At 70.1% G+C, this 114,436-nt stretch carries 97 protein-coding genes and 3 pseudogenes (1 of these 100 cut by a window edge); 58 read left to right on the forward strand and 42 right to left on the reverse strand.

Annotation, left to right across the window (positions count from 1 at the left end):
• The 3 genes and pseudogenes from ABIA35_RS32780 to ABIA35_RS32790 all read left to right on the forward strand — a co-directional run.
• Positions 1–326: pseudogene (locus ABIA35_RS32780) on the forward strand (hypothetical protein); the annotation flags it as partial.
• A 54-nt stretch (positions 327–380) separates the two neighbouring features.
• Positions 381–1,874, forward strand: coding sequence for a serine hydrolase domain-containing protein (locus ABIA35_RS32785; protein WP_370360544.1), 1,494 nt, complete (start codon positions 381–383; stop codon positions 1,872–1,874).
• A 5-nt stretch (positions 1,875–1,879) separates the two neighbouring features.
• Positions 1,880–3,514, forward strand: coding sequence for a PucR family transcriptional regulator (locus tag ABIA35_RS32790; RefSeq protein ID WP_370360545.1), 1,635 nt, complete (start codon positions 1,880–1,882; stop codon positions 3,512–3,514).
• A 100-nt stretch (positions 3,515–3,614) separates the two neighbouring features.
• Here ABIA35_RS32790 and ABIA35_RS32795 read toward each other — a convergent pair.
• Positions 3,615–4,769 (reverse strand): annotated as a pseudogene (locus tag ABIA35_RS32795) (MFS transporter); the annotation flags it as partial.
• A 61-nt stretch (positions 4,770–4,830) separates the two neighbouring features.
• Between ABIA35_RS32795 and ABIA35_RS32800 the strand changes: the two are divergent.
• Positions 4,831–5,235, forward strand: a complete 405-nt coding sequence (locus ABIA35_RS32800; protein WP_370360546.1) for a MaoC family dehydratase — start codon at positions 4,831–4,833, stop codon at positions 5,233–5,235.
• Between the two features lie 115 nt (positions 5,236–5,350).
• Here the strand turns inward: ABIA35_RS32800 and ABIA35_RS32805 are convergent, their stop codons facing one another.
• On the reverse strand, positions 5,351–5,911 hold the full coding sequence (locus ABIA35_RS32805) for a TetR/AcrR family transcriptional regulator (RefSeq protein WP_370360547.1): 561 nt from the start codon (positions 5,909–5,911) through the stop codon (positions 5,351–5,353).
• A 38-nt stretch (positions 5,912–5,949) separates the two neighbouring features.
• Between ABIA35_RS32805 and ABIA35_RS32810 the strand changes: the two genes are divergently transcribed.
• Positions 5,950–6,990, forward strand: coding sequence for an epoxide hydrolase family protein (locus ABIA35_RS32810; protein ID WP_370360548.1), 1,041 nt, complete (start codon positions 5,950–5,952; stop codon positions 6,988–6,990).
• A gap of 400 nt (positions 6,991–7,390) precedes the next feature.
• Positions 7,391–8,434, forward strand: a complete 1,044-nt coding sequence (locus ABIA35_RS32815) for a YncE family protein (RefSeq protein ID WP_370360549.1) — start codon at positions 7,391–7,393, stop codon at positions 8,432–8,434.
• On the opposite strand, the gene ABIA35_RS32820 is transcribed toward ABIA35_RS32815, so the two are convergent.
• Complete coding sequence (locus tag ABIA35_RS32820) at positions 8,421–9,032, reverse strand: TetR/AcrR family transcriptional regulator (RefSeq protein WP_370360642.1); 612 nt, start codon at positions 9,030–9,032, stop codon at positions 8,421–8,423. The genes ABIA35_RS32815 and ABIA35_RS32820 overlap by 14 nt on opposite strands.
• 40 nt (positions 9,033–9,072) lie before the next feature.
• Between ABIA35_RS32820 and ABIA35_RS32825 the strand changes: the two genes are divergently transcribed.
• Positions 9,073–9,888 (forward strand): alpha/beta fold hydrolase, encoded by an 816-nt coding sequence (locus tag ABIA35_RS32825; RefSeq protein ID WP_370360550.1) that lies wholly within the window; start codon positions 9,073–9,075, stop codon positions 9,886–9,888.
• A 43-nt stretch (positions 9,889–9,931) separates the two neighbouring features.
• On the opposite strand, the gene ABIA35_RS32830 is transcribed toward ABIA35_RS32825, so the two are convergent.
• Entirely contained in the window at positions 9,932–10,540 is a 609-nt protein-coding gene (locus tag ABIA35_RS32830) for an NAD(P)-dependent oxidoreductase (RefSeq protein ID WP_370360551.1), read from the reverse strand.
• Between the two features lie 121 nt (positions 10,541–10,661).
• Here ABIA35_RS32830 and ABIA35_RS32835 point away from each other — a divergent pair, with 121 nt between their 5' ends.
• A complete protein-coding gene (locus tag ABIA35_RS32835) occupies positions 10,662–11,114 on the forward strand; it encodes a winged helix-turn-helix transcriptional regulator (RefSeq protein ID WP_370335078.1) in 453 nt (150 codons plus the stop codon).
• On the opposite strand, the gene ABIA35_RS32840 is transcribed toward ABIA35_RS32835, so the two are convergent.
• On the reverse strand, positions 11,111–11,854 hold the full coding sequence (locus ABIA35_RS32840; RefSeq protein ID WP_370360552.1) for a helix-turn-helix domain-containing protein: 744 nt from the start codon (positions 11,852–11,854) through the stop codon (positions 11,111–11,113). The genes ABIA35_RS32835 and ABIA35_RS32840 overlap by 4 nt on opposite strands.
• Before the next feature lie 117 nt (positions 11,855–11,971).
• Here ABIA35_RS32840 and ABIA35_RS32845 point away from each other — a divergent pair.
• Positions 11,972–12,235: pseudogene (locus ABIA35_RS32845) on the forward strand (nuclear transport factor 2 family protein); the annotation flags it as partial.
• A gap of 302 nt (positions 12,236–12,537) precedes the next feature.
• On the opposite strand, the gene ABIA35_RS32850 reads toward ABIA35_RS32845, so the two are convergent.
• Together ABIA35_RS32850 and sigK are read right to left on the reverse strand one after the other, a co-directional pair.
• Positions 12,538–13,287, reverse strand: a complete 750-nt coding sequence (locus ABIA35_RS32850) for an anti-sigma factor domain-containing protein (RefSeq protein ID WP_370360553.1) — start codon at positions 13,285–13,287, stop codon at positions 12,538–12,540.
• On the reverse strand, positions 13,284–13,868 hold the full coding sequence (sigK, locus tag ABIA35_RS32855) for an ECF RNA polymerase sigma factor SigK (RefSeq protein WP_370360554.1): 585 nt from the start codon (positions 13,866–13,868) through the stop codon (positions 13,284–13,286). The genes ABIA35_RS32850 and sigK overlap by 4 nt, the downstream gene beginning before the upstream one ends.
• Positions 13,869–14,114: 246 nt before the next feature.
• Here sigK and ABIA35_RS32860 point away from each other — a divergent pair, with 246 nt between their 5' ends.
• From ABIA35_RS32860 to ABIA35_RS32875, 4 genes are all read left to right on the forward strand, one after another.
• A complete protein-coding gene (locus ABIA35_RS32860) occupies positions 14,115–15,686 on the forward strand; it encodes a molybdopterin-dependent oxidoreductase (RefSeq protein ID WP_370360555.1) in 1,572 nt (523 codons plus the stop codon).
• A gap of 127 nt (positions 15,687–15,813) precedes the next feature.
• Positions 15,814–16,488, forward strand: a complete 675-nt coding sequence (locus tag ABIA35_RS32865) for a fasciclin domain-containing protein (protein WP_370360556.1) — start codon at positions 15,814–15,816, stop codon at positions 16,486–16,488.
• Positions 16,489–16,588: 100 nt separating this feature from the next.
• Positions 16,589–18,817, forward strand: a complete 2,229-nt coding sequence (locus tag ABIA35_RS32870) for a DUF6461 domain-containing protein (protein ID WP_370360557.1) — start codon at positions 16,589–16,591, stop codon at positions 18,815–18,817.
• 71 nt (positions 18,818–18,888) lie between these two features.
• Entirely contained in the window at positions 18,889–20,013 is a 1,125-nt protein-coding gene (locus tag ABIA35_RS32875; protein ID WP_370360558.1) for a hypothetical protein, read from the forward strand.
• Here the strand turns inward: ABIA35_RS32875 and ABIA35_RS32880 are convergent.
• The 4 genes from ABIA35_RS32880 to ABIA35_RS32895 are packed head-to-tail and all read right to left on the reverse strand — an operon-like array spanning position 20,008 to position 23,346.
• The gene (locus tag ABIA35_RS32880) at positions 20,008–20,430 is read right to left on the reverse strand and encodes a hypothetical protein (protein WP_370360559.1); all 423 of its coding nucleotides are present in this window, start codon (positions 20,428–20,430) and stop codon (positions 20,008–20,010) included. The two genes, ABIA35_RS32875 and ABIA35_RS32880, sit on opposite strands and share 6 nt — an antisense overlap.
• A gap of 47 nt (positions 20,431–20,477) precedes the next feature.
• Positions 20,478–21,287 (reverse strand): DUF1295 domain-containing protein, encoded by an 810-nt coding sequence (locus tag ABIA35_RS32885; RefSeq protein WP_370360560.1) that lies wholly within the window; start codon positions 21,285–21,287, stop codon positions 20,478–20,480.
• An 8-nt stretch (positions 21,288–21,295) separates the two neighbouring features.
• Positions 21,296–22,033 carry a DUF1365 domain-containing protein gene (locus tag ABIA35_RS32890; RefSeq protein ID WP_370360561.1) on the reverse strand — a complete coding sequence of 246 codons (738 nt, stop codon included), beginning with the start codon at positions 22,031–22,033 and terminating at the stop codon, positions 21,296–21,298.
• Entirely contained in the window at positions 22,027–23,346 is a 1,320-nt protein-coding gene (locus ABIA35_RS32895; RefSeq protein WP_370360562.1) for an NAD(P)/FAD-dependent oxidoreductase, read from the reverse strand. The genes ABIA35_RS32890 and ABIA35_RS32895 overlap by 7 nt, the downstream gene beginning before the upstream one ends.
• A 197-nt stretch (positions 23,347–23,543) precedes the next feature.
• Between ABIA35_RS32895 and ABIA35_RS32900 the strand changes: the two genes are divergently transcribed.
• Together ABIA35_RS32900 and ABIA35_RS32905 are read left to right on the forward strand one after the other, a co-directional pair.
• A complete protein-coding gene (locus ABIA35_RS32900; protein ID WP_370360563.1) occupies positions 23,544–24,944 on the forward strand; it encodes a deoxyribodipyrimidine photo-lyase in 1,401 nt (466 codons plus the stop codon).
• A 146-nt stretch (positions 24,945–25,090) separates the two neighbouring features.
• Positions 25,091–25,642 (forward strand): hypothetical protein, encoded by a 552-nt coding sequence (locus tag ABIA35_RS32905; protein ID WP_370360564.1) that lies wholly within the window; start codon positions 25,091–25,093, stop codon positions 25,640–25,642.
• 25 nt (positions 25,643–25,667) lie between these two features.
• On the opposite strand, the gene ABIA35_RS32910 is transcribed toward ABIA35_RS32905, so the two are convergent.
• From ABIA35_RS32910 to ABIA35_RS32920, 3 genes are all read right to left on the reverse strand, one after another.
• Positions 25,668–26,012, reverse strand: a complete 345-nt coding sequence (locus tag ABIA35_RS32910) for a transcriptional regulator (protein ID WP_370335049.1) — start codon at positions 26,010–26,012, stop codon at positions 25,668–25,670.
• The gene (locus ABIA35_RS32915) at positions 26,009–26,464 is read right to left on the reverse strand and encodes a hypothetical protein (protein WP_370335047.1); all 456 of its coding nucleotides are present in this window, start codon (positions 26,462–26,464) and stop codon (positions 26,009–26,011) included. The genes ABIA35_RS32910 and ABIA35_RS32915 overlap by 4 nt, the downstream gene beginning before the upstream one ends.
• Positions 26,465–26,547: 83 nt before the next feature.
• The gene (locus tag ABIA35_RS32920; RefSeq protein ID WP_370360565.1) at positions 26,548–26,994 is read right to left on the reverse strand and encodes a DUF2000 domain-containing protein; all 447 of its coding nucleotides are present in this window, start codon (positions 26,992–26,994) and stop codon (positions 26,548–26,550) included.
• Positions 26,995–27,108: 114 nt separating this feature from the next.
• On the opposite strand from ABIA35_RS32920, the gene ABIA35_RS32925 reads away from it, so the two are divergent.
• Positions 27,109–27,561, forward strand: coding sequence for an Lrp/AsnC family transcriptional regulator (locus ABIA35_RS32925; protein WP_370335223.1), 453 nt, complete (start codon positions 27,109–27,111; stop codon positions 27,559–27,561).
• Positions 27,562–27,692: 131 nt separating this feature from the next.
• On the opposite strand, the gene ABIA35_RS32930 is transcribed toward ABIA35_RS32925, so the two are convergent.
• The gene (locus ABIA35_RS32930) at positions 27,693–28,358 is read right to left on the reverse strand and encodes a DUF4097 family beta strand repeat-containing protein (protein WP_370360566.1); all 666 of its coding nucleotides are present in this window, start codon (positions 28,356–28,358) and stop codon (positions 27,693–27,695) included.
• Between the two features lie 170 nt (positions 28,359–28,528).
• The gene (locus ABIA35_RS32935) at positions 28,529–28,849 is read right to left on the reverse strand and encodes an EthD family reductase (RefSeq protein WP_370335041.1); all 321 of its coding nucleotides are present in this window, start codon (positions 28,847–28,849) and stop codon (positions 28,529–28,531) included.
• A 104-nt stretch (positions 28,850–28,953) separates the two neighbouring features.
• Here ABIA35_RS32935 and ABIA35_RS32940 point away from each other — a divergent pair, with 104 nt between their 5' ends.
• Entirely contained in the window at positions 28,954–29,880 is a 927-nt protein-coding gene (locus ABIA35_RS32940) for a cupin domain-containing protein (RefSeq protein WP_370360567.1), read from the forward strand.
• Positions 29,881–29,893: 13 nt separating this feature from the next.
• On the opposite strand, the gene ABIA35_RS32945 is transcribed toward ABIA35_RS32940, so the two are convergent.
• Together ABIA35_RS32945 and ABIA35_RS32950 are read right to left on the reverse strand one after the other, a co-directional pair.
• Positions 29,894–30,382, reverse strand: a complete 489-nt coding sequence (locus tag ABIA35_RS32945) for an inorganic diphosphatase (RefSeq protein WP_370335221.1) — start codon at positions 30,380–30,382, stop codon at positions 29,894–29,896.
• Positions 30,383–30,418: 36 nt separating this feature from the next.
• The gene (locus ABIA35_RS32950; protein ID WP_370360568.1) at positions 30,419–31,864 is read right to left on the reverse strand and encodes a cellulose binding domain-containing protein; all 1,446 of its coding nucleotides are present in this window, start codon (positions 31,862–31,864) and stop codon (positions 30,419–30,421) included.
• 370 nt (positions 31,865–32,234) lie between these two features.
• Between ABIA35_RS32950 and ABIA35_RS32955 the strand changes: the two genes are divergently transcribed.
• The 5 genes from ABIA35_RS32955 to ABIA35_RS32975 all read left to right on the forward strand — a co-directional run bounded on the left by ABIA35_RS32955 (position 32,235) and on the right by ABIA35_RS32975 (position 38,663).
• Positions 32,235–33,281 carry a lytic polysaccharide monooxygenase gene (locus ABIA35_RS32955; RefSeq protein ID WP_370335035.1) on the forward strand — a complete coding sequence of 349 codons (1,047 nt, stop codon included), beginning with the start codon at positions 32,235–32,237 and terminating at the stop codon, positions 33,279–33,281.
• Positions 33,282–33,429: 148 nt separating this feature from the next.
• Positions 33,430–34,245, forward strand: a complete 816-nt coding sequence (locus tag ABIA35_RS32960; protein WP_370360569.1) for a hypothetical protein — start codon at positions 33,430–33,432, stop codon at positions 34,243–34,245.
• Complete coding sequence (locus tag ABIA35_RS32965) at positions 34,245–35,420, forward strand: cellulose-binding domain-containing protein (protein WP_370360570.1); 1,176 nt, start codon at positions 34,245–34,247, stop codon at positions 35,418–35,420. Before ABIA35_RS32960 ends, ABIA35_RS32965 begins: the two co-directional genes overlap by 1 nt.
• Before the next feature lie 82 nt (positions 35,421–35,502).
• The gene (locus ABIA35_RS32970) at positions 35,503–37,584 is read left to right on the forward strand and encodes a cellulose binding domain-containing protein (protein WP_370360571.1); all 2,082 of its coding nucleotides are present in this window, start codon (positions 35,503–35,505) and stop codon (positions 37,582–37,584) included.
• A 149-nt stretch (positions 37,585–37,733) separates the two neighbouring features.
• Positions 37,734–38,663: a hypothetical protein gene (locus ABIA35_RS32975; RefSeq protein WP_370360572.1), complete on the forward strand. Its 930-nt coding sequence runs from the start codon at positions 37,734–37,736 to the stop codon at positions 38,661–38,663.
• An 80-nt stretch (positions 38,664–38,743) separates the two neighbouring features.
• On the opposite strand, the gene ABIA35_RS32980 is transcribed toward ABIA35_RS32975, so the two are convergent.
• Positions 38,744–40,576 (reverse strand): condensation domain-containing protein, encoded by a 1,833-nt coding sequence (locus ABIA35_RS32980; protein ID WP_370360573.1) that lies wholly within the window; start codon positions 40,574–40,576, stop codon positions 38,744–38,746.
• Between the two features lie 251 nt (positions 40,577–40,827).
• On the opposite strand from ABIA35_RS32980, the gene ABIA35_RS32985 reads away from it, so the two are divergent.
• The 3 genes from ABIA35_RS32985 (at position 40,828) to ABIA35_RS32995 (ending at position 44,659) form a co-directional block, all read left to right on the forward strand.
• Positions 40,828–41,991: a GNAT family N-acetyltransferase gene (locus ABIA35_RS32985; RefSeq protein WP_370360574.1), complete on the forward strand. Its 1,164-nt coding sequence runs from the start codon at positions 40,828–40,830 to the stop codon at positions 41,989–41,991.
• 171 nt (positions 41,992–42,162) lie between these two features.
• The gene (locus tag ABIA35_RS32990; protein ID WP_370360575.1) at positions 42,163–43,923 is read left to right on the forward strand and encodes a carboxylesterase/lipase family protein; all 1,761 of its coding nucleotides are present in this window, start codon (positions 42,163–42,165) and stop codon (positions 43,921–43,923) included.
• A gap of 43 nt (positions 43,924–43,966) precedes the next feature.
• Entirely contained in the window at positions 43,967–44,659 is a 693-nt protein-coding gene (locus ABIA35_RS32995) for a hypothetical protein (protein WP_370335220.1), read from the forward strand.
• On the opposite strand, the gene ABIA35_RS33000 is transcribed toward ABIA35_RS32995, so the two are convergent.
• From ABIA35_RS33000 to ABIA35_RS33030, 7 genes are all read right to left on the reverse strand, one after another.
• The gene (locus tag ABIA35_RS33000) at positions 44,646–45,515 is read right to left on the reverse strand and encodes a phytanoyl-CoA dioxygenase family protein (protein ID WP_370360576.1); all 870 of its coding nucleotides are present in this window, start codon (positions 45,513–45,515) and stop codon (positions 44,646–44,648) included. The two genes, ABIA35_RS32995 and ABIA35_RS33000, sit on opposite strands and share 14 nt — an antisense overlap.
• A 21-nt stretch (positions 45,516–45,536) precedes the next feature.
• Positions 45,537–47,342, reverse strand: a complete 1,806-nt coding sequence (locus tag ABIA35_RS33005; RefSeq protein ID WP_370360577.1) for an IucA/IucC family siderophore biosynthesis protein — start codon at positions 47,340–47,342, stop codon at positions 45,537–45,539.
• The gene (locus ABIA35_RS33010) at positions 47,339–47,896 is read right to left on the reverse strand and encodes a GNAT family N-acetyltransferase (RefSeq protein WP_370360578.1); all 558 of its coding nucleotides are present in this window, start codon (positions 47,894–47,896) and stop codon (positions 47,339–47,341) included. Before ABIA35_RS33010 ends, ABIA35_RS33005 begins: the two co-directional genes overlap by 4 nt.
• Positions 47,893–49,197: a lysine N(6)-hydroxylase/L-ornithine N(5)-oxygenase family protein gene (locus tag ABIA35_RS33015; protein ID WP_370360579.1), complete on the reverse strand. Its 1,305-nt coding sequence runs from the start codon at positions 49,195–49,197 to the stop codon at positions 47,893–47,895. The genes ABIA35_RS33010 and ABIA35_RS33015 overlap by 4 nt, the downstream gene beginning before the upstream one ends.
• Complete coding sequence (locus ABIA35_RS33020) at positions 49,194–50,639, reverse strand: aspartate aminotransferase family protein (protein ID WP_370360643.1); 1,446 nt, start codon at positions 50,637–50,639, stop codon at positions 49,194–49,196. Before ABIA35_RS33020 ends, ABIA35_RS33015 begins: the two co-directional genes overlap by 4 nt.
• 110 nt (positions 50,640–50,749) lie before the next feature.
• Positions 50,750–51,685, reverse strand: coding sequence for a siderophore-interacting protein (locus ABIA35_RS33025; RefSeq protein WP_370360644.1), 936 nt, complete (start codon positions 51,683–51,685; stop codon positions 50,750–50,752).
• 47 nt (positions 51,686–51,732) lie between these two features.
• The gene (locus ABIA35_RS33030) at positions 51,733–52,764 is read right to left on the reverse strand and encodes an ABC transporter substrate-binding protein (protein ID WP_370360580.1); all 1,032 of its coding nucleotides are present in this window, start codon (positions 52,762–52,764) and stop codon (positions 51,733–51,735) included.
• A 105-nt stretch (positions 52,765–52,869) separates the two neighbouring features.
• On the opposite strand from ABIA35_RS33030, the gene ABIA35_RS33035 reads away from it, so the two are divergent.
• From ABIA35_RS33035 to ABIA35_RS33100, 14 genes are all read left to right on the forward strand, one after another.
• The gene (locus ABIA35_RS33035) at positions 52,870–53,958 is read left to right on the forward strand and encodes a FecCD family ABC transporter permease (RefSeq protein WP_370360581.1); all 1,089 of its coding nucleotides are present in this window, start codon (positions 52,870–52,872) and stop codon (positions 53,956–53,958) included.
• A complete protein-coding gene (locus ABIA35_RS33040) occupies positions 53,955–54,980 on the forward strand; it encodes a FecCD family ABC transporter permease (protein WP_370360582.1) in 1,026 nt (341 codons plus the stop codon). The genes ABIA35_RS33035 and ABIA35_RS33040 overlap by 4 nt, the downstream gene beginning before the upstream one ends.
• Positions 54,981–55,015: 35 nt before the next feature.
• Positions 55,016–55,843 (forward strand): ABC transporter ATP-binding protein, encoded by an 828-nt coding sequence (locus ABIA35_RS33045; RefSeq protein ID WP_370335006.1) that lies wholly within the window; start codon positions 55,016–55,018, stop codon positions 55,841–55,843.
• 310 nt (positions 55,844–56,153) lie between these two features.
• Positions 56,154–56,564: a hypothetical protein gene (locus tag ABIA35_RS33050; protein WP_370335004.1), complete on the forward strand. Its 411-nt coding sequence runs from the start codon at positions 56,154–56,156 to the stop codon at positions 56,562–56,564.
• Positions 56,565–56,919: 355 nt separating this feature from the next.
• Positions 56,920–58,023: an ABC transporter substrate-binding protein gene (locus ABIA35_RS33055; RefSeq protein WP_370335002.1), complete on the forward strand. Its 1,104-nt coding sequence runs from the start codon at positions 56,920–56,922 to the stop codon at positions 58,021–58,023.
• Entirely contained in the window at positions 58,020–59,231 is a 1,212-nt protein-coding gene (locus ABIA35_RS33060) for an ABC transporter permease (RefSeq protein WP_370360583.1), read from the forward strand. The genes ABIA35_RS33055 and ABIA35_RS33060 overlap by 4 nt, the downstream gene beginning before the upstream one ends.
• A gap of 169 nt (positions 59,232–59,400) precedes the next feature.
• The gene (locus ABIA35_RS33065) at positions 59,401–59,484 is read left to right on the forward strand and encodes a putative leader peptide (RefSeq protein ID WP_143765908.1); all 84 of its coding nucleotides are present in this window, start codon (positions 59,401–59,403) and stop codon (positions 59,482–59,484) included.
• A 126-nt stretch (positions 59,485–59,610) separates the two neighbouring features.
• Positions 59,611–60,174 (forward strand): NADPH-dependent FMN reductase, encoded by a 564-nt coding sequence (ssuE, locus tag ABIA35_RS33070; RefSeq protein ID WP_370334998.1) that lies wholly within the window; start codon positions 59,611–59,613, stop codon positions 60,172–60,174.
• Positions 60,171–61,205 (forward strand): ABC transporter substrate-binding protein, encoded by a 1,035-nt coding sequence (locus ABIA35_RS33075; RefSeq protein WP_370334996.1) that lies wholly within the window; start codon positions 60,171–60,173, stop codon positions 61,203–61,205. The genes ssuE and ABIA35_RS33075 overlap by 4 nt, the downstream gene beginning before the upstream one ends.
• A gap of 1 nt (position 61,206) precedes the next feature.
• On the forward strand, positions 61,207–62,031 hold the full coding sequence (locus tag ABIA35_RS33080) for an ABC transporter ATP-binding protein (RefSeq protein WP_370334994.1): 825 nt from the start codon (positions 61,207–61,209) through the stop codon (positions 62,029–62,031).
• On the forward strand, positions 62,024–62,860 hold the full coding sequence (locus ABIA35_RS33085; RefSeq protein WP_370334992.1) for an ABC transporter permease: 837 nt from the start codon (positions 62,024–62,026) through the stop codon (positions 62,858–62,860). The genes ABIA35_RS33080 and ABIA35_RS33085 overlap by 8 nt, the downstream gene beginning before the upstream one ends.
• A gap of 28 nt (positions 62,861–62,888) precedes the next feature.
• Positions 62,889–64,280: an LLM class flavin-dependent oxidoreductase gene (locus ABIA35_RS33090; protein ID WP_370334990.1), complete on the forward strand. Its 1,392-nt coding sequence runs from the start codon at positions 62,889–62,891 to the stop codon at positions 64,278–64,280.
• A 14-nt stretch (positions 64,281–64,294) separates the two neighbouring features.
• Positions 64,295–65,221 carry a TauD/TfdA dioxygenase family protein gene (locus ABIA35_RS33095; protein ID WP_370334988.1) on the forward strand — a complete coding sequence of 309 codons (927 nt, stop codon included), beginning with the start codon at positions 64,295–64,297 and terminating at the stop codon, positions 65,219–65,221.
• A 218-nt stretch (positions 65,222–65,439) separates the two neighbouring features.
• Positions 65,440–66,540 carry a hypothetical protein gene (locus tag ABIA35_RS33100; protein ID WP_370334987.1) on the forward strand — a complete coding sequence of 367 codons (1,101 nt, stop codon included), beginning with the start codon at positions 65,440–65,442 and terminating at the stop codon, positions 66,538–66,540.
• Between the two features lie 184 nt (positions 66,541–66,724).
• Here the strand turns inward: ABIA35_RS33100 and ABIA35_RS33105 are convergent, their stop codons facing one another.
• The gene (locus ABIA35_RS33105; RefSeq protein ID WP_370334985.1) at positions 66,725–67,504 is read right to left on the reverse strand and encodes a helix-turn-helix transcriptional regulator; all 780 of its coding nucleotides are present in this window, start codon (positions 67,502–67,504) and stop codon (positions 66,725–66,727) included.
• Positions 67,505–67,614: 110 nt separating this feature from the next.
• Between ABIA35_RS33105 and ABIA35_RS33110 the strand changes: the two genes are divergently transcribed.
• Complete coding sequence (locus ABIA35_RS33110; protein ID WP_370334983.1) at positions 67,615–68,625, forward strand: zinc-binding dehydrogenase; 1,011 nt, start codon at positions 67,615–67,617, stop codon at positions 68,623–68,625.
• Here the strand turns inward: ABIA35_RS33110 and ABIA35_RS33115 are convergent.
• The 3 genes from ABIA35_RS33115 to ABIA35_RS33125 form a co-directional block, all read right to left on the reverse strand.
• Positions 68,593–69,180 carry a histidine phosphatase family protein gene (locus tag ABIA35_RS33115; protein WP_370334982.1) on the reverse strand — a complete coding sequence of 196 codons (588 nt, stop codon included), beginning with the start codon at positions 69,178–69,180 and terminating at the stop codon, positions 68,593–68,595. The two genes, ABIA35_RS33110 and ABIA35_RS33115, sit on opposite strands and share 33 nt — an antisense overlap.
• Positions 69,181–69,251: 71 nt before the next feature.
• Positions 69,252–70,235 carry a Gfo/Idh/MocA family protein gene (locus ABIA35_RS33120; RefSeq protein ID WP_370334980.1) on the reverse strand — a complete coding sequence of 328 codons (984 nt, stop codon included), beginning with the start codon at positions 70,233–70,235 and terminating at the stop codon, positions 69,252–69,254.
• A gap of 103 nt (positions 70,236–70,338) precedes the next feature.
• Entirely contained in the window at positions 70,339–72,603 is a 2,265-nt protein-coding gene (locus ABIA35_RS33125) for a discoidin domain-containing protein (RefSeq protein WP_370334978.1), read from the reverse strand.
• A gap of 244 nt (positions 72,604–72,847) precedes the next feature.
• On the opposite strand from ABIA35_RS33125, the gene ABIA35_RS33130 reads away from it, so the two are divergent.
• Entirely contained in the window at positions 72,848–75,862 is a 3,015-nt protein-coding gene (locus tag ABIA35_RS33130; protein ID WP_370334976.1) for a discoidin domain-containing protein, read from the forward strand.
• An 81-nt stretch (positions 75,863–75,943) separates the two neighbouring features.
• Here the strand turns inward: ABIA35_RS33130 and ABIA35_RS33135 are convergent, their stop codons facing one another.
• From ABIA35_RS33135 to ABIA35_RS33145, 3 genes are all read right to left on the reverse strand, one after another.
• The gene (locus ABIA35_RS33135) at positions 75,944–76,966 is read right to left on the reverse strand and encodes a CapA family protein (RefSeq protein ID WP_370334973.1); all 1,023 of its coding nucleotides are present in this window, start codon (positions 76,964–76,966) and stop codon (positions 75,944–75,946) included.
• A 229-nt stretch (positions 76,967–77,195) separates the two neighbouring features.
• Positions 77,196–77,720, reverse strand: coding sequence for a TrmH family RNA methyltransferase (locus tag ABIA35_RS33140; RefSeq protein ID WP_370334971.1), 525 nt, complete (start codon positions 77,718–77,720; stop codon positions 77,196–77,198).
• Positions 77,721–77,875: 155 nt separating this feature from the next.
• The gene (locus tag ABIA35_RS33145) at positions 77,876–79,309 is read right to left on the reverse strand and encodes a glycosyl hydrolase family protein (protein WP_370334969.1); all 1,434 of its coding nucleotides are present in this window, start codon (positions 79,307–79,309) and stop codon (positions 77,876–77,878) included.
• A gap of 164 nt (positions 79,310–79,473) precedes the next feature.
• Between ABIA35_RS33145 and ABIA35_RS33150 the strand changes: the two genes are divergently transcribed.
• On the forward strand, positions 79,474–80,634 hold the full coding sequence (locus tag ABIA35_RS33150) for a serine hydrolase domain-containing protein (protein ID WP_370334967.1): 1,161 nt from the start codon (positions 79,474–79,476) through the stop codon (positions 80,632–80,634).
• Positions 80,635–81,144: 510 nt separating this feature from the next.
• On the opposite strand, the gene ABIA35_RS33155 is transcribed toward ABIA35_RS33150, so the two are convergent.
• The 5 genes from ABIA35_RS33155 to ABIA35_RS33175 all read right to left on the reverse strand — a co-directional run bounded on the left by ABIA35_RS33155 (position 81,145) and on the right by ABIA35_RS33175 (position 88,722).
• Positions 81,145–83,946, reverse strand: a complete 2,802-nt coding sequence (locus ABIA35_RS33155; RefSeq protein WP_370360584.1) for an arabinofuranosidase catalytic domain-containing protein — start codon at positions 83,944–83,946, stop codon at positions 81,145–81,147.
• A 95-nt stretch (positions 83,947–84,041) separates the two neighbouring features.
• Positions 84,042–85,556: an alpha-N-arabinofuranosidase gene (locus tag ABIA35_RS33160; RefSeq protein ID WP_370360585.1), complete on the reverse strand. Its 1,515-nt coding sequence runs from the start codon at positions 85,554–85,556 to the stop codon at positions 84,042–84,044.
• A 13-nt stretch (positions 85,557–85,569) separates the two neighbouring features.
• Complete coding sequence (locus ABIA35_RS33165; protein WP_370360586.1) at positions 85,570–86,463, reverse strand: carbohydrate ABC transporter permease; 894 nt, start codon at positions 86,461–86,463, stop codon at positions 85,570–85,572.
• Entirely contained in the window at positions 86,453–87,391 is a 939-nt protein-coding gene (locus ABIA35_RS33170) for a carbohydrate ABC transporter permease (protein ID WP_370334959.1), read from the reverse strand. Before ABIA35_RS33170 ends, ABIA35_RS33165 begins: the two co-directional genes overlap by 11 nt.
• 65 nt (positions 87,392–87,456) lie before the next feature.
• A complete protein-coding gene (locus ABIA35_RS33175; protein ID WP_370360587.1) occupies positions 87,457–88,722 on the reverse strand; it encodes an ABC transporter substrate-binding protein in 1,266 nt (421 codons plus the stop codon).
• 202 nt (positions 88,723–88,924) lie between these two features.
• Between ABIA35_RS33175 and ABIA35_RS33180 the strand changes: the two genes are divergently transcribed.
• Positions 88,925–89,959 (forward strand): LacI family DNA-binding transcriptional regulator, encoded by a 1,035-nt coding sequence (locus tag ABIA35_RS33180; RefSeq protein WP_370334956.1) that lies wholly within the window; start codon positions 88,925–88,927, stop codon positions 89,957–89,959.
• Between the two features lie 35 nt (positions 89,960–89,994).
• Here ABIA35_RS33180 and ABIA35_RS33185 read toward each other — a convergent pair whose 3' ends face one another.
• Positions 89,995–90,831 carry a M55 family metallopeptidase gene (locus tag ABIA35_RS33185; protein WP_370360588.1) on the reverse strand — a complete coding sequence of 279 codons (837 nt, stop codon included), beginning with the start codon at positions 90,829–90,831 and terminating at the stop codon, positions 89,995–89,997.
• A 202-nt stretch (positions 90,832–91,033) separates the two neighbouring features.
• Here ABIA35_RS33185 and ABIA35_RS33190 point away from each other — a divergent pair, with 202 nt between their 5' ends.
• The 5 genes from ABIA35_RS33190 to ABIA35_RS33210 all read left to right on the forward strand — a co-directional run bounded on the left by ABIA35_RS33190 (position 91,034) and on the right by ABIA35_RS33210 (position 99,033).
• Positions 91,034–95,053, forward strand: a complete 4,020-nt coding sequence (locus ABIA35_RS33190) for a glycoside hydrolase family 3 C-terminal domain-containing protein (RefSeq protein WP_370360589.1) — start codon at positions 91,034–91,036, stop codon at positions 95,051–95,053.
• A 56-nt stretch (positions 95,054–95,109) separates the two neighbouring features.
• Positions 95,110–96,246, forward strand: coding sequence for a Gfo/Idh/MocA family protein (locus ABIA35_RS33195; RefSeq protein ID WP_370360645.1), 1,137 nt, complete (start codon positions 95,110–95,112; stop codon positions 96,244–96,246).
• Positions 96,243–97,256, forward strand: a complete 1,014-nt coding sequence (locus ABIA35_RS33200) for a sugar phosphate isomerase/epimerase family protein (RefSeq protein ID WP_370360590.1) — start codon at positions 96,243–96,245, stop codon at positions 97,254–97,256. The genes ABIA35_RS33195 and ABIA35_RS33200 overlap by 4 nt, the downstream gene beginning before the upstream one ends.
• A 140-nt stretch (positions 97,257–97,396) precedes the next feature.
• Entirely contained in the window at positions 97,397–98,131 is a 735-nt protein-coding gene (locus ABIA35_RS33205; RefSeq protein WP_370334948.1) for a hypothetical protein, read from the forward strand.
• Positions 98,132–98,160: 29 nt separating this feature from the next.
• On the forward strand, positions 98,161–99,033 hold the full coding sequence (locus ABIA35_RS33210) for a hypothetical protein (RefSeq protein ID WP_370360591.1): 873 nt from the start codon (positions 98,161–98,163) through the stop codon (positions 99,031–99,033).
• A 58-nt stretch (positions 99,034–99,091) separates the two neighbouring features.
• Here ABIA35_RS33210 and ABIA35_RS33215 read toward each other — a convergent pair whose 3' ends face one another.
• On the reverse strand, positions 99,092–99,460 hold the full coding sequence (locus tag ABIA35_RS33215; protein WP_370360592.1) for a hypothetical protein: 369 nt from the start codon (positions 99,458–99,460) through the stop codon (positions 99,092–99,094).
• A 7-nt stretch (positions 99,461–99,467) separates the two neighbouring features.
• Positions 99,468–99,899, reverse strand: coding sequence for a DUF948 domain-containing protein (locus ABIA35_RS33220; protein WP_370334942.1), 432 nt, complete (start codon positions 99,897–99,899; stop codon positions 99,468–99,470).
• A gap of 358 nt (positions 99,900–100,257) precedes the next feature.
• Between ABIA35_RS33220 and ABIA35_RS33225 the strand changes: the two genes are divergently transcribed.
• The 8 genes from ABIA35_RS33225 (at position 100,258) to ABIA35_RS33260 (ending at position 111,561) form a co-directional block, all read left to right on the forward strand.
• Entirely contained in the window at positions 100,258–101,763 is a 1,506-nt protein-coding gene (locus ABIA35_RS33225; protein ID WP_370360593.1) for an ABC transporter ATP-binding protein, read from the forward strand.
• A 12-nt stretch (positions 101,764–101,775) separates the two neighbouring features.
• A complete protein-coding gene (locus ABIA35_RS33230; RefSeq protein WP_370334939.1) occupies positions 101,776–104,538 on the forward strand; it encodes a phosphoesterase in 2,763 nt (920 codons plus the stop codon).
• A gap of 351 nt (positions 104,539–104,889) precedes the next feature.
• On the forward strand, positions 104,890–105,504 hold the full coding sequence (locus ABIA35_RS33235; RefSeq protein WP_370360594.1) for a recombinase family protein: 615 nt from the start codon (positions 104,890–104,892) through the stop codon (positions 105,502–105,504).
• A complete protein-coding gene (locus ABIA35_RS33240; protein ID WP_370360595.1) occupies positions 105,501–106,442 on the forward strand; it encodes a serine hydrolase domain-containing protein in 942 nt (313 codons plus the stop codon). Before ABIA35_RS33235 ends, ABIA35_RS33240 begins: the two co-directional genes overlap by 4 nt.
• 120 nt (positions 106,443–106,562) lie before the next feature.
• Entirely contained in the window at positions 106,563–109,355 is a 2,793-nt protein-coding gene (locus ABIA35_RS33245; RefSeq protein ID WP_370360596.1) for a discoidin domain-containing protein, read from the forward strand.
• Between the two features lie 9 nt (positions 109,356–109,364).
• A complete protein-coding gene (locus ABIA35_RS33250) occupies positions 109,365–110,048 on the forward strand; it encodes a 3-oxoacid CoA-transferase subunit A (RefSeq protein WP_370360597.1) in 684 nt (227 codons plus the stop codon).
• Positions 110,045–110,698 carry a 3-oxoacid CoA-transferase subunit B gene (locus ABIA35_RS33255; RefSeq protein WP_370360598.1) on the forward strand — a complete coding sequence of 218 codons (654 nt, stop codon included), beginning with the start codon at positions 110,045–110,047 and terminating at the stop codon, positions 110,696–110,698. Before ABIA35_RS33250 ends, ABIA35_RS33255 begins: the two co-directional genes overlap by 4 nt.
• Positions 110,695–111,561 (forward strand): intradiol ring-cleavage dioxygenase, encoded by an 867-nt coding sequence (locus ABIA35_RS33260; RefSeq protein ID WP_370360599.1) that lies wholly within the window; start codon positions 110,695–110,697, stop codon positions 111,559–111,561. The genes ABIA35_RS33255 and ABIA35_RS33260 overlap by 4 nt, the downstream gene beginning before the upstream one ends.
• 32 nt (positions 111,562–111,593) lie before the next feature.
• Here ABIA35_RS33260 and ABIA35_RS33265 read toward each other — a convergent pair whose 3' ends face one another.
• On the reverse strand, positions 111,594–112,256 hold the full coding sequence (locus ABIA35_RS33265; protein ID WP_370360600.1) for a GntR family transcriptional regulator: 663 nt from the start codon (positions 112,254–112,256) through the stop codon (positions 111,594–111,596).
• Between the two features lie 125 nt (positions 112,257–112,381).
• On the opposite strand from ABIA35_RS33265, the gene ABIA35_RS33270 reads away from it, so the two are divergent.
• Positions 112,382–112,903 carry a MaoC family dehydratase gene (locus ABIA35_RS33270; protein WP_370360601.1) on the forward strand — a complete coding sequence of 174 codons (522 nt, stop codon included), beginning with the start codon at positions 112,382–112,384 and terminating at the stop codon, positions 112,901–112,903.
• A gap of 139 nt (positions 112,904–113,042) precedes the next feature.
• Positions 113,043–114,436 carry the 5' portion of a multicopper oxidase family protein gene (locus ABIA35_RS33275; RefSeq protein ID WP_370360602.1) on the forward strand. Its footprint extends 124 nt past the window's final position, so only the first 1,394 of its 1,518 coding nucleotides appear in the window; its start codon is at positions 113,043–113,045; its stop codon lies off the right edge, out of view.

A 114,436-nucleotide genomic window follows, 5' to 3' on the forward strand; every position in this document is an offset into this window, starting at 1 on the left:
CCCGGAAGCCGCCCTCGACTGCGCTGCCGGGCTCTACCTCGGCGAACCGACAGCCTGATCAAACCCCCGAAGAATCAACGCGGCGCTGCACTAGCTCTGTTGGTGCTAGCTCTGTCACTGCTACCTCGGTCACTGCCACCTCGATCCAGGACAGCCCCGGGCCGCTGCTGTGCGCGACGCCGGCTGCCATCCAAACCCTGCGCCATGAGGCACCGGAGCAGGCCCGGGCCTGGCGGTTCGCCGTGCGTCGCGCGCTCACCGAGGCGCTCGCCGACGGCTACCACATCACCGGCTTCACGCGCTCCGGCTGGTACTTGCTCGACTGAGATCGGCAGCCGACTCTCGCTGAATCCGACGTCTGCTGAAAGGGGGATGTGCCCATGACCGACACCGATCTCGACGGCCTCCTGCCGGAACTGGTCGCCCTGCTAGACACCGCCACCCGGGAGAACCACGTGCCCGGCGCGGCCGTCGCGGTCAGCGACGGCGACCAGGTGATCGAGCTCGCCACCGGCGTGCTGAACCTGAACACCGGCGTGGCCGCGACGCCCGACTCGCTGTTCCAGATCGGCTCGATCACCAAGACCCTCACCGCGACGCTGACCATGCAGCTCGTCGAGGCGGGCCTGGTGGACCTGGACGAGCCGGCGCGCACCTACGTGCCCGAGCTGACGGTCTCCGACCCGGCCGCCGCCGAGTCCGTCACGGTGCGCCAGCTCCTGAGCCACACCAGCGGCCTGCCCGGCGACGTCTTCACCGACTTCGGCCGGGGCGACGACGCGGTGCTGCGCTACGTCGAGGGCCTCAAGGACCACGACCAGATGTACGAGCCGGGCCGGATGTTCTCCTACTGCAACGCCGCGTACTCCGTGCTCGGCCTGCTGGTGCAGCGCATCAGGGAGCTGCCGTCGTGGGAGGCGGCGCTGCGCGAGCACCTCATCGCGCCGCTGGGCCTGACGCACATGGCCGCTCTGCCGGAGGAGGCGCTGCTGTTCCGCACCGCCGTCGGCCACCTCGACGGCCCCGACGGCGGGCAGCAGGTCGCGCCGATCTGGCAGCTGCCGCGCTCGGCGGCCCCGGCCGGCGCCTCGACCGCCGCTCGCGCCCGGGACCTGATCGCCTTCGCCCGCGCCCACATGAACGGCGGCCTGGCCCAGGACGGCACCCGGATCCTGAGCGAGGCCTCGGTGGCCGCGATGCGGGAGCAGCAGGTGGCCCTGCCCGGCAGCGGCAACCTGCTCGGCACCGGCTGGGGCCTGGGCTTCGCGCTGATCGACCGCCCCGGCGGCCTCGTGGTCGGCCACGACGGCGGCACCATCGGGCAGACCTCCCGGCTGCGGTTCGCCCCCGACAAGGGCGTCGCGTTCTCCGTGCTCACCAACGGCGGCGACGCGCTGCCGGTGTTCGAGGCCGTGGAGCGCGCGGTCTTCGGCGCGCTGGCCGGCATCGAGGCGCAGAGCCGTGACGTGCCGCCGCAGCCGGCCGTCCCGATCGAGGCCGAGCCGTTCCTCGGCAGCTATGCCGACGCCGGACAGCGGGTGGACATCGTCCGGAGCCACGACGGCGGCCTGCAGGCCGTCCTCACCCCGCTCGGCGCGATCGCGGCCCTGACCGGCCCCGACCCCCAGTACAAGCCGCTGGTCGGCTATACCCCGTCCTCGCTGCTCGACGCCGAGCCCGAGCGGGGCCGGTACCTGGAATACGCCGTTCCCGAGGTCGACGAGCAGGGCCGGGCCACCCACCTGTTCCTCGGCGGTCGCATCCACACGCGCATGTCTGACGCCGACGCGTTGCGATACCCCCTGCTCGAAAACAGGCCCGACGTCCGGCCGACCGTTGATCATTCCCCTCCGGCCGATGTCGATCTAGGGTGAGCTCCGTGCGCACCACCCCTGACGTCACCTCGCGAGCCGCGCTCGGCCGGGTCCTGGACCACCTCGGTACCACCCTGCTCGATCTGGCCGCCGGCGATCCGGGATGCGCGCCGGACGTCGGCGGTGTCGTCATCCACGACCCGCTCGACGAGCCGGCGCTGCCGCCGGGCGCGCTGGTCCTGGGGGTCGGCGTGCGCGGCGCGGCCGAGACCTGCGAGCTGCTGGAGCGGATCGCGGCCGACGGCGGGGCCGGGCTGATCGTGCGGGCCCCGGCCGAGGTGGACGACCAGGTCCGCCGGACCGTCTCGCAGACCGGCACGGTGCTGCTGGGCCTGGTGCGCGGCGCGTCCTGGGCCCAGCTGACCTCGCTGCTGCGCACCCTGCTGGCCGAGGGCGACGTGGTTCCCACCGAGGCCGAAACGATCGGCGGCGTCCCGGCCGGCGACCTGTTCGCCCTGGCCAACGCCATCAGCGCGCTGCTGGACGCGCCGATCACCATCGAGGACCGCAGCTCGCGCGTCCTGGCCTTCTCCGGCCGCCAGGACGAGGCGGACCAGTCGCGGGTGCAGACCATCCTGGGCCGCCAGGTCCCCGCCGACTACACTCGGCTGCTGGAACAGCGCGGCTACTTCCGCGAGCTTTACCGGCACGAGCGCCCGGTCCTGATCCGGGCCGAGGCCTTCGGCCTGCCGACGGTGACCCGGGCCCGCCAGGCGATCGCGGTCCGCGCCGGGGACGAGATCCTCGGCTCGATCTGGGCGGCCGTCGCCGAACCCCTGCCCCCGGCCCGCGAGCAGGCGTTCATCGAGGCGGCCAAGCTCGTCGCCCTGCACCTGCTGCGCATGCGCGCCGGCGCCGACGTCGAGCGCCGGCTGCGCGCCGAGCTCGTCTCGATCCTGCTGGAGGGCGGCCCGGCGGCGGCCGACGCGGCGACCCGCCTCGGCCTGGCCGGCCGCGCCTGCGTGGTCGCCGCGGCCGCCGCCCCGGAAGGCGCGCAGGCCGAGGGCGCCCGCGAGCTGGCCCGCTTCGAGACCGCACGCCAGCAGGCCCTGGACACCCTGGCCGTCCACCTCTCGGCGGTGCACCACGGCTCGGTGGCGGCCGTGCTGGGCGGTGTCGTCTACGCGGTCCTGCCGGTCGACACCTCCGACGAACAGGCCGCCGAGCAACGGGTCACGACCGTCCTGAAGGAGTACCAGGAGCGCACCGGCGGCACCGACCTGGTCGGCATCGGCCGCATCGCCCTGGACCTGCACGCGGTGCCCCGGTCGCGGCAGGACGCGGACCGCGTCCTGCGGGTCCTGCGGCGCCGGCGCTCCCGCCGGACGATGGCGAGCCTGTCGGAGGTGTACGCGGAAGCGCTGCTGATCGACGTGGCCGCGGCCGACGGCCACAGCCCCTCGGGACCGGTCGCCGGGCTCGCGGAGTACGACCGGGAGCACAACAGCAGCCTGGTGGAGACGCTCACGGCGTGGCTGGACGCGTTCGGGGACATCAACGCCGCGGCCGAGGCGGTTCACATCCACCCGAACACGTTCCGGTATCGGTTGCACCGGATCGCGGAGATCGGGGATGTGGACCTCGGCGATAGCGAGTCGCGGTTTGCGTTGATGCTGCAATTGCGATTGCTGGACGCTTAGGCGCGTTGCTCTTAGGCTCATTGCTCTTAGAGCCGTCGCTCTCAGGTTCGTCGAAGGTCCCCAGCCTCATCGCGCGCACCTCGCGCGACGCGAGCGGCATCGTCGCCGACGCCAGCGTCAAGGCCGCCGCCGCACACAGCACCGGTGCCACGCCGAAGGCGTCGGCGAGCGGGCCGGCCACGGCGTAGCCGAGGGGGATCGGCAGCAGCTGGACGAGTCCGTTCACCGCGTTCATGCGGGCCAGCAGCTCATCGGGGATCGCCAGCTGGCGGTACGTCGACCAGGCCAGGATGCTCATGTCGGTGCCGATGCCGGCGGTCGCCGTGCCCAGCACGACGACCCACGTCGGGGCCGCAGCCGCCATCGCGATGAGCGGCACGGCCATGTACGCCGATCCCGCCGCCATCACGACTCCGACTCGCTGTGGACGCCAGAGGAACGCGCCGAGGGAGCCCGTCAGCAGACCGACGGCGAACCCCGCCGAGATCTCGCCCCAGGCGACCGCGCCGCCGTGGGAGCGCAGTGCGTACACAGGTCCGAGCAGCTGGAATCCGACCAGCCAGCCGAGTACTCCCACCGCGCTCTGGGCCACCACGATTCGCAGCCAGGGCCGCGCCCAGAATTCGCGCACGCCCTCGGCCAGGCCCGCGGTGAACTTCTGCGCGCGGGCCGTGACCTCCTCGGCGGGCAGCCCGGTCATGATCAGTGCCGCGCCGAAGAACGTCGCCGCGTCCCACGCGATCGCCCAGCCCGGCCCGACCGTCGCGACGACCACGCCCGCGATCGCCGGCCCGGCGACCTTGAACACGTTGAATGCCATACGCAGCAACGCGTTCGCGTCGCGCCGCAGTGCGGCCGGGACGAGTCGGGCGACCGTCCCCTGCGCGGCCGGGGTGATGAAGGCGTTGGCCGTCCCGCCGAGGAAGGCCAGGAGCACCAGCTCGAAGACCCGCGCGCTTCCGGACAGCACGACGGCCGCGACCGTCCCCTGGACGCAGCCCGCGGCCACGTTGGCGAAGATCAGGACCCTGCTGCGCGGCACCCGGTCGGCCAGCGCGCCGCCGAAGAGCAGGAACAGCACCTGGGCGCCGACGTTCGCCATCAGCACGAAGCTCAGGTCGGCCGCCGACCCGCCCAGACGCAGCACGGCGAAGGCCAACGCCACCGGCGCCATCGCGGTGCCGGTGACCGACAGCACGCGGCCGGCCCAGAAGCGGCGGAATGCGGGTACTGACAGCGGAGCCAGGCGGTTCATCGCGCCCCATTAAAGCAGGACGGCAGATGAACTTGACGTCGGACTCAAGTAGGCTCGGCCCATGACTGACATCACCGGGCTGCCCGTGCGCCCGAGCTCGTACGAGGACCTGCAGGACCTGCTCGGCAAGGAGATCGGGCCCACCGACTGGTACATGGTCACCCAAGAACGCATCGACGCGTTCGCCGCCGCGACCGGTGACGACCAGTGGATCCACGTCGACCCCGAGCGGGCCGCGGCCAGCCCGCTGGGCACGACCATCGCGCACGGCCTGAACTACGGCTACGACAAGGTCCGCTTCCCGGCACCCCTGCCGTCCGGAACCCGGGTCCGGATGCGGCTCACGCTCCAGGGCGCCGACCGCGTGCCCGGCGGGATCCAGGTGCGGAGCCTGCAGGTCGTCGAGGCCGAGGGGATCGAGAAGCCGGTCGTGGTCGCCGAGGCTTTGGTGCGGATCGTCGAGTAGGGGCGACGGATTGTCGGCGGATTGTCGGCGGGTTGTCGGCGGATTGCTGGCGGAACGGGCGCAGGCCGGCCCCAAGCCGCGCCGGCCGGCCGCACATCGCGCGGCAGGCCGCGGCTCACCCGTCAGCCAGCCGCTGAATCGTCCGCCCCAGCCACACCCGCAGCGCCTCCGCGTCGCCGAGCTCCGAGCGCAGCACCCGTCGCCGCGTCGACACGCCGAGTACGAAGGCGTCGATCGCGGCGGCCCGCTCCCGTGCCTGGTCCTCGTCCAGGCCGCTCGCGCGCAGGTGTTGCCGCAGCGGCTCCAGGGAGTTCGCGTCGAGGAAGGTTGCCAGGGCTTCGGCCGCCTCGGGGCGCTCGCCCGACGCCCGTTGCAGCACCAGCAGCGGATCCTCGCCGGGTGCCCCGAACCAGCGCTGCACGATGCTCGCCGCCAGGCGTTCGCCGAGGGCGGCGCGGTCGCCGTCGAAGGAGTCCGAGACCGGGATCGTCACCCGGGCCGCCGCCAGGAACAGGCCGTCCTTGCCGCCGAAGTAGCGCGTGATCAGGTTCGGCGACACGCCGGCCGCGTCGGCCACGCCCTTGACCGTGATCGCGGCGTATCCGTGCTGCGCGAACTGGCGGCGGGCCTCCTCCAGGATCCGCTGCCTGGTGGCGGCCGCGTTGCGGGAAGTCATGTGTACGAGCATACACATCGATGTGTATGCTCGTACACATGACGGACGACCTGTACACCCGGATCCGCGCGGCCCGGCGCGTGGCCACCCCCTGGAGCGGCGACCGGACCCGCGGGATCACCGCCGGCCGGCTCGACGAACTGCTGGAGCGCTGGGCGGACGGCTACGACTGGCGCGAGCACGAGCAGCGCGTCGGCGGGTACCCCTGGCAGCCGGTCACCGCCGGCGGCATCGAACTGCGGGTGATCCACCAGCGCGCGGCCGACCCCGGGGCCCCGGTCGTGGTGCTGCTGCACGGCTGGCCGGACTCGGTCCTGCGCTTCGAGCGCGTGCTGCCGCTGCTGACGGATCTGCACGTGGTCGTCCCCGCGCTGCCGGGCTTCCCCTTCGCGCCCCCGCTCACCGAACCGGGCATGTCGGCCAACCGCGTCGCGGCGGTCGTCGCCGAGGCCCTCGCCGAACTCGGCTACCCGCGCTACACGCTGTCCGGCGGCGACGTCGGCGGCACCGTCGCGGAGATCATCGCGGCCGAGCACCCGGACCGCGTGGCCGCGCTGCACCTGACGAACGTCGCCCCGCAGCGCGCCCTCACCGCCGACCCGGCCAAACTCGCCCCCGACGCGGCGGCCTACCTGGCCCGCACCGGGCAGTGGTTCCGCGCCGAGGGCGGCTACATCGCCGAGCAGTCGACCCGCCCGAACACCCTCGCCGTCGCGCTCGGCGACTCCCCGGCGGGCCTGGCGGCGTGGATCGTGGAGAAGCTGGAAGCATGGTCCGACGCCGGGGCCTTCACCATCGACGATCTCCTCACCTGGGTCAGCGCCTACTGGTTCACCGGCACCATCGGGACCTCGTTCGCGTCCTACACCGAGCCGGCCACGATGCCCGGCCGGCTCGACACCCCGACCGTCCTCTCGGTGTTCCCACGCGACACCAAGCCGGAGCCGCGAAGCTACGCCGAGGCGTTCCTGAACGTCCGCGAGTACGTGGAACACGATGCCGGCGGCCACTTCGCCGCATGGGAGAACCCTGATGACTATGTGAGGGATCTGCGACGTGCGGTGGAGATCGGAGCCTGAGAAGGTGGGCGCCCCCGACTTCTGTGTGGGTGAGTTCCTCGTGTGGGTGCGGCTGGGGTGGGGGCGCTCGCCGCGCAGGCGCCGCCGGAGGCGCTCTTCAAGCTCTTGACTGTGGCCTTTGACTGTCGCAGTAGAGCCGACCACCTGCCCACACCACCGCCGCCCCGCGAAACCAGCACCACCCCCGACCCGCGCCACCAACGGATCCGGCAAACCCCGCGCGAAGCCGTCAAGAAACGCCTGCGCCTGTCAGCCCACGAACAAACCGCAACCAGCGGTCTTCGGGTTCCTGGCGTTCCTGTTGTTGCCGGTGCTGATTCGCCGTCGACGGTGTAGGGATAATCCGGCTTCACGCCAGTATCCGTACACGACCGGACACACGACGCGATACCGTCTGCCAGTGCCGATATCAGAGTCCCCACATCGCACGAAGATATTCATCGCCTCGGTGGCCCTGCTGATGGCGATCGCCGGCACCGCGGTGGTCGTGGCGTATCAGGGCCGGCCGACGGCGCGCGCGGGGGTGAAGGGCACGGTGGTCCTGGACCAGCCGGCCGGCCTGAACACCGGCCCGGGGTACTTGCTGTACAAGACGACGGTCGCGGGTCCGGACGACGGCACGCTCGCCGAACGCCCCCTTTCCGCCGATTCCAGCAGCGTCGTGGGGACCCCGACGCTGTCCAACGTCCAGTGCGACCGGTCCTACACAGCGTCCGGAATCCTGTTGTGTCTGCGGGCCGACGACAATCTGGTGCGCGTCGCCGACGTCGCGGTCTACGACAAGACCTTCAAACTGATCAAGAAGCTGCAGGCCCCGGGCATCCCGAACCGCGCACGCCTGTCCGCCGACGGCCGCATGGCCGCCTGGACCACCTTCGTGGCCGGCGACGCCTACAACGGACCGGCCTTCTCCACCCGGACCTCGATCCTGGACCTGAGCACCGGGAAGCTGACCGACTCGCTGGAGACTTTCGCGATCACCTTGCAGGGCAAGCCCTACCACGCGGTCGACGAGAACCTGTGGGGCGTGACCTTCGCCGCCGACGACAACACCTTCTACGCCACCCTCGGCACCGGCGGCCGCACCTGGCTGGTCCGCGGCGACGTCGCCGCCCACACCCTGACGACGCTGATCGACAACGTCGAGTGCCCGTCGCTGTCCCCGGACGGCACCCGGATCGTCTTCAAGAAGCGGGTGTCGAACGACGCCTGGAAGATGTGGCACCTGACGGTGCTGAACCTGGCGACCCTGGCCGAGACGCCGCTGGCCGAACAGCGCAGCGTCGACGACCAGGCCGCCTGGCTCGACGACCACACGGTGATGTACGCGGTCCCGCAGTCGGGGGGCAGCGGGTACGACGTGTGGTCGGCGCCGGCCGACGGCTCGGGGAAGGCGACGCTGCTGGCGCCGAACGCGTTCTCGCCGTCGGTCACCTCGGGGTGAGGGCGGTCAGCTGACGGAGCGCGAGGTTCGCCGCGGCGAGCAGTTCGTCGCGGGACGCGCCGAGGGTGGACCGTACGGACAATCCGTGCCAGAGCGCCTGGACCAGTCCGGTGAGCGCGCCCGCCGAGGTGTCGGCGGGCAGTTGCCCTTCGTCCACGGCCTGTTCGATGCGGGCCCGGAGCATCTGCTCGTTGTCCCGGTGGAGATCGGCGATGTAGGAGCGGACATCGAGCGCCTCGCCGCTGTCAGCGAACACCGCGCTGCTGATCAGGCATCCGGGGTGATCATCAGTGGGCTGGGTGAACTCGCGGACCGAGCGTGTCAGGACGTGGTCGAGGACGGTGAGGACCTCGCGTTCGGCGACGGCTTCCCGGTAGATCTCGCGGTAGCGCTCGGCGTAGGTCCGCACCGCGACCTCGAACAGGGCCGCCTTGCTGCCGAACGCGGCGTACAGGCTCGACGTGGAGATCCCGATCGCGTCGGTGAGCGCGCGCGTCGAAGTCCCCGCATAGCCGCTCTCCCAGAACAGGCGGGCCGCGGCCAGCACCGCCCGGTCGCGGTCGAAGGCGCGAGGCCGGCCACGCCGCCCGGATGCGATCATGGGTTGCATTATAGAGCGTCTGCTCCATAATCAATTTATGGAGCGATCGATTCAGAAAACGGTGCCGGTCTCCCAGGACTCCACGGTCACCGTCGACATATACGGAGACGCCGACGCGCCGGGCCTGGTGATGGTCCCCGGCGTCATGAGCGACGCCCACGGCTGGCGCCACGTCGCCCGCTCGATCCACGCCTGGCCCTCCGTGGCCGTGCTCAACCGGCGCGGGCGCGCGCCGTCCGGTCCGCTGCCGTCCGGTTATACGCTCCACACCGAGGTGTCCGACGTGCTCGCGGTCCTGGACGCGCTCCCCGGGACCGAGGCCCTGTTCGGCTGGAGCTACGGCGGCCTGATCGCCCTCCTGGTGGCCGGCGGCAGGCCGGTGCCGCAGGTCATCGCCTACGAACCGGTCATCGCCCCGTTCGCGCACGACGCGCTGCCCCAGCTCGCGCAGGCCGCCGCCGACCGGGACCGGGACCGCAGCGTCGAGATCGTCAACACGCTGATCTCGGGCTTCCCCGCCGAGCACGTCGAAGCCCTGCGGTCGAACCCGCAAGACTGGCAAACGCTGCGGCGCCTGAGCGAGCCCCTGCACGCCGAACTGACCGCGCTCAACGAACTGCCGCCGCCGGACACGCTCGCCGAGCACGCGCGACGCGTCGACCTGATCATCGGCGAGACCAGCATCGGCACGGCACCGTACGGCACGTCGTCCGAGGACGTCCGGCGCCGCATCCGCCAGGGCCACGCCCAGCCCGCCCGCGTCGAGAAGCTGCCCGGACAGGGACACCTCGCCCACGTCGACGCGCCCGCCGCACTCGGCGGGCTCATCGACGCCCTGGCTGCGCGGCCCTGATCGGCTGCCGGCCGGCCGGTAGAGTCGTCGGCCTCAGTCAGCCTCAGTTGGCCGCGGTGAACCGCTGCCGCCGGTAGGCGGGCTTCTCGATCTCGTCCAGCATCGCGACCGCGTAGTCCTCGGCGGAGATGGTGTCGCCGGCGGGGGAGTCGGCCTCGGTCTTGTACGTGCCGGTGCGGGTGCCCGGCTGGATCACCGGGGCCGGGCTGAAGAAGGTCCAGTCCGCGCTGTCGCCGAGGCCGCGGATGTAGTCCAGGGCCTCGGCGCCGATGAGGGCCTCGGCCTTGTACAGGTCGGGGAACTCCGGGTCGTCGACCAGGCGGTGGCCGTTGACCAGCAGCGAGCCCGCGCCGCCGACGACGAGCAGGCGCGCGTCGCCGAGGTTCTCGGCCAGGGTGCGCAGCTGGGCCAGGAACTCGCGGCGGTCGCCGCCGGTGCGGCTGGGGCCGATGGCCGAGACGACCACGTCGGCGTCGGCCGCGACGCGCTTGGCGGACTCGGCGTCGCCGGCGTCGGCCTGGAGTGCGCGCACGCCCTCGGGCAGGGCGCCGCCGGAGCGGGTGATGCCGGTGACGTCGTGGCCGCGGGTCAGGGCCTCGGCCACCACCCGGCTGCCGATCATGCCGGAGGCTCCGTAGACGGCGATCTTCATGGTCGTTCTCCCTCGTCGTGGTTCGTTGTGGTGTTTCGGTGTCGCTGTTCGGTCTCACTGTCGCGTTGCCTGCGACAGTAACCATTGGTAACTGATTACTTCAACGTGCTATAAGTACCTCATGGTTACTATCACCCCTCCCCGGCTGGTCGACCGCTTCCGGGCGCAGCGCCGGACCGGTGAGCGCGGGGACCTGTTCGACGCCGACTGCCCGACCCGGCTGCTGCTGGACCGGATCGGCGACAAGTGGACGGTCCTGGTCGTCCTGCTGCTCTCCGACGGCCCGATGCGCTTCACCGAGCTGCGCACGCACCTCGGCCGCGTCGCCCCGAAGGTGCTGACCCAGTCGCTGCGCCGCATGGAACGCGACGGCCTGGTCACCCGCCGGATCTTCGCCGAGGTCCCGCCGCGTGTGGAGTACACCCTCACCGAGCTGGGCCACTCCCTGGCCGAGCCGATCGCGGTGATCGGCGACTGGGCCGAGCTGAACATGCCCCGGTTCATCGCCGCGCAGCAGGAGTACGACGCCGCGCACGCCGCCTCGGAGGAGGACGTGTCGGACCGGCCCCGCTAACGCTGGCCGACCCGCAGCCCGCCCTGGTACCGCCCCGGCGTCTGCCCGACGATCGCCGTGAACGCCTCGATGAAGCTGGTCGGATTCGCCCACCCGCACAGCGTCGCGGTCCCGGTCACCGACCGGCCCTGCGCGAGGTGCACCAGCGCGTGCTGGACCCGCAGCAGCGTGCGCCACTGGTGGAACGACATCCCCAGCTCGGCCCGGAACAGCCTGCTCAGCGTCCGCTCGCTGGCGCCCACCGCCCTGCCGAGCTCCGTGAGCGTCGCCGGATCGGCCGGATCGGCGTGCAGCCGGCCGGTGGCCGCGAGCAGCCGGTCGTCGGCCGGCTCGGGCAGGTAGAGCGAGTTCTCGGGCAGGTCGAGCAGTTCGTCGACGGCCACCTGGAGCAGCCGGGCCCCGACGCCGGGACGCAGCGCACGGCCGTCGGTGAGCTTGAGCACCACCTCGCGCAGCAACGCCGACACCGCGAACACGCTGGGATGCCCCGGAAGCCCGCCGCAAAGCTCATCCGGCAGCTCGACGATGCCGATCTCGGTCTCGGCGTAGGCACGGTGGTGGTGCTCGAAGCACGGCGGTGTCCAGGAGATGCGGTCGGCCGGCGAGACCCACGTGCCGCGCTCGGTCGTGGTGGCCAGGACACCGCTGGCCGCATAGAGGAGTTGGCCCTGCGCATGCGAATGCGGGGCGATGGCTTCGCCGTGGACAAGCGCCCACCGGCCTTGGCGGCTTTCCGGCATCACTGGTCAGGATAGCGGTAGCAGGCCAACCCGGGGATGAGCGACGGTGATGATATGCCCGATAGCCGAAACACCGACCGCCAAGCCAACACCGACCGCCAAGCCATCGCCGACCTCATGACCGGCTGGATCCACCGCGACCGCCACGACTGGAACGCCCTGGCCGCCCTCTTCCACGAAGACGCCACCCTCAGAATCCTGTGGTTCTCCGGTACAGCCCGCGAATTCATCGAACGCTCCCGCCGCATGGCCGAGGGCCCATTGCGCAGCAAGCACTTCATCGGCACCCCGACGATCGAGTTCGCCGGCGGCCGCGCCCTCGTCGAGACCAACGCGATCCTCCTGGCCGACCACACCGCCCTCGGCCTCGGCGCCACGATCCACAACCGCTTCCTGGACCGCGTCAGCCGCCGCGACGGAGCCTGGCGTATCGAGCACCGCGACTCCGTCTACGACCTGGGCGGCTTCACCTACCTTCGGCACCGGCGCGGCCGAGGACGTCGACTCCGAAGCCCTCCGCCGCCGCCACCCCCGCGAATACGCCGCGCTCGCGTACCTGCTCGAAAGCAGCGGCGCCACGGTGACCGGCACGTTCCCGACCCGCTTCAGCGAGCAGGAACAAGCCATCCTCACCGAGGGCCGCGCCTGGCTGGCTGCCTAACCGGCTGCCTGAACAACTCCCCTCACGCCGGCATCGGCAGCAGCATCACCGGCGCCGTCGTCGGCTGCGCCGAACCGCCGGCCGGCTCGACCGTCAGCCCGATCGTCTGCGCGTCGCCGAGCCCGTGCGCCAGCACCGAGTCGAACGCCTCGGACTTCACCGGCACCAGACCGCCCGACCGCGCCCCCGAGGGCCCCATCATCCACAGCTGATACACCTTGCCCGGCGACAGCTGCGACAGGCCGCTGACCGTGATCGCCGCCTCGTCGCGGGAACGGGACACCAGCACCCTGCCGTTGCCGCCGGTGCTGACGCTCACGCTCTCGGCGTGCACGTCCGGGGCGGCCAGCAACGAGGTGATCGCCGTGCCGCGCTCGCGCGCCTGGTCGATCTGGTTCTGCTGGTCGTTCAGCCGGACGCCCAGCACCGCGACCACCGCGGCCAGCCCGGCCGCCAGGCCCCAGCCCAGGGCGGTGAACCAGCGCCGCCGCGGCCGACGCTCGCTCTGGCGCGCCGGGACGTGGCTGATGATCGGCGGGATCTGCCGGGTCACCGCGATCCGCGCGTCGACCGCCGCCTTCAACCGCGCCGGCGGAGTCTGGGCCGCGGCCGAGGCCAGAAGCGCCGCGGTCTCCTGGAGCTCGGCGACCTCCTGCACACACGTGGGGCACTGCGCCAGATGGCGCTCGAACGCCTCCAGCTCGGCCGGCTCCAGCGCGTGGCACACATAGGCCCCGGTCAGAGAGTGGACCTCCGGATCCATCGCGTTCATCCTCCCACCCCCAGGCAGTCGCGCAGGCGGGCCAGGCCGTCGCGCAGACGGGTCTTCACGGTACCCAGCGGGCTGCTTAACAGGTGCGCCACCTGCGAATAGGTGTAGCCGCCGTAGTAGGCAAGCGTCACCGACTCACGCTGTAATTCCGTGAGGCCCTCCAGACAGCGCCGCACCCGCTCCCGGTCCAGCCGCGCCTCCACCGCCTCCACCACCTCGTCGAACGGCGGCACGACCTCCAGCTCCGCGGCGCGCGCCTCACGCCGGGCCGCAGCGTCGACGGACCGGACGCGGTCCACCGCGCGCGCGTGCGCCATCGTCAGCGCCCAGGCGCGCGCCGAACCCCGGGCCGGGTCGAAACGGCTGGCGGTGCGCCAGATCTCGACCAGGACCTCCTGGGCCACCTCCTCGGCCTGCGCCGGATCGCGCAGGATCCGGCGGGCCACCCCGAGAATCGGGCCGGACAGCTGCTCGTACACCGCGTCGAAGGCCCCGCGATCGCCGAGGGCCACGCGGTGCAGGTGCGTCTCCAACGTCGCCTGCTCCTCCGAAGCGGTTCTGGAGCTGGCACGTCCGAGCATGGGCTGTGGTCTCCAGTCCTCGAAGTCGTCTGGGGCGCGACGGCGCGCGGCCTGACCCAATTCTCGCCTCACGACAGCTATTCGGTGCCCAAGCCGTCCCGGATTGGTCCGGACGTGTCGGGATTCCAGAATCGGAGCGATTCTGCCGATCCCCGATCGAGTGAAGCGCCAAGCCGTTCCAATCCACGGCGCGCGCTGTTCCGAACGGCTGGCATGAGGCGCTTCGGGAGGACGGCCGGCACGGCGGTGGCACGGACGGTGCGGCGGGGCGCGGCCTTCGCGCTGCCCGGCGCGGCGATCGGCCTGATCACGGCCGGTCTCGCGGTCGGCGTGGGGGAGCTGGCGGCGGTGTGGTCCGGGCCGCAGACGGCCCCGGCGATCGCGGTCGGCTCGTCGGCGATCGACCTGACGCCGACGCCGTTGAAGGAGTTCGCGATCCGGCACTTCGGGACCGACGACAAACTCGTCCTGCTCACCGGGATCTACATCACGCTCGGCCTGATCGCGGTCGCCGCCGGCATCATCGCCGTGCGCCGCCTGGCCGTCGGGGCCGCGCTGGTCGCGCTGTTCGGTGTGATGGGCGCCTGGGCGGCCTTGTCACGTCCGACGTCGCAGGGCGGCGATCTGTGGCCGTCGCTGCTCGGCGCGACCGCCGCGGGGGCGGCGATGGTGCTTCTGGTGCGCAGCTATCGGGCTGCGACCGCACCACCGCCGGCCACGCCGTCGCCTTCGCGCCTGCCGGTCTGGGCTCAAGGCCGCCGGGGGTTCCTGGCCTTGGCGGTCGGCACGGCCGGTGCGGCAGCGGCGACCGGACTGGTCGGCCGCGTCGCGGTGGATCGGCGCTACAACGTAGCGGTCAAGCGTTCCCGCGTACGGATCCCGACGCCGGCCGTCCGCGCACCGGCGATCCCGGCCGGCGCGCATCCCAACGTCGTCGGCCTGTCCGAGTTCATCACCCCGAACTCAGAGTTCTACCGTGTCGACACCGCCCTGGTGTTGCCGCAGGTGGACCCGGAGGCCTGGACGCTGCGCATCCGCGGCATGGCCGACAAGCCGTTGGAGCTGTCCTTCGCCGAGTTGCTGGCCCGGCCGCTGATCGAGCACGACCAGACGCTTTCGTGCGTCTCCAACGAGGTCGGCGGCCCCTACGTGGGAACCGCGCGCTGGATCGGCGCCTCGCTGGCGGACTTGCTGCGCGAGGCCGGCGTGCAGCGCGGCGCGGACCAACTCGTCGGCCGCTCCATCGACGGCATGACCATCGGCACCCCGGTCGAATCAGTGCTCGACGGCCGCACCGGCCTGCTCGCGGTGGCGATGAACGGCGAGCCGCTGCCGATCGCGCACGGTTTCCCCTGCCGCATGCTGGTTCCCGGCTTCTTCGGCTACGTCTCGGCGACCAAGTGGCTGGTGGATCTGGAACTGACCACCTTCGCCGCATACGACAGCTACTGGGTCCAGCGCGGCTACTCGAAGGTAGCGCCGGTGAAGACAGCCTCGCGCATCGACGTGCCCAAACCGTTCGCTCACCTCCCGGCCGGCACGGTCACCGTCGCCGGGGTCGCCTGGGCCACGCACCGGGGCATCGACGCCGTCGAGGTCCGCTCCGACGGCGGCCCGTGGACGCTCGCGCGCCTGGCGCAGGCCGACACCCCTGATACCTGGCGGCAGTGGACGTGCCATCTGGATCTGCCGCCGGGCCTGCACAAGCTCGAGGTCCGCGCGACCGACGCCACCGGCGCCGTGCAGACCGCGCAGCGCGCCGACACCTTCCCCGACGGTGCCACCGGCTGGCATTCGGTGGTCTTCACCACGACGTGAGGGCTGTGGCGCCAGCACTTCGCAACTCGCAAGAATTCATGAAAAACATCGACCAATCCGCATCCACCACGGTTCCGAATACCAACTGTCAGCAGGACCCGGACACACCTGAATCAAGGAGCTGAACATGTTCTCCACCCGCAGCAAGACCGCCGCCGCTCTGCTGTGCTCGGCGGCGATCGCGGTGAGCGCGAGCGCGTGCAGCAGTAGTTCCAGCAAGCCCTCCGCCGCCCCGGCCGCGTCGTCGTCGAGCTCGATGGCAGCCGCCGGCTCGTCCAGCTCCTCGGACATGAGCACGAGCACGAGCACGAGCACGGCGAACTCGGCCGACGCGCCGTTCGGCACGGCCTGCTCGGCGGTGCCCACCACCGGCGCGGGCAGCTTCACCGGCATGGCCACGGCCCCGGTCGCCACCGCCGCCTCGAACAACCCGGTGCTGTCGACCCTGGTGACGGCGGTCCAGGCGGCCGGTCTGGCCGACACCCTCAACAACACCCAGGGCATCACGGTGTTCGCGCCGACCAACGACGCGTTCGCCAAGATCCCCGCCGCCACCCTGAAGTCGGTCCTGGCCGACAAGGCCCAGCTCACCAAGATCCTGACCTACCACGTGGTCTCCGGCAGGCTCACGCCGAGCCAGCTGGCCGGCACCCACACCACGCTCGAGGGCGGCACGGTCACCGTCACCGGCTCCGGCCAGTCGTTCAAGGTCAACGACGCGAACGTGGTCTGCGGCAACGTGCAGACCGCGAACGCCACCGTGTACATCGTCGACTCGGTGCTGATGCCGCCGACCAGCTGAATCAGGACTCGATGAAGGACCCGACGACGCGGGCCCGCCGGAGGTGTCGGAGCCCTCTGACATCCTGATGCCGATCAAGGGAAACGGCAGGGGTGGTGGAGTGAAGTACGAGCCGACGACCGAGCTTCCGGCGGCCGTGATCGACGCGATCGCGCAGGTGGTGGCGGAGGAGCTGGGCCGGGTGGCGCAGCTGGTTCCGCCCTCGCCCGCGGCGGAGTTGGGGCGGGTCGGCCAGCCGCAGCCCGACGGCGGATCGCGCCGGCCGAGGCCGCTCCAGAGCCCGCCGGGTTCTCAGCAGGGCTCCGCCGCCAGGGCCGGGTTGGCCGGCCTCCCGCAGCTGGTCGCCGAGCGCTTGCTCGGCGCCCTGGAGATGACGGTGGCGGCACTGGATCCCCTGGTGCCGCAACTGGTCGAGGTACTGCCGGAAGCGGGCCCGCGCTCGGGCCGGGTGGCCATCGCCACGGTGGGCAGCCAGAGCGAGATGCTGTTCGAGCTGGCCAGGCTGGAGTCCGTCGTGCCCGGCGCCACCGCCATGGTGGCCCACGTCGTGGCCGCCGTCGCCGAGCACCCCGCGGTGGCCCCGCAGCTGGTCGGCACCGGTTCGGACGAGGCCGCGATCGCCGCGTCCCACGGTGCGCGGCACCTGGCGCTGACGGCCGTCGTCGCCACGATCGTGCTGCGGCCGTTGTGGCCCGCCGTCACGGCCACCGCGATCATCGGCACGGCACTCGGGGTCGTGGCGCCGATCCTGCGCGACGCGCCGATGCCCGCCGCGTACGCCGACATGGTGCTGGCCAAGCGCCGGGCCGAATACCTGATGCCGCGTCATGGCAGTGGCCGGGCCGTCGTCACCGATCACGTCTTCACGCTGGCCGAAGGACCGCTGGCGTCCGTTCCGGACTTCTCGGAGAACGGCTTGGTCGCGGTGCTTCCCGACGGCATCGCCGTTCGCGCAGCGCAGGAATCCGGTTCCGTCTCCGTCTCATCGCACGTGGTCAAGGATCCGCCGCAGGTGGATGCCTCGATCTGGGACGAGATCGTCGAGCTGAGCTGGCGAGCGCCGGCCGGTGGCGCGGCTCTGTCCGGCGCCGGCGAGACCAACCAGATTTCCCAGACGGTACAGATTCCCCAGACGGTACAGATTTCCCAGACGATACAGATCACGCCTCCGTGGCCCGGCGACTACCGGGTCCGGGTCTGCGCGCGCGGCCGGGACGAGGAGAACGGCCAGGAGTACTACGACTTCGTGGTCTGGCATGCCGAAGCCGCCGATCCCGTGGTGCACAAGCAGTCCGACCGGCTCGGCCACCTGCTGCGCGGCGAGCCCGTGCCCGTGGTGCCCGCCGCCCCGGACGAGGTCTACCGTTGGGTCGAGTCGAGCTACCTGTCCGAGGCCGCCACGGTCACCTTCGTCGCCGACAAGACCGGTTCCGAGGTGCTGCGCGCGTTCGGCGCCGACGAGTCCGCGCCGACCCCGATCAAGCAGTTCCACGACCGGCACTACAGCAACGTCGATCCGTGGGTCTGCGTCCTGGACGTGCCCGGCGGCGCGGTCGCCGTGGAGTTCAACGGCTGGCAGGGCAGTGACAGGCCGGTCCTGCGCGCGCTGTCCTCGCCGGGGAACCGGGCCGGCGGCATGTTCTGGAACGTCAACGCGGTGACCCGGTTCTCCTTGGCCCGCAACGGGGACGTGCTGACCAACACCGAGTTCTACCGGGACCACATCGAATCCCCGGAGGCCCTCGAACTCCTGGCCGGCCTCGACCTGGAAGGCCGGCACCGAAAGGCCGTCGGCCTGCTGGCGGCGAGCCGGTTCACCGGCGTCTGGCTGTCCGCCGAGGATCTGGCCCGCATCGAAGCCGTCGACATCGGCTACCCGATCCTGCCGCTGCTGCCCGAACTGTATGCCGAGCAGCGCCTGCCCGACGGCTCGCGAAGCTGGCCCGGCCACGGCCCGCTCGGCGCCGACACCGACCGTCTGGCCACCCTGCCGGACGGCGAACTGCGCGAGTTCGCGTGGTGGGCCGCGGCCTTCGCCGTCGAGCACTCCGAGCTGTCCGGGCACCCGGCCGTCACCGCGATGCTGGCAGACCGCGCCTTCTCGCCCGAGGCCGAGGACCTGGCCCGCCGTTCCCAGCTCCACGACCACCTCAAGCACCGCTGGCTGTGGATGGCTTTGCACGAGGCCACCAACCCCGACCCGCTCGGCGCCGCCATCCGGTCCCTGGACGCGGCGCGTTACGCCGTGGCCGGCCATGCCGCCGAACTACTGGACCAAGCGCGGGCCCGGCTGCCGCGGCTGCCTGGCCCGCCTGGCCCGCCTCGGTAGTGGACCCGGGCCCTCGACCATGGGCAAGCTGTCCAGGGAACACCGGCGATCAGTTCACGGGGGCGTCAGGCATGTCGAAACTCGGTACGGCGGTCGACACACTCGTCGAGCAGCTGGAATCGTACGAGGCCCGGCTGAGCGAACTCACGGCGACCGTCACCGCTTTGACGGAGAAGGTCGCCACCCTCGAAGCCCGGCTGGTGAAGGCGACGACGGCCGACGTGGGATTCGAGCTCGTGCCGATCCGCGACGAGGCGACCATCGCCCTGGCCGAATACCGGCGCCAGCTGGACGACGTGTCGTTCGCGCCCGAGGCGGACGGCGTCACCTCGGCCATGCGGGCCGAGCACTACGCGGCGGTGGACGCCGTGGCGCGGGCGTCGAGCTGGATCGCGCAGACCGGGCCGACCCGCGACAAGGAGATCTACGCGGCCATCGGCGCCGGACGCAAAGCCCTGATCCGCCTCACCGCGATGCTGGAACACCGGCCGGTCCCGCAGCCGCTGCTGACCGCCGACGAGCTCTCGGGCTTCGTCAACGCCGCGACCGACGTCCACACCGGGGACCGGTTCCGCTGGGAGGGCGACGGCGACGCCGAGTTCCTGCTGGACCGGCCCGCATCCGGCAAGCCGGTGCTGCTCGAGGTCGCCTCGCTCGGCCAGCCCCATCAGGAGGTGGAGGCCATGCAGATCGTGCGCACCGACCGCGTACTGAGGGAACGCGGTTGGAGCACTGTCCGCCGCGGGTCTGCCCGCAGGGAGATGGTGAGCTCTGAGGTCACCCATGTGCGCGTCAAAGGGAACGCGCCCTGGTGCGTACGAGTGATCCAGCCCTACGAGCTGCCGCCGATGGGCCGCGTGACGAACGGACAGGGCGAGGCCTGGTTCCGGCACACGATGGGCGCCAGGAAGATCACGATCCAGGGCACGGAGGGCGGGTCGCTGGACTTCGTGCCGGACTGCGACTGCAGGGGTGTCTGCACCAGATACGGCCACTACAACATGAAAGACGTCGGTCACTACTATGGCGACTTCCGCGAGGACCTGAACCTGCCGCGCCGGACCGGCATGCTGCACGTGGCGATGCGCCGGAAATCCTTGTGGTCCATCACCGTTCTCGACGACCAGGGAGCCCTTCCCCCGGGAGTCGCCGGCGTCGTGGACCGGGTCCGCTCATGGCCGGGAACCCGGTCATGAGCGGACGGCCGCCAGCTCTCCGCGCAGCCGGTCGGCCTCGGCTTCGGCGCGCTCGGCGCGGGCTTGGTGAGCGGCTGACGCGGCTGTGAGGGCCTCGGCCCGGTCGTCGTAGGCCTTCTCCAGGCGGCGGAGTTCCTCGGCGTGGCGGCGGGCCTCGTCCTCCTTGGCCTGGAGGGCTGCGACGGCGCGTTCCTCGGCGCGGCCCTGTTCGATCTCGGCGTGCTGCTGTGCTGCGCGGGCGGCGGCGACGTCCTCGTCCGCGCGCTGCTTCACCTCTTCGAAGAGCTTGCCCATCGCTTCGACGAGAGTGTTCAGATTCTCCGGTTCCTGCGTGGTCGTTATCGCATCGAAGACCTGCTTCATAGTCTCTTCGGTGTTCGTCTGTTCGGTCGTCGGCTCCGACTGTTCGCCGCTCATCCGCCGCCCCCTCGTGAATAGTCAGGGCACGAACGTACCTCCCCGTCCTACGTCTTCGGCGGCCTGGGAATGAAGCCGCTGGTCCGCGCCGCGTACTCGGCGTACCCGGGACGCGTCTTCTTCAGATGCGCCTCCACCAAAGGCTTGCCGCTGCCGGAGGTCAGCAGCCACGTCATGAGCACCGGCGACAGGATCGTCAGCAGCGTGGGCCAGGCGCCCACACCGATGAGGAACAGGCCCCACCATACGCAGGCGTCGCCGAAGTAGTTCGGGTGCCGGGTGTAGCGCCACAGGCCCTCGGTCATGAGGTGGCCCCGGTTCGCCGGGTCGGCTTTGAAGCGGGCCAGCTGCCAGTCGCCGGTGGCTTCGAAGCCCAGGCCGAGCAGCCACAGCGCCACCCCGATCACGGCCGCCGCCGTACCCGCGGCCGATGCGCCGGTAGCCACCAGGCCGACCTGTACCGGCAGCGAGATGAACCAGACCAGGACCGCCTGCAGCACGTAGACCCGGGTGAACGCGGTCCACGCCGGGTTGCCGCCGGCCTTGGCCAGCATCGCGGCGTAGCGCGGGTCCTCCGGGGCGCCGAGTCCGCGCCGCGCGATGTGCACCGAGAGCCGCAGCCCCCACCCGACCGTGCAGACCACCAGCAGCCAGCGGCGCCAGCCGTCGCCGTGGTCGGTGGTCAGCGCCGCCGTCACGACGGCGACCAGCGCGAAAGCCGATCCCCATGCGGCGTCGACGTAGCGGTGGCGTCCTCTGGCCATGCCGACGACGAACACACCGCTGAACGCGACCAGCAGCACCGCCACGTCGATCGCCGAGACGGCGGCGAAGGCCCCCACGGATTCGGCCCGCATCTGCATCCTCAACGTCCTCCAGATCCTTCGGTCCGCGTTCGGGGCCTGGGCACCACCGGCAGCCCGCGCAGGAACAACGCGATGCCCTGCCGCCGGATGCGCGCGGCCACCGCCAGCGGCGCCAGCGGGTGCCGGGCGGCCAGCCGCAGCAGCTCGCGTCCGGTCGCGGCCCGGCGCTCGCCGTGGACGCCGGCCACGAAAGGCGGCGCGTCGCGCAACTCCAGACGGATCGCCAGGTTCAGGTGCTCGCCGGGCTCGGGCAGGCGCATCCGGTAGACGCCGCCGTCGATCGGCAGGAACGGCGAGACGTAGAAGTCCTTCGCGACGTTCGCGCAGCCCTTCTCATCGGGGAACAGCAGATAGGCGTGGCGTCCACCGTAGGTGTTGTGCACCTCCGCGACGACGCACACCAACTGCTCCTCGGCGTTCCGGCACCAGTAGACGGTCAACGGGTTGAACACGTACCCGAATACCCGCGCGGCCGTGAGCATCAGGACCCTGCCGCCGTCCAGGAACACGCCGCGATCGGCGAGGAAGTCCTCCAGGCCCGCGCGGATGCTCAGGTCGTGCCCCGTGAAGTGGTCGGCGGGGACGAAGCCGGCCAGCGGACGCAGCGGGCCGGGCAGGTGCGGCAGGTCGTCGAGATCGACCAGCCACAGGTAGGAGGAGTACGTGAAGTCGTTGGCCACGGCGCCGCGCCGCACATGGCGGATGCGGCACTCGTACAGCCCGGCCGAGCTCACCATGTCACCCCGAAAGCCTCGGCGGCCGCCACCCCGGAGGCGCAGCCGTCCTCGTGGAAGCCCCAGCCGTGGTAGGCGCCGGCATATGCGGTGCGCGCGGTGGTCAGCTCGGCCAGCCGGGCTTGCGCCGCGACCGACTCCGGTGTGTAGATCGGGTGCTCATAGCGCATGCGGTCGATCACCGCAGCCGGGTCGATCCGGTCGGCGGCGTTCATCGTGACCAGGTACTCGACCGGCGCGTCGAGGTGGTGCAGATGGTTCATCGCATAGGTGACCACTGCCCGGTCCGGCGCTCCCGATGTGCCGCCTCGCGAGCACGACGGCAGCAGGTAGTTCCACGAGCTGTAGGCCGCGCGCGTGGAGGGCAGCATCGAGGTGTCGGTGTGCAGCACCGTCTCGTTGACCGAGTACGGGATCGCCCCGAGCACCGCCCGCTCGGCCGGGCTCGGATCGGCGAGCAGCCGCAACGCCTGGTCGGAGTGGGTCGCGACGACGACCTTGGCGACCGTGTGCACCTCGTCGGCGTCGTCGTGGATCCGCACGCCGTCCCCGGTGCGGCTCAGCGACCGCACCGGGGTGCTCAGGTGGACCGCGTGCAGGTTCTTCACTGCCTGGTCCACATATGTCTTCGACCCGCCGGTGACGGTCCGCCAGCTGGGCGAACCGGTGACGGCCAGCATCCCGTGGTGGTTGAGGAACTGGAAGAGGTAGGCGGCCGGATAGCGTTCGGCGGTCTCGCGGCCGGAGGACCACACCGCCGAGACCAGCGGCAGGATGAAGTGGTCGGCGAAGAAGCGCGAGTAGCCGCCCTCGGACAGGAACTCCCGCAGCGTGGTGCCCGATGCCGCCGGCCGCGGCGTGTCCGCCAGCAACCGTCGCGCCTCGCGGTGGAACCTTCGAACCTCCAGCAGCATCCGCACGAACCCCGGCCGCAGCGCCCGGTTCGGGGTGGCCAGCAGGCCGCGCGGGCCCTTGGCCCCGGCGTACTCCAGGCCGCAGCCCTCGCAGCGCACGCTCATCGACATCTCGGTCGGCTGGGTGGCCACACCGAGTTCGTCGAACAGCCGGATCAGGTGCGGATAGGTGCGGCGGTTGTGGACGATGAAGCCGCTGTCGACCGAGAGTATCCGGCCGGCTTCGGCCACCTCGTGGGTGTGCGCGTGGCCGCCGAGGCGGCCGTCGGCTTCGAACAGCAGCACGTCGTAGCGGCGCTGGAGCAGGTAGGACGCCGTCAGCCCGGCGACGCCGGATCCGATCACCGCGACCTGCTCGCGGGGCTCGCGGCGGGCGTCCCGTCCTGGTGCCGAACCGGTCACCGATACCTCCCTCGACGATGTCTCGACAGGAGGTATTCGGTGCCGGAGGGGAAACGGATTGGCGCGGTGTGGAGAGTATTTCCGAACTACGGGCAATCCGGACAGCGCACGGCTCCGAATCGATGGGGAAGCATTCGGCCGGGTGTCTGCCGGATCTTGGTGTCGCGAGCTGTTGGAATGGAGCGGTGAGTAAGTCAATGCCTTCGTCACCTTCGTCGTCACAGTCCCGGGCCGCTGTCGCGGTGTTCACCCGCGATCTGCGCGTCCACGACAACCCCGTCCTGGCCGCCGCGGCGGCGTCCTCCGGCGGCGAGGTGGTGCCGTTGTTCGTGCTCGACGGCGGGATCCTGCCGCGGATCAGCCCGACGCGGCGGAGGTTCCTGGAGGAGTCCCTGGCCGATCTGGACGCCGGGCTGCGCCGGCTCGGCGGGCGCCTCGTGCTGCGTTCCGGGGACGTCGTCGCAGAGGTCTGCCGGGTCGCGCACGAGGTGGACGCCGTCGAGGTCCACATGGCCGCCGATGTCACGGCCTACGCGCACGAACGCCAGGACGCACTCGCCGCGGCGCTGCGGGCCCAGGGTGCGGAGCTGCATCTGCACGACCAGGTCCACACCATCCAGCCGCCCGGCGATCTGCGCCCCAACGACCGCGACCACTTCTCGGTCTTCACCCCGTACTGGCGGCGCTGGGCCGAGATTCCGTTGCGGCCGCCGGCGACGGCGCCGCACCTGAGCGTGCCCGACATCGCCGGCCAGGAGCTGCCGGTCCCCGCTGACGGCGAGTCGGCCGGCGGGCTGCACGGTGGGCTGCACGGCGGCGAGACCGAAGGCCGCAAGCGGGCCAAGCAGTGGCTGGACAAGACCGTGGACGAATACGAGGACATCCACGACGACCTCGCCGCCGACGCCACCTCGAAGCTGTCGCCGTACCTGCACTTCGGCTGCGTGTCAGCCACCGAACTCGCCGCGCGGGCCGGCCGCGATCATCCCGGGTCCGGCGCGGAGGCCTTCCTGCGGCAGTTGTGCTGGCGCGATTTCCACCACCAGGTCCTGTCGGCCCGTCCCGACGCCCCGCACACCGACCTGCGCCCGCGCGGATCCTGGCGCGACGACCCCGACGCCCTGGCCGCGTGGTCCGAGGGCCGCACCGGGATCCCGATCGTCGACGCCGGCATGCGCCAGCTCGCCGCCGAGGGCTGGATGCACAACCGGGCGCGCCTGATCACCGCGAGCTTCCTGACCAAGACGCTGGGCATCGACTGGCGCGCGGGAGCAGCCCATTTCGCGCACCACCTGCTCGACGCGGACGTGGCCAACAACGTGCTGAACTGGCAGTGGGTCGCCGGCACCGGCATGGACACCCGGCCCAACCGGGTGCTGAACCCGCTGCGGCAGGCGGCGCGGTACGACCCGGCGGGGGAGTATGTGCGGCGGTACGTGCCCGAACTCGCGGACGTCGCCGATGCGGGGCAGGTGCACGAACCCTGGCGCCTCGGCGAGAGTGCTCTGAAGGAGCGCGACTACCCGGCGTCCATCGTCGAAGTGGGCGGCGGGAAGGTCGGCAAGCGGGTGGACGAGCCCGGGGAGGCGCTGTTCTGAAGCCGGAACCGCGGCAGGCAAACGGCGGGTTACCCGCTCCGGGCCTATAACTGAATCTTGATATCAGGGCCTTGCGGTCTTCGGTACTCGTGGGTAGCTTCCCCGGCGAAGCCCCCCTTCGCCACCGACCGGAAGGCTCCCCTCTCATGCCCGACGCGATATCGCGCCGCCTCGCCGTGCTCGCCGCCGCCTCCGCGGCCGTCGCCGGAACCGCGATCTTCTTCGGCCCCGGCGCGCCGGCCGCGCACGCCGACATCACCTGCTCCACCGCGTACCTGCCGCTGCCGGACCCGGTGTGCACCCCGGGCGCGCTGAACCCGGACGTCACGCAGGACACCATCGACTCGACGATATGCGTGTCCGGCTGGACCGCGACCGTGCGCCCGCCGACGTCGTACACCAACGCGCTGAAGGTGAAGCAGATCGCCGAGTACGGCTACAGCGACACCAGCACGAGCGACTACGAGGAAGACCACTTCATACCGCTGGAACTCGGCGGCGCCCCGCGCGACCCGCAGAACCTGTGGCCCGAGCCGCACTACAGCAGCGACAGCTCGGGGAACACGTCGTACACGAAGGACCAGGTCGAGAACAAGCTGAAGAAGGCCGTGTGCGACGGGAGCGCCGGCCTGAGCGACGCGCAGAACGCGATCGCGACCGACTGGACGACGGCGCTGGCGAAGCTCGGCTTGAGCTGAGCGACCGGATGCAGGCGCTGTGGCATCACTTCGCCGCCTGATCCTCCTCCAGCTGTGAGGCCTGTGCCCGCCCCGCTTCGGTGAGGCGGGCCAGTGCCGCCAGATGCCGGTCGAAGGCCGCGCGTCCCTCGGTCGTCAACGACAGCCAGGTGCGCGGCCGACGGCCGACATGTCCCTTGCGGATGCGGACGTATCCCGTCTCCTCCAGCGCGGTGGCCGCCTTCGACAGCGTCGGCGCGGCGATCGCGCAGGTTTCCGCGACCGTCCCGAACTCCGCCTCGGCACAGCCGGCCAGGAACGCCGCGAGCTTCAGCTTGGGCAGAGTTCCGAAGGCCTCGTCGGGCTCGGGCTGCTCGGGCTCGGTACTCACCGCGCGGCCTGCCGGGCGAGCCGGCGCCACGTCGTCGCACCGAGGACCAGGCCGGCCGCGATCTCGATCCAGCCCCAGTGCGCGGCGACCACGAGCACCATCGCCGCCGCCGTTCCCGCCGCGGCGATCCCGAACGTGCGCAGGCGCTGGCGTCGCCGGGCCGGGTCGTCGACACAGTTGTCGAACTTCGGCACCACCCCGGACCGCCGCCAGCCGGCGACCACCGGGAGCATCGTCGCGAACGTCAGCACCACCAGCGCTGCCCCGGTCAGGCCGCAGACGCGCGCGATGCCTCCGTGCAGCAGGAAGCTGACGCCCATCAAGCACAGCGAGGCGGCGTAGCCGATGCCGATGGTCGGCGGGAACCAGGCCGGGAAGGCGGGTCGCTCGGCGGCCGCGCGCAGGGCGGTGGCGGTGTCGAAGGCTGCGGCGGGGGTGAGCTCGTCGGTCATGAGTTTCACTCTAGCATCTAGTTTCCATTTGGAAAGTAGATGCGGACCGGAACGAGCATGCCGACCGGAGTGGATCAATACCGTCAGCGGTACAGCGGCAGACTCCCGCTCAGCTTCTGCACCGCTTTCTTCGCGCCGGCCACCGCGACGCCGACGTACTGGTGCTCCTCGGCGCCGGTGTCCTGCATGGCCTGCATGTAGGAGCCGTAGTCCCGGGCCGCCTGAGCCGAGGCGGTGAAGTCCACGAGGAACACGTCCGGCTCGGCCAGCGCCTTGGCCACGATCCCGCGCAGCACCTCCGGGTCGGCCTTGAGCACCGGCAGCGGCACCTCGGTGATCGGCTGGTGCAGCTGCCCGTCGCGGTCCTTGACCTGCGGCCCGAGCGCCGATTCCCCGTACGCGTCGCCGATCGACAGCGCCAGGACGGCCGCGGCGTTCATCGCCAGGCCGGTGGGCAGCGCCCCGTCGATGACGATCGCGCACTTCTCGAAGCGGGGGAGGGTGGCGTTGGTGGCGTCGGGCATGGGCATGGGGGCTCCTTCGGATCGAACCATCACCGGATCTGCTGGCCGACAGTAGTGCGTGGTGCGGCCTGATCGCTCAAGATCCGAATTTAGTTCTGCTAGGTTGCCCAGGTGACCGATCTGGACGCCGTTGATTCGGCGCTGCTGGCGCTTTTGCAGAACGATGGACGGCGCACGAACCGTGAGCTGGCCACCCTGCTGAACATCGCCCCCTCGACCTGCCTGGAACGCATGCGCTCCCTGCGCCGCCGCGGCCTGATCGTCGGCTACCACGCGCAGGTGGACCTCGCGGCAATCGGCCGACCGCTGCAAGCACTCATCGCGGTGCGCGTCAGACCGCCGAACCGCGCCGTCATCGACGGGTTCCGGGCGTTCGTGGAGCAGCTGCCCGAGGTGTTGTCGGTGTTCGTGGTGTCCGGCGGCGACGACTTCCTGATCCACGTCGCCGTCAAGGACACCGATCAGCTCCAGGCTTTGGTGCTGGACAAGCTGACGCGGCGCAAGGAGCTCGCCGACGTGCGCACCTCGCTGGTCTACGAGCACTTGCGCAAGACGGAGATCGAGCCGCTGTAAGGCTCGGCCGATAAGAGGCCCGATAAGAGGCCCGATAAGAGGCTTGGTCACTTGGCCGCTACAAGGCTCGGCGGCCGGGCTGGCAGCCATCTGCCCGAACCCGGCCGCCGTCGGCCGTCAGCACCGGCGCGTCACAGGCTGGTGGCCGTGATGTCGCCGCTGGAAGTGGTGGCCTTGATGGTCAGCGCGGCGTCGGCGCCCTCGCTGTTCTTCAGCGCGTTGGTGATCCGGCCGTGCCCGGTACCGGCGTCCAGCGTGGCCGAGACGCCCTGCGCGGCGTGCACGGTGATGCTGCCCGCCTCGGTGCGCAGCTCGACCGCGCCGGCCACCGCCTCGGCGACGGTGATGTCGCCGGTGCCGTTGCTGATCTGCGCCGAACCGGTCAGCCGCCCGATCGTGACCTCGCCGGTGTGCACCTTGAGCTGCGCCCCGGCGACCTCGGCCAGTTCCACGGTGCGGTATCCGCCGTCGAAGACGACCTCGCCGAGCCGGCCGGTGCCGTGGAGCTCGGCCGCTGCGGCCTTGCCCTGGACCCGGGAGCCGGCCGGCACCTGGATCGTCACGTCCACCGAGCCCGAACCGAGGAACCGGCCGGCCTCGGCGGTGACGACCCGCAGCACGCCGTCGGCGAACTCGACCGAGGTCTGCTCGGCGGCCTTCACGTCGCGCTTCTTCGAACCCTCGGCCGGCAGAACCTCGACGGTGGACTCGGCGCGCTCGCCGGCGACCAGGCGGACGCGGCCCGCCGGGATGTCCAGGACGAGGAGGACGGGGGTGGGGGTGGCGAAGGTGTTCATGGTGTTCTCCGTGTTCTCCGTGTTCTTCGTGTTCTTCTTGTCTGCGCCGCGGACCCGGTCGGCCCGCCGTCGTGTCTTCACTTTCGGCGGACGTGCTGACACGGGCCTGACCCCGGCCTGACACCGGCGCTGACACGGCGAACACGGGGAACACAGCGAACACGTTGCCCCTACTCGGTCTCGAGCACCTCCGCGAACGCGATGATCACGCCGCCGGTGGCGTGCTGCTTGGTGGCGCCGACGAGCGGACCGGCCTCGGCCGCGGCCGCGCTGGCCGCCGCGTAGTCGGCGAAGTACAGGTCCAGGAAGCGGTGCGCCGGGACCGGGCTGCCGTCCTCCTTCGGCCAGACCTTCGAGGCCTCCAGCCGGACCAGGCCGGGCAGCTTGCGGGCCAGCGCGAGCTGGTCGGCGTAGGCGGCCTCGAACGCCTCGGGGTCGGAGGGGGTGGAGTACACGAAGGTGATCTTGGTGGCGTTGCCGTGCTCGGACATGGTGGTCTCCCGTTGAGTGGTTTCGGATGAGGTGCGTGGCGGAGCGCCGTATGGTGGCCCCGTTCACTGTTCGACGAGCGTATTCAGAGGAATGAGCAGGGACCATGACCGCTCCGCCGGAAAACCTTGCAGATCGTCCAAGCCCGGTCGGCCAGACGCACGACCTGCTGTCGGAGCTCCTGCGAAGTGTCCGGCTCAGCGGTGAGCGGATTGTCGCGTACACCCCGGAACCGGGGTTCTCCCTCGGATTCGCCGACCGGGGCAGCCTGCACATCGTCGAAGAGGGCGAAGTCACCCTTCGGATCGAGGGCCGTCCGAACGTCGAGCAGGTGCGGGGCGGCGACTTCGTGCTGCTGCCGCGCGGCGATGCGCACTCCGTCAGTGACTCCGGAGGCGCCGGCCGGCCCGCGCGCTGGCTGTGCGGCACGTTCACCATCGGCGACCCGCAGACCAGCCATCTGCTCGGCAGCCTGCCGCCGGTGATCATCCTGCGCGGCTCCGGCGGCTCAGACGGCTCCGGCGGCCCGGATCTGGAGGCGCTGGAAGGGCTCGAAGTCGCCCGCCGGATGATCGTGCTGGAGATGCAGTCGCCGTCGCAGGGCTCTGCGGTGATGGTCTCGCGCATCCTGGACCTGATCTTCATCCAGATCATGCGCACCTGGGCCGCCGGCGCGGACGCCGAGCCGAACTGGCTGGCCGGCGCCTTCGACCCGCAGATCGGCCTGGCCCTGAGCGCCATCCACCGCGATCCCGGCCACGAGTGGACGGTCGACGAACTGGCCCGGGTCTGCACGCTGTCCCGCTCGTCGTTCGCCGCGCGCTTCGTGGACCGCGTCGGCAAGCCGCCGGTCGCCTACCTCGCGCACGTGCGCCTGGACGCGGCCACCGGTCTGCTGCGCGACACGTTCCTGTCGGTCGCGCAGGTCGCCGAGCGCGTCGGCTACGCCTCGGAGGCGGCGTTCAGCCGGGCGTTCCGGACCCGGTACGGCACGCCGCCGGCCCGCTGGCGGCGCGACGTCCGGTCCCGCTGAGTTCCGGACCCTGTCAGCTCTCTGAGTCGGCCAGCCGCTTGCGGTCGGCGGCGATGACCGCCTCGGCGGCGGCGCGGTCGGCCCACGTGCCGGGCTGCGCCTGCCGCCCGGGCTCGGTGTCCTTGTAGATGTCGAAGAAGTGCCCGATCTCGTCCAGCCGTTCCTGGGCCACGTCGGACAGGTCCTGCAGGTCCGCATAGCGGGGATCCTCCGCCGGAACGCACAGGATCTTGTTGTCTTCGCCCTTCTCGTCGTGCGAGCGGTAGACGGCCACTGGCCGGACCGACACCTCCACGCCGGGGAACGCCGGGTCCTCCAGCAGCACCACGGCGTCCAGCGGGTCCCCGTCCAGGGCCAGCGTGCCGGGGATGTACCCGTAGTCGGCCGGATAGCTGGTCGAGGTGAACAACTGCCGCTCCAACCGGATGCGGCCCAGACGGTGGTCCATGACGTACTTGTTCCGGGAACCGGCCGGTATCTCGATCACCACGTCGAATCGCATCATGGTCTTCACGTCGAACGCGGTACCCGGGTTGGGTCAGGAGGAAACGCAGGAAATGCTGCTGAGTGGTTGGTTCGCGCCGTTGATCACCATGCCCCACGACGTCGCGGCCCCCGGGGCCAGGGATCCGTTGTAGGAAACGGAGTTCGCGGTGACGGCCTGCCCGGATTGGGCGGCGGTCACGTTCCAGGAGTTGGCGATCGTCTGCGACCCGGCGAAGGAGAAGCGCACCGCCCACTCGGAGGTGGCGGTCGAGCCGGTGTTGGTGACGGTGAACGCGAGCTGGTAGCCGCTCGACCAGGAGCCGGTCACCGAAGAGGTCACCGAGCAGCCGGCGCCGGCCGCGGAGCTGGAGGGCGAACTCGGCGTGCTCGGAGAACTGGGAGTACTCGGCGTACTCGGCGTACTCGGCGGCGAGGAGGCGCTCGAACTCGGCGTGGAGCTCGGGCTGGAACTCGGCGAACTCGGCGAACCCGATCCCGATCCCGGCGTCGTCGTGTACGTGACCGGCGTGTAGGCCGCGCCGCAGTTGCTCCCGCACGAGGACGGCAGCGAGAAGCTGTACACCTGGCCGCCGTTGATGAGGTTGTCCGACGCGTCGGTCACCCGGATCTGGTAACCGGACCCGGCTGCGGCTGTCGGCCCGATGATGTAGGCCTGCCCCATGTCGCTGTCCATCGCCGCCGAGACCCAGGTCCCGTTCGCCGACAAGTACTGCACGCCGTGGATCCCGTTGGCCAGGTGCGACACCGAGATCGCCGGCCAGTACACCTGCGCGCCCTGTATGAAACCGATGTTGATGTCGCCGCTGTAGTTCGGCGCGTTGATGAACTGCCACGTCACCTGCCGGTTGTTCCAGTGGTCCAGCAGGTCCCCGACGGCCGCGCCGTTCAGCTGGAAGCGGTTGATCGAGTCGGTGTGAAGGTCGATGTGGTACGGATCGTCGCGGCACCAGGCGTTGGAGTCGCCGCAGCTGTCGGCGACCAGCATGTTCAGCGTCGCGCCGTTGTACTTGTCGGCGGTCCACGAGCCGTTGCGGCAGAACGGCTCGTTCTGCGCGCCGTCGTTGGTGCCGGTGCAGAAGTCGCCGATGCTGACCTTCACCCAGCGGCCGCAGTTCAGGCCGTTGTCGAACATGCCCAGGATGCCCGCCTGCGCCGGCGGCACCGGCCGGGGGAACTGGCCGTAGTTCCCCGGGGTGTTGAAGACGTTCAAGGCGATGAAGTCCTGCGAGTCCAGGTTCGCCTGCGGCATGCCGCAACCCCCGTACGGCGCCCCGAGCCCGTCGAAGTGGGTCGCGTTGCCGGTGACCGGCGAGGGTGTGCCGCCGACGCCGAGCGCCTGGGCCGGACTGCTGAGCAGCGCGGCGGCCACGGCCACGATGAGCGCGGCGGCTGAGGCCAGGGCGGTGCGCAGGATCGCGCGCCGGCGTCGGCGGTGGCTGGGCTGCGGCGGTGATGAGGCCGGTCTGATGTGGCGCACGGTGGTGGCTCCTGGGTCGGGTCCGTGGATTGCGGTCGGGTCCGTGTTCGCGGCGCGGCCGGGTCGGCTTCTCGGCGGGCCCGGGCAGTGGCATGGTCCGCCGCCGGTTCGAGCAGCGTCAAAGCTCTGCGAAGACCCCGCAGGTCACCGCGGCTGTCCTGCGAAACTTTCGCGGCACCACCTCCGAGCCGCGACGAGCCGGCCCGTGCCAGTACGGCCTCTGACATGCCCGTTCGACGGCGTTCGACGGACCGCCCGCCGAGCAATGATTTCGCCGCCGCGTAACGGTGCGCGGCGGCGGAGCTACGCTCCGCCCGACACAGTCCGCCACATCTGTATCTGTGGAGAGGCGAATGGAAAGGCGAGCGATGTGAGCAGAAAGATCCCCAGGAAGCTGGCCGGCGTGCTGCTCGCGCTGGCCGGCCTGATCGGGACCACCGTCACCCTCGCGCCGACGGCCTCGGCGCACGGCGCGATGATGGTCCCCGGCAGCCGGACGTTCTTTTGCTACGAGGACGGCCTGACCTCCACCGGCCAGATCGTCCCGCAGAACCCGGCCTGCCAGTCGGCGGTGGCCACCAGCGGCACCACCCCGCTCTACAACTGGTTCGCGGTCGGCAACCGCAGCGGGACCACCAGCGGCGGCACAGTCGGGTTCATCCCCGACGGGAAGCTGTGCAGCGGCAACAGCAACTACTACGACTTCTCAGGGTTCGACCAAGTCAGCGCCGACTGGCCGGTCACGCACCTGACCGCCGGTGGCGACATCACGATCGACTACAACCGGTGGGCCGCGCACCCGGGCACGTTCAGCCTGTACATCACCAAGGACGGCTGGGACCAGACCAAGCCCTTGACCTGGGCCGACCTGGAGCCGGCGCCGTTCTCCACGATCACGAACCCGGCGAACACCGGCACCGTGGCGACGCTGCAGAGCTACTACTACTGGAACGCGACGCTGCCGGCGAACAAGACCGGCCGCCACATCATCTACTCGGTCTGGGCCCGCTCCGACAGCCCCGAGACCTTCTACGGCTGCTCGGACGTCGTGTTCGACGGCGGCACCGGCCAGGTGACCGGCATCGGCGCGACCGCCCCGCCGCCGCCCTCGACGCCGTGTCAGGCCACGTACTCGGTGACCAACTCCTGGAGCGGGGGCTTCCAGGCCCAGATCACCGTCACCAACCCCGGCACCACCCCGATGAACAAGTGGACGGTCGGGTGGGTCCTGGCCGACGGCGAGACCGTGGTCAGCGCTTGGAACGGAACGCTGTCGCAGTCCGGCTCGCTGGCCTCGATGAAGTCGGCGGACTGGAACTCGCAACTGGCCGCCGGAGCCAGTACGAACTTCGGCTTCGTCGCCAACCAGACGAGCGCTCCGACCCAGCCGGAGAGCCTGTCCTGCACCAGTCCGTAGGACCAGCCCGTCCATTTCTCCTGCGATGAAGGGTCCTGTCATGTCCATGCCGGTTCGCCCACGGCTCCGTCGTGTGGTGGTCACCGCCGCGCTCGTCTGTGCGCTGGCGGCCTGCGGTCACTCGTCGGGGGCCAAGAGCATGTCTGGCATGGACATGAACGGCATGAGCGGCACGAACGGTATGGACATGCCGGGCATGGGATCCCCCAGCGGTCCGAAGGTCGCTGCGGCGGTGGCCGCCGACAACGGCCTGCACGGCGCTGTCGGCGGCTACTCCTACGTCGCCGGCGCCGCCACGATGGCAGCGGGTTCGCCCGCGCAGTACACGTTCCACATCACCGGCCCCGGCGGTAAGAACGTCACGCGGTTCCAGCCGTACGAGGGCCAGCTCCTGGTGTTCTATCTCGTCCGGAGCGACCTCGGCGACTTCCACCAGCTGACCGCCTCGATGCGCGCCGACGGGACCTGGACGGTCCCGTTGCCGGCGCTGACGGCCGGCTCGTACCGCGCCTACATCACGTTCGCGGCGCCCGATTCCAGCGCCGGGACCCCTTTGTCGTACTCGCTGTCCCAGCCGCTGACGGTGTCCGGCGCCGCTGCTGCTGCCGCCCCCTTGCCTCCGGCGACCGACACGGCGACCGCCGACGGCTACACGCTCAAACTGACCGGCTCGCCGCGTCAGGGATCTGAGACGGACCTCGGAGTCGCCGTCGCCAAGGACGAAAAGGCCGTCCAGCAGTTCGACCGGCTGCTCGACGGTTACGCGCACCTGACCGCGTTCCACACCGGAGACGCGGCCTTCGCCCGAGCGCTGTCCACCGGACGCTCCGCCGGAGGCGCCGGCGGTGCCGGAGCCCTGACGGCGCAGATCCTCTTCCCCGAGTCCGGCACGTGGCGACTGTTCGTCCAGTTCGAGACCTCAGGGGTCGAGCATACGGCCGCATTCACAGTGGAGGTGCCCTGATGTATGTGCGCAGCATCCGCACGCTGGCCTTGGTGGCTGCGGCCGTTCTGGCCCTGTCGGCGATGTTCGTCTTCGGATCCAGACCCGCCGAGGGCGCCGGTGCCGGCTGCACGGTCACCTATCAGGTGAACCAGTGGAGCACCGGCTTCACCGCCGATGTCACGGTGACCAACAACGGCCCGGCGGTGAGCGCCTGGACGGCGACCTGGTCGTGGACCGGGAACCAGCAGGTCACCTCCGGATGGAACGCGCAGCTGAGCCAAAGCGGTCAGCAGGTAAGCGCCGCCAGTGAGCCGTACAACGGATCGGTCGCGTCTGGGGCCACGGCCGGGTTCGGTTTCCAGGCCACGTATTCCGGGACGAACAGTGCGCCGGCAAACTTCGCGTTCAACGGGGTGCCGTGCAGCGGCATCGGGACGCCGAGCTCGCCTTCCAGCTCACCTTCGACTTCACCTTCGAGCCAGCCGAGCAGCGGACCTTGTCCGGCGAGCGCGGTGTTCTGCGACGGCTTCGAGAATCAGACCACGAGCACGCCCTCCGGCCGATGGTCCGTCGTCACCCCGAGCTGTTCTGGCACCGGTACCGCCGCGATCACCAGCGCGCAGGAGCACTCCGGCGTGAAGTCCCTGGAGATCGACGGCCACGGAACGTACTGCAACCACGTCTTCGCCGGCGATTCGACGGACATGGCGACCGCCGCACCGACCTGGTACGTCCGCTTCTGGATGAAGCACACCGCGCCGCTGCCGACCAACCACACCACCTTCCTGGCCATGAACGACTCCGCCCACGGCAACACCGACCTGCGCCTCGGCGCCCAGAACGGCGCGCTGATGTGGAACCGCCAGTCCGACGACGCCACGCTGCCGGACCAGAGCCCGGCCGGGGTGGCGCAGAGCGTCGTGTTCCCGACCGGGGCGTGGGAGTGCCTGGAGTTCTCCGTGGACGGCGCCGGCGGCCAGATCCACACCTGGTACAACGGCAGCCCGGTCGCGGGCCTCACGGAGGACGGCGTGTCCACGCCGGACGTCGACGACCAGTGGCTGTCCGGTACCGGGGCCTCATGGCGTCCGCAGCTCACCGATCTGAAGCTCGGCTGGGAGAACTACAGCAGCGGCGACGACACCCTGTGGTTCGACGACGTGGTGCTGAGCACGAGCCGGATCGGCTGTTGAGGTTTGCCATCCCCTGATAACCGCTTCATCGAAGGGAGTCATTGGTTTGAGAGTGGGGAGATTCATGAGTGGCGGGAGATTCATGAGCGGTGGGAGGTTCGGCACGGCCGCCGCTGCCGGGCTGCTCGCCGTCACCGGCGTCGTGGCCACCGGCCCGGCCGGCAACGCCTCGGCATCCACCGCCGCGGACGCCGCACCGGTCAACGTCACCGTCAACACCTTGGAAGGCCTAGGCACCATCCCGGCCACCGGCTACGGCCTCAACAGCGCGGTCTGGGACAGCCAGATGAACACCCCGGCGGTCCAGGGCCTGCTCGGCCAGGCCGGGATCGGGATGCTGCGCTACCCCGGCGGTTCCTACGGCGACATGTACAACTGGCAGACCAACACCGCTCCCGGCGGCTACGTGGCCCCCGGCACCGATTTCGACTCCTTCATGGGCACGGTCAAGAAGATCGGGGCCCAGCCCATCCTGATCGCCAACTACGGCACCGGCACGCCGCAGGAAGCCGCCGACTGGGTCCAGTACGCCAACGTCACCAAGGGCTACGGCGACAAGTACTGGGAGGTCGGCAACGAGAACTACGGCAACGGCTATTACGGCAACGGCTGGGAGGCCGACGACCACAACAGTAAGAGCCCTGCGACCTACGCCCAGAACGTCATCCAGTACAGCAAGGCGATGAAGGCGGTCGACCCCACGATCAAGGTGGGCGCCGTGCTCACACTGCCCGGCAACTGGCCGGACGGCGTGGTGGCCTCCGGGGACTCGGCCGACTGGAACCGGCAGGTGCTCTCGATCGCCGGCTCGGCGGTCGACTTCGTCATCGTGCACTGGTATCCGAACGGCAGCGGTGCCGCCACCGCGCTGGGCGAACCGGCACAGCTGCCGGGAGAGCTGGCGCAGCTGCGGAGCGAGATCGCCGAGTACGGTGGGGCGAACGCCTCTCATCTCGGGGTCGCGCTCACCGAGGTGAACGCCGGCGTCGACGAGGACACGCAGCCGGACGCGCTGTTCGGCGCCGACACCTACCTCACGGCGTTGGAACAAGGCGTGTTCACCGTCGACTGGTGGGACACCCACAACGGACCGACCCAGATCAGCACCGCGCCCGACGGCGCCACGGACTACGATGACTGGGGCGTGCTGTCCAGCGGCACCTGCGTGGGCTCTGTCTGCGAACCGGCCATGAACACGCCGTTCCCGAGCTACTACGCCATCAGCATGCTGAGCAAGCTCGGACGTCCCGGCGATCAGATGGTCCGGGCCGGCACCGACCAGCAGCTCGTCGCCGCGCACGCGGTCAAGCAGGCGAACGGGAACCTGGCGGTCATGCTGGTGAACAAGGACCCTGCCAATGCCTACACGGTGAACCTGCACTATGCCGGGTACACGCCGAGCACCGCGACGCCGACCGTCTACACCTATGGCGACGAGGCCACCTCGATCACGTCCGCGGCCGTCGGCAGCAAGGCGGTCCAGACCCTGCCGCCGTACTCGATCGAGACCGTCGTGCTGACCCCGTCCGGCAACCCCGTCAGCACCCTGACGGCGCCGGGTACGCCGACCGTCTCGCAGGTCACCGGGACGCAGGCGACGGTCAGCTGGACCCCGTCCACCGGCGGCACGGCCACCCGCTACGAGGTCTACCGGCAGTTCGGCACGACCAGCGAACTGCTCGCCGAGTCGACGTCCACCTCGGCGACGATCGCCAACCTGGTGCCCGGGACCGGCTACACCCTCAACGTACTGGCCACCGACCAGAACGGGAACCTGTCGCCGCCCTCGGACCCGCTGGCCTTCACCACCGGCACGCCGGCGGCCAGTACCTGCGCCGTGGACTACCAGGTGACGACGGGATGGGGGAACGGCTACGTCGCCGCGCTCACCGTCACCGACACCGGGCCCGCCCCGATCGACGGCTGGTCGCTCACCTTCAGCTTCCCGAGCACCGGCGAGAGCCTGTCCTCCGGCTGGAACGCGAACTGGTCCGGCAGCGGCCAGAACGTCGAGGCCACCAGCCTGAGCTGGAACGCGAACCTGGCGGCGAACGGCGGCAACTCGGCCAGCATCGGGTTCGCCGGGAACAACACCGGAGCGTATCCCTCTCCGGCGGCGATCAGCCTGAACGGCACGGTCTGCACGACGACCTACAGCTCCTGATCACAGGGCCCCGCGATCACCCGGGCTATAGCCGCACCCGCTTGCGGCTATAGCTCGGCAGGCGATATATATCGTCCATGAGTTCATCGAGTGACCCGGCGGGGGATCGCACGAGCGAAGTTCTCCAGCGGCGCTATCGCAGGCTTCTGATGGTTCTGCCGAAGGTGTATCGAGCCGAGCGCGGTGAGGAACTGCACGCCGTGCTCATGGACAAGAGTGGTCCGGGGCAGCAGTGGCCGAAGGTCGGCGAGGTGTTCAGCCTGGCCGGGCTGGGGGTCCGGGCCCGCTTCGGGATGGATCACCAGTCGGCGGAAGCCGCCGACCGTGTCGAGGCCGTCCGCATTGTGGCCTTGCTCAGTGTTCTGCTGATGGCGATGCAGGGGATCGTCGAGGCGGTCCTCATGGCCCGGTTCACCCTGTACGCATCGGGCAGTGTGCCGTCGGCGCTGCGGATGGGGACGGCGCGGGAATGGATTGCCTTTGCCCAGGCCGGCTGGCTTGTCGCCTTCGTGGCGCTGGTCGCGGGGTGGCGGCGTACGGGCATCACGCTGGTCGTGGCGCTGGCGGCCGGCTCCACTCTCACCGCGGGATCGTTCGCGATGGGGACGTTGGCGAATGCGCGACTGTACGGCTCGATTCCTTATGTGGTGACGGCCGGTGCGGTCATGCTGTCCTTCGGGCGTGGCGCCGCGCCGGTCCGCCACTCCCGGCGCTGGCTCGCGGCCCTGATTCCCGCGATCGCCTTCGGCGGTGCGAGCCTGGCTCACATACTGCCTGCGGTGGTGCACCGGGTCGTCCCGGTGACCGGCAACGAAGTCATGTACGCGATCCTGCTCGCCTCGGGGTTGGCGGTCTGTGTCCAGGCCTGGAGCTCGCCGGTGTGGCCGGTCGCCGCGGCGGCGGCCATCATGGGCAGTCTCGCCCCGGAGCTGGTGGAGGAGATGACCGACCCGTATTTCAGCCTCGGCTCGTTCGGCGCCGTGGCGGCCGCGATGGGCGTCGGGTTCCTCGTGCTGGCCGTGCTGTCGGCCGCCAAGCGCCGTGTGGTGCGCCGGGGCCTGCCTTCACAGGCGGGGTGAAGGCAGGTCCCGACGCCGTATCAGGTCCCGACGCCGTATCAGGGCACGCGGACACGTTTGCGGAACGTCCCGCGATGCCGTCAGTGTGCCGGTATCCCCGTGCTCAGCCCGGGTTGCGTCGCCGCCGTCACCGCGACCTCCTCGATCTCGCGCACCAGGTGCTCGATCTGGGCCGGCGACATGCCGCGGGTGTCGGCCTCGACGAGCAGGGTGACGGCGTCCGGGCCGTCGTCGACGTGCAGGAACAGCCGCTCCACCGGGTCGTTGCGGCGCTGGGTCCAGGTGAAGCGGCTCGCGGCGCGCGCCGCCGCGAAGTCCTCGGCGGTCGGTGCGGTCGGTGCGGCCGGGGTGTCGGCTTCTGGCGCGGTTGCGGCTGCGGTAGCGGCGGCGTCGGCCGCGGGGGCCACGCGGCGGTCGTTCAGGAACGAGGCGATGTCCAGCTCGGCGCCGCGGTCCCGGCCGATGGCCTCGGTCATCTCGTTGAGCTGCTCCGGATCGAAGTAGCTGTGCTTGAGCGCGTTCATCGCCGACGGGCCGGCGCGCTCGATCACCTCCTCGACGGTGGCGTCGGCGACGTCGAGCAGGACCAGTCCGGCCTGGGCCGCGTGGCAGACGACGTCGGCCAGCTGGTGCCGGAAGCGGTTGCCGATGACCGGCCGGAAGATGACCGGATGCACGCCGGTGACGTGGGCCAGCGCGATCCCGTACACCGCGAACAGGATCCGGGTCGGGTCGGCGCCGGTGCGCTCGCGCAGGGCCGCCAGCGCCGGGCGCAGCGCGGGGGAGTAGTACTCGGCGCTCCAGTAGCGGGGGCGGCGCGGGTCGTCCGAGGGCGGGAACGTCGGGGTCGGCATGGCCCGCAGGATGTCGGCGAAGTGCCGCAGGGTCCTGTCACTGTGCCGGCGGCCGGCCGGTGAGCGCTGCCAGGCGCTCTGCTCCAGCTGCTGGAGCCCGGAGGGCGGCTCGGTGGACCGGGTCGCGACGTCGCGGAGCATGGTCTCGGCCCCGCCGCCGTCCAAAGCCATGTGGTGCATGGCGACGATCATCCGCGTGGCCTCGCCGCCCTGCCGCACCACGCCCATCCGCACCGGCCATTCGTTGCGCAGGTCGTAGGGCTGGTGCTGGTAGTGCGCCGAGACGGCGGCGGCGAGCTCGTCGACGGCTTCGGGGGCGGCGTCGGCGTCCAGGTCGAAGATGTCCAGCTCCGTGGTTCCGGAGGCGAACAGCTCCTGCGTCAGCCGGCCCTGCGGGTCGAAGCGCATCAGGGTCCGCATCGACGGGAACCGGGTGTGCAGATAGGCGAGCTCCTCGGCGATCGCCTCGACTGTCGTCCCGGGATCCACCGGCCGCCATCCGCCCAGCGGCAGCCAGTTCCCCTGCCGGGTCATGGACTGCCAGATCTCGTGCTGCCCCCAGCTGAGCCCGGCGACCCCCTCCCCGTCCCCGGCGAACGCCACCGGAACGCGCTCCGTGGGCGCCGGCACCGGATCCACGGCGGCCCCGACCCCGGGCAGCCGCGCCCCGGCGATCTCGGCGACCTGCTGCTGCCAGATCAGGGTTCGACGATGCTCGAGCTCGTCGGCCGACAGCTCCCGGTCGGCGCCGAGCACCAGGACCCGCCGCAGCGTTGCCGCCTCGGCCCCGCTGAGCGCGGCCAGGACCGCGCCCTCGTGGTCGTCGTCGGGATCGGTGCCGGGCCGCAACGCCAGCAGGACGTCGGTCTGCACACGCCCGCGCAGCCGCGCCGAGGCGACGAGACAGGCGTCAACCTGCGGTGCGGCGTCCATGATGCGCTTCTCGACAGCTGCGGGATCCAGCTGGTGGCCCTCGTCGAGCTCGACGGGGTCGTAGGGGATGAACGCGGGCTCTGTTTCCGGGGCGTGCCCGCTGGCCAGGTGCGAGCCAAGATGCATAGCGCATCATATCCCGTTCATATCAGCAGTCGTCGATAGGTTCGGAGGACTGTCTCGGGGAGTGGCAGCCGCTTCCGGCGAAACACTGCCCATTGGGGCAAACCATCGAAACCGTCGACTAACCCCCTACCAAGGCCCGGACACGGCCGTATGCTGAGCGTGGCTTAGGATCTGACGCGCAGCGGCGCGCCCGTCGGGACGCCACACGTTCCTGGGGAGACGAACCCACAGCTGAAACCACGGGGTAGGTGATGGCGGAATCGACGAGCCGGGACACCGGCTGGACCGCGGACGTCACCTCGGGGGCCGAGGCACTCGATGCGCTGGGCGCCGAGTGGGACCGGCTTTTCCTGCGCTGTTCGGCGGCGACTCCGTTCCAGTCACGGATCTGGCTCTCGTCATGGTGCCGGTGGTACGGGCCGGCGAGTGGTCGGCTGCGTGTGGTCAGCGTGCGGTATCGGGGTGTGCTGGTCGGTGCGGCGGCTCTTGTGCTCACCCGGCAGTGGCTGTGGCGGGTGCTGCGGCCGGTGGGAGTCGAGCAGTCGGATTTCTGCGACGTCCTCGTCGACGACTCGGGTGACGGCGTGCCGGACGCGCGCGCCATCGTCGGGCGGCTGGCCGCCGCGATCCGCGGGGAGCTGCGCTTCGACGTGCTGGACTTCCCCGATGTGCGGCCCGGCAGCGTCCTGGCCCGGGTGCGCGACGGCTGGCGGGGCGCGGCGATGGAGGCCCCCGGCGAGGTGTGCTTGTCTCTTCCAGGGGTGCCGATGGGGGAGCACGTCGAGTCGATCGAGACGACCAAGCTCCGGCAGCAGTTGCGCCGGAGGCTGCGTGAGCTCGACCGGGTCGGCCTGGAAGCCCGCCTGATCCCGTCGGCCGAGGCCGAGGACGCGATGGCCAGGTTCCTGGAGCTGCACCGCCAACAATGGGCCGACCGTCCGGTCAACACGGAGCATCTGACCGAGCGTTTCCGGGGGCATCTCACCACGGTGCTGCGGGCGTCGACCGAGGCCGGCGAGACTGTCGGGTTCCAGGCCGTCCTGGCGGAGTTCAGCCTGAAGAACAAGGACACGCTCGAGGTGGAACACGTCGCCTCCGACCTCCTCGTCGTCGGCAGATCCATGGTCGGCGGCTACCTGTACGGCTACCTGCCGACCCTGCGGTCCCGCGTGGACGTGTCCGTCGCCCTCACCCGCGCCGCGATGACGATGGCCGCCGAACGAGGCATACCGGAGCTGTCGCTGCTCCGCGGCACCGAACCGCACAAGTACCGGCTGTCCCCGAACGAGGTCCGAAGCGTCCGTATCGTGCTGGCGAACGGATTCTGGGGAGCCGCCGGACTGGGGGCGATCCGGGGCCGGGCTCTCACATCGAAGGCCGTGAAGCGTCTGCGTCTGCGTCTGATACGGCGCTGAAACACCTCCACCCGCGGGGTGGAGCCGCGCAGCCCACCTGCGTCCCTAGCCCTGTCGGGTGGAGATCCCTTTTTCCACCCGCGCGCCGATGCCCTCGCCGGTCCCCGATCGCCAAGCTGGGACGGCCGGGATCACTCGGGCCCCGGCCGTCGGTATGAAGGGGATCGCTCCGTGTTCCACAAGACCATCAGGGGCAGGGTGTGGCCGATGGCGGCCGCGCTGAGCCTGCTGCTGGGCGGCGTGCTCTGTGCGGCCGGCCCGGCGGCGGCTGCGGGCCGTGCCGCGTCGTCCGGTGCTGCACTGTCTAGTACTTCGTCATCTGGTGCCGCTTCGTCTGGTGCTGCTTCGTCCCGCGTGCCGAGCAGCCGCGACTGCGACGCCGCCACCACGCTCGGCCGCGTCCAAGGCCTGGCCCACAGCGCCACCTGCGCCTACCTGGGCGTCCCGTACGCCGCGCCGCCGACCGGCGCCCGCCGCTTCCTGCCGCCGGCTCCGTCCGCGCGGTGGCGCGGCACGCTTCAGGCGACCGCCGCCAAGCCGGGCTGTCCGCAGGACCTGAGCGGCCCGGGCGGCGGCAGCGAGGACTGCCTCTACACCCAGATCTGGCAGCCGCGCTCCGGCGGTGCGGACAAGCCGGTGCTGGTGTTCCTGCACGGCGGCGCGGACGAGTTCGGCGCGGCGAACGAGGCGGTGTTCGACGGCTCGGCGCTGGCGGCACGCGGCGACGCGGTCGTGGTCAGCGTCGACTACCGGCTCGGGATGCTGGGCTGGACCGAACTCGGCGGCCTGGACCGGCGCTACGCGGGCTCGGGCGACAACGGCCTGCGCGACGAGATCGCGGCCCTGACCTTCGTCCAGCGCCAGATTCGCGCCTTTGGTGGCGATCCGCGTGATGTCACCGTCTTCGGCCAGTCGGCCGGCGCGATCTCCATCTCCGCCCTCCTGGCCGGCGACCACCCCGAACGCCTCTTCCGGCGCGCGATCGTGGAGAGCGGCCCCGGCTACCTGGTCCACACCCAGCAGTACGCCCGCGACGCCGCGGCCCACCTGCTGAGCACCGGGGGTATCACCAGCGTGGCCCAGCTGGACGCGATGAGCACCCAGCAGCTGATGGAGTTGCAGAACAAGGCGCAGCAGGGTGTGTCAGGCCTCGCCGATGCCCTGTTCTTCGGCCCCTCGATCGACGGCACCCTGATCCCGGGCCCGGTGGACGACCGCATCGCCGCGGGCAGCGCCCGGCACGTGGACTTGATGGTCGGCACCACCGAGAACGAGACCGACTACTGGGCCCTGTTCGCACCCCAGGTCCTGGACCTGCCCCTGTCGGCCTACCGCAGCTTCCCGACGGTCCTGGCCCCGCAGAAGCAGGCGATGTTCGACCGGTACGCCGCCGACCGCCCCGGCCTGCCCCCGGGCCGCGTGGTGAACGCCATGCTCACCGACCAGATGTTCCGCGTCCCCACCCTGCGCATGGCCCAGGCCCAATACCGCTGGCGCCCCACGTACGTCTACCAGTTCGACTGGCACGTCCCCTATGTCAGCGGCCTGCCGGAGGCCCAGAACCTCGGCGCGATGCACACCGAGGAGGTGCCCTTCGTCCTGGGCAACCTGGACATCGCCGACTACCCGCGCGGCGCCGCCACCCTGGCCGCCGGACGCCCTCAGCTGACGACCCTGTCCCGGGACATGATGGACGCGTGGTCCGGCTTCGCCCGCGACGGCCGTCCCGGCTGGCCGAGCTACACCCCGGCCACCCGCGCCACGAAGATCTGGGACGTCCCGGAGCGCGTGCAGGACGGGCCGCAGGAGGCCGAGCGCGCGATGTGGGACGCGTTCTCGTTCCCGGCGTGGGATCTCGAGCCGTGGGTTCCGGCACCGGCGGCGGCATCAGCACCGGCTTCGGCTTCGGCTTCGGCTTCGGCCAAGAGTTAGGGGCGACTGCCTGACGCATGCGCGGTAAGGTGCCGCGGTGGACATGCCAGCCTATTGGCTCCGCAGACCTGACCTGCGCCGCGACGGCGACACGCTGGCGGCGGTCGACCAGCTGGTGGCCCGGGCCCTCGAACAGGGCCCGGGCCACTGCATCGACTACCGGCTCGATCTGCCGAAATGGCAGTTCCTCTCCCACGTGGCGGAGCGGGCGGGCCTGGTCCTGCACGGCTCGGGCGACCCCGCCATCGCCAGGTTCGAGCCCCGCCAGCCGGACGATCCGCTCGAGTTCAGCAACCGCCGCGCGGTCTTCGCCGCAGCCGACGGCCTGTGGCCGATGTACTACGCGGTGCTGGACCGCGAGCGCCATCCGATGATGCTGGTCAACTCCTGCGTCCGGCTCGCCTCGCAGACCGGCGGGCTCAGCGATCCGTTCTACTACTTCTCCATCAGCGACACGGCACTCCAGCAGAAGCCGTGGCGCCAAGGGACGGTCTACCTACTCCCGGCGAGCAGTTTCGAAGCCCAGCCGCCGCTCGTGGCCGGCTTCGGCGATACCCAGGTGCACGTCGCGCAGGCCGCGAGCCCCGTGCCGGTCGAGCCGTTGGCCAAGCTCGCGGTGGGTCCCGAGGATTTCCCGTTCTTGGACCGGATTCGCGGTCACCGGGACGAGGATCTGCAAGCGCGCATCGCCGCGGATCCCGATGGTTTTCCGTGGGTGGTGCCTACAGCGCCTTGACCATCACCGCGGTACCGTCCCGCTGCGAGGCGATGACACGCTGACCCGGCGCGAGCTCCGATTCCGTCAGCTCCGCCAGGGGAATCCGTTGCCCGGACGCGCCGCGCAGCAGGGTGGAGGCGTCCAAGCCGAGCGTCACGCTCTTGCCGTCCTCGCCCTCGATGCGCACCGAGGACGCGTCCACTTCGGCGATGTGCCCGACGACCGCCGGCGGGGCCGCCGGGTTCTGGAACCGTACGTCGATCGACAGCCGCAAGCCGTCCGGTGAGCGGTTCGGCAGTCCGGTGTGGACCAGTGCCTCGTGCATGAGGACGACGTCGCCCGGCTCGTACACGGCGCCGCGCCACAGATCCTCCAGCGGCGGCAGCTCCTCCAACGGCACGCAGCCCCGGCGGTGGCTGCCCTCCGCCACCGCCAGGCCGCCGAGTTCGGCGTCCACCGCCATCAGCGGGATCCACGCGGTCGTCATGTCGAAGCCCGGATTGAGCAGTGCGTCCTGATGGGTCAGGGTCGCGCTGCCCGGTGCCATGACGCGGTAGCGCGCCAGCGGGATGAAGCGGACCGGCGCGCCGGCCACCTTCGTGAAGAAGGCCGCCACCGAAGGGGTGGTGACCAGTCGTTCCCAGAGCTGCTGCGCGTTCAGCGCGTCCTGGAGGCTGGCGTCGTCCTCATTCGACAACGGCATGCGCTGGACGAGTCCCTGTTCGATCAGTGTTCGAACCACCTGCCGTCCGGCGGCCAGCACCGCGTCCTGGTCCAGGACGTCGCGGAAGAACAGGTATCCCTGGTCGTCGAACAGGGCCCGAAGGCGCGACGGATCGCCGAGGTGGTCGTTGGCCACGCGCAGCTCTGACACCAGCTAGTCGTACCCGGCCCCTCAGCCCGCCAACCGGGCGAAGGGGGCGATCGGGTTGTCCAGCGTCCCCACCAACTGCAACGCCGCCGAGGGATCGGTGAGATCCAGCATCTGCTCGTTGTCGCGCAGCTGGAGCCGGTTCAGACACGACAGATCGAACTGTGGTGCGAACATGTCGAAACGCCGGAACCGGTCCGCCAGCTCAGGTGAGGAGCCGCCATAAGAGTCCTGATAGGCGTGAACACATTCGGCGACCGTCCGCCAGAACACATCTTCGGCCAGGACCTCCCGCTCGGCCAGAATCGCGTTGAGATACCGCAGGAAGCAGTCGAACACATCAGTGAAGATCGACAGCAGCCGGACCTCCTCCGGCACCTCCGCCCGGATCCGCTCGACGCTCGGCGGCAGCGAAACCTCCGGGTCCATCACCACGATCTCCTCGGCGATGTCCTTGAAGACGACCCGCTCCACCGCGCCGCCGTCCAGGACCAGGATGACGTTCTCGCCGTGCGGCATGAACGCCAGGCCGTACGCGTAGAACGCGTGGAGCAAGGGCGTCAGGTACGCGTCCAGATACCTCCGCAGCCACACCTGCGGAGCCAGCCCCGACTCCGCGATCAGCGCCGCCGCCAGCGAGCCGCCGTCCCGGTCCACGTGCAGCAAACCGGCCATCGTCGCCAACCGCCGCCCCGGCTCCAGCGCCGGTACCGGGCTCTCGCGCCACAACGCCGCCAGCATCTTCCGATACGGCGACGATGACGCCGTCGCCGCCTCGAACTGCCGGTGGCGGTAGCCCACGGCCGCGCGCTCCCGGATCACCGACAGCCGGGTCTGCTTCAGCACGGCGTCGTCGGCGATCAGCGCGGCCAGCCAGTCGTTGATGGCCGGCGTAGCTTCCATGTAGGCGGCCGACAGCCCGCGCATGAAGCCCATGTTCAGCACCGACAGCGCCGTCTTCACATAGTGTTTCGAGGGATCGGTGACGTTGAAGAACGTCCGGATCGACTGCTGCGCCAAGTGTTCGTCATCGCCGGGCCCCAGACAGACCAGGTACTGCCGGGCGATGTCCCCGGCGAACGTCACCGACAGCTTGTTCCACCACTGCCAGGGATGCACCGGGATCAGCAGATAGTCCGCCAGATCCAGCCCCAGCCCGGCCATCACCTTGCCGAACAGCCCCAGCAACTCCTCGCCGAGCTCGGCCCGGATGAAGCTCTCGTACTCGGTGTCCGCGCACGCTGTGAACGCCGCGCGGTCGCGGTGCGCGGCCACCCAGATCAGGTGCACCGGATGCGCGGCCTCCGGCGCGTACCGCCGGAAGTCGTCCACGCCGAAACCGAGCCGGCCGTTGCCCGCGACGAAGCTGGGATGCCCCTCGGTCATCTCCGTCTCGATCCGCTGGAAGTCGGCGCGCGCCACCTCGGACGCGGAAACCGGCGGCTTGCTCAGCTTGTACGCGGCGCTGGCGAGCGTGGAGGCGATCTCCTCCAGGTATACCGGCAGCACCGAGTCGCTCAGGCCGAGCGTGTCGCGCAGCTCGATGCAGAAGTCGGCCATGTCCAATGGCGCCTGCCGGCCGCCGCGGATGCGAACGATGCTCTCCGCGTCGACCTGCCAGTGGTTCAGCGCCAGTACCTTCGCCGTGAAGCGGTACTCCACGGTGTCGTCGTCGCTGTGTACTGCGAAACCCTGGTCGGATCCGGCCAACGGCTTCGGCGTGAGCAGCCGCTCGTGGGAGAACTCTGCGATCGCTTTGCGTACCAGCAGCCGGTTGGCGCGCTCCCAGTTCTCGGGGGTCAGATGGCGGACGGCGTCGCGGGGGTTCATTCGAAGGCTCCTATGCGCGGAATGACAGCTGCAGTGGTCGCGGCCTGGAAGTCATGCCAGGTGCAGACGCTCAGCAGCGCCTGCTTCTCGGGCTTGGCGATCGGCCCGACGACGCGGAAGCCGACAGCGGCGTTCAGCGCCTGGACGGCGGTGTTGCGCACGTCCGGCTCCACGACCACGCGCAGCGCGTCCGGATCGGCGAAGATCCATGCCAGCACGGCGGTGAGGACGGCCCGGGTGAAGCCGTGGACCGGCGTGTCGGTCGGCGCGCACAGGAAGTGCATGCCGACGTCGCCGTCTTCGTGCTCGTACAAGCCGACCAGCTCGACCCGGCCGGGGTCGTAGCGTTCGGCCAGGAACGCCGGATTTCCGTCTATCAGTCCGAGGAACGCTTCGTGGTGTGGATGCTCGGCTATCCGTCGGTATTCCTGGCGCACCTGTTCGACATCGAAGTCCTGCATCAGCCAGAACTGCGCCTTGGGATGCGTGACCCAGCGGTGCAGCATCTCGATCTCGGCGTCGGAGTCCACATCGACCGGACGGAATGTGATCATGTGGGCAGTCCGTCCGGCGCGCCGAACTCCTGGAACGCGATGGACTTCTCCACCGGGTAGTAGTCCCGGCCCAGCATCTCGCTGATGATCCAGGAGTTCCGGTAGGCGCCCATGCCCAGGTCCGGGGAGGTGACGCTGTGCGTGTGGGTGCCGGCGTTCTGCAGGAAGATCTCCCGTCCGGCCACGTCGATCGTGTAGTTGCGTGCGACGTCGAAGCGTCCGCCGCCGTCGAAGCGGATGCGGTCCCGGACCGGTTCGAGGAAGACAGGGACCTGATAGCGGTACCCGGTGGCCAGGACCAGCCCCTGCGTCGCGAGCGAGAACCCGCGGTCCTGCTCCTCGTGGTGCAGGTCCAGGGTGTAGGTGCCGCCGGGCTCGTCGTAGGACGCGCCGCGCAGCTCGGTGTTGGTCACCAGCCGGGTGGCCACCGGGCCGCGCACGCTCTTGAGGTAGAGCGTGTCGAAGATCTCGTTGATCAGCACCGCGTCGATGCCCTTGAACAGGCCCTTCTGCTCGGCCTCCAGCCGGTACCTGGTCGCCTCGGGCAGCGCGTGGAAGTAGTCGACGTAGTCCGGCGAGGTCATCTCCAGCGTGAGCTTGGTGTACTCCAGCGGGAAGAACCGCGGGGATCTGGTCACCCAGCTCAGGTGGTAGGTGTCGGCTCCGGCGCCGGCGAGCAGGTCCAGGTAGATCTCGGCCGCGCTCTGGCCGCTGCCGACCACGGTGATGCTCTCTTTGCTCTGCAACAGTTCCCTGGTGGCGAGGTAGTCCGCGCTGTGCACCAGGTCGCCGCCGATCCCGCGACAGGGTTCTGGGATGTGCGGCGGCGTCCCGGTCCCCAGCACCAGATGCCGTGCGCGGTCCTCGATGACCGCACCGCTGTCGGCGTCGACCGACCGAACGGCGTAGCAGGCTTCTGCTTCGTCGTACTCGACCCGCGACACCGTCCGGCCGAAGCGGACGTTGCGCAGCCGGGTCGCGGCCCACCGGCAGTACTCGTCGTACTCCGCGCGCACCGGGTAGAAGTTCTCCCGGATGTAGAACGGGTAGAGCCGTCCGGTCTCCTTCAGGAAGTTGAGGAACGAGTACGGCGACGTCGGATCGGCCAGCGTGACCAGATCGGCCATGAACGGCGTCTGCAGCGTGGCCGAGGACAGCAGCATCCCGGGGTGCCAGGCGTAGCCGGCCTCGGGACGGGCCTCGAGAAAGAGCCCGTCGAGTCCGTCGATCGGCTCGGTCAGGCACGCCAGGCCCAGGTTGTAGGGGCCCAGCCCGATGGCGATGAAGTCGTGCGTGCTCAAGAGGTTCTCCGGCGCTCGACGTATTCGGCGGCGTGGTCCGCGATCAGGTCCAGGACGTGCGCGATGTCGTCGACCGTGGTCTGCGGGTTCAGCAGCGTGACCTTCAGGTAGTGCCGCCCGCCGACCTTCGTCCCGGCCACCACCGCGGCGCCGGAGGCGGCCAGGGCTTCGCGGGCGTACAGGTTCGCGCCGTCGGCCAGGTCCCGGTCCGGGCCCTCCGGCGGCAGGTAGCGGAACACCAGGGTGCTGAGTTGGGAGCGGGTCACCACCTCGAAGCGCGGATCGACGGTGAGCAGCACCCAGGCCTGCGCGGCCCGGTCGACGACCTCGTCGAACAGCGCGCCGACGGCGTCCGGGCCCATGATCCGCAGCGTCATCCAGAGCTTGAGCGCGTCGAAGCGGCGCGTGGTCTGGATGCTCTTGTCGACCTGGTTCGGGATGCGCTGCTCGACCATGCGCGCCGGGTTGAGGTAGTCGGCGTGGTACGTCGCGTGCGCCAGGACCGCGCGGTCGCGGACGACCAGCGCGCTGGAGCTGACCGGCTGGAAGAACGACTTGTGGAAGTCCACGGTGACCGAGTCCGCGCGCTCGATCCCGCCGAGCAGGCCGCGCCGGGAGCGGGAGACGAGCAGACCGCAGCCGTACGCGGCGTCGACGTGGAACCAGGCGCCGGATTCCGCGCACAGGTTGGCGATCGCGTGCAGCGGGTCGATCGAGCCGAAGTCGGTGGTGCCCGCGGTGGCCACGACCGCCATCGGGATGAAGCCGGCCCAGCGGCACTGCTCCAGCTCCCACTCCAACGCCTGCGGACGCATCCGTTTGCGGGCGTCGGTCTCGACGCTCACCACGGCGTCCGGACTCAGGCCGAGCATCTTCGCCGATTTGCGGACGCTGAAGTGGCCGGCCTCGGAGACGAAGATGCGCAGCCGGTCCATGACATCGCGCCTGCTGTCGAAAGGCGCGACCAGGTGTCCCGGTGCCAATACGGCGGCGGTCGCCTTCGCCAGGATCTCCTCCCGGGCCAGCAGCAGCGCCTGGAAGTTCGACTGGCTGCCGCCGCTGGTGAACACCCCGTCGGCGGCCGGGCCGAACCCGATCCGCCCGGCGGTCCAGTCGATGAGCCGCCGCTCGATGAGCGTCCCGCCCGCGCTCTGGTCCCAGGTGTCCAGCGAGGAGTTGACCGCGGTCAGGACGGCCTCGCCGAGCAGCGCCGGGATCACGACCGGGCAGTTGAGATGCGCGAGGTAGCGCGGATGGTGGAAGTAGACGGCGTCGCGGAGATAGAGCTCTTCGAGCTCGTCCAGCGCCGCCGAGGGATCGGCCAGCGGCCGGTCGAGATCGACGCCTGACACGCCGGGGGCCAGGTCGCCGGGGGAGACGCCGGTGAAGGGCCGGTCCGTGCGGGCGATCCGGTCCGCGACGCGGTCGACGCCCTCGGCCATGCTGTGCCGGTAGCGGTCCAGGGTCCGGTCGTTGAACAGGTGCCCGGCGGCTTCCTCGACGGCGGGGGAGAAGATGGCGCGCGCGGTCGCGACGGCGGAGGCCTGGGGGCTCACTGAGCACCACCGGCGCTCTGCTCTTGCACAGAGCTCTGCTCGGCTGCGGAGATCTTTTCAGCTGCGGAGATCTTCTCGGTCCGCAGATCCTCCTCGGTCGCGCCCAAGCGCCAGTACCCGGAGAACTCCACCCGCCTGCGGTCGATGCCGCGCTCGCCGACCAGGTGGCGTCGCAGGGTCTTGACCATGCCCGACTCGCCGGCGATCCACGCGTACGGCGCGCCGTCGGGGAAGGCCGTGCCGTGGATCTCCTCGGTCAGCAAGGTTCCTGGCCGCCGCAACGGGTCGCGGATCAGCCAGGTGATGTCGGCCTCGGCGGGGCTGAGCAGTTCCTGGACGTCCTTGAGGTTCGGGACCTCGATCCAGGCCCGGGCGCGCAAGCCCTCCGGCAGCCATTCCAGGATCGCGGCGGCGGCCGGCAGCGCGGTCTCGTCGGCGGCGAGCAGGACCCAGTCCGTCTCCTCCGGCAGCTGGAAGCCGATGCTGCGGTTGTCCTCGAACGCCGGCCCCAGCAGCACCGCCCGATCGCCCGGTACGGCCTCGGCGGCCCAGCGTGACGCGGGCCCTGCGGGAGAGTGCAGGACGAAGTCAACGTCGACCTCGTGGCGGTGGCGGTCCTGGGCGCGGACGGTGTACGAGCGCATGATCGCGCGTTCGTGCTCGGGCATCGCCCGCCATTGCGCGAACCAGTCGTCGCCGGCGTCGAAGGGGACTGTCGGCGCGTACTGCCCCGGCTGCGGCAGGAACAGCGAGAAGCTCTGGTCTCGGCCGCCGCTGTCGAAGTCCCGCAGCTGCTCGCCGCCGAAGGTGATGCGGACCATCGAGGGCCCGAGCCGGCAGGTGGCGACCACGCGGACTTGGAAGAAGCGGAACTTGCCGTGCACGAGTGCGGAGGCTGATTCGGCTTCGGCGGCAGCCAGCACCGCGGTCATCGAGGAGGCCATTGAGGAGGTCACCGAGGAGGAGGAGGCCATGGTCGTCAGCTCACCTTCTTCGCATTCTGAATCGCCTTGGCCAGGTTCTCCAGCAGGGGAGCGGCGCCGGCGTAGGAGAAGCGCGGCACGGCGTCCCACGGCGCGACCTGGCCGGCCTTCACCGCCGGCAGCGCGGTCCACGACGGCTTTGACGCCAGCGCGGCGGGCTGCAAGGCGGTGGAGCGGCTGTCGAGCAGGATCAGGTCGGCCTTGTACTTGTCGGCGTTCTCCCAACTCAGGCTCTCGAAGTAGTCGCCGGAGTCGAGCTTGTTCGGGACGATCAGATCCACGCCGAGCTCGGCGAAGTACATCAGGTCCGCGGCGATGTCCGGGTTGGACGCGTAGAAGGTGTCGGGGCTGCCGGAGGCGGCCAGGACCTTCAGCCCGCCGGCCGCCTTGGCCGCCGTGCGCAGCGTCTCGGCCGCGGTCTGGAACCGGGTCTTGGCGTCGGTCACCTTCTTGGCGTTCAGGTCCGCCCCGAGCGATTGCGCCAGCTCGGCGTAGCGCTGGATCGGTGTGGGCAGCGAGACCTTGGCCACGTTGATCGCCACGCTCGGGGCGAGCTTGGCGATCTGGTCCTTGCTCTCGTCCGGCACGTACCAGAGCTTCCCGGGGTCGTACATGTGCGTGACGAGCAGTTGGGGGCTGAGGGCGGCGTACTTCTCGACGTTGAACTCGCCCCAGGCGTTGCCCAGCACCGTCACCTTGCCGACGTTGAGGTCGCCGGCCTGCGCCGTGGCCTTGCCGTCGGCCTGCGTCGTCTCCCCGAAGACGCCGACGATCTGGTGGTCCAGGCCGAAGTCGACGAGCGCGGCGGCGGTGCCGGTGAACGCGACGACCCTCGTGGGCGCCGAGGGGGCTTTCACCATCTGCTTCCGGTCGTCGGTGAAGGACCAGGAACTGGGACTGCTTTTGCCGCTGGTGCCACTGCTACCGCCGCTGCCGCAGGCCGCGAGGACGGTGGCGACGGCGCCGCCGCCGAAGGTCGCCACCATGCCACGACGGGACAAAACGGACGCTGATGGTGAATAAGCCATGGATGTCGCTTTCGTGCAGGGGAAAGGAAGGGGGCGCATACCCGGCGCCGGTGAAGTTAGGTTAGCCTAACCTCACCACTCGCCCAAGGGGGGTCGCCCCCCTCCGTGCCGTCGAACCGGAGCCCGGTCTTGTCCGCCACCGCACCACCGCAGGCCCCTGAGGCCGCCGTCCCGACACCCGGAGGCCCACCGGGCCCGGCCGCCCGCCGCACCCTGAACCGAGGCGCGGGCCTGGCGGTCGCGGCCGTGCTGCTGCTGGCGGTCCTGGTCCTGAGCATCTGCTTCGGGGCCAAGTCGCTCTCGCCCGGCCAGGTGTGGCACGGCCTGGCCGACTCCGGCTCCCCGTACTACACCGTCGTGCACCGGATGCGGCTGCCCCGCACGCTGCTCGGCCTGATCGTCGGGCTGGCCCTGGGCCTGGCCGGCGCGGTGATGCAGGCGCTGACCCGCAACCCGCTGGCCGACCCGGGACTGCTCGGCATCAACGCCGGCGCCTCGGCCGCCGTCGTCACCTCCATCTGGCTGTTCGGGATCGGGACCTTCGAGGGCTACATATGGTTCGCCCTGGGCGGCGCGGCGATCGCCACCACCGCCGGCTACCTGGTCGGCGGCGGCCGCTCGGCCACGCCGGTCCGGCTGGCCCTGGCCGGCGCCGCGCTGAACGCCACGCTGTTCTCCTTCGTCAGCGCCGCGATGCTGCTGGACTCGGCGTCGCTGGAGGCCATGCGGTTCTGGACCGTCGGGTCGCTGGCCGACGCCACGTCCTCGACGGTCGTCAGGGTCCTGCCGTTCGTCGCCGTCGGCCTGGTGCTCGCCCTGGTCCTGGCCCGGCCGCTCAATGCCCTGGCCCTCGGCGAGGACTCGGCACGCGCGCTGGGTTCGCGGCCGACGGCGGTGCGCGCGGCGGCGATCGTGGCGGTGACTCTGTTGTGCGGGGCGGCTACGGCGGCCTGCGGGCCGATCGTGTTCGTCGGGCTGATGGTGCCGCACGTCGTGCGCACCATCACCGGCCCGGACCTGCGCTGGCTGCTGCCGTACTGCGCCGTACTGGCTCCGGTGGCACTGCTGGGCGCCGACGTGCTCGGGCGGGTGCTGGCCCGGCCCGGCGAGATCCAGGTCGGGGTGGTCACCAGCGTGGTCGGTGGCCCGGTCTTCCTGTACTTCCTGCGGCGCGCGAAGGCGGTACGGGAATGAGGGTTCTGCGAACCACCGCGCTGTCGGTGCGTTACCGGCCCCGGGCCCTGGCCGCCTCGATCGCCTGTGTTCTGCTCGCGTTCGCCGCGATGGTCGTCACCCTCGGCAGCGGCGACTACCGGATCCCGCCGGGCGAGGTCCTGCGGACGCTGGCCGGGGGCGGGTCGATGGCGGACCACTTCATCGTCGTGCAGCTGCGCCTGCCGCGCGTGGTGACCGCGTTGCTGGTCGGGGCCGCGCTGGCGCTCGCCGGCGCCGCCTTCCAGTCCCTGGTCCGCAATCCGCTGGGCAGTCCGGACATGCTCGGCTTCACCGAGGGCGCGGCGACCGGCGCGCTGGTCGTGGTGGTGGCCGGCGGCAGCAGCCTGGCGCTGGCGTGCGGGGCGGTGGCCGGCGGTGTGGCGACCGGAGTCGGGGTGTACGTCCTGGCCTGGCGCCGGGGCGTGCACGGCTACCGGCTGATCCTCGTCGGCATCGGGGTCTCGGCGATCCTGAGCGGGGTCAACGGCTATCTGATGACCAAGGCCCAGCTGATGGACGCCGCGCGGGCGATGCTGTGGCTGACGGGGAGCCTGGACGGCCGGAGCTGGAGCGACGTGGTGCCGTTGGCGGTGGCCATGGCGGTACTGGCGCCGGTGGTGATCGTGGGCTGCGGCAGGGCTCTGCACGTCATCGAGATGGGCGACGACGTGGCCCGGGCGCTGGGCGTCCCGGTGGAGCGGGTCCGGCTCGCGACGCTGGCCGCCGCGGTGCTGCTCACCTCGTTCGCCGCGGCGGCGGCCGGACCGGTGTCCTTCGTCGCGCTCACCGCCCCGCAGCTCGCCCGGCGCCTGACGCGCGCGCCCGGACCGAACCTGATCCCCTCGATGCTGGTCGGTGCCGTGCTCCTCACGTGCGCCGATCTCGTTGCGCAGCATGCGATTCCCGGACGGCAGCTGCCGGTCGGGGTGGTCACCGGCCTGCTCGGCGGCGGCTATCTGATCTGGCTGCTGGCGGCCGGACGCAAGGCGGGGCGGATCTGACAGTGGCGCACAGCCAATACAAGGAGACGAGCACCATGACCACGCGCCTGAGCGGCACCGGCCTGACCCTGGCCTACGACGGACGGACGGTCGCCGAGGACCTGTCCGTGGCGATCCCGGACCGGTCCTTCACGGTCATCATCGGTCCCAACGCCTGCGGCAAGTCCACCCTTCTCAGGGCCCTGTCGCGCCTGCTGAAACCGAAGGCCGGCACCGTAGTCCTGGACGGCGCGGACATCGCCTCGCTGCCCACCAAGCAGGTCGCGCGCATCGTCGGCCTGCTCCCGCAAGGCCCGATCGCCCCGGACGGCATCACGGTCGCCGACCTGGTCTCCCGCGGCCGCCACCCGCACCAGGGCCTGCTGCGCCAGTGGTCGCGCGAGGACGAGCGCGTCGTGGCCGAGTCGATGGCCGCCACCGGCGTGTCGGACCTGGCCGAGCGGGCCGTGGACGAGCTGTCCGGCGGCCAACGCCAGCGCGTGTGGACGGCGATGGTGCTGGCGCAGCAGACGCCCCTGCTGCTGCTCGACGAGCCCACGACGTACCTGGACATCGCCCACCAGATCGAGATCCTGGACCTGTGCGCCCGCCTGCACGAGGAGGAGGGCCGCACCCTGGTGGCGGTCCTGCACGATCTCAACCAGGCCGCGCGCTACGCCACGCACCTCATCGTGCTCTGCGACGGCCGGGTGGCCGCCTCCGGCCCGCCGGCGCGGATCGTCACCGCCGAGCTGGTGGAGTCGGTGTTCGGGCTGCCGTGCCGGGTGATCGAGGATCCGGAGACGGGGACGCCGTTGGTGGTGCCTGGGGCTCGGCGTCGGGGGCAGGCGGGCGGGAAAGCGGTCAGTATGCAAGCATGCTGACGCATACGTGCGTCACTCCATGTGGTGGCGTGGCCACGACAGAGCGTGAACCTCGGTAAGGCAAACCATGCACCTTCATGACGTTGATGGCGACTTCGAGAACTTCGCCGCGCGAAGGCTCGCCGAGGTACGACGCGGGCATGACCACCCCGACAGCCGTCTGATCAGGGCGTGGGCCGCCGGCCGTGGTATCTCCGTGGCGTCTCGTGGGCAACTGCCGGTCGAAGTCCTCGACGTGTACCGCCGAGAATTCGGGCTTGACCAGCCGGTGGCGCCGCGGGACTTCATCTGCGGACGCTGCGGCGCCCCGGTGGCCGTGCTGCCGCGCACGCGTTCAACTGTTGTGGTCCGCACGGACTTCTCCGACGATGACGCCTGGCGAGCCATCGGTACGGCTGTCCTCAAGCCCGTTGAAGAAGGCTGCCGCACCGACGCCGAGCTGCTGGACGACGCCGCGTTCCGTGGGCTGTCGACGCTGCAAGTGCTCAACCGGATCCCGAACGACTACGAGAACAAACTCCTCGTCATCGTCGACGAACTCGCCGTCGGTGTTCCGCGCCATCCGGTATTGGTCGTGGATCTGATCGACGAGCCGGGCCGGTCGCTGCGCGTCGAGCCGGCGGCGGTGGAGTCGATGGTCGACAGCATCAACACCGCGACGCTCCGGTTCGCGAGCTTCGAGCACTGGGCCGACGCCGACGGGATCGTGGTCGATCTCTGAAGATATATCGGACCGAAAAAGGTTCGGACACCGATATTAATGGTCCCGGAAATAGTGGTTTCCCGAAGCCTTTTGGGCGTCCATATATCGGACAAGAAATAGACGGGAATCCGAGACCGTGCCACTCTCTAGCCATGTCCCGCGATGGAGTGGCCCTGGTCGGTCGGCGATACGTCGACTTCGGACGGCTGTCCAGCGCCAGCTGTCCGGCCGTGTTCTGATCCGCCTGTGCCTGTTCAGGGCCGGTTCGCACCTGGGGTGCGGGTGATCGGCCAGTCATTTCCCCTTCCTTGATTCCAGCGGCTGCGACAAGCCGCCCGCCGGTGTGCCCGGCGATCCTTTCGGGAGCCTTCCTGTGATAGACATCAAGACTCTGGTACGTTCGGTCGCGGCCTTTGGCGCCGTCCTCGGGATCGTCGCCTCGGCCGCCGCGTGCGGGTCGTCGAAGAGCTCTGATTCCACGGCCAAGACCGCCGCCGCCGTCTCCGGCGGTTCGGCCGCCTCCACGGTGCGCCTGGGCTACTTCGCGAACGTCACGCACGCCACCGCCGTGGTCGGGGTCGCGCACGGCGACTTCGCCAAGGCGCTGGGGGCGGGCACGAAGCTCACCACGCAGATCTACAACGCCGGCCCCGCCGAGATGACCGCGGTGCTCGGCGGCCAGCTGGACGCCGCGTACGTCGGCCCCTCCTCGGCGCTGTCGGCCTTCGTGCAGTCCCACGGCGAGGCGCTGAAGATCGTCGCAGGGGCCACCGAGGGCGGCGCCGAACTCGTGGTCAAGCCCTCGATCACCTCGGCGGCGGACCTCAAGGGCAAGACCCTGGCGACCCCGCAGAAGGGCAACACCCAGGACGTGGCGCTGCGCTACTGGCTCAAGCAGCAGGGCCTGACCGCCAACCCCGACGGCACCGGCGACGTCTCGGTGGACCCGCAGGACAACGCGACCACCCTGGACCAGTTCAAGGCCGGCCACATCGACGGCGCCTGGCTGCCCGAGCCCTGGGCCTCGCGCCTGGTCAGCGAGGCCGGGGCCAAGGTCCTGGTGGACGAGCGCAGCCTGTGGCCCAACGGCCAGTTCTCGACCACCACGCTCGTGGTGGCCACCAGCTTCCTGACCAAGCACCCGGACACCGTCAGGGCCCTGATCGACGGCCAGATCGCCGCCAACCAGTGGATCACCTCGGACCCCACCGACGCCCAGAAGCTGGTCAACGACCAGCTGAAGGCGCTCACCGGCAAGGCCCTGACCGCCGCCGAGATCCAGCGCGCCTTCAGCGAGCAGAAGGTCACCAACGACCCCGACGCCCCCACCCTGCAGACCTCGCTGGACCACGCGGTCGCGGTGAAGCTGCTGAAGGCGACCGACCTGCACGGCATCTTCGACCTCTCGATCCTGAACGCCGAACTGCAGAAGAACGGCCAGCCGGCGGTCTCCGACGCGGGACTGGGCGCGAAGTGAGCGAGGAATCCACGAAGGCCGGCTCGGTGGCCGAGGCCGCCGGGCCGGAGGTGGACGGGGTGGAGCTGGACGGGCCGGTGGCGGACGGGGCGGTGGCCTCGGCCGAGGTCGGGGTCGGGGTCGAGGTCGAGGCTGAGGCCGGACCGGGCGCGGTGGGGGAGTCGGGCGAGCCTGAGGTTGTCGAGGCGGCTCAGGAGGCTGATGGCGGACCGGAGCTCTCGGCCGGCGATGAGCCGGCTGCCGATCCCGATCCCGATCCCGATCCCGAGCCCGAGCTTGAGGCCGAGGCTGATGCCGCCGAGCCGGAAGCTGCTGAGGTTCCCGAGCCCGGTGCCCCCGATTCCGAAGCCCCCGACGCCCTCCAAGAAGTCGAGGCCGGCCTCGACGCCCTGGAGACCGCACAGCCCACCGCCGTCCACGAGACCGGCAGGCTCGTGGCGGTCCTGCGCGCCGCCTATCCGCCGATCCTGGCCATCGTCCTCATCATCGCCGTCTGGCAGATCCTCTACGCGGCCAAGATCTGGCCGGACTGGAAGCTGCCCGGGCCCTCCGAGACGTTCTCCTCGCTGAAGAGCACCTTCTCCAGCGGCGATGCGCTGCCCTCGGTCGGGCACAGCGTCGAGCACGGTGCGATCGGCTTCTGTGCCTCCGTTGTCATCGGTACGCCGCTGGGCCTGCTGGTCGGGCGGCTGCGGCCGGTGCGGGCGGGGCTGGGGCCGATCCTGTCCGGGCTGCAGTCGCTGCCGTCGGTGGCCTGGGTTCCCCCGGCCCTGATGTTCTTCGGGCCGAAGCCCGCGATGCTGTACGCGGTCGTGCTGGCCGGGGCCGTGCCCTCGATCGCGGTCGGGGTGGTGTCGGGGTTGGACCAGGTGCCGCCGCTGTACCTGCGGGTGGGGCGCAACCTCGGCGCGCGCGGGTTGTCCTCGGTGCGCTATGTGCTGCTGCCCGCGGCGCTGCCGGGGTACCTGGCCGGGCTGCGGCAGGGTTGGGCGTTCTCGTGGCGCTCGCTGTTGGCGGCAGAGATCATCGTGGAGTCCGCGGATCTGGGGCACTCGCTCGGCTTCCTGCTGAAGAACGCCCAGGACTCCAACGACATGGCCGGGGCGTTCGCGGCGATCGTGCTGATCCTCGCGGTCGGCGTCGCGGTCAACCAGCTGCTGTTCGTGCCGTTGGAGCGGCGCGTGCTGCGAAGCAGGGGTCTTACATGAACTGAGTTTCGCGACGGCCTTCGCGTCGGGTCCCGATGGAATACATCGGGGCCCGACGCATTTTTGTGCCGTCTCACGCGTTCTCGAATAACAGGCATCGGACTTCCGGGATGCGAGACTGCCGGAACATCCATTGACGAAGTCGCAGTTCCGCTGTCATTCTCATGCTATGAACCAGGGCCGACTTCTTGTGGCTCGCCGTCACGTCGATCTGCGACGGACCGCGAGCGCCATCTGTCCTGACGTCCCGTAGCCCTGCCCTGCCGGCTATTTCTGTACGGCTTCGCGCCGCCGTTCTGGCGCGCCCTTCTCTTGTGTGAGCGCATTGCTTAACGGCTTTAGTGTTCCGCTTTTCTCGTCCTTTTCTAGGAGCTTCACCATGCCCTCGATCCTGGCTGTCTCCGGCAGTCCGTCGCCCACTTCCCGGACGGCGGCGGCCCTCGACCACGCGGCGGCCTGGCTGGCCTCGCAAGGCCATGCCACCAAGCATCTGGCCGTCCGCGACCTGCCGCCGGCCGACCTGCTCGCCGGCACGCGCGCCACGCTGGCCGTGCGGGAGGCCATAGCCGCCGTGGCCCAGGCCGACGGCGTCATCATCGCCTCACCGATCTACAAGGCCTCCTACACCGGCGTCCTGAAGGCGTTCCTGGACCTGCTGCCGGAGAACGCGCTGGCCGGAAAGGTCGTCCTGCCGGTGGCCACCGGCGGCACGGTCGGGCACCTGCTGGCCATCGACTACGCGCTGCGTCCCGTGCTCACCGCGCTGGGCGCCGACCACGTCGTGCCGGGCCGGTTCCTGCTGGACTCCGACATCGTGCGCGGCGAATCAGGGGACGCACGCCTTGCTCCGGAGGCCGACCGCCGGCTGACCGACACCCTGGAGCGCTTCTCCGACGCCCTGGGCCTTTACGGGGTCCGCGAGCTGGCGGCGGTCGGGCGATGAGCATCCTGGCACCGGTCCCCTCCGGCCCCACCAGACGCGGGTTCCTCGGCCTGGTCGGGACCGCCGCGCTGGCCGCCGGATGCGGCTCCTCATCCGGAGGGTCGGCCAAGAAGACCACCCGGTTGCGCTACCAGGGCTCGGTCGGCTCCGTCACGCCGCCGGAGCTGGCGGCCGACCTGGGATATCTGGGCCCTGTCACGCTGGACTGGGTCGGCAACACGACCAGCGGTCCGCAGGACATCCAGTCGGCGGCCACCGGCCAGACCGAGTTCGGCGGCGCGTTCAACGGCGCGGTCGCCAAGCTCCACTCCGCCGGCGCCCCGATCACCGCCGTCATCAGCTACTACGGCGTCGACCAGTACTCGTACAACGGCTTCTACACCCTGGCCGACAGCTCGATCAGCTCCGCGCAGGGCCTGTTCGGCAAGAAGGTCGGGATGAACACCCTCGGCGCGCACCTCGAAGCGGTCCTGGACATCTACCTCGGCCGCAACGGCGTCTCCGCGGGCGACGTCAAGAAGGTCGAGCCGCTGGTGGTGCCGCCGGTCAACACCGAGCAGTCGCTGCGGGCGCACCAGATCGACGTCGCGACGCTCGGCGGCGTCCTGCGGGACAAGGCCCTGGCCGACGGCGACATCAAGGCGTTGTTCACGGACTATGACCTGCTCGGTACGTTCAGCGCCGGGACCTATGTCTTCCGCAACGACTTCCTGGCCAAGAACCCTGACACCGTCCGCGCCTTCACCTCCGGAGTGGGCAAGGCGATCGAGTGGGCGCGCACCACGCCGCTGCCCGAGGTCGTCGACCGCTTCACCGAGATCATCAAGAAGCGCGGCCGGAACGAGGACACCTCGACCCTGAAGTACTTCAAGTCCTACGGCATCGCCGGCACCGGCGGCGTCGTCGCCGAGAAGGAGTTCGCCACCTGGATCACCTGGCTGGAACAGCAGGGCCAGATCCCCAAGGGCAAGGTCAAGGCGGCCGACGTCTACACCAACAAGTACAACTCCTTCGCCAAGGCAGGGAGCTGACATGGCCGCGACCGGCACCGCGGAGAAGATCCGCATCGAGGCCGTCAGCAAGATCTTCGACGTGCGCGGCGGCGAGGCCTTCACCGCGCTGGACGACGTCACGCTGCACGTGGCGCCGGGGGAGTTCCTGGTCGTGGTGGGCCCCAGCGGCTGCGGGAAGTCGACGCTGCTGGACCTCATCAGCGGCCTGACCAAGCCCAGCACCGGCCGGATCCTGCTGGACGGCGCGCCGGTGGCCGGCCCCGCCCTGGACCGCGGCATCGTCTTCCAGCAGTACGCGCTGCTGCCGTGGCGCACCGCGCTGCGCAACGTCGAGTTCGCTCTGGAGGCGCAGCCGCGCCTGGACCGGCTGAACCGCAAGAGCCGGGCCGAGCGCGCCCGGGAGTACCTGGACCTGGTCGGCTTGTCAGGGTTCGAGGACCGCTACCCGCACGAGTTGTCCGGCGGGATGCGCCAGCGCGTCGCGATCGCCCGCGCGCTGGTCGCCGACCCGGCCGTGCTGCTGATGGACGAGCCGTTCGCGGCCCTGGACGCCCAGACCCGCGACGGGCTCCAGGAGGAGCTGCTGCGGATCTGGCACAAGACCGGCACCACGATCGTGTTCATCACGCACGGCATCGACGAGGCGGTCTATCTGGGGCAGCGGGTCGCGGTGATGACCTCGCGGCCGGGCCGGATCAAGGAGATCGTCGACGTCCGCCTGGGCGAGCGGGGAGCCGAGGACGACGTGCGCTCGAGCGCGGAGTTCGCCGAATACCGCCATCAGGTCTGGAGCCTGCTGCGCGACGAGGTCACCGCTGTCAGGGAGGTCGTTTCCGTTGGCTGAGATACCGATCACGGCGACCGTCCAGCTGCTGAAGCGGACGGTGCCGGCGCCGCTGACCCGGGTCGGGTCGGGGCTGGCGGCGGTCGGCAAGCGCACCGTCGCGATCGCCGCGTTCCTGGCGCTCTGGGAGGTCGCGCCGCGCGTGGGCCTGGTGGACCGCACGTTCCTGGTGCCGTTCTCCGAGGCCGTCAGAGCCCTGATAGAGCTGGCGAAGGACGGCCAGCTGTGGGACAACACCCGGGCCAGCCTGGTCCGCTCGCTGTCCGGCTTCCTCATCGCGATCGGCGTCGGCGTGCCGCTGGGGCTGCTGATCGGCTGGTACCGGCCGGTCGCGGAGATCCTCGGACCGCTGCTGGAGGTGTTCCGCAACACCGCGGCCCTGGCGCTGCTTCCGGTGTTCATCCTGCTGCTGGGCATCGGGGAGACCTCGAAGATCGCCATCGTGGTCTACGCCTGCACCTGGCCCATTTTGCTGAACACGATCAGCGGCGTGCGCGACGTCGATCCGGTCCTGGTCAAATCGGCGCGCTCGATGGCGCTGCCGGCGCACCGGCTGTTCGCCAAGGTGATCCTGCCGGCGTCGCTGCCGACCGTGTTCACCGGCATCCGGCTGGCCGGCGCGTCCTCGATCCTGGTGCTGGTCGCCGCCGAGATGGTCGGCGCCAAGGCGGGCCTGGGCTACCTGGTCAACGCCTCGCAGCAGAACTTCGCCATCCCCGACATGTACGCCGCGATCATCGCCATCGCGGTGCTCGGGCTGGTCTTCAACCACCTGCTGGTGCTGCTCGAGCGCCGGCTCACGCGCTGGCGTCCGGCGACCGGCGCCTGACCGACTTTGTGAATTCGAGGACTGACACATGACCACCGACGCGAGACAGCTGCACCTGAACGCCTTCCTCATGGCGCCGGGGCACCACGACGCGGCCTGGCGCCACCCGGCCAGCCAGCCGCACCGGGTCAACGACATCACCTACTTCCAGCAGCTCGCGCAGACCGCCGAGCGCGGCAAGTTCGACTCGATCTTCTTCGCCGACGGGCTCGCGCTGTGGGGCGGCCGGGCCGGGGCGAACGTCACCGGCGGGCTGGAGCCGCTGACCGTGCTGCCCGCGATCGCCGTGGCCACCCGGCACATCGGCCTGATCGCCACCGCCTCCACCACCTTCAACGAGCCCTTCCACCTGGCCCGCCGCTTCTCCTCGCTCGACCACGTCTCCGGCGGCCGGGCCGGCTGGAACATCGTCACCTCCGGCTCCGTGATCGAGGCCAACAACTTCAACCTGGACGAGCACATCGACCACGCTGTCCGCTACGAGCGCGCCGCGGAGTTCCTGGAGGTCGCCACCCGGCTGTGGGACAGCTGGGCCGACGACGCGGTGGTGCTGGACAAGGCCGCCGGGGTTTACGCCGATCCCGAGCGGCTGCGCGAGATCGAGCACTCCGGCGACTTCTTCAAGGTGCGCGGGCCGCTCAATGTCCAGCGCTCGCCGCAGGGCTGGCCGCTGTTGGTCCAGGCCGGGTCCTCCGAGGACGGCAAGGAGTTCGCGGCCCGCTACGCCGAGGCCGTGTTCACCGCGCAGCAGACCCTGGCCGAGGCGCAGCGGTTCGCCGCGGACGTCAGGGCACGTGCCGCCGCCTTCGGCCGGGACGGCCTGCCGCTGATCCTGCCGGGAATCTGCCCGATCATCGGCGCCACCGAGGCCGAGGCCCGCGCGCTGGAGGACGAGCTCACCGAGCTGCAGGTCATCGACTACGGACTGGGTCAGCTCTCGAACATGCTCAACGTCGACCTGGCCGGCTACCGCCTGGACGAGCCGCTGCCGGAGGACGTCCTGCCGACCGAGGACGAGGTCAACGGCAACAAGAGCCGCTTCACCCTGGTCGCCGAACTGGTCCGGGAGCGGCTGACCATCCGGCAGATCATCGCCCGGCTCGGCGGCGGCCGCGGGCACCGCGTGGTGACCGGGACGCCGGAGCAGATCGCCGACGCGCTCGAGTCCTGGTTCCGCGCCGGGGCCGCCGACGGCTTCAACATCATGCCGCCGATCCTGCCGACCGGGCTGGAGGACTTCGTCGACCACGTCGTGCCCGAACTCCAGCGCCGCGGTCTGTTCCGGAGCGAGTACAGCGGGAGCACGCTGCGCGAGCACTACGGACTGGCGCGGCCCGCCGACCGCTTCACCGAACCCGCTGAATCCGCTGAATCCTCCGAGTCCGCCGAACCCCTGCTCGTCTCCGCATCGCAGCACTGAGAGGAAGATCCGCAATGACTACCGACTTCGACATCCGCCGCATAGGCGGGAGGATCGGCGCCGAGATCACCGGCGTCGATCTGACCGGCGACCTCGCCGAGGGCATCCTGAAGGAGGTCAAGGACGCGCTGCTGGAGCACAAGGCACTCGTGTTCCGCGATCAGAACCTCGACGACGAGGGCCAGATCCGCTTCGCGTCGCAGTTCGGCGCCCTCACCACCGCGCACCCGACCGTCCCCGGCATCGCCGAGCAGCCGCAGATCCTGCCGGTGGACAGCGAGCGCGGAGCGGCGAACGTGTGGCACACGGACGTCACGTTCGTGCAGTCGCCGCCGAAGGCCTCGACGCTGCGGGGTATCGTGATCCCGCCCTACGGCGGCAACACCCTGATCGCCAACACCGCCGGCGCCTACCGCGACCTGCCCAAGCCGCTGCGCGACCTGGCCGACACGCTGTGGGCCGTGCACACCAACGACTACGACTACGCCGGCCCGCAGGCGAAGGACGACGACGAGCGGCGGCAGCAGTACCGCGAGGTGTTCGTCTCCACGAAGTACCGCACCGCGCACCCGGTGGTCCGCGTCCACCCGGAGACCGGCGAGCGCGGCCTGTTCATCGGGGCGTTCGCGCAGGGTATCGAAGGCCTCAGCACGACCGAGTCGAAGGACGTCCTGCGACTGCTGCAGGCCTATGTCACGCGGCCGGAGAATGTGTTGCGGGTGCAGTGGAATCCGGGCGACGTCGTGGTCTTCGACAACCGCATCACGCAGCACTACGCGCCGGATGACTACGACTCGCTGCCCCGGCGCCTCAACCGCGTCACCATCGCCGGCGACGTGCCGATCGGCGTGGACGGCGCGGCCAGCCGGATCCTGGAAGGCGACGAGGCGGCCCACTACACCCCGGCGTCAGGCGGAAACCCCCCGATCACCATCCGTTGACGTCAACGTCAGTGGTTGCTAGTTTCCCGCATCACGGGCGGCGACGATTCCTCAGCCCCGAGGCCTCGGCCGCCCGTGATGCCACCACCGCCTGAACGACGGACGCGCTCTTCGGCGTGCCGCGGCGATCCCGCGCGCGCCGGAACGGACGTCCGGTACGGAACGCCGGCCGCGACCCCGCGCGCCGGCGCGCTTTCCCCCACATCGGAAGGAAGCACATGTTCCACGGTTCGTCTCAGCGGCGCCGCGTCGCCGCAGCCGTCGTCGGCTCTTCTCTGCTCGCACTCGGTTCGGCGGTGGCCACCGGTACCGCCTCCGCAGCGCCCGCCGCACCGGCCTCGAGTGCGGCGCACGCCAACCGGGGTCACGGCTACATGCCGGACGTCGCGGACGCGCAGGCGGCGCGGGCAGCCACGCGGCACGGCTCCAAGACGCTCACCTACGGCGGCGGCATCGACGGCATCGGCGTGATGGACGGGCAGCCTCAGGTCTACCTGGTGTTCTACGGGAGCCAGTGGGGAACACAGGGCACTGACGCCAATGGCAACCTGACCTTCAGCAACGATCCCGACGCCGGCGCGCCGACCGCGCAGATGATGTTCAAGGGCATCGGCACCGGCGGCGAGCAGTGGTCCGGGACCATGACGCAGTATTGCGACGGCCCGCTGGTCGCCAAGGGCGCCACCAGCTGTTCGGCCAGTGCGGCGCACGTGCCGTACCCGAGCGGCGGCGCGGGTGTGCTGGCCGGTGTCTGGTACGACAACACCGCGGCCTCCCCGCAGACCGCGTCGGGCAACCAGCTGGGCACCGAGGCGCTGGCCGCGGCCCACCACTTCGGCAACACCACCGCCGCGGCGAACCGGCACGCGTACTACGTGATCCTATCCCCGCACGGTACCAACCCCGACAGCTATCAGGGTGCTTACTGCGCCTGGCACGACTACAACGGCGACAGCACCCTGACCGGCGGCGCGGTCTCCTCCGACGTCGGCGACTTCGCCTTCTCCAACCAGCCCTACAACATGGACTCCGGCGCCGGCTGCGGCGTGAACTTCCTGAACACCGGCAGCAAGGGCACCCTCGACGGCTGGACGATGACCCTGGGCCACGAGTACTCGGAGACCCTCACCGACCAGAACCCGCCCGGCGGCTGGACGAACACCTCGACCGGCCAGGAGAACGCCGACGAGTGCGCCTGGCTCAAGGGCGTGACCGGCGGCGCGGGCAACGTCCCGATGGGGAACGGCACGTACACCGAGCAGGGCAGCTGGTCCAACGACACCAACAGCTGCGCGCTGACGCACGCGACGGTGAGCTGACCGGCGGGACGGCGAGAGCGAGAGTGAGAGCATGAGCCGGGTCCCGCGGTGGTCGCCGCGGGGCCTGGCTCGGTCGTTTGGCGACCGTCGGGCTGGCCGGTTGCGGTTGGGGTGTGGGTTACAGGCCCCAACCGCAACCGGCCAGCGCCCCGCACCAGCAGCACGAGTCCTTCAGGTGCCGCGGTCAATCCGTGGTCGGCAGCCGATACACCACCAGCGTCTGCTCCGGTCGCTCGGCGACATGGAACGCCGCGTGCGACAGGGTGATCAGGCCCAGCCTCGGGTGCCGGACGCGCTTGTGGCCCGCGCGGCTGAACTGGATGTCGTACAGCGGCCACCATTGCCGTACCTCGGGGCTGGCTTCGGTCAGGTCGGCGACGAGGCGGGTCACGCGCGGGTGGTCGGGGTGGCGGCCGGCGATGGCGCGGAGGCGGGCCAGGATGTGGCGGGCTTCGGGTTCCCAGTCGACGAGGACCTCGCGGGCGGCGGGTTCGGTGAACATCCAGAGGACGACGTTGCCGTCGGGCTTGATGCCGCGGAAGAGTTCCGTGGCGGCGTCGTTGGCGGCCAGGACGTCGTAGCAGAGTCCTGTGACGTACGCCGGGTTCTCGCCGAGCAGGGCTGGGACGCCGGCGACCTCCGGCGCGGCCTGTTCGAAGGCGTCCGGGTCGGGGACGCCGTCCTCGGACGCGGCCCCTTCGGCGGCCAGCCGGTGCAGGTGCTCCTGCTCGGCGCCGGTCAGGTTCAGGGCGCGGGCCAGGGCGTCGAGTACCTGGCTGGAGGGGTTCACGTCGCGGCCCTGCTCCAGATACGTCAGCCAGGTCGCGCTGATGCCGGCCAGCAGGGCCAACTCCTCGCGGCGCAGGCCGGGCGTCCGGCGGCGGCCGGTGATCGGCAGGCCTGTCTGCGCGGGGTCGGTCCGCTCGCGGCGGCTGCGCAGGAACGCGCCCAGCTCCACGCTCACCCTAGAACCTCCAGTACCAGAATAAGGCGATTCTGGATACCAGCTTAACGCGCCGCCAAGCTTGTCCCATGCGAGCTTGGACTGTTGCATCTCAAGATGATGACCTGCGCGTGTCGGACGTTCCCGAGCCCACGCTTCAGGGCGGCGGCGTGGTGGTGGAGGTGCTCGCCGCGCACCTCCCGGCGTATACGAAGGCTGTGGTGAACGGCGGCCGGGGCGGTCTGCCGGTCCCGCTGACCCTCGGCGCCGCCTGCATCGGGCGCGTCATCGACGTCGCGCCCGACGTCTTCCACCTCGCCCCGGGCGACGTCGTGGTGGACACGGCGCTGCTCGACGCGGGCGAGGGCGATGAGATCCTGGTGGGCTGGGTCGGCCTCGGAGGAACCGGGACCGGCAGCGGGCGTACCGATCGGATGCGGAAGGTGTGGCACGACGGCGTCTTCGCCGAGCAGGCGCTCTGCGCGAAGGAGACGCTGGTCAAGCTGCCCGGCGCGCAGGACTACCCGGACTTGGCGCGCCTGTCCTTCCTGCCGTGGCTGACCATCGCCGCCGCCGGGCTGCACGCCGCGGGCCCCCTCACCGGCCGCGACGTCGCGATCATCGGCGCGACCGGCCAGCTCGGCGGCGCGGCGGTGCTGGTGGCGCTGGCCGAGGGCGCGGCGACGGTGACGGCCGTGGGCCGCAACCAGGATGCGCTGGACCGGCTCGCCGAGCTCGGTTCCCGCGTCCGCGTCCACCGCCTGACCGGCGACCGGGCGACCGACGCGGCCGGGATCGGCCCGGTGGACGTGGCCCTGGACGCCCTCGGCGCCACGCCGACCGCCGAGGCGACCATGGCGGCCTACGACAGCCTGCGGGTGGGAGGCACCATGGCACTCATCGGCGGGGTACGCCAGGACCTCACCATCCCGTACGGCGACCTGATGCACCGCAGGATCACGCTGCGCGGCTCCTGGATGACCGACCAGGAGACGGTGATCACGGTCTGGAACCTGATCCGTTCCGGGCTGCTGGACCTGTCCGCGCTCGAACCGCTGACGGTCGGCCTGGACGACCCGGCGGCCGCCCTTGACCTCGCGGAGCGTACGTCAGGACTCAGCTTCGTGGCGCTGGTTCCCTAGGACGCCGGCCAAGTGCTCGACCGACGCCACCGATTCGACGGCCGTGCCGTTGAGCGTGGTGATCGCGCAGGACGGTACTCCCGTCGTGAGAAGGCTGTCGCCGACGGCTGAGTCGCCCAACAGGGTGCGGAGCAGGTCCGCGGTCACGCCGCCATGGGTGACGATGGCGGCGGGGCTATCGGAGGCGCCGACCGCGCGGACCAGCGCGAGCAATCGGTCGGCTGCGGCGTGCGAGGAGTCGCCGATGGCGGGCACGTAGGCGCGGTCCTCCACCGTCCTGGCCCATTCGGCGCCAAAGTCTGCGAACGGCATTGTGCCGTCCCAGTTCATGCGCTCGATGGCCCGCTTGTCCTCGACGGGCTGAACGGCGACCGCATCGGCGATGATTTGCGCGGTCTCGCGCGAGCGTCGCAATGGACTGCAATAGACCCGACGTATGCCGGTGCGCCGCGCCCACCTACCGGTGAGCGCGGCGTGGGCACGCCCGAGCCTCGTGATGTCGGGGTCACCTGGTTCCCGCAGCTTTTCCGCGTGCTGGATGAGGTAGACATACATGTCCGCGATGGTCCGCGCGCGAGCGGCGCTCGTCCACGGCTTTTCAGGCCACGGACTCGCCGACCGGAGTCCTACCCCGGGTAGCTGACCCCGATCTGACCCCGCACCGCATCCATGGTCCGCATGACCGCGAGCGTCTCCGACCACGGCGCCAGCGGGCTCTCCCGAAGCCCGGCGCGCAGGCAGCGCTGGGCTTCGATCGCCTCGTGCACCATGCCCTGAGCCAGATACGGCTCCTCGATCCGTTGCGCCTGCTCGTTTCCGCGGTACAGCGAGAAGCCGGTCGGGGAGGTGAAGCCGCGTCCGAACTCGATCCGTCCCTCGGTGCCGGCCACGGTCGCGCTCCAGGTGCCGTCGGCCGAGATCGAGCAGGTCAGGGCTGCGATGCCGCCGCCGGGGTGGACGAGGGTCACCGCGGTGGTGTCGTCGACGCCCTCCGGGGTCAGCGTGCCGACCGCCTGCACGGTGCTCGGCGTGCCGAAGACCAGCTGGGCGATCGCCAGCGGGTAGACGCCGAGGTCCAGCAGTGCGCCGCCGCCGAGTTCGGGGTTGCGCATGCGGTGTTCGGGGCCGCCGGTGAAGCTGACCGAGAAGTCGGCGGTGACCAGGCGGGGTTCGCCGATGGCGCCGGCGCGCACCATCTCGACCATGCGCAGGACGGCCGGGACGGTGCGCGTCCACATCGCCTCCATGAAGAAGACGCCCGCGGCCTCGGCGCGGCGGCACAGGTCTTCGGCCTGCGCCGCGTCCAGGGTGAGCGGCTTCTCGCACAGCACGGCCTTGCCGGCGTCCAGGCACAGGGCGGCCGCCGCGTGGTGGGCCGAGTGCGGGGTGGCGACGTAGACGATGTCGACCTCGGGGTCCGCGGCCAACTCTGCCCAGGAGCCGTGGGCGCGGGGGATACCATGGCGGTCGGCGAAGGCCTGGGCCGTGTCGAGCGAGCGCGACCCGACGGCGACGACCTCGGCGTCGTCGAGAGTCTGCAGGTCAGCGGTGAAAGTGGCGGCGATGCCGCCGGTCGCCAGGATGCCCCAACGGATCTTGTTCTGCGTCACCGCGTCAGCATAGCCGCGCGCCGGAGCCGGCTCCCGAGATGATCAGATCTCGGAAAGCCGGCCCCGACCCTACTTCGGGCTCAGAACTGCTCGCTCAGCAGCGTCACGGGTAGCTGACGATGTCCGACGGGCCGCCGAACGCCGAGCTCACCGCCTTCCCGGTGCCGTTGACGACCGAGTCGATGCCGCCGGAGCCGTTCAGGAACACGCTCAGCAGGTCGTGCAGCTGCACCCCGGAGGTCTGCGGCACCTGGAACGCCATCGCGTTGTGGATGTCCACCCCCTGGTCGAAGTAGCTGTAGCTGCCCAGTCCGTAGCCCTGGAAGGAGGACACCGAGTTCGGGATGTACAGCGCCGGGTACCCCTTCTGGGACGCCGAGGCCATCCACGAGGCCTGGTTGGGCACCTCGTAGGGGTTCTCGTTCTGGAAGAAGATCACCGTGCCGTTCTGGCCGTTCCAGTCCACCTCGTTCTGCTGGAAGTGCTCCACCGCCAGGCCGTAGGACGTGACGTTGTTCCCGTTGACCACCAGGCCGGTCGGGCTCTGGTCGCCGGTCCACGTCCCGGCGCCCGCGCCGTGGTCCGCGCGCCAGATCCACACGTCGTCCAGCAGCGAGTCGTTGCTGTTGTCGACCAGCGGCGTGGTCACCGAGCCCGCGGTCGCGCCGCCGACGCGGAAGAACACGTCGTCCAGGGCCACCGGGTCGGTGTCGTGCCGGGTGGTGGAACCGGCCGTGCCGACCTGCAGCAGCGAGGGCGAGGTCGTCGCGCCCGCGTCGAAGATCAGGCCGCTGACCTGCACGCCGCTGACGTCCGCGACGCTCAGCGTCGTGTTGCCACCGGTCGGGACCAGCGTGGCGAAGCCCAGACCGACGATCTGCGTGTCCGGGTGCGTCACCGCGATGGTCGACGGGACGCTGTAGACACCCGGCGTGAACAGCAGGTTGTCGCCGGCGTTCAGGGCGGCGTTGATCTGGGCCACGGTCGCCGAGGGCTGCACCACGAAGAACGTGTTCAGCGACAGCGACTTGCCCGGGGTCTGGCCGTTGGTCCAGCTGGGGCCGTTGGAGTTCGTCGCCAGCGAGGGCACGAACACGCTGTAGTTCCCGCCGGAGTCCTGGTACAGGTACGGCGCCTCGCGCGTGACCGGGCAGGTCCCGAGCGTGGTGTACGGGTTCGGCCCGCCGGACAGGCCGGAGTTGGCGGCGAAGCTCTGCGCCGGCGCGCCCGGGTCGCCGCAGAAGACCTGGTTCCAGACGCCGTTGCTCCAGCCGTCCAGCGCCGAGTTCCGCGTGATGTACTGCTGCTGCGAGCCGTTGGTGACGGTGCCGCCGGTGAACTGCGAGTCGGCGATGAAACCGCCGCTGGCGTAGCCGGGGCCGCCGACGCAGTAGTCCATCAGACTCACGTTGCCGTTGATGTGCACCCGGCGCATCGGCGCGGCCTGCGACACGGCCCAGAAGTCGTCGCCGCTCTGGCAGCCGGACATGCCCGCGACGTTGATCGTCAGGTTGGTCAGCGAGCGCCAGAAGTTCGTGGTCGCGTTGCAGGTGCTGCCGGAGCACTGGTTGTAGGAGTCGACGGTGCCGTTGATGACGACGGCGCCGGGGTTCTGCCCGAGCCCCGCGACGGCCTCGTAGAAGCCGACCGTGAAGATCAGCGGGTTCGCCGCCGAGCCGTAGGTCCCGGGCTGGAACAGCAGCTCGTACCGGCCGGTCCCGAACTCGCTGGGGACCTGCTGGTCGGAGATCGCGTTCAGCTGGGACTGGATCGAGGACTGGGACATCGACGGGTTGAACACGATCACGTTGGAGCCCAGGGCGCCGCCGGTCGGGGGCGGGGGAGTGCCGCCGCCTCCGTTGGTGCCGCCGTAGACGCCGAGCTCCCACAGCGAGTAGCCGTAGCCGGTGTTGCGTGCGGTGCCGTACATCCGGATGTAACGACCGGAGCCGGACACGTTGAGCGTTTCGTTACCGCCCGGACCCGAGGTCGTGGAGTAGATCGTGGTCCAGTTCGCGGCGTCGTTCGAGGTCTGGATCTGATAGGCCTTGCCCGAGGCGGTCTCCCAGTTCAGGGTCACCTCGCAGATGCTCTGCGTGCTGCCCAGGTCCACCTGCAGCCACTGCGGATCCGAGAACTGCGACGACCAGCGCGTTCCGGAGTTCCCGTCCACCGCGGCCGAGGCCGGCGTGCCCGAGTTCTCCACGGATGATGCCGTCGCGGTCTTGTTCAAAGCCAGATTCGTGCCGGTGTCGCAACTGGCGGCCGCCGCCGGCCGCGCGCCGAACGACGGCACGGACAGCGCTGCCAGCAGCAGCGTGAGTACAACGAACAAAGCGGCCCGTGGCCGGGCCAGAGTACTGCTCAATTTGCTCTCCAAGGCGTGGGGTTTGCGAACCGAAGAGAGCGCCCTCGGGTCCTAAAAGTGGCGCACGCGTTACCTACTGTCAATACAGAACCGGTTCCGGAACTGGTTTCGTTAGCGGTTCCGAAACCAGTTCCGGAACCGGTTCCCCCCTTGACACCGACCAACAGAGGGCTGACGATTCAGGACCGAAGGGGCGCCCTCCCCGCACGGTTCACCGCACCGCAGCCACCCGCGTAGGAGGGTCATGATTCCCGCACGAAGATCTTCACGGAGATCCAGATCGTCGGCATTATTGCTGGTCCTGGCCATGATGCTGGCCGTCCTGTCCGTGCCGTCGCTGGGGGCGGGGCGGGCCCGGGCGGCCGGCTGCGACACCGGCACGAACCTGGCTTTGAACAAGACCGCCACGGCCTCGTCGCTGGAAGGGGCCGGGTACGCGGCTTCGGCCGCTGTGGACGGGAACACCGGGACGCGCTGGGCGTCCCAGTGGTCCGACCCCCAGTGGCTCCAGGTCGACCTGGGCAGCACCCAGAACATCTGCGAAGTCGTCCTGAACTGGGAGACCGCGTCCGGCAAGGCCTACCAGATCCAGACCTCGAACGACGCCGCGAACTGGACCACGATCTACTCCACGACCACCGGCCCCGGTGGCACCGAGACGCTGAACGTGTCCGGCTCCGGTCGCTACATCCGGATGTACGGCACCGCGCGCAACACCGGCTACGGCTACTCGCTCTGGGAGTTCAGCGTCTACGGCGGAGGCAGCAGCACCCCGCCGCCGCCGAACTGGAACCTGGTCTGGCAGGACACCTTCGGTGGCACCTCCGGCACCGCCCCCTCCTCGGCCAACTGGATCGAGGACACCGGCCACAACTCCGCGGGCGGTCCGGCGGACTGGGGCACCGGTGAGGTGGAGTCCGCGTCGTCGTCGACCGCAAACGTTTCCGTGGACGGCAGCGGCCACCTGAACATCACAGCTCTCGAGGACAGCTCGGGGAACTGGACGTCGGGCCGTCTGGAGACACAACGCTCTGACTTCGCGGCGCCCGCCGGCGGCATGCTGGAGGTCACCGCGAACATCAAGCAGCCGAACGTCGCCGACCCGGCCGGCTACTGGCCCGCGTTCTGGGCCCTCGGCAGCGGTTCGCGCACCGGCGCGGGCACCTGGCCGGCCATCGGCGAGACCGACATCATGGAGAACGTCAACGGTCATTCGACCACGTCGTCGGGCCTGCACTGCGGCGTCGCGCCGAACGGTCCGTGCAACGAGTACAGCGGCCGTGGCAGCGGTCTGCGAACCTGCACCGCCTGCCTGAGCAGCTACCACACCTACACCGAGGTCATCGACCGCACGAAGTCCGACGAGCAGATCCGCTTCTCGGTCGACGGCCAGGTCACCTGGACCGTCAGCGAGAGCCAGGTCGGGGTGACCACCTGGCAGAACGCCGTGGACCACGGCTTCTTCCTGATCCTGGACCTGGCGGTCGGCGGCTCCTGGCCGAACGTCGACTGCGGCTGCACGTCCCCGACCGCGGCGACCACCTCCGGCGGCACGCTGAGCGTCGGACCGGTCGCCGTCTACACCACCACCGGCCCGGCCCCGACGCCGCTGCAGCCGCCACCTGCGGCGACCGGGTCCAACGTCGTGAAGGTCACCGGCAGCCAGGGGAACTGGGCGCTGACCGTGAACGGCGCGCCGTACCAGGTCAAGGGTGTCACCTGGGGTCCGGGCAACCAGGCCGGCGACGGCTACCTGGCCGACGCCGCGTCGATGGGGGTCAACACCATCCGGACTTGGGGCACCGACGCCACCTCCCAACCGCTGCTGGACGCGGCCGCGGCCCGGGGCATAAAGGTCATCAACGGCTTCTGGCTGAATCAGGGAGCTGACTATCTCAACGACACGACCTACAAGACCAACACCCTGAACTCCATCAAACAGTTCGTCACGCAATACAAGGACCATCCAGCAACGCTGATGTGGGACGTGGGGAACGAGGTCATCCTCACCTCGCAGAACTACACCTATCCCAACGGCGCCACGGTCGAACAGGAGCGCGTCGCCTACGCGCAGTACGTGGAGCAGGTCACCGAGGCGATCCACGCCATCGACCCCAACCACCCGGTCACCTCGACGGACGCCTGGACCGGCGCCTGGCCGTACTACAAGCAGTACACGCCGAGCCTGGACCTGCTGGCCGTGAACTCCTACGGCTCGGTGTGCAACGTGAACACCGACTGGGTCAACGGCGGGTACACCAAGCCGTACATCGTCACCGAGTCCGGCGACCCCGGCGAGTGGGAGGTGCCCAACGACGCCAACGGCGTGCCCAACGAGCCCACCGACCAGCAGCAGCGCGACGGCTACACCAGCGCGTGGAACTGCATCGCCGGGCACCCGGGGGTCTCCTTCGGCGGGACGCTGTTCAACTACGGCGTCGAGAACGACTTCGGCGGCGTCTGGTTCAACCTGCTCACCGGCGGCTGGCGGCGGCTGTCGTACTACGCGGTCAAGCAGGCCTTCACCGGCCAGGCACAGACGAACACGCCCCCGGAGATCACCTCGATGACCCTGAGCAACACCGCCAGCGTGCCGGCCGGCGGCCAGTTCACCATGAACGTCGGGGCGAACAACCCGACCGGGGACGCGCTGAGCTACAACGTGGCGCTGTCGAGCAAGTACGTGAACGGCAACACCCCGTTGCAGTCCCCGTCCAGCTACACCCAGACCGGTCCCGGGGCGTTCACCATCACCGCGCCGCAGACGCTCGGCGTGTGGAAGGTGTACGTGTACGTCTACGACCAGCACGGCGGTGTCGGCATCCAGTCCGAGTCGTTCCGCGTGGTCGCGCCTCCCGTCGCCGGCACGAACGTGGCGCTGGGCAAGCCGACCACGGCCTCCTCGTTCCAGGCCGCGGCCAACGGACTGACCTACGTCGCGGGCAACGCCACCGACGGGAACTGGACCACGCGCTGGGCCAGTGACTGGAGCGACCCGCAGTGGATCCAGGTCGACCTCGGCCAGAGCACCGCGATCAAGCACATCCAGCTGGGCTGGGAGTCGGCGTACGCGAAGGCGTACCAGATCCAGGTGTCGAACGACGGGACGAACTGGACCACCGTGTACAGCACCACGACCGGAGCCGGAGGCGTCGAGACGTTCGACGTGTCGGGGACCGGTCGCTATGTACGCATGTACGGCACGGCACGCGGGACCACGTACGGCTACTCGCTCTACGAGTTCGGCGTCTACGCGTGACCTCCATGGTGAGATGAGAGAGCGAGTGTGAGGTGCCTGGCCGCGGGTTGTCGCCCGCGGCCAGGCGTTCGCGCTCCTGTCTCAGGAGATGGTCACGACCCCGTCAGCGGAAACAGGGGAGCCGAACCCCGCGGAAAGGGCGGCGACTCGGTGGAGAACGTCTGCGGCATCGTCACCGGTCAGCGGCCGCACGTCGTTGTCGCGCCCGCGGCGGACCGGACGAAGTTCGACGCTGCGCAGACGGCGGTCCTCGATCCGACAGCGCAGGACGAGCCCATCGAGATGCCGGCCGGTCATCGCGGGCCAGTCGAAGACGAAGTTCCCAAGGCTGTAGAAGATCGGTCGGCCGCGGTACGGCTCGACGCCCTGAAGCGTGTGCGGCCCGTGGCCCATGACGAGGTCCGCGCCGGCGTCGATGGCAGCACGGCCGATGGCCTGCTGGTAGTCGCACACAGTGTCGCCGGCCACGCCCCAGTGGCAGGAGACGACCAGGACGTCGCAGCGGGTCCGCAGTTCTTCCACGTCCCGGACCATCGCGGCCAGCTCGTGGAGAACCGGCTCGGTCAGGACGCGCGGCGGCCGGCCGGGAACCTCGGCCGACCGCAGGTCGGGAACGTAGGACGTCGAGGCGCGCAGGCTCGCCACCCCCGCTGTCTGTATCCCGGCGGCCATCCCGAAGGGCCAGCAGATGGAGGTGTAGGCCAGGAACCCGAACCGGGTGCCGTCCCGTTCGAGCACGACAGGGCGATGGGCGTGCCGCAGGTCGGCGCCGGCGCCGCAGTGCGCGATGCCGGCGCCGTCGAGGGTGTCCAGACCGGCCAGCACCGCACTCGGCGGGAACGTGACGTTGTTGGCGACGCCGACCGCGTCGATACCGGCCGCGACCAGGCCCTTGACCATGTCCGGCTCGGAGTGGCGCCAGCCCGGCTTGTGCGCGATGTCAGGGTCGAGCGGATCGTCCCGGGACCCGCACAACACGCCTTCGAGATTGACGAAGCGCACGTCGGCGGACGCCAGCAGGTCCTTCACATGCGTGAAGGCGGAGGCGGGATCCGCGCGGCCCTGCAAGTTGACGTCTCCGGCGAGCACCAATATCTGCGGCATCCCATGACGCTATCCCACAGTGCCCGGTCAGCTCTCGAACTCGTGATCGCCGGTGAGCCTACGGCCCTTGGGCATGATTCGGCTTTCACCTTTCCGCTGGATCTTCAGTGGTGTGATTGTCGGAATACGTTGCCCTCCCAGCGATCAAGGTCACCCGCCGCGGCCTTCGGTGAAACGCGGCCGGGGATGTCTCACTCGACTGGCCGATAGAGCCGCAGCGGGCTCCGGCTCACAGCAGCCCGGCCAGCCGGTACAAAACCAGCGAACCGGCGACCGCGACGTTGAGGCTGGCCCCGGTCCCGATCATGGGGATCTCGACCGCCACGTCGAGCAGTTCCACCGCGTCCGGCGGGATGCCGTCGCGTTCGTGCCCGAGGACCAGGACGGTGCGGTTGCGGGCGGTCGGCAGGTCGGCCAGGCGCACCGCCTCGTCGGCGAGTTCGGCGCCGACGATGGTGGTGTCCTTGCGGGCCTGCTGCCGGGCCAGCCAGGTGAGCTGGTCGCCGGTCCAGTGCACGCACGCGGGCTTTCGCAGGGTGTTGCCGCGTGCCAGGGCCTCCGGCACCCAGCGCAGCCTCGGCACGGCCAGGCACGCCCCGACCGCGTCGCAGGTGCGCAGCAGGGTGCCGAGGTTGGCTTCGTGCATGGGCCACAGGGGTGCGGCGATGAGGTGGTCCCAGCAGCTGTGGGAGCGGTGGCGGCGTTCGGTGCGCAGATCGCGGGGGGACTTCACCCGCACGGCGGACGCGGTCACCAGGTGGTCTTCTGCGGCTCCGGCAGAGAGTTCATCGGGCTCTTCATTTCGTTGGTGGCGCTTCGCGGCGCGCCTGGGCCATCGACGGGGATGACGCCGCCCCGACGCTGGGGCGGGGCGGCGTTCGTATGGCATCCAGGATAGCGCGGCAGCGCTCAACTGAACCGGATGATCACCGCACTGCCCGCCTGCACGGTCACACTCGCGCTCCCGTGGTGCACCGAGACCGGCGTGTGCCGCGGTGCCGGGAAGGCCCCGTGCGCCCCGACCTGCTGTCCGCCGAGCGTGATGTCGGTGGTGGCCGCGAGGCCGGCCGCCGAGGTGGTGGCCAGCGTCGTGGCGCTTCCGTGGTTCAGGCCAGGCAGTCCGAGGGCCAGGTTCACGGTCGTCGCCGCGTGGTTCGCCGGGTCCTGCACGTCGTCGAGCACGACCGTCAGATGCCCGCCTTCCCGCACCGCGTAGGCGCGCACGTCGGCCGCGTCCGGGTTGTCCAGCGCCACGAAGTCGCCGCTGCCGACCAGTGACGTGGCCAGCATGCCGTAGTACAACGGGCGCGGGGTCAGGTCGCCGGTCGTCGGGCACAGCGGGGTGTAAGGGTCGCAGCCTGCTGCGTTGGTGCCGTCCATGAACTCGGCGCTGGTGATGCCGTCCTGGGCGAGCAGCAGGTTGTAGTCCAGGGCCCACAGCGCCGAGGCGAAGGTGTCGCTGACGCCGGCCGTGCCCGCGCAGACCGTCGAGTTGGTCTCGGTCATCGCCGCCGGGACGTGCAGTTGGCCCGCCGCGCTCAGGGCCGCCTGCGCGTTGGCGTTCTCGTACTGCGTCGAGGCCGTGCTCAGCAGCTGCGCGATGGTGGCGACCTGGCCGCCGCAGGCACTGGTCGGGTAGGTGTGGTCGGTGACCAGCGAGACGTCCGGGTGCGCGGCGTCGGCGTCGGCGAAGCCGGCCAGCCAGGAGGCGTGGTTCGTCTCGGCGTCCGGGCCGGTCAGGCCGATGCCGGGGACGGCGGCGCGGATGGCCGAGGCGTACGTCTCGAAGTCGGCGTAGTAGGCGGCGGCGTCGGTCTCGTAGAAGTTCGGCTCGTTGCCCACCTCGATCGCCAGCAACGACCGGCCGAAGATCTGCCGCGCATACTTCGCCTCGTCGGCGGCGCGCGCCGGATCGCGGTGCTTGAGGTTCACCGCCAGGATCACCTTCCAGCCGGTCGCGTGCGCGATCGTGGCCAGGTGCCGGAGCTTGTCCGGCGTGATGGTGCCGGAGGTGGCCCAGGCCGGGGCGGTCTCGCCGGTGGAGGTCCAGAACGTGCCGTCGCCGGAGTTGCCCCCGACCCGCAGCACGCCGCCGGAACCAAGGGTCCTGAGATACCCGGCGAGGTCGGTACTGGAGTAGTCGTCGGCGGCGACCGTCGCGGCGCCGAAGGAGAGCCCGACGAAGCCGGGACGCAGTTGATGGCCGATCTGGCCGGGGTGAACGGTGATGGCCAGGCCGGCGGCCGGCGCGGCATGTTGCTGGGCTTGGGCGGTCCCGGCGGCACAGAGTGCGGCGACGGCGAGTGCGGCGGCCGTGAGGGCGCGCGCGGAAGCAAAGCTCATGTGCTGGCTCCTGCATCGGTGTGGGGACTCACAATTTCGTACGCGTATACGGGCCCGCACAAGGAGTTGGCGAGTAAAACTTCAGATAAGTGATTGGCGTTCACAGATGTGAATCCCTCGACCATTTAGTGACCACTGGTCTCTAAATCGGCTACCCTGGTCGCATGAAGCATCAGAACCAGATCCACGGCACGGTGGCGAACGGCTTCGAGCAGGTCCGCGAGGAGTTCGCCGCGATCGCCGCCGGCCAGGGCGCCGACTACGCCGCGCAGGTCGCGCTGTACCGACACGGGCACCAGGTCGTGGACCTGTGGACCGGCCCGGACATCGACGGCGACGCGTTGTTCGGTGCGTACTCCGCCTCCAAAGGCGCCACGCACCTGATCGTCGCCTCACTCGTGCAGGACGGAGTCCTGGACTACGAGCAGAAGGTCAGCCACTACTGGCCGGAGTTCGCGGCCGCCGGCAAGGGCGACCTGACACTGCGCGAACTGACCGCGCACCGGTCCGGACTGGTCGGCGCCGACGCCGGCTTCAGCCTGGAGGAACTCGCCGACGACCGGGTGGTGGCCGAGCGGCTGGGCGCGCAGCGTCCGTACTGGCGGCCGGGCACTGCGTTCGGCTACCACGCGCTGGTCATGGGCGCACTCAGCGCCGAGGTGGTACGCCGCGCAACCGGCAGCAGCCTGCAGGACCTGTTCTCCGAGCGCATGACCAAGGCCCACGCCGTCGACTTCCATCTAGGGCTCCCGGCCGAGCTCGAACCGCGCTACCGCCCCACGCTCCCGATGCTCGAGACCCCCGAGCGCCTGGCCGAACTCGCCCGCGACACCAAGGCCCCGACCAGCCTCAACGGCATAGCCTTCAACCGCCACCGGCCGGGAGGTCCGCAAGTGTGGGAGCTGCCGAACCATCAGGTGGTGCGCACGCTGGGCACCGCGTCCTTCGGCGGCGTCGCCTCAGCGCGCGGCCTGGCCCGGATGTACGCCGCCGCGATCAGCACGGTCGACGGCGCCGACCCGCTGCTCACCCCCGACACACTCGGCACGGTCGGCCAGATCCAGTCCATCGGCACCGACGCCGTCCTCGGCATGCCGAAGGCCTTCACCGTCGGATTCCACGCGGTCGCCGAGTACTACCCACAACTCGGCCAGGGCTCCTTCGGCCACAGCGGCGCCGGCGGCCAGCAGGCGTTCGCCGATCCGCGCAACGGCATCGCCTACGGGTACACGCGGCGGCGCATGCCGTTCCCCGCAGCACCGGGGCCGGAGAACGATCGGCTTATTGCCGCTGCGTATAAGGCTGCCGGTTTGTTGGTGGCTTAAGGGCATTGTCTTACGGCTTCGCACATGGTTTACGGGATCCACGTCTCACACGGGAGTCGGCTATCGAGGGCCGACCACCGTGTGACAGGTGGATCCCGCATCCCATAGAGGGGGGTTTGTTCGGGGGACCCGGAACACGGTGACCACAAGCAGCACCGCCACCGAACAACGCGACGCGCCCACGCACGAAGACAAAGCCGAACAGTCGCGGGCCGCCGCCATCAAGCAGGCCCGCAGGGGGCACCCCCCGCTGTAGAGCGCCCGCCGGAGGCACCTGCTCTTGATCTTAGGCACCCACCAAACGCGGCAGACACCCGCCAGACCAAACGCGTGCGCAGTGACTCGGACCTGTGCGTGGTTGTGAACATGGAGACCCCCAGCCGCCACTCGAGAGCAAGAGCAAGAGCAAGAGCAAAAGCAAAAGCGAAAGCAGAGGCGCCGGCCCCGGAAACATCACGCTCCCAGAACCGGCGCCCGCCATCAGCAGCCCACTAAATCAGCAGCCACACATCACGGCGCCCACCCCACCGTCGCAATGAAACTACTGTCATCCGCCCACGAGCTCGTAGCGTCCCAAGCATCGGAACCGCCATTGCTCGCGATATACACCTGCCCGTTGTAATGCCGCAGGAACAGCGACGGGTTCGCCACTGAATACAGCGACACCCCCTGCCCGTTCCCATTATTCGCGCGCGTCGGACAGAACGTCGCGTCCGACGCGAACTGCGCGCTCCCATCGTTCTGCTGCTGATACACCGCGCCGCTGCTCTGGCGCAGGTACCCGTTGGCGAAGTCCTTCGCCTCGAACGACAGGCACGAGCTGTTGCTCAAGCCCTGGTGAACGATCCAGGTAGCGTCCTGCTTGTCCAGAGTCGGGTTGCCGCCGTTGATACCCGAGATCTTCGCCACTCCGTTCTGATGACGGATGTAGTCCGACGTGCAGCACGGCGTCGTCGCCCGGAACGAGACCTCCGTGCCGGGGGTCAGGGCCGCCGTGCTCTGATACGTGAACACCTGGTCTGCCGCCCCGACGCAGGCCTCGATGTCCAGGACCGTGCCGTTCGCGGTGTTGGCGCCGGGATCGGTCAGGCACAGGCCGGACTGGGGGTTCAGCAGCGTCCCGTCAGCCTGCTGCACCCACTGCTGCCCGCCGATGCCGTTGCAGTTCCACAGCTCCACCTTGGCGCCGACCGCCGTGGAGTCACCGTCGATGTCCAGGCAGCGGGTCAGGGTCTCCAGCGTGTTCGACGCGGTGTGGACCCAGTGCTGATCCACCGCCGTCGGGATGCAGTCCCACAGCTGCACCGCGAAGCCGAAGCCGCCGTAGGGGTCGTTGCCCGCGACGTCCATGCACTTGCCGCCGGGTGCGTTGACCGCCGCGCCGCCGGAGACGGCGAACTTCTGCGAGGCGGCGCCGGTGCAGGACTCGATGTCGAGCACGGTGCCGTTCGACGAGTTGCCGCCGGGATCCGTCAAGCACAGGCCCGACTGCGGGTTCAGCAGCGACCCGTCAGCCTGCTGCACCCACTTCTGCCCGCCAACGCCATTACAGTCCCACAGCTCGACCTGCGTGCCGGCGGTGGTGACGTTGCCCTTGATGTCCAGGCACAGGCCCAGCGTGGTGATCGAACCGTCCGAGTTCTTCCACCAGGCCTGGCCGTTCGCCTCGCGGGCGCAGGCGGTGATGACGACGTTCGCGCCGTCGGCACCGGAGGTCCCGTTGGCGTTGTCGACGCACTTGCCGGCCGGGGCGTTGATCGGCGTGCTCTGGAACACCGGTCCGGGGGAGATGATGAACCGCTGCCCCGCGCTCCCGGTGCAGGCCTCGATGTCCAGTACGACACCGTCGGTGGTGCTGCCGCCCGGACTGGTGAGACAGAGCCCTGACTGCGGGTTCAGCAGCGTGCCGTTCGATTGCGGGACCCACTGCTGCCCGCCGACGCCATTACAGTCCCACAGCTCGACCTGCGTACCGGAGGCGGTGCCGTTGCCCTTGATGTCCAGACAGCGGCCGAGCGTCTTCAAGTCGTACTGGTACTCAGGAGTCCCGCCGGTGATGTACACCAGCGGCGTGTTGCGCATGTACTCCCAGTGCTGGTCGACCGCGTCGTGCTTGCAGTCCCACAGGTCGACGTTGGTGCCGTCGCCACCGTTGTCGTCACCGTAGACGTCCAGGCACTTGCCGCCGGGACCGGTGATCCCGACGCCCGGACCGCCGCCGGAGGTGCCGGTATAAGCAGCCGAGGAAATATTGGTCTGCAGCGAGGCGACAGTGGCGTTCGAGGCGTACCCCGATGTCATCGCGCCCTCGAAGAACGCGCCCGGAGCGGCGTTGCTGTTGTCACCGCCGGTGCCCAGGGCGATGCCGCCTTCCTTCTTCATCGGCGCGTATCCCGATGGCAGTGCACCGCTGTACAGCGATGGCACCGTTGGCTGCGTCGCATCACCTCCGTCCAGGGCGAAGTTCGCCGTCCCGTCGTTGCGCAGTACCGCTGTGACGAACGGACTGTGCAGCGTCGTGTTGGACGGATTGCCGGATCCGTTGCCCATGAACACGCCGTTCTCCAGGTCGGCCTGGATCCACGGCCCCGGCCCCGAGCACGGCGAAGCACTGCAATAGGAGGAGACGATCAGCGCGTCCATGTGCGCCGCGCCGGTGTCCTTCGAGGCGTTCTCGACGTTGCCGAAGTCCGAGCAACAGCCGTTGGTCGCGTTGGTGCCGCTGGCCACCTCGTACATCGACTCCGGCTGGCTGCCGGTCGCGACCCCGGTCCCCACCGAGCGCCGGTAGCCGGTGCGGGGGAACGTGGCGATGCCGTAGGCCTTGTGGCCGCCGACGGTGACCGGCAGCGCGTCGGCGCGCGCGCCCACGTCGCTGGACCCGGCGTCGCCGACCGGGGCGATGGTGAGGTCGTTGTGGTTCGACGACTGGTCGTAGATCTTCGTGATGGTGCAGACCGTGCCGGCGCAGAACGAGTCCTGCGCGGCGGCGTTGGAGTAGCCGCCGGCGGCCAGCAGTCCGATGTCGGACGCCGCGCCGTCGGAGGCGCGCGTCACCTGGTAGAGCGGGCCGTTGTAGGTCGCGTACATGGCACGGACCGAGCTGTACGCGGCGACGCACGGCGTGCCGCCGCTGCCGAATGTGTCGCAGGGCAGGGTGGAGGTCGAGGCCGAGGTCGAGGTCGAGGCCGAGGAGCCGGCGGCCGCCGTACGCGACGGCGGGCTGAGGACCAGCATGGCGGCGACTGCGAGCAGCGCGCCCAACAGGGAGAGCAATCGGCGCGGGAACGCCGGTGTGGAGCGATTGAACATCTGGTTCCAATCACTTGCTCGATGGGATGGCAGGTGACGCGAGCAGGAACCACCGGCCGGGGGCACGGGCCCCCGGCTGGTGCGGAATCAGGGCTTTACCGGTCGGTGGGAACGAGCCGGATCATGTTCCAGGACACCGGCGGCAGGGAAGCCGTCAGGCGCTGCCCCTCGGTGCTCGCGCCGTCGACGCTCTTTGGCGCTATCGCCGTGGGCGTCTCGATCGAGTTCACGGCGTCGAGGTCCTGCTCGCCGCCGAGATGCAGGTGTTCGGCCACCACCAGGTCGCCGAACGCCCGCAGGTCGATCTCCAGGCGGGCCGGGTCCTCGGTGTGCCGGTTCATCGCGAACACCGTGACCTGCCCGCTTTCGCGGTCGTGCGTGGCCACCACGTCCACCAGCGGCACGTCGCCGTGCTCGTCGGTGTCGTAGAGGGAGGTGGCCGTAGGAACCCTCAGCACGTCCCCGGCCGCGTGGCGGGCGGTGAGCGCGAAGGGGTGGAAGATGGTCTGCGCCCAGGCCGGACGGTCCGGCTCGGCGCGGATCGGGCCGATCACGTTCACCAGCTGTGCCAGGCACGCGATGGTGACCCGGTCGGCGTGGCGCAGCAGGGACATCAGCAGGCTGCCGAAGACCACCGCGTCCTGCACGGTGTAGGTGTCCTCGATCAGCCGCGGCGCCTGCTCCCAGTCCAGGTTGGTGTGGCCGGCGAAACGGCTCTCCTGCCACAGGTTCCACTCGTCGAAGGACAGGTTGAGCTTCTTGCGGGACTTCTTCTTGGCCGAGACGTGGTCCGCGGTGGCCACCACGCCGTCGATGAAGCGGTCCATCCCGACCGCGGCGCCCAGGAAGCTGGCGCGGTCCTGGCCGTGCTGCTCGTAGTAGGCGTGCAGGGAGATGTAGTCCACGTAGTCGAAGGTGTGCTCCAGGACCGTGGACTCCCAGGAGCCGAAGGTCGGCATCTGCGCGTTCGAGCTGCCGCAGGCCACCAGCTCGATGCGCGGGTCCACCTGGCGCATCGCCTTGGCGGTCTCGGCGGCCAGCCGGCCGTACTCCTCGGCGGTCTTGTGCCCGGTCTGCCAGGGGCCGTCCATCTCGTTGCCCAGGCACCACAGCTTGATGTCGTGCGGCTGCTCGACGCCGTGCTTGCGGCGAAGGTCGGAGAAGTAGGTGCCGCCGGGGTGGTTGGCGTACTCCAGCAGATCGCAGGCCTCCTGGATGCCGCGGGTGCCCAGGTTCACCGCCATCATCGGCTCCACCCGCGCCCGAGCGGCCCAGGCCATGAACTCGTTCAGCCCGAACTCGTTGGTCTCGATGGACCGCCAGGCCTGGTCCAGGCGCCGGGGCCGCTCGGAGACCGGGCCGACGCCGTCCTCCCAGCGGTAGCCGGACACGAAGTTCCCGCCGGGGTAGCGGATGACGCTGATCCCGAGCTCGCGGGTCAGCTCCAGGACGTCCAGGCGGGTGCCGTCGGGGTCGGACTCGGAGTGTCCGGGCTCGTAGATGCCGCCGTAGACGCAGCGGCCCATGTGCTCCACGAAAGAACCGAACAGGCGGCGGTCGACCGGCGCGATCCGGAAGGCCGGGTCGAGGGTGGCGTGTGCTGTCAGCAAGGGGATGTTCCTTTTACTTGATACCTGTTGCGGCGATGCCCTCGGTGAAGAACCGCTGGGCGAGCAGGAAGGCGATGGCCAGGGGCGCCAGGGAGATCGCGGCGCCGGCCATGAGTGCGGCGTGGTCGACGCCCGAGGTGCTGGAGAACAAGGTCAGAGCGGAGGGCAGGGTCCGCATGTCGGTGTCGCTGGAGATGACCAGCGGCCACAGGAAGTCGTTCCACAGCGCCATGAACTGGATGACGAACAGCGAGGCCAGGGCCGGGCGGGCCAGCGGCATGATGATCTGCCAGTAGATGCGCAGGGGCCCGGCGCCGTCCATCTTCGCTGCCTCGTCCAGCTCCTTGGGGATCTTGACGAAGAACTGGCGGAGCATGAAGATGCCCAGCGCGCTCACCGAGCGCGGGATGATCAGGCCCTGGAAGGTGTTCAGCCAGCCCAGGTGGAACACGGTGAGGAACAGCGGGATCAGCATGACCTGGAAGGGCACCATGAGCGTGAGCAGGATGACCCAGAACACGAAGTTCTGCCCGCGGAACCGCAGCCGGGCCAGCGCGTAGGCGCACAGCGAGTCGATCAGCAGCAGCAACACCGTGGTACCGCCGGCGAACACGACACTGTTCACCGCCAGCCGGAAGAACGGCAGCTGGGTGAACACCGCGTGGAAGCCCGAGACCGACCAGTGGTCCGGCCACAGCCGGGACGGATCGGCGTACAGGTCCGCCGGGGTGCGGAAGGCCACCCCGAGCATCCACAGGAACGGCACGATCGTGACCAGCGCCGCGATCGAGAGGACTGCCCAGGCCAGAACCCTGGCGGAGGATCTGGCCGTGCGCAGCACCGGGACGGCCCAGGCCGGGGTGCCGGCCGGCAGCGACGAGGCCTGCGTGGTGAGCTCAGTCGTCATCGCGGTACCTCAGCATTCGGAGTTGCACGACGGAGACGGCGATGATGATCAGGAACAGCACCCAGGCGATCGCGCTGGCGTAGCCGAGCCGGAAGTCGACGAATCCGCGCTGGTAGAGGTACATGACGATGGACTCGGTGTGGAACAGCGGCCCGCCGTCGGTCATCACGTACGTCAGGTCGAACAGCTGCAGGGCGTTGACCGTGCCGATCACGACCGTGAACAGGATCGCCGGGCGCAGGGCCGGCAGGGTCACGTGCCGGAACCGCGCGACCGGGCCGGCGCCGTCCAGGGTCGCGGCCTCCAGGAGCTCCTTGCGGACCCCCTGGACGCCGGCGAGCAGGACGATCATCGAGAAGCCGAAGTTCTTCCAGATCCCGACCGCGATCAGCGCCGGCAGCGCCAGGTGCGTGTCCTGCAGCCAGGCCTGCGAGGAGACCCCGACCTTGCCCAGCCAGCCGTCGACCAGGCCGACCTGCGGGTCCAGCAGGAACTTGAAGATGATGCCGGTGACGGCCAGCGAGGCGATCGTCGGGAAGAAGAACGCCGAGCGCAGCAGCATCGTGTACCAGGTGGTGCGGCGCAGCCACTGGGCCAGCGCCAGCCCGATCGCCACCTGGCCGATGACGACGAAGAAGGCGTACACGAGCGTGACCTTCAGCGCGTTCCAGAAGCGCGAGTCGTGGAAGAGCTCGGTGTAGTTCCCGAAGCCCAGCCACTTGTGCGAGTCGTCGCCGATCGTCCAGTCGTGCAGGCTCATCCAGCCCGATTGGACGATCGGCCAGACGATGAACACAGCGGCCAGCAGGAGCGCGGGCGCCACGAACAGGTAGGCGGGGTTGATCCGGGACAGCCGGCTCCTGCCCCGGCGTTCCGGTCCGCGCGGCCGCGCCGGGGCGTCGGCCGCTGGTTCAGCGAGATGTGCCATCGATTGCCTTCTTCGTCGTCTTCGTCGTCGTCTTCTTCTGCGTATTCGTCGTCGGCGCTACCGCGTCAGCTCTTGCAGTCGGTGAGCTGGTTGATGGACTTGGCCGCGGCGTCCGCCGACTTCTGGGCGTCCGCGCCGCGGGTCAGCTGGCCCAGCAGCGGCGTGTAGACGTCGGTGTCGATCTGCGAGGAGGTCGGCAGCCCGGCCAGGTACAGCCGCGCGGTGGGCAGGCCCTGGGCGAACACCGCGACGTTCGGGTCGTCGACCGTGACGTCGCTGCGCGCCGGCGGGTACCCGGAGCCCTTGGAGAACGAGGCCTGCGCGGTCTTGCCGGTCCACCAGCTCAGGAACTCCAGAGCCTGTTCCTTGTGCTTGGTGTTCTTGGCGATCATCATCGGCACGGTCGAGGCCAGGGTGACCGGACCGGCCGAGCCCACCGGGACCGGCGCGATGCCCAGGTCGATGCCGGCCTTGCGGAAGCCGTCGGCGGCCCAGGGACCGTTGAGCTCCATCGCGGCCTTCTTCGCCGAGAACAGCGTGTCGGCGTCGGCGCCGGTCTGGCCGACCGGGCTGACGTGGTTGTTCTGCACCAGGCCGGCCCAGGTCTGCAGGGCCTGCACGCTGGCCGCGGAGTCGATGGTCGCGCAGCCGTCGGGGCCGACGATGTCGCCGCCGTTCATCCACTGCAGGATCGGCCACATCTCGATGGTCTGGTGGTCGGCCAGGGAGATGCCGTACTGCGTCGGGTTCGCGCCGCCCAGGGTCAGCTTCTTGACGTCGGCGACGAACTCGTCCGAGGTCTTCGGCGCCTCCGTGATGCCGGCCGCGGTGAACATCGTCTTGTTGTAGTAGAGCGCGACGGTCGCGAGGTTCGCCGGGACCGCGTACAGGTGCCCGTTGACCGTGAACGCCTTGGTCACCGCGGACGGGAACGCCGCGGAGTCGATCTGGCTGTCGCCGGCGCCGACCGAGGAGTCCAGCGGCAGCACCGAGTTCGTCTTGATGTAGTTGAAGATCACGCCCGGGTCGAAGTTCGGCGTGGCCAGGTCCGGGCCCTGCCCGGTCGCCCACTCCGAGGGCAGCTTCTGTCCGATGGCGTCCCACGGCTGGATGTCCATGGTGACCTTGATGTTCGGGTGCGAGGCGTTGAACTGCGAGACCAGAGCCTGGTAGGAGGGTCCGTCCGGGCCGGTGAAGCCGGTCAGCACGGACAGCTTCACCACGCCGCCGCCGGACCCGGAGCCGGCCGAGGAGGAGCTGCTGCAACCCGCGGCGGCGAGCAAGCCGGCGGCGGCGACGGCCGCTGCGGCGACTTTCACGTGCGTCTTCATGGGTCCTCGATGTCTGTGAGGGATGTCTCGTTCTTGACTTGATCTTGTCTACGACGTGTCCGCGAGGTACCGGAACGCCCCCGGTGTGTGACTCCGGTCACGTCACGGAAATCGGGGTGGGGTCAGTTCTACATCGTTGTCTACAACGTTGTAAAGGCGTAGGCTGAGCCGCACGAACTCACGGGAAGGGCGGACCCGACAGGTGCCCCCAACACTGAAGGACGTGGCCGAACGGGCCGGCGTCTCGATCAAGACGGTCTCGAACGTGGTGAACGGCTACGCCTTCATCACCCCGGCGACACGCGAGCGCGTGGAAGCCGCGATCGCCGAGACCGGCTACCGCCCCAACCTCGGCGCGCGGAACCTGCGCAAGGGCCGGACCGGCTTCATCGTGCTGGCCGTGCCCGAGCTGGACAACCCGTACTTCGCCGAGCTCACCGGGCTGGTGATCACCGCCGCGCACCGCAGGCAGTGGACGGTGCTCGTCGAGCAGACGCAGGGCTCCCGCGAGCGCGAGCAGGCGGTCATCACCTCGATGGGCCCGCAGCGCATCGACGCCGCGATCCTGAGCCCGCTGGCCATGGAACCGGACGACCTGCGACGCGCCGACCCCGGGACCCCGCTGGTCCTGCTCGGCGAGCGCGACATCCCGGGCCCGGCCGACCACGTCGCGATCGACAACGTCGCCGCCGCCCGCACGGTCGTGGAGCACCTCATCGGCATCGGCCGCCGCCGCATCGCGATCATCGGCGACCAGCCGGCCAAGAACGGCGGCACCGGCCTGCTGCGCACCGCCGGATATCGGCAGGCGCTCGATGCCGCGGGGATCGCGACCGACCCGGACCTGGTCGTCGCGGTGGAGAACTACCAGCGCGCCGACGGCGCCGAGGCCATGGCGCACCTGCTCGCGCTGCCCGAACCCCCGGACGCCGTCTTCTGCTGCAACGACCTGCTGGCCATCGGCGCGATGCGCGCCGGCGCCGAGCGCGGCGTCTCGGTGCCGGACCAGGTGGCCGTCGCCGGCTTCGACGACATCGCCGAGGGCAGCTACAGCCTCCCGTCGCTGACCACCATCGCCCCGGACAAGGCCGCGATCGCCGAGGCGGCCGTGAACCTGGCCGACCGGCGCGTGGACCCGATCCGCGGCGGACGCGGGGACAAGGGCATGGAGCCGCAGGACGTGCGGGCGCCGTTCACGTTGAAGGTGCGGGAGAGCACGGCGGGGATCGCGCGCTGAGCTGCGCCCGGGGACGCCGGTCGCCGGACGTCGCCCTACTCGGCGATGCCCCGGGTGAGCAGGACCAAGGTGATGAAGGTGCGGTAGAGCCGGATCAGTTCTTCGTCGCGCAGGTGCACGACGGTGGGATCGTCCCGGTCCGGCTCGACGCGCTCCAGCCAGGTCGCCATCTCGGCCAGGTCCGGATTGCGCAGACGGACGGTGAGGGTGCTCGGGCGCTCGATGTGGACCGGGGCCATGCCGCCGCGCAGGTTCTCGATCGCCTGCTGCGCCTGCTCGGCGATCAGCCGGTTGGCGCGCGCCGGATGCAGGCTCTCCGCGGCGAACCGGGAGACCGACTGCTTGACCACGGCGGCGCGCGCCTCGGGCCAGAACGTCTTCAGCTCGCTCGCCGTGGTCTGGTCGCCGGTGACCAGCACGACCGGCACCCCGAGGTCGGCCGCGACCAGCGAGTTGATCCCGGACTCCCCGGCGATCTCGCCGTTGAGCCGCACCTCGGCGATCGCCGCCGGATTGTAGGTGTGCGACAGCGTGGCCGGCCCGGCCGAGGCCGAGCCGTGGTAGGACACGAAGAAGATCGCGTCGAACGACTCGTCCAGGCCCTGCATCATGTACAGCGGCTTGTGGTGCCCCGACAGATACGAGGCCTCCCCGCTCAGCTGCTCGGGACGCAGGTTCGCCATCCGGCCGTGCGAATCGTTGACCAGGAACTCGTGCGGCCCGCCGGCCCGGTTCGCGCCGTCGATGGCGGCGTTCACCTCGGCCTGGAGCAGGGCGCGGTAGTGCTCGTAGTCGTGCTGGCCGGGGCGGCACTGGTCCCAGTTGACCACGCCGGCGGTGCCCTCCATGTCGGAGGAGATGAAGATCTTCATGCGGGCTCCCAGGTGGCGAGCTGGTGAAGGGGTCCAGCCGTTGCCATGAGCCACATGGTAACCCACTTAATTGACAGTCTGCGCGATCTTATGCTTTATCCACCAGAGAATCAGGTGACGTTCTCGCAGATCAGAAGCCTGCAAGGGAAATGTTCACGGCCAGCCTTGCCGCGCATAACATCCCGGGTTTTATATGCATCCCATGATGCGCCCAGTTCGCACCCTGCTCTGTACCGCAATCGCCCTCGCACTGGCACCGACCGCCGCGTATGCCACCTCGCCGACCGCCGCGCCGCCGGGCGGGGCTCAGTCCGCGCAGTCCGCGCAGCCGATCTACCTCGACACGCACTACTCCTTCGCCGAGCGTGCGGCGGATCTGGTGTCGCGGATGACGCTGCCGGAGCAGGTCGCGCAGTTGCAGACCAACAGCGCGCCGGCGATCCCGCGCCTGGGCGTGCAGGAGTACACGTACTGGAGCGAGGGCCAGCACGGGGTCAACACGCTGGGCGCCGACTCCGATCGCGGGGGCGTCACCGGCGGCGTGCACGCGACCAGCTTCCCGGTGAACTTCGCCGCGACGATGAGCTGGGATCCGGCGCTGACGTATAAGGAGACCACCGCGATATCCGATGAGGTGCGCGGGTTCCTGGACAAGTCGCTGTGGGGGACCGGGCAGAACAACCTGGGGCCCTCGGCGAGCGACTACGGCGCGCTGACGTTCTGGGCCCCGAACGTCAACATGGACCGCGATCCGCTGTGGGGACGCACGAACGAGTCCTTCGGCGAGGACCCCTACCTCACCTCCACGATGGCCGGCGCCTTCGTCGACGGCTACCAGGGCCAGAGCATGACCGGGCAGCAGCAGACCCCTTATCTGAAGGTCGCCGCCACCGCCAAGCACTACGCCCTGAACAACATCGAGGACTCCCGGCACACCGGCAGCTCGGACACCACCGACGCCAACATCCGGGACTACTACACCAAGCAGTTCGCCAGCCTGGTCCAGAACGCCCACGTCTCGGGCATCATGACCTCCTACAACGCGGTGAACGGCACGCCGTCCCCGGCCGACACCTACACCGTCGACGAACTCCTCCAAGCCACCTACGGCTTCGCCGGCTACACCACCTCCGACTGCGGCGCGATCGGCGACGTCTACGGCGCCGCCTCCCACGACTGGGCCCCGCCGGGCTGGACCAGCAACGGCACCAGCTGGACGAACAACGCCACCGGTCAGCAGATCTCGGCGGCGGCCGGCGGCCAGGCCTTCGCGATCCGCGCCGGCACCCAGCTGAACTGCGCCGGCGGTGAGATGACCGCGCAGAACATCGGCGCCGCCATCGACCTCGGCCTGCTCTCCACCGGAGTCGTCGACGCCACGCTGACCCGGCTGTTCACCGTGCGCATGGAGACCGGCGAGTTCGACCCGGCCAGCAAGGTGGCGTATACGAAGATCGCCAAGACACAGATCGAATCCCCGGCGCACCGAACGCTGGCCGAGCAGGTCGCCGCGAACGACATCGTGCTGCTCCAGAACCGCGCGCTGGCCGGCGGTTCCGCAAAGCTGCTGCCGGTGGACCCGGCCAAGACGAACAACATCGTGATCGTCGGCGACCTGGCGAACAAGGTGACCCTCGGCGGCTACTCCGGCGAGCCGACGCTCCAAGTGAACGCCGTGCAGGGGATCACCGCGGCGGTCAAGGCCGCGAACCCGTCGGCCACCGTCACCTTCGACGCCTGCGGTACCGGCACCCAGATCACCACGCCGGCCGTGTGCTCGGCGGCGACCCAGACCGCGATCAAGAACGCCGACCTGGTGCTCGTGGTCGCAGGCTCCGACCTGAGCGTGGCCGACGAGGCCAACGACCGCGCCACCCTGGCCCTGCCGGGCAACTACGACTCGCTGATCAGCCAGGTCGCAGCGATCGGCAATCCGCGGACCGCGCTGGTGATGCAGGCCGACGGCCCGTACGACATCCAGGACGCGCAGAAGGACTTCCCGGCCATCGTCTTCAGCGGCTACAACGGCGAAAGCCAGGGCACCGCGCTGGCCCAGGTGCTCTTCGGCCGGCAGAACCCGGCCGGGCACCTGGACTTCACCTGGTACGCCGGCGACGCCCAGCTCGCGCCGATGGACAACTACGGCCTGACCCCGTCGCAGACCGGCGGCCTGGGCCGGACCTACCAGTACTTCACCGGCACGCCGACCTACCCGTTCGGCTACGGCCTGTCCTACAGCGACTTCACGTACTCCCACGTGCAGGTCGGTCCGCAAAGCACTGACGCCGACGGGACCGTGCACGTCTCCTTCGACGTCACCAACACCGGAACCGTCGCCGGCACCACCGTCGCCCAGCTGTACGCGGCGCCTCCCGGTGCCGGGAGCGGCGACACCTCCCGCGGACAGCTCGCCGGATTCCAGAAGACGAAGTCGCTCCAGCCCGGCCAGAGCCAGCACATCACCTTGGCGGTGAAGGTCTCCAGCCTGAGCGCGTGGGACGAGACCAGCCTGAAGCAGGTCGTCGCCGACGGCGCCTACCAGTTCCGCGTCGGACCGGACTCCGCGACGACGGCCGGCACCGGCGCCGTGACCGTCCACGGCACCATGACCCCGCACGTCCAGACCGTCGCCGTCCAGCCCGACCAGGTGGTCTTCACCGCCGGCCAGACCCTGGACCTCACCGGCGCCAACCCCTGGATCGCGCCGGACACCAATGCGGCGCTGGAGCAGAACCACGCCCCGGCCGCGAACATCGTCGAGGCCTCCGACGACGACCAGTCCTTCGTCGACCTGGCCCACGCGCTCGTCCGCTACAGCAGCAGCGACCCGCGGGTCGCCACGGTCAGCGACTCCGGCGTGGTCAGCATGCACGCGCCGGGCGCGGCCACGATCAAGGTGACGGTGAACGGCGTGACCGGCACCGCCCCGATCGTGGTGCGGGACGCGTTCGCCGTGCAGGCTCCGTCCATCGTGAAGCCGGCCACCACCATCACCGCGACCGAGACCTTCACCAACAGCGGTGACAAGGCTGTGCGGGACGTGAAGTTCGCCCTGAGCACACCGGCCGGCTGGACAGCGACCGCCACCACGCCGGTATCGGTGAAGAGCCTGGCCCCCGGCCAGAAGGTGGCCGCCGCATGGAGCGTCGCGATCCCGACCACGGCCAGCCCCGGCACGCAGACCGAGCTGGATGCCAGCACCACGTTGACCGGTGCCGCAGGGCCCTACAAGGAGGATTCCGTCAGCCCGGTCACCGTGACCTCCGGGGCCACCCCGCAGCAGGCCACGCCGGTGATCACCTCGACCAGCCCGGCGGCCGGCGCGCTCCAGGTCGTGCTGAACAACCCCTCCGACACCCCCACCACGGTGACCGGGGTCAAGTGGCAGCTGGGCAGCCTGTCCGGAACCGCTCCGGTCAGCGCGACCATCGCCGCCGGATCGACGACCACGGTGACCGTGCCGGTGACCGGCATCAGCTTCGCCACGATCTACCCGCTGACCGTCAGCAGCGTCATCTCCGGCGGCCTGTCCTCGGAGGCGCTCGGCGGGCACGTCACCTTCCTGCCCGTGGTGAACAAGAGCCTGGGCAGCTCCTGGACCGTCGCCGACGTCCAGGACGGTCCCTCCGTGAACTTCTCGACCAGCGCGGACGGCACCTGGGGGTCGTTGGACGGTTCCCTGCCCTACGGCGGCGACTCCTACCTGTCGGGCAAGATGTGGTTCGACTGGGACGCTCAGAACCTCTACGTCACCGCCGACATGACCGAGGCCGCGTTCTCCCAGACCAGCACCGGCGGGGACATCTGGAAGGGTGACAGCCTCCAGGTCTCGACGACCTCCGGGGTGCCGGGCTGCTCGGCCGCGACGAGCGACGCATCCCTGGAAGGCCACTATGAATACGGGGCCGCACTCACCCCGGCCGGCTCACAGCTGTACCGCTGGATCAGCCCCTCGCAGGGCGCCGGACTCGTGACCGACGCGCAGGTCCACGTCACCCGGGACGACACCGACCACACCACGCTCTACGAAGTCGCGATCCCGTGGAGCGACCTGACCTCGGTGCAGCCGACGGCCAACAGCGTGTTCTCCATCTCCGCGATGTTCAACAACGTCGACACCGGCGTCCGCAACGGCTATCTGCAATGGGGAGGCGGCATCGGGGACAACAAGAACGTCGCCGAGTTCAACATGGCGCAGCTGATGCCGGCGGCCGGATCGTGAGTCCGACGAGCAGCACGCCCGCCGCCCTGCGGATCGGCCTGGTCGGACACGGCTTCATGGGCCGGATGCACTCCCTGGCCTGGCAGGCCGTCGGACGCGCTGTCGACCTGCCGCTGGAGCCGGAGCTGACCGCGATCGCCGGCCGCAACGCCGGATCCGTCGAGCGCGCGGCGCGCGCCTGGGGCTGGCAGTCCTGGACCGACGACTGGCGCACGCTGGTCGAGCGGGACGACATCGACGTCGTCGACATCACCACGCCCGGCGCGCTGCACGCCGAGATCGCGCTGGCGGCGCTGGCCGCGGGCAAGCACGTGCTGTGCGAGAAGCCGCTGGCCAACACCCTCGGCGAGGCGCGCACGATGGCGGTGGCGGCCGAGGAGGCGGCGACGCGCGGAGTGCTGTCCATGGTCGGGTTCAACTACCGGCGCACGCCGGCGCTCGCGCTGGCGCGGGATCTGGTGGCACAGGGGAGGCTCGGCGAGATCCGGCACGTGCGGGCCGTCTACTTGCAGGACTGGATCAACGATCCGGAGTTCCCGCTGGTGTGGCGGCTCCGTAAGGAGGAGGCGGGATCCGGGGCGCTGGGCGACCTCGGTGCGCACTTGGTGGACCTGGCCTATTTCCTGACCGGCCGTCGCCTCACCGGAGTGAGTGCCCTGACACGGACCTTCGTTCCGGAGCGGCCGCTGGCCACGGCCGCCTCGGGGCTCAGCGGCGCGGCGGGCACCGAGCGCGGCCCGGTCACCGTCGACGACGCGGCGGTGTTCTTCGCCGACTGCGAGGGCGGGGCGGTGGCCACGTTCGAGGCCACGCGCTTCGCGCCGGGGCGGAAGAACGCCATGCGGATCGAGGTGAACGGCTCGGAGGGCAGCGTGGCGTTCGACTTCGAGTCGATGAACGAGCTGCGGTTCCACGACGCCTCGCTGGACGCCGGGCAGGCGGGCTTCACCCGCATCCTGGCCACCGAACCACAGCACCCTTATGTGGACGTGTGGTGGCCGCCGGGCCACGGGCTGGGCTACGACCACACGTTCGTCAACCAGAAGCGCGACCTGATCGAGGCGATCGCCGCCGGGAAGCTGCCGGTGCCGTCGTTCGCCGACGGGCTGTACGTGCAAAGCGTGCTCAGCGCCGTCGAGGACAGTGCGCGCAACAAGTCCGCATGGACTGCCGTGACCCAGGAGGCGCTATGACACGGCCCATCACCTTGTTCACCGGCCAGTGGGCCGACCTGCCTTTCGAAGAGGTCTGCCGGCTGGCCTCGGAGTGGGGCTACGACGGCTTGGAGATCGCCTGCTGGGGCGACCACTTCGAGGTGGACCGGGCGTTGAAGGAGCCCGGATATGTCGCCGGGCGCAAGGAGTTGCTGGCCAAGTACGGCCTCCAGGTCCACGCGATCTCCACGCACCTGGTCGGGCAGGCGGTGTGCGAGGCGATCATCGACGGCCGGCACCAGGACATCCTCCCCGTCCGGATCTGGGGCGACGGCGAGGCCGAAGGCGTCCGGACGCGCGCCGCCGCCGAGCTGGCCGACACCGCTCGGGCCGCGGCCGAGCTCGGGGTGCGCACCGTCATCGGGTTCACCGGGTCGCCGATCTGGCACCTGCTGGCGATGTTCCCGCCGGTCTCCGCCGACGTCGTCGAGGCCGGATACGCCGAGTTCGCGCGGCGCTTCCATCCGATCCTCGACGTGTTCGACTCGGTCGGGGTGCGGTTCGCGCACGAGGTGCATCCCAGCGAGATCGCCTACGACTACTGGTCGACGGTGCGCGCGCTGGAGGCGGTCGACCACCGGCCGGCGTTCGGGCTGAACTTCGATCCGAGCCATTTTGTGTGGCAGGACCTTGATGCTCCCGGCTTCCTGTACGACTTCCGGGAGCGGATCTACCACGTGGACTGCAAGGACGCGGTCCGGCGGCTGAACGGCCGCAACGGCCGGCTCGGGTCGCACCTGCCGTGGGGCGATCCGCGGCGCGGCTGGGACTTCGTGTCGACCGGGCACGGGGACGTGCCGTGGGAGGCTGTGTTCCGGATGCTCAACGCGATCGGCTACGAGGGGCCGATCAGCGTGGAGTGGGAGGACGCGGGGATGGACCGGCTGGTCGGGGCGCCCGAGGCGTTGGGGTTCGTGCGCGGGCTGGCCGCGATCGAACCGCCGCGGGCCTCGTTCGACGCGGCGTTCAGTCAGGGGGCGGCGGGCTGAGGCGGCGGGCCGTGGCGGCGCTGTGGCGGCGGGCTGTGGCGGCCCGGTGATCGCGGCGGCATGATCCGGAGGGGTGGCGTACATGGCGTGCTCGCCGTGTCGCCACCCCGCCCTAGGACGCTGGGCTAGGGTCGCGTGCTGTGTTGCAGACGAGGAACAGCGGAGCAGGGCCCTACGGAGCGGGCGTCACACCGCGTCTGGCGATCGCGACGACGCCGAGCCCGGCGCCGATCACGACCCCGGACACGAAGCTCGGCGGGCAGCCGGTCTGGCTCGCCGAGCCGGCCTGGCCGCTGGACCGCGAGTCCGGCGAGCCGATGCGTTTCATCGGCCAGTTCCGCATCCCCGGCGACACGGTGCGCCTGGCGTACCTGTTCATCACCGACGAGGACGGCGACGCCGCCACCGCCGAACCCTTCAGCGGCCACAACGCGCTGCTCATCCAGCCGGACGGGCGCCTGCCGGCCGGCCTGGAGGTGAGCGCCGCCGCGACCGGACCGACGCTGTGCACCCGGGGCCGGAGCTGGAACGAGTTCGTGCCGGTCGAGCTGGCCGGGGAACAGGTCGCGCTCGCCCCGGTGCAGGAGGCCGCCCTGGACGCGGACATCGCCTACGACGACGCGTTCCGCCTCGGCGCGCCCGGACAGCTGCCGGAGAGCTGCGAATACCCGTGCAGCTTCGTCGGGGGCCGTGCGCACTACCCGCAGGCGCATCTTCCGCTGCCGTTGGACGGCAGCTGGGACTTCTTCTTACAGCTGGAAGACGGCGAGGGGTGGGACGGCGAACCCTACGCGCTGAACTTCGGCGGGGGATACGGGTTCTTGTTCCTGTCGGCCGATGACCGGGAAGGCGCCTTCTTCTGGGATTGCAGCTAGGGCATTCGGCGCGCTGATACGTTCGTCCCATGACGACGACCGCGCGACGTATGTGGGTCCGTTTCGAGCCGTACCACGACGTCACGTACTTCACCCCCGAGTCGCGGGCCGCGACTGACGCCCTGGGCTGCAAGGGCGGGTGGATGGGGTACTTCGGGATGCGTGCCGCGCCGCTGGGGGCGGCCTCGGCCGAGCAGGTCACGTCCGCCTTCTACAACTTCCATCCGACGCGGGTCGCGCGGGCTCTGCCCGAGGCTTGGGACATCGCTTCGCCGGAGACGTTCCTGACCACCCGGTTGACCGGTGTGGACGGCGCGCTGCGGGCGATGCTCGGGGACGACGTGGTCGACGGTGCCGCGGTCGCCGAGGCGGCGCAGTTGGCGGTGGAGGCGGCTCGGCATGCTCCCACGGCCGGGCGTCCGTTGGCGGCGGCGAACGCACGGCTGCCTTTTCCCGACGAGCCGCACTTGGCCTTGTGGCAGGCGACGACCGTGCTGCGGGAGTCCCGGGGCGACGGTCATGTCGCCGCGCTGGTGATGGCGCAGCTCGGGCCTTGCGACGCTTTGGTGTTGTTCGCCGCTGACAAGGGTCTGGCGGCGGAGTACATGAAGGCGGCCCGTGGCTGGTCCGACGAGGAGTGGACGGCGGCCGGCGAGCGGTTGCGGGGGCGCGACCTGCTCGACGCGTCCGGCACGCTCACGACCAAGGCACACGCGATGCGGGAGTGGATCGAGGACCACACCGACCTGTCGGCGGAGGAGCCTTGGCGCGCGCTGGGTCCGGAGCGGACCGGACGGCTCGCCGAGCTGCTGACACCGCTGGCGCGAGCGCTCGGTGCCGCCAACGGGGCGATGGCGACGAATCCGATGGCGATGAGTGTCGACCTGCTCGTTGAGGCTTGATCGGAGGGGGTCGGCCCTGGTTGTCGAGGTGGCAGCGGGCGGTCAGGCGGTCAAGCCGTCAGGCGGTCAGGCGGTCATGGCGGTCAGGGTCGACTTCGGGATGCGTGAACCGCACAGGCTTGCCCAGCGAGCGCGCGTAGGCGATCTCGGCCCTGGTGCTGTCTCCGATGTAGTCGCCGACCACGAGCACCTCGTCGGCGAGCCGGATCTTCGCCCGGTGCAGATCGTCGAGTCGGGCCTTCAGCGCCTCGGCCTCGGTGGGATCGGACCAGAATTCGTGCGGCGACTTCAGGTCGCAGGCCGGTTTGACGACGATCCTTCCGTCTTTGGTCTCCCGCAGATCGGCCTCGGCCATCTCGGCCATGAAGCGGGTGGAGCCGCAGATCACGACGATGGGGTAGGACACTGGTTCCTCGGGCTCCCGCACCGGCTCCTCAGTCCTTGTCGGCCTGGGCCTGCCGCCGCAGCTCCCGCCGCTCGGCGGCCAGCTCGGCCCGGACCTGCTTGGCGCGGTCGGTGTGGCGGCGCGAGGTGATGACGCGGCGGACGGCCAGGCTGTAGTTGGTGGTCTTCACCAGCGGGCCGCCGGCCGCGGAGGTCGCGGTGGCGGTGACGGCCGAGACGTTGTCGGTCAGCGCCTGGATGTTCTCGGAGATGGCGGCGACCTTCGCCATACCGGCGTTGCCGGTCTTCGCGGCCTGCTCCGCCTCTTCCAGCAGGGGGACCGTGGCCGCGGTGATGGTGCTCAGGGTGCCCTTCACGGTGAGCAGGAGCTCCGTGACGTGCATCAGCATGAAGCCCAGGAAGCAGGCGCCGACGACCACGAAGACCGCGAAGATCAGGCCGACGACTTGGATGCCGGTCATCTCGAAACTCCTGTCGCCGGAGGCGGCCGATAGGGCCTGGTTGCAGCGTAGACCCTAGCGGGCCGCCGGGGTCGGGCGCACCAAGGGCGGGTGATCGGCGTGTCGGCGCGCGCTGATCGTCGTACGAATCCCGCGGTGCCGAGGACGGTGCCGATGACGATGCCAGGGCACGGCGACGCGCGCTGCGCGATGGCGGATGTCGCAGTATGGTCAACGGGGTGACTCAGAGTACGAACACCGTCACGTGGTCCGCCGGTCCTCTTCCGTTCTTTCGCCATTCAACCTTTCCCGGACTGGGTGTCACGCGGCGGGCCTAGGTTCCTGAGAGCTGGCTGAGCGCCGGCTGAAAGAGGAGCGCATGGAAACCACCGTCGCGGTACGAGGTCTGGGGATCACCAAGGTCTTCGGCGACGTCGTCGCACTCGATCATGTCGATCTCAACGTGGCGCGGGGGCGGATCCACGGTCTGGTCGGGCCGAACGGGGCCGGCAAGACGACGTTGCTCGGGCTGCTGCTGGGCCTGGCCGTCGCCGACGAGGGGCGGCTGGAGATTTTCGGGGGCGCAGTGGGACGGTCCCCGGCGGCGCCCGGCACCGTGTCCGGATTCGTGGACGGCCCGGGCCCGTATCCCACGCTCACCGCCAAGCAGAACCTCGCGGTGCTCGCCGGGCTGCGCCACCGGGACGCGCCGTCCGCCGGGATCGGCGAGGTGCTGGAGCAGGTCGGGTTGACCGCGGTCGCCGATGACAAGGTGCGCGGGTTCTCGCTGGGGATGCGGCAGCGGTTGGGGCTGGCTGCGGCGTTGCTGACCAAGCCACAACTGCTGGTGTTGGACGAGCCGGCCAACGGTCTGGACCCGGCGGGCAAGAAGCACGTGCACGGGGTGCTCAATCAACTGGTGGCAGACGGTGCCACGGTGATCCTGTCCAGCCACCGCATGGATGATCTGGAAGCGTTGTGCTCCGAGGTCACCATCCTGTCCACCGGACGCGTGGTCTTCTCCGGCCCGCTGCACAAGCTCTCCGACGAGAACCGTGAGCTGGAATACCGGCTGCGCACCTCCGATCCGTCGATCGCGCGCACCCTCGCGCAGGAGACGCCGGGTGTCGCGGTCGTCGAGGGTGCGGACGTCGCCCTGCGTGAGTTGGCGCCGGTGGTCTCGCCGTTGGAGGCCGCGTTCCTGCTGCCGGTGCCGGTGGCCGTCCGCCTGGCCCTGCCCGGCTACGCCTTCATCTCCTGGAACGGCCTGTTCACCGACCCCCAGCAACTCCAGCCCCTGCTGATCGGCATCGCCGTCAGCCTGGTCTGGGCCGTCGTCGCCACCGTCCTGGCCTACCTGCTGTTCCTGCGCCGCGACTTCACCAACCTCACCGACGACGGCGCCGGACGCAAAGCACTGACCTTGGGCGTCCTGCCGCTGGCCGGCGTCCTGGCGGTGTCGGCCGGCGTCGTCGCCGTCACGACCGGCGCCGGCGGCTCGGGCATCGACCAGGACAAGGTCCAGAAGTCGGTGGCCACCGCCTTCGCGCACCTATACGTGCTGCAGGAGGCCGAGATGCACCGGCCGTCGCTCACCGAGTCCCCATTGCAGACTTCCGCGATCTGTTCCAAGAGCGAGGGCCACGGCGCTCAGGAAGGGTCGGGGAATGACTGGCGGTGCACGGTCTCCTGGCATGTGCCGGGGTCCGCGCTCACCGGGCAGTCGATCTATCAGCTCGATGTCACCGCGAACGGCAGGTACATCGCCGACGGCGACGGTCCCCAGGAAGTGAACGGCTACTTCCTGGTCCGCACCGATGACGGCGACGTGCCGAACCCGCTGTGGCAGTTCGACGGCAATGTCGACCTGCTTCCTACTCACTGAAGGAATCATCCGATGCAAGTAACGCGCCGCAAGGTGCAGAAGGGGAGCGTCTTCCAGCGCTCCGCCGGCCTGAGCCGGCACCGCCTGTCCAAGGCGGCCGTGGTGGCTGTCGGCCTGGTCGTCACCGGGGCCGGCATCGGTTCGGCCTCGACCCAGCAGCTGGGCCACCAGCAGGTCGGCCAGCTGACCAACAAGGGCGAGGTCATCGCCAGCGACCAGTACATCAACCCGATCGGCACCCGCCTGGTGATCAACCAGGGCAAGATCATGGGCGCCACCGTCAGCCCGGACGGCACGCACGTGGCCGCCACCGTCGCCGACGGCACCGGCTCGATGGTCATCGTCGACCTGCGCAGCTACCAGGTCCAGCAGGTCATCGGCAAGGCCGCGACCGGCGTCAACCTGGCGATCAGCGGCAACGACGTGGGCCAGACCTCGCCGACGTACTCGCCCGACGGCAAGTCGCTGTGGATCGGCCGGGCCAACGGGTACACCAAGTTCACGGTGAACGCCGACGGCACCCTGGCCAACCCGGTCGACGTCGCGATCCCGGCCTCGGGCTCGCAGCAGGCGCTCTCGGCCAAGGCGGTCTTCTCCGCCGACGGCTCGACCGTCTACGCGGCGGTCAACGGCCAGAACAAGGTCGTGGCGATCAACGCCGCCACCGGCGCGATCACGCAGAGCTGGAACACCGGCATCGCCCCGCGCGGCATGGCGCTGGTCGGCGGCAAGTTGTACGTGAGCAACGAGGGCGGCCGCACCGCCGTCGCCGGTGACACCACGATCAACTCCTACGGCACCCAGGTCCCGGCCAACCCGAAGACCGGCGCCTCCTCCACCGGCACGGTCAGCGTCATCGACACCGCGAACGCCTCGGCGGCCGTGGGCAGCATCGACGTCGGCACGCACCCGACCGCCGTCTACGCCTCCGGCAACACGGTCTTCGTGGCGAACACCACCGCGAACACGGTCTCGGTGATCGACGCCAAGAAGAACAAGGTCGTCCAGACGATCGCCACCCAGCCGTGGCCGGAGGCCTCGGTCGGCTACGAGCCGGACGCCATCTCCCTGACCCCCGACGGCCACCTGCTGGTGAGCCTGGGCCGGGCCAACGCGGTCGCGGTGTACCACTTCAAGTCCGCCGACCAGCCGGCCAGCTACGTGGGCCTGCTGCCGACCGACTACTTCCCGGCCGAGGTGGCCACGGTCGGCAACCAGATCGTGGTGGCCAACACCCGCGGCATCGACTCGCTGCGCCCGACCGTCGCGGCCGGCCACGGCACGCACGACACCACCAGCAGCCTGAACCGCTTCACGCTGCCCAGCGACCAGCAGATCCGCGCCTACACCGGCAAGGTCTTCCAGTACAACGGCTGGACCCCCGGCTCGGTGAAGACGGCGGCGAACGACAACAGCAAGAAGACCCCGGTCCCGATCCCGGCGAAGATCGGCGACCCCTCGACGATCAAGCACGTGTTCCTGATCGTCAAGGAGAACCGGACCTACGACCAGGTCTTCGGTGACATGCCGCAGGGCAACGGCGACTCCACGCTGAACACCTACGGCCAGACCGTCACGCCGAACGAGCACGCGCTGGCCACCCAGTTCGGCCTGTACGACAACTTCTACGACACCGGCACGAACTCCGCCGAGGGTCACAACTGGCTGATGCAGTCCGACGACCCGGAGTACACCGAGTCCTCGGCCGGCGAGTACACCCGCAGCTACGACACCGAGGACGACGTCCTGGGCCACCAGGAGTCGGGCTTCATCTGGACCGGCGCCCAGGCCGCGGGCAAGTCCGTGAAGGACTACGGCGAGTTCCAGGCGACCGACCCCAAGCCGGCCGGCGCGACGTGGCAGGACTACTACTGCGACGCGCAGAACATGGCCGCCACCGGCGCCCCGAGCCAGTACCCGATCCAGGCCGGCTCGCCGATCCCGTCCCTGAACCAGGTGGCCGTCCCCGGCTACCCGCGCTTCGACCTGGACGTCCCGGACGTCTACCGGACCCAGATCTGGAAGCAGGACTTCGAGAAGAACGGCCCGGCCAACCTGAACATGTTCTGGCTGTCCAGCGACCACACCGGCGGCCCGGTCAGCCCGGCCGCGGGCGTGGCGGACAACGACCTCGCCGTCGGCCAGATCGTGGACACCATCTCCCACAGCCCGTACTGGAAGGACTCGGCCATCTTCGTGGTCGAGGACGACTCCCAGGCCGGCCTGGACCACGTCGACGGCCACCGCGCCCCGATCGAGGTCATCAGCCCCTACGCCAACCACGGCGTCGTGGACAGCCACTACTACTCGCAGATCACCATGGTCCGCACCATCGAGCAGATCCTCGGCATCCAGCCGATGAACCAGCTCGACTCCGCGGCCACCCCGATGAGCACGGCCTTCACGGCGAAGCCGAACCTCGCGCCCTACACCGCGGTCCCGAACCAGACCTCGCTGACCCTGGGCCTGAGCCAGCAGCCGACGTGTGGCTCGAACGTGCCGGCCGGGCAGACGACGGCGTCGGTCGCGAAGGCCGACACGGCCGCCACGGCGGTTCCGGCCGCCGAGGGCGCGGTGGCCTCGCAGTGGAAGTCGTGGGCCGCGCTGCAGCACCTGACCGGCCCGAACTCGATGCCGGACTTCGCGAACCCGGAGCAGATGAACCGGTACACGTACTACGTGAGCACCGGTTGGACGAAGGCGTACCCGGGCGACAGCAAGATCCTCGCCCCGAACGACGTGCCCGGTGCTTTCCTGCCGGGGTCGGACGACTGATCTGTTTGACTGCTTGATTGCTCGACTGCTTGAAACGCGGGGCGCTCGGCCGGTTCCTCCGGCCGGGCGCCCTCGTGTTGTGAGAGAGGGTTGTGCGAGACTTGCGATGTGGCGGAGACTCGTGAGTACGCAGCAGACGCGGTGGAGAGATTCGCTTGCCCGGCATGCGCTGTGCCCGCCGGATCCCCGTGCCGGACGCGAAGCGGCGACGTCGCAGTTCGCTACCATACGACGCGGTTCGTCCTTGTCCCCGCTCTGGGCGGGATGGCGGAAGTCGTTGTTCCCGCGAACAGGCATGCTTCTGCTTGGCAGACTCCCTCGGGTGGGCCCCCACCCGTACGAATCGGCTACATGTACGCGCCGGACAGTGAATCAGATATCGACGATCAGGCTTCTGAGCTGGAGAACGTCGCCGGTTGCGCTCGCACGTTCCTCGACGTGCTCGGCCCCACGGTCGCAGTGCGCCCCGAATTGAACAAGGCGATCGAACTGGCTCGCGCACAGCGGCGTTGTGCTGAGAACCAGCCTGTGGTCTTCGCCGTGTACGACCTCTTCGCGCTCGCCCGGACCTCGGCGGAGCTGATCGGTCTAGCCGGCACCCTCCGGGCCGCCGACGTGTGCCTGGACGTCCGGACCGGCCCGATGGCCGGCGTCCACGATCCGAACGAGGCGGGCTCGTCGTTCTTCGCGGTGCTGGGCGCGGCGGGCGACCTGGATCGCCGACACCGCGGCCGACTCATCGAGGCGGGCCAGCGCGGGGCGGACGAGGGCCGGGGGCGGCGCGGTGGGCGTCCGAGGGTGTTCGACGAAGAGATGCTCTCCCAGGCCCGACGGCTGCGGGACGAGGGAAGGCCGGTGCCGGAGATCGCCCGCGCGCTCACCATCGCGTCGGGCAGGAACGCCGGACGGCATCCGTCGCTCGCGTCCGTGTACCGGGCCCTGTCCGAGGCCGAGGCCGAGGCATGAGTTGGCGAGCGCGCACTGCACGGGCGCTCATCGACGGTCTGCGCCCCGGGCTGTCCGAGACGGCCGCCCTCGCCGTCGTCACCGCCGACGGCGAGGGCTACACGGTCGAATCCAGCGGCCGGTGCCCTGCCGGCGGCCGCTTCGAGATCGGGTCGATCACGAAGACCATGACCGGGACGGTGCTGGCGTCGCTGGTCGACGACGGCATCGTCGACCTCGACGACGAGATCGGCCGCTGGCTCGATGCCGGCGAGAGCGCGGACATCACCCTGGGACAGCTGGCCACACACACCTCCGGACTGCCCCGGCTCTCGCCCAGCCATGTCCCCGGGGCGCCGGACCCCTACGCGTTCCTCACGGCGCAGGTCGCTGAGGCAGAACTGCGCAAGGCCGGGAGCGGGGCCCGAGGAGTCGAGCACGACTACTCGAACTTCGGATTCCAGGTGCTGGGACTGGCCCTCGAACGCGCTGATCGCACCGCCTTCGCGGACCTCCTTGAGCACAGGGTTCTGATTCCGCTCGACATGGCATGCTCCGGGATTCCCGGCCGTGGCGGGGGAGCCGTGATCACGGGATATGCGCAGGGCGCACCGGCCGAACGCTGGCATCACCACCTGTGGGGCGCGGGCGGCGTCGAAGCCAGTGCCGAGGACATGGGCCGGTATCTGATGGCCTGCCTGGATCCACCGGACTCGCAGGTCGGCTGGTCGATCAGGCAGGCCCAGCGGCCCAGCTTCGAGATCGACCCGCTTCGCTCCTGCGGCCTGGGATGGCCGATCGGGCCGCCCGGCTATCTCGGCCACGACGGGGGGACCTCCGGCTTCCGTTCGATGCTCGGGATCAGCCAGCCGGCCCGGCGGGCGGCAGCGGTGTTCGTCAACGACCACGACGCACGAGGACTGGCCCGGGCCGTACGGCAGGCACTGGACGCGAGCTGAGGGGCCGGGGTGTCGCCCCAACTTTGCGGACTGCGTATCAGTTTTTTGCGCAACTTCATCTGAGTCTTGCGGCACCTTCTCGAAATCTATACGGTGACCCACGCATGGAGAGGAGTCGCGATGAGACCACATCGCCCCACCGTGCGCGGTTTCCTGCCGCGCCTGCTCCCGCTCGCCCTCGTGGCGGCACCGCTGACCGTGCTCGCGGTGCCCCACGACGTCACACTCACCCCCGCCACGCCCGCCGCGGCGGCGGTCGGTGCGAGCCAGGGCTTCACGAGCCTGGAGGCCGAGACCGGCACCCTGGTCGGCGGGGCCTCGGCGGTGAGCCTGACCGCGCCGCCCACCACCGAGTACTCCAGCGCCGTGCTGGAGGCGTCCGGGCACGCCTATGTGCACCTGGCCTCCACCGGGCAGGGTGTGCAGTGGACGAACACCACCGGGCAGCCGATCAGCTTCCTGAACGTCCGGGCCTCGATCCCCGACGCGCCGTCCGGCGGCGGCATCACCTCGACGCTCGACCTGTACGTCAACGGGGTCTTTCGGCAGGCGCTGAACGTCAACTCCAAGCAGACGTACATCTACGAGGGCACCAACTACAACAACAGCGACGACAAGAACCCCGCCGACGGTGACCCGCGGGTGTTCTGGGACGAGTCGCACACCTTCCTCACCGGTGCCGCGATCGCGCCGGGCAGCACCTTCTCGCTGGTGAAGGACTCCACGAACAGCGCCTCGTACTACGACGTGGACGTCGTCGACGCGGAGAACCCGCCGGCGCCGATCGCGCAGCCGGCGAACTCGATCTCCATCACCGACTGCGGCGCCGTGGCCGACAACGCCCCGACCAACGGCAGCGCGGATCCGGGGGCGCAGGACAGTACTGCCGCCATCCAGAACTGCGTCAACCAGGCCCAGTCGCAGAACAAGACCCTGTGGATCCCGCAGGGCACGTTCTACCTGAAGGGCACCACCGGCCTGCAGGCCACCGGGATCACGATCGCCGGCGCCGGCATGTGGTACAGCACCGTCTACCGCGACGTGCCGCTGCCCAACAGCCAGCCGCTGGCCGCGGTGTTCTCCGTGACCTCGTGCACGGTGCAGAACTTCCACATCGACTCCGACGCCACCAGCCGGGGCACGGTCGGCGGCGACGGCGGCGCGATGGACACCACCGGTACGAACTGGGTCGCCGACGGGATGTGGAACCAGCACACCGAATCAGGGTTCTGGGCGTCCGGGACCGGCGGGACGGTGAGGAACAGCCGGGTCACCAGCGAGTGGGCCGACGGGATCAACCTGAACAACGTCTCGCTGACCGGGACCGTCGGGAACAACCTCACCGCGACCGACAACTTCGTGCGCGGCACCGGCGACGACGCCATGGCGATCAACTCCGTCGCCTACAACGGCTCGACCACCTACACCGCGATGTCGAACGTGACCCTGACCAACAACACCCTGATAGCGCCCTGGGGCGGCAAGGGCATCGGCATCTACGGCGGCAGCGGCCACCACGTGCAGAACAACTACATCAGCGACACCGCGCGCTACATCGGCCTGGGCGCCGGCCGCTTCGGCGTGAACGGCAGCGACCTGCACGGCGCGACGGTCTCCGGCAACGTGGTCGTCCGCTCCGGCGGCGACGCCTACAACCAGGGCCAGCCGGCGTTCCACATCGGCAACGGCGGCGACGGGCAGAACACCGGCGTGGTGGACGGCGTCGACGCCACCGGCAACACGATCAGCGGCTCGCTGTACGACGGGGTCGGCTTCTCGCAGTCCACGAACAGCACCTTCGCCGACAACACCATCACCGCGCCCTGGCGCAACGGCATCGTGATCCAGCCGCCGTTCTACCCGGCGCCGTCCGGCTCGGCGTCGATCACCGGCGACACGGTGACCGGGCTCGGCAGCGGATTCCAGCCCTACATCAACAACTCCGGAGGCTTCACGGCGACGGTCAGCGGCAACAGCTGGCAGGGCGGCGGCGGCACGCCGGAGGGGCCGTACGGAGGCACCCCGGCCGCCGTCCCGGGCACCGTCCAGGCGGAGAACTACGACACCGGCGGCGAGGGCGTCGGCTACCACGTGACCTCGGCCAACGGCAGCGGCAACTCCTACCGCTCCGACGGGGTGGACCTCGAGGCGACCTCGGACACCGGCGGCGGCTCGGACCTGGGCTGGACCTCCGGCGGCCAGTGGTTCCGGTACACGGTCAGCGTTGCCACCGGAGGTACATACACGGCGAGTTTCCGTGTAGCCGCCCCATCCGCGGTCACCGGCGCCCTGCATCTGTCGAACGCCGCCGGCGCCAACCTGTCCGGCGCCGTGACCATCCCGCAGACCGGCGGCTGGCAGAACTGGGCCACGGTGACGGCGACCGTCACCCTTCCGGCCGGGCAGCAGGTGCTGACGGTGAACGAGGACACCGGCGGGTGGAACCTCAACTACCTCACGCTGGCGGCCGGCGGCGGCGGGAACCCTCCGCCGAACCCGAACCTGGCGCTGAACCAGCCGGCCACGTCCAGCGGCTCCACCCAGAACTACGGGCCGGCGAACGCAGTCGACGGGAACACCTCGACGTACTGGGAGAGCGCGAACAACGCCTTCCCGCAGTGGATCCAGGTCGATCTGGGCTCGGCGCACAGCGTCGGCCGCGTGGTCATGGACCTGCCGCCGTCCTCGGCGTGGGGCGCGCGGACGCAGACCGTCCTGATCCAGGGCAGCACCGACGGGACGAACTACACGACGCTGGTGCCGTCGCAGGGCTACACCTTCGACCCCGCCACGGGGAACACGGCGACTGCCGCGTTCTCGGCCGCCAGCGTGCGCTACGTGAAGCTGACGTTCACGGCGAACACCGGCTGGCCTGCGGGACAGCTCTCGGAGTTGGAGGTTTTCGCGAGCTAGGGTGAGGGGGTGACCGTACACCTGTGTACCGATCCCGATGAAGCGGTCGCCGGAATCGCCGACGGTTCCACCATCCTCGTCGGCGGTTTCGGCCTGGCCGGGATGCCGATCACGCTGATCGACGCGCTGATCCGGCAGGGCGCGACAGACCTGACCGTCGTGTCGAACAACGCCGGCAACGGGGACACCGGCCTGGCCGCGCTGCTGGCGAAGGGCCGGGTCCGCAAGGTGATCTGCTCCTTCCCCCGCCAATCCGACTCCTACGTCTTCGACGAGCTGTACCGCGCGGGCCGCATCGAGCTGGAACTGGTACCGCAGGGCACGCTGGCCGAGCGGATGCGCGCCGCCGGGGCCGGGATCGGCGCCTTCTTCTGCCCGACCGGCGCCGGCACCCCGCTGGCCGACGGCAAGGAGACCCGGCTCATCGACGGCCGCGAACACGTGCTCGAATACCCGATCCGCGGCGACGCGGCCCTGATCGGCGCCCACCGCGCCGACCGCATGGGCAACCTGGTCTACCGCAAGACCGCACGCAACTTCGGCCCGGTCATGGCGACCGCCGCGACGCTGGTCATCGCGCAGGTTCGGGAGCTGGTGGAGATCGGGGCACTGGATCCGGAGGCGGTGGTGACGCCGAGTATTTATGTCGACCGGGTGCTCGTCGAGCCGGCAGCGAGCGGAGTGAGTGCATGACTGGCGGGCGCGAGCGCGGGCCGCTCTCCAAAAACGAGATGGCCGCGCTCGTGGCGCGCGACATCCCCGCCGGCTCCTTCGTCAACCTCGGCATCGGGCTGCCGACCCTGGTCGCCGAGCACCTGGCCGCCGATTCCGGCGTCGTCCTGCATACCGAGAACGGCATGCTCAACATGGGTCCGGCCGCCCATGGCGCGGAGATCGACCTCGACCTCACCAATGCCGGGAAGGCGCCGGTGACCGAGCTGCCGGGCGCGTCCTACTTCCACCACGCCGACTCGTTCGCGATGATGCGCGGTGGCCATCTGGACATCTGTGTGCTCGGCGGCTTCCAGGTGTCGGCGTCGGGCGACCTCGCCAACTGGCACACCGGCGAGCCCGGTGCGATCCCGGCCGTCGGCGGGGCCATGGATCTGGCGATCGGCGCGCGCCGGGTGTTCGTCATGATGGCGCTGCTGACCAAGAACGGCGAGCCCAAGCTGGTGCCGCGCTGCACGTATCCGTTGACCGGTCTGGGGTGCGTCGACCGGGTCTACACCGACCGCGCCGTCCTGGACATCACCGCGGACGGGGTCGTCGTCCGCGAGCTGTTCGGCGTCACCTTCGACGAACTGGCCGATCTTGTGGAGGTGCCGATCCGATGGGCATGAGCGAGCGCGAACAGGCCGTCACCGAGGAGGTGCTGGCGAGCTTTGCCGGGACCGCCGATCCGCGGCTGCGCGAGATCATGCCGGCCCTGGTGCGCCACCTGCACGGGTTCGCCCGGGAGGTGCGGCTGAGCCAGGGGGAGTGGGAGGCGGCGATCGACTTCCTCACCCGGGCCGGGCACATCACCGATGAGCGGCGGCAGGAGTTCATCCTGCTGTCCGACGTCCTCGGGCTCTCGATGCTGACCGTCGCCATCAACGAGCCGGACATGCCCGGCGCGACCGAGGCCACGGTGTTCGGGCCCTTCTTCGTCGACGGCGCTCCGGAGGTCCCGCTGGACGGCGATCTCGCGCGCGGCGCCGCGGGCACGCCGTGCCATGTATCAGGGCACGTGCTCTCCGCCGACGGAACCCCGCTGTCCGGTGTGCGCCTCGACGTCTGGGGCGCCGACGAGGACGGCTTCTACGACGTCCAGTACCCCGGCGAGCGCTCGGCCGGGCGCGGCTGGCAGCGCACCGGCTCCGACGGCGCCTTCCGATTCTGGACCGTCCTGCCGACGCCCTACCCGATCCCGCACGACGGCCCCGTCGGCGACCTGCTCACCGCCACCGGCCGCGGCCCGATGCGGCCCGCTCACCTGCACTTCAAGGTCACCGCGCCCGGGCACCGGACCCTGATCACCCACATCTTCGTCGCCGGCGACCCGTATCTGGACGCTGATGCGGTGTTCGGGGTCAAGGACAGCCTGGTGGTGCGGGCCGAGCACCATCGGGGCGGCGAGGCGCCCGACGGGTCCCGGCCCGCGGGGGAGTGGACGAGCATGGCCTACGACCTGGTGCTCGTCCCAACCGCCGACGCGGACTGATCAGGCATACTGGTACTGATCAGGCATACTGGTCAGGCGTCCTCGGGGAACGTGCGCGCCACGAAGGAGCTGATGTGGCTGCGCATCAGGTCCCTGACCTCCTCGGTGTCGCCGCGTTCGGCCGCGTCGAGGATCGCCCGGTGCTCGGCCGCCTCCCGCTCCCACGACGGCCGCTGGGCCCACGCCGCCGCCGACACCAGCGCGGTCTGGTCGCGCAGGTCGTCCAGGGTGCGCACGAGCAGCGGGTTCCCGCAGCCGAGGTACATGTGACGGTGGAACGCGCGGTTGGCCAGCGAGCGCCCGGCGGCGTCCTCGGCCCGGTCGGCCGCCTCCAGGGCGGCGCGCGCCGGGGACCAGTCGCGGGGCCCGCTGACGCTGCGCCCGGCGGCGGTCGGCTCCAGCAGCAGGCGCATGTCGTAGATGGCGCGCGCGTGGGCCCGGTCGATCTCGCGGACCGTGGCGCCCTTGTAGGGGCTCATGGTCACCAGCCCGGTGCCGGCCAGGGTCTTCAGCGCCTCGCGGACCGGGGTCTTGGACACCCCGAGCTCGGCGGCCAGATCGGTCTCGACCAGCGGCCGGCCCGGCTTGAGCTCGCCGGTCAGGATCGCGTGCTTGATCGCCTCCAGCACGGCCTCGGTGCGCGACGGCAGGGCGCCGGGGCTGGATCCGGCGGGGGAGAAGAGAGCTTCCGGCATGCTGGCTCCTGGGACGCGCCGCGATGAATCAGATATCGGATATGGCATATGAGATATGATGTGAGGGTAAGGGTGGCACGCGGGCTGCGTCAACGACGCCGGGTCGCGAACTATGCTCGGGCCGTATGAGCAGCCCCCAGGACGCCGGGTTCGGCGTACCCGCCGACCAGCGCTACTTCGAGGACTACCAGGCCGGCGCGTCGTACGAGTTCGGCACCGTGACGGTGGGCGAGCAGGAGATCGTCGACTTCGCCTCGCGGTACGACCCCCAATCCTTCCACGTCGATCCCGCCGCGGCGCAGCAGGGCCCGTTCGGCGGCCTGATCGCCAGCGGCTGGCACAGCTGTGCCCTGATGATGCGCCTGTTCGCCGACCACTACCTGCCGACGACCGCGAGCCTGGGCAGTCCCGGCGTCGACGATCTGCGCTGGCTCAAGCCGGTGCGTCCCGGCGACCGCCTGCGCCTGCGGGTACGCGTCGTGGAGGCCCGGCTGTCGCGCTCGGATCCCGGCCGCGGGATCGTGCGCACGTTCGCCGAACTCGTCGACCAGGTCGGCGAACCGGTGTTGAGCATGACGGTGGTGAGCCTGCTGCGCTCTCGCCAGGGGGCCGCCGCTGAGCCCGCGGCGCCGCCCGCGTCCGGGTGAGAGCACGGGTGAATCGCGTCCGGCCCTAAAGCGCAATCTCGGAGATGCCGATAACCCTCGGGTGCCGCTTGCATCGCAGTGTCATGCGTTCGCCGGCGGGAAATGGGTGTCCGCCTCGTGCTGTGAGGAAGTCCGGGCTTTGAAAAGACGCAACGTGCTGAAGATGGCCGCCGCCGCGAGCACCTCCGCGGGCGCGGGACTGCTGGTCGTGGGCCGGGGCTCCGGGGCGCCCGGGGCTGCTGGGACCGCGGGCTCCCCTGTCGCCCCCGCGGCGGCCGGCGAGGGGCCGGACTCCGGCAATCTCATGCCGGGCATGAAGGACATGGCCAAACCCGGCGACGCGCCGACCCCGGCCCAGCTGACCCCGTTCGTGGACGCGATGCCGCGCCTGGCCGACGCCGTCCCGGTGTCCTCGACCGCCGACACCGACTACTACACCACCAGCATCAAGAGCGGCTACTCGCAGCTCGCGCCGGGCAATCCGACCGCCGTCATCGGCTACGGCGGGACCTTCATCGGTCCGCTGATCCGGGCCCAGCGGGGGCGGCAGGTCGCGATCACGTACACCAACGCCACGACCGCGGGCGCCGTGGTCCACCTGCACGGCGGGCACGTGCCCTCGCCCAGCGACGGCTTCCCGACCGACGAGCTGGCCGCCGGGGCCACGCGCACGTACACGTACCCGAACCGGCAGCGCGGTGCGACGCTGTGGTACCACGACCACCTGCACATGATGGAGTCGGTCAACGTCTACAACGGCATGCACGCCATGTACATCCTGCACGACCCGGCCGAGGACCGGCTGAACCTGCCCAGCGGCCGTTACGACGTCCCGGTCCTGCTGCGCGACGCGTATCTGGACGCGGACAACGCGCTCTACTACGACCCGACGCTGGACTGGACGGTCCTGCTGGCCAACGGCAAGAACCGTCCCTACTTCCCGGTCGGGCAGCGCAAGTACCGGTTCCGCTTCCTCAACGCCTCCAACCACCGGTTCCTCACACTGTCGCTGAGCGACGGCTCGTCACTGGTGCAGATCGCCAGCGACGGCGGGCTGCTGCCGGCGCCGGCGGTGTCGCCGACGCTGGCGCTGAGCTCGGCCGAGCGCGGGGAGGTCGTCATGGACTTCTCCAAGTACCCGATGGGGACCCGGCTGTACCTCCAGGACTCGGTGCTGGGTCAGATCCTGCGCTTCGACGTGACCGAGAGCTGCGCGCCGGACCCCCACCCGGGGCCCGAGCCGGCCGTGCTGAGCACCCTGCCGGCGCAGAAGCCGGCCACGAACACGCGCGACATCACATTGTCGCTGTCGGCCGACGGCAACGACTTCTACATCAACGGCCAGACCTTCGACCCGAACGTGGTCATGGCCTCGATCCCGGTCGGCACCACCGAGATCTGGCAGGTCACGGACATCTCCGGGTGGGAGCACAACTTCCACATCCACCTGGTGCAGTTCCGGGTCCTGGACATCAACGGCGCCGCGCCGGGGCCGTCGATGGCCGGGCTCAAGGACACGGTGCCGATCCCGGC

Source organism: Catenulispora sp. MAP12-49 (assembly GCF_041262705.1).
Lineage (GTDB): Bacteria > Actinomycetota > Actinomycetes > Streptomycetales > Catenulisporaceae > Catenulispora.

Excerpts from the sequence above, each read along its gene's own strand:
- ABIA35_RS32785 (WP_370360544.1), top strand. The coding sequence starts at position 381 with ATGACCGACACCGATCTCGACGGCCTCCTGCCGGAACTGGTCGCCCTG.
- ABIA35_RS32800 (WP_370360546.1), top strand. The coding sequence starts at position 4,831 with ATGACTGACATCACCGGGCTGCCCGTGCGCCCGAGCTCGTACGAGGAC.
- ABIA35_RS32805 (WP_370360547.1), bottom strand. The coding sequence starts at position 5,911 with ATGACTTCCCGCAACGCGGCCGCCACCAGGCAGCGGATCCTGGAGGAG.
- ABIA35_RS32810 (WP_370360548.1), top strand. The coding sequence starts at position 5,950 with ATGACGGACGACCTGTACACCCGGATCCGCGCGGCCCGGCGCGTGGCC.
- ABIA35_RS32825 (WP_370360550.1), top strand. The coding sequence starts at position 9,073 with ATGGAGCGATCGATTCAGAAAACGGTGCCGGTCTCCCAGGACTCCACG.
- ABIA35_RS32830 (WP_370360551.1), bottom strand. The coding sequence starts at position 10,540 with ATGAAGATCGCCGTCTACGGAGCCTCCGGCATGATCGGCAGCCGGGTG.
- ABIA35_RS32835 (WP_370335078.1), top strand. The coding sequence starts at position 10,662 with ATGGTTACTATCACCCCTCCCCGGCTGGTCGACCGCTTCCGGGCGCAG.
- ABIA35_RS32840 (WP_370360552.1), bottom strand. The coding sequence starts at position 11,854 with ATGCCGGAAAGCCGCCAAGGCCGGTGGGCGCTTGTCCACGGCGAAGCC.
- ABIA35_RS32850 (WP_370360553.1), bottom strand. The coding sequence starts at position 13,287 with ATGAACGCGATGGATCCGGAGGTCCACTCTCTGACCGGGGCCTATGTG.
- sigK (WP_370360554.1), bottom strand. The coding sequence starts at position 13,868 with ATGCTCGGACGTGCCAGCTCCAGAACCGCTTCGGAGGAGCAGGCGACG.
- ABIA35_RS32865 (WP_370360556.1), top strand. The coding sequence starts at position 15,814 with ATGTTCTCCACCCGCAGCAAGACCGCCGCCGCTCTGCTGTGCTCGGCG.
- ABIA35_RS32875 (WP_370360558.1), top strand. The coding sequence starts at position 18,889 with ATGTCGAAACTCGGTACGGCGGTCGACACACTCGTCGAGCAGCTGGAA.
- ABIA35_RS32880 (WP_370360559.1), bottom strand. The coding sequence starts at position 20,430 with ATGAGCGGCGAACAGTCGGAGCCGACGACCGAACAGACGAACACCGAA.
- ABIA35_RS32885 (WP_370360560.1), bottom strand. The coding sequence starts at position 21,287 with ATGCGGGCCGAATCCGTGGGGGCCTTCGCCGCCGTCTCGGCGATCGAC.
- ABIA35_RS32890 (WP_370360561.1), bottom strand. The coding sequence starts at position 22,033 with ATGGTGAGCTCGGCCGGGCTGTACGAGTGCCGCATCCGCCATGTGCGG.
- ABIA35_RS32900 (WP_370360563.1), top strand. The coding sequence starts at position 23,544 with ATGCCTTCGTCACCTTCGTCGTCACAGTCCCGGGCCGCTGTCGCGGTG.
- ABIA35_RS32905 (WP_370360564.1), top strand. The coding sequence starts at position 25,091 with ATGCCCGACGCGATATCGCGCCGCCTCGCCGTGCTCGCCGCCGCCTCC.
- ABIA35_RS32915 (WP_370335047.1), bottom strand. The coding sequence starts at position 26,464 with ATGACCGACGAGCTCACCCCCGCCGCAGCCTTCGACACCGCCACCGCC.
- ABIA35_RS32920 (WP_370360565.1), bottom strand. The coding sequence starts at position 26,994 with ATGCCCATGCCCGACGCCACCAACGCCACCCTCCCCCGCTTCGAGAAG.
- ABIA35_RS32930 (WP_370360566.1), bottom strand. The coding sequence starts at position 28,358 with ATGAACACCTTCGCCACCCCCACCCCCGTCCTCCTCGTCCTGGACATC.
- ABIA35_RS32935 (WP_370335041.1), bottom strand. The coding sequence starts at position 28,849 with ATGTCCGAGCACGGCAACGCCACCAAGATCACCTTCGTGTACTCCACC.
- ABIA35_RS32940 (WP_370360567.1), top strand. The coding sequence starts at position 28,954 with ATGACCGCTCCGCCGGAAAACCTTGCAGATCGTCCAAGCCCGGTCGGC.
- ABIA35_RS32945 (WP_370335221.1), bottom strand. The coding sequence starts at position 30,382 with ATGCGATTCGACGTGGTGATCGAGATACCGGCCGGTTCCCGGAACAAG.
- ABIA35_RS32960 (WP_370360569.1), top strand. The coding sequence starts at position 33,430 with ATGGACATGAACGGCATGAGCGGCACGAACGGTATGGACATGCCGGGC.
- ABIA35_RS32965 (WP_370360570.1), top strand. The coding sequence starts at position 34,245 with ATGTATGTGCGCAGCATCCGCACGCTGGCCTTGGTGGCTGCGGCCGTT.
- ABIA35_RS32970 (WP_370360571.1), top strand. The coding sequence starts at position 35,503 with ATGAGCGGTGGGAGGTTCGGCACGGCCGCCGCTGCCGGGCTGCTCGCC.
- ABIA35_RS32975 (WP_370360572.1), top strand. The coding sequence starts at position 37,734 with ATGGTTCTGCCGAAGGTGTATCGAGCCGAGCGCGGTGAGGAACTGCAC.
- ABIA35_RS32980 (WP_370360573.1), bottom strand. The coding sequence starts at position 40,576 with ATGCATCTTGGCTCGCACCTGGCCAGCGGGCACGCCCCGGAAACAGAG.
- ABIA35_RS32985 (WP_370360574.1), top strand. The coding sequence starts at position 40,828 with ATGGCGGAATCGACGAGCCGGGACACCGGCTGGACCGCGGACGTCACC.
- ABIA35_RS32995 (WP_370335220.1), top strand. The coding sequence starts at position 43,967 with ATGCCAGCCTATTGGCTCCGCAGACCTGACCTGCGCCGCGACGGCGAC.
- ABIA35_RS33005 (WP_370360577.1), bottom strand. The coding sequence starts at position 47,342 with ATGAACCCCCGCGACGCCGTCCGCCATCTGACCCCCGAGAACTGGGAG.
- ABIA35_RS33010 (WP_370360578.1), bottom strand. The coding sequence starts at position 47,896 with ATGATCACATTCCGTCCGGTCGATGTGGACTCCGACGCCGAGATCGAG.
- ABIA35_RS33020 (WP_370360643.1), bottom strand. The coding sequence starts at position 50,639 with ATGGCCGAGGGCGTCGACCGCGTCGCGGACCGGATCGCCCGCACGGAC.
- ABIA35_RS33025 (WP_370360644.1), bottom strand. The coding sequence starts at position 51,685 with ATGACCGCGGTGCTGGCTGCCGCCGAAGCCGAATCAGCCTCCGCACTC.
- ABIA35_RS33030 (WP_370360580.1), bottom strand. The coding sequence starts at position 52,764 with ATGGCTTATTCACCATCAGCGTCCGTTTTGTCCCGTCGTGGCATGGTG.
- ABIA35_RS33040 (WP_370360582.1), top strand. The coding sequence starts at position 53,955 with ATGAGGGTTCTGCGAACCACCGCGCTGTCGGTGCGTTACCGGCCCCGG.
- ABIA35_RS33045 (WP_370335006.1), top strand. The coding sequence starts at position 55,016 with ATGACCACGCGCCTGAGCGGCACCGGCCTGACCCTGGCCTACGACGGA.
- ABIA35_RS33065 (WP_143765908.1), top strand. The coding sequence starts at position 59,401 with ATGAACCAGGGCCGACTTCTTGTGGCTCGCCGTCACGTCGATCTGCGA.
- ssuE (WP_370334998.1), top strand. The coding sequence starts at position 59,611 with ATGCCCTCGATCCTGGCTGTCTCCGGCAGTCCGTCGCCCACTTCCCGG.
- ABIA35_RS33075 (WP_370334996.1), top strand. The coding sequence starts at position 60,171 with ATGAGCATCCTGGCACCGGTCCCCTCCGGCCCCACCAGACGCGGGTTC.
- ABIA35_RS33080 (WP_370334994.1), top strand. The coding sequence starts at position 61,207 with ATGGCCGCGACCGGCACCGCGGAGAAGATCCGCATCGAGGCCGTCAGC.
- ABIA35_RS33090 (WP_370334990.1), top strand. The coding sequence starts at position 62,889 with ATGACCACCGACGCGAGACAGCTGCACCTGAACGCCTTCCTCATGGCG.
- ABIA35_RS33095 (WP_370334988.1), top strand. The coding sequence starts at position 64,295 with ATGACTACCGACTTCGACATCCGCCGCATAGGCGGGAGGATCGGCGCC.
- ABIA35_RS33100 (WP_370334987.1), top strand. The coding sequence starts at position 65,440 with ATGTTCCACGGTTCGTCTCAGCGGCGCCGCGTCGCCGCAGCCGTCGTC.
- ABIA35_RS33115 (WP_370334982.1), bottom strand. The coding sequence starts at position 69,180 with ATGTATGTCTACCTCATCCAGCACGCGGAAAAGCTGCGGGAACCAGGT.
- ABIA35_RS33130 (WP_370334976.1), top strand. The coding sequence starts at position 72,848 with ATGATTCCCGCACGAAGATCTTCACGGAGATCCAGATCGTCGGCATTA.
- ABIA35_RS33135 (WP_370334973.1), bottom strand. The coding sequence starts at position 76,966 with ATGCCGCAGATATTGGTGCTCGCCGGAGACGTCAACTTGCAGGGCCGC.
- ABIA35_RS33145 (WP_370334969.1), bottom strand. The coding sequence starts at position 79,309 with ATGAGCTTTGCTTCCGCGCGCGCCCTCACGGCCGCCGCACTCGCCGTC.
- ABIA35_RS33150 (WP_370334967.1), top strand. The coding sequence starts at position 79,474 with ATGAAGCATCAGAACCAGATCCACGGCACGGTGGCGAACGGCTTCGAG.
- ABIA35_RS33155 (WP_370360584.1), bottom strand. The coding sequence starts at position 83,946 with ATGTTCAATCGCTCCACACCGGCGTTCCCGCGCCGATTGCTCTCCCTG.
- ABIA35_RS33165 (WP_370360586.1), bottom strand. The coding sequence starts at position 86,463 with ATGACGACTGAGCTCACCACGCAGGCCTCGTCGCTGCCGGCCGGCACC.
- ABIA35_RS33170 (WP_370334959.1), bottom strand. The coding sequence starts at position 87,391 with ATGGCACATCTCGCTGAACCAGCGGCCGACGCCCCGGCGCGGCCGCGC.
- ABIA35_RS33175 (WP_370360587.1), bottom strand. The coding sequence starts at position 88,722 with ATGAAGACGCACGTGAAAGTCGCCGCAGCGGCCGTCGCCGCCGCCGGC.
- ABIA35_RS33185 (WP_370360588.1), bottom strand. The coding sequence starts at position 90,831 with ATGAAGATCTTCATCTCCTCCGACATGGAGGGCACCGCCGGCGTGGTC.
- ABIA35_RS33190 (WP_370360589.1), top strand. The coding sequence starts at position 91,034 with ATGATGCGCCCAGTTCGCACCCTGCTCTGTACCGCAATCGCCCTCGCA.
- ABIA35_RS33195 (WP_370360645.1), top strand. The coding sequence starts at position 95,110 with ATGGGCCGGATGCACTCCCTGGCCTGGCAGGCCGTCGGACGCGCTGTC.
- ABIA35_RS33200 (WP_370360590.1), top strand. The coding sequence starts at position 96,243 with ATGACACGGCCCATCACCTTGTTCACCGGCCAGTGGGCCGACCTGCCT.
- ABIA35_RS33210 (WP_370360591.1), top strand. The coding sequence starts at position 98,161 with ATGACGACGACCGCGCGACGTATGTGGGTCCGTTTCGAGCCGTACCAC.
- ABIA35_RS33220 (WP_370334942.1), bottom strand. The coding sequence starts at position 99,899 with ATGACCGGCATCCAAGTCGTCGGCCTGATCTTCGCGGTCTTCGTGGTC.
- ABIA35_RS33225 (WP_370360593.1), top strand. The coding sequence starts at position 100,258 with ATGGAAACCACCGTCGCGGTACGAGGTCTGGGGATCACCAAGGTCTTC.
- ABIA35_RS33230 (WP_370334939.1), top strand. The coding sequence starts at position 101,776 with ATGCAAGTAACGCGCCGCAAGGTGCAGAAGGGGAGCGTCTTCCAGCGC.
- ABIA35_RS33235 (WP_370360594.1), top strand. The coding sequence starts at position 104,890 with ATGTACGCGCCGGACAGTGAATCAGATATCGACGATCAGGCTTCTGAG.
- ABIA35_RS33240 (WP_370360595.1), top strand. The coding sequence starts at position 105,501 with ATGAGTTGGCGAGCGCGCACTGCACGGGCGCTCATCGACGGTCTGCGC.
- ABIA35_RS33245 (WP_370360596.1), top strand. The coding sequence starts at position 106,563 with ATGAGACCACATCGCCCCACCGTGCGCGGTTTCCTGCCGCGCCTGCTC.
- ABIA35_RS33255 (WP_370360598.1), top strand. The coding sequence starts at position 110,045 with ATGACTGGCGGGCGCGAGCGCGGGCCGCTCTCCAAAAACGAGATGGCC.
- ABIA35_RS33260 (WP_370360599.1), top strand. The coding sequence starts at position 110,695 with ATGAGCGAGCGCGAACAGGCCGTCACCGAGGAGGTGCTGGCGAGCTTT.
- ABIA35_RS33265 (WP_370360600.1), bottom strand. The coding sequence starts at position 112,256 with ATGCCGGAAGCTCTCTTCTCCCCCGCCGGATCCAGCCCCGGCGCCCTG.
- ABIA35_RS33270 (WP_370360601.1), top strand. The coding sequence starts at position 112,382 with ATGAGCAGCCCCCAGGACGCCGGGTTCGGCGTACCCGCCGACCAGCGC.